Source organism: Streptomyces sp. NPDC050806, from assembly GCF_055586425.1.
In genome coordinates, this window is sequence record NZ_JBVJIF010000001.1 from 1,038,218 (window position 1) to 1,152,102 (window position 113,885).

102 protein-coding genes and 4 pseudogenes (1 of these 106 cut by a window edge) are annotated in these 113,885 nt (G+C 69.0%); 51 read left to right on the top strand and 55 right to left on the bottom strand.

The features are described from left to right. A protein-coding gene (locus tag ACZ6WH_RS04665; RefSeq protein ID WP_469725961.1) for an ANTAR domain-containing protein crosses the window boundary here: on the bottom strand, positions 1–140 show its start. 634 nt of this gene lie to the left of the window's left edge; 140 of the gene's 774 nt are visible here — the first part of the coding sequence; the start codon lies at positions 138–140; the stop codon falls past the left edge of the window. 307 nt (positions 141–447) lie between these two features. Then, positions 448–957, bottom strand: a complete 510-nt coding sequence (locus ACZ6WH_RS04670; RefSeq protein WP_469725963.1) for a MarR family winged helix-turn-helix transcriptional regulator — start codon at positions 955–957, stop codon at positions 448–450. Positions 958–1,040: 83 nt separating this feature from the next. On the opposite strand from ACZ6WH_RS04670, the gene ACZ6WH_RS04675 reads away from it, so the two are divergent. Further along, on the top strand, positions 1,041–2,207 hold the full coding sequence (locus tag ACZ6WH_RS04675; RefSeq protein WP_469725964.1) for a PP2C family protein-serine/threonine phosphatase: 1,167 nt from the start codon (positions 1,041–1,043) through the stop codon (positions 2,205–2,207). Positions 2,208–2,787: 580 nt separating this feature from the next. Beyond that, complete coding sequence (locus tag ACZ6WH_RS04680; RefSeq protein WP_469725965.1) at positions 2,788–3,774, top strand: dimethylarginine dimethylaminohydrolase family protein; 987 nt, start codon at positions 2,788–2,790, stop codon at positions 3,772–3,774. Positions 3,775–4,119: 345 nt separating this feature from the next. Here ACZ6WH_RS04680 and ACZ6WH_RS04685 read toward each other — a convergent pair whose 3' ends face one another. Beyond that, on the bottom strand, positions 4,120–4,743 hold the full coding sequence (locus ACZ6WH_RS04685; RefSeq protein WP_469725966.1) for a hypothetical protein: 624 nt from the start codon (positions 4,741–4,743) through the stop codon (positions 4,120–4,122). Between the two features lie 687 nt (positions 4,744–5,430). Between ACZ6WH_RS04685 and ACZ6WH_RS04690 the strand changes: the two genes are divergently transcribed. After that, complete coding sequence (locus ACZ6WH_RS04690) at positions 5,431–6,648, top strand: alpha/beta hydrolase family protein (RefSeq protein WP_469725968.1); 1,218 nt, start codon at positions 5,431–5,433, stop codon at positions 6,646–6,648. A 99-nt stretch (positions 6,649–6,747) separates the two neighbouring features. Here ACZ6WH_RS04690 and ACZ6WH_RS04695 read toward each other — a convergent pair whose 3' ends face one another. From ACZ6WH_RS04695 to ACZ6WH_RS04720, 6 genes are all read right to left on the bottom strand, one after another. After that, positions 6,748–7,305 carry a pyridoxamine 5'-phosphate oxidase family protein gene (locus ACZ6WH_RS04695; protein ID WP_469725969.1) on the bottom strand — a complete coding sequence of 186 codons (558 nt, stop codon included), beginning with the start codon at positions 7,303–7,305 and terminating at the stop codon, positions 6,748–6,750. Between the two features lie 181 nt (positions 7,306–7,486). Next, positions 7,487–8,224 (bottom strand): hypothetical protein, encoded by a 738-nt coding sequence (locus ACZ6WH_RS04700; RefSeq protein WP_469725971.1) that lies wholly within the window; start codon positions 8,222–8,224, stop codon positions 7,487–7,489. A gap of 408 nt (positions 8,225–8,632) precedes the next feature. Then, entirely contained in the window at positions 8,633–9,208 is a 576-nt protein-coding gene (locus ACZ6WH_RS04705) for a potassium channel family protein (protein ID WP_469725973.1), read from the bottom strand. Positions 9,209–9,230: 22 nt separating this feature from the next. Next, positions 9,231–10,610, bottom strand: a complete 1,380-nt coding sequence (locus tag ACZ6WH_RS04710; RefSeq protein ID WP_469725975.1) for a chloride channel protein — start codon at positions 10,608–10,610, stop codon at positions 9,231–9,233. A 268-nt stretch (positions 10,611–10,878) separates the two neighbouring features. Continuing rightward, complete coding sequence (locus tag ACZ6WH_RS04715) at positions 10,879–11,283, bottom strand: SHOCT domain-containing protein (protein WP_469725976.1); 405 nt, start codon at positions 11,281–11,283, stop codon at positions 10,879–10,881. A 332-nt stretch (positions 11,284–11,615) separates the two neighbouring features. Beyond that, positions 11,616–13,136, bottom strand: coding sequence for an MFS transporter (locus tag ACZ6WH_RS04720; protein ID WP_469725978.1), 1,521 nt, complete (start codon positions 13,134–13,136; stop codon positions 11,616–11,618). 183 nt (positions 13,137–13,319) lie between these two features. Here ACZ6WH_RS04720 and ACZ6WH_RS04725 point away from each other — a divergent pair, with 183 nt between their 5' ends. The 3 genes from ACZ6WH_RS04725 to ACZ6WH_RS04735 all read left to right on the top strand — a co-directional run bounded on the left by ACZ6WH_RS04725 (position 13,320) and on the right by ACZ6WH_RS04735 (position 15,853). Further along, positions 13,320–13,691 carry a YciI family protein gene (locus tag ACZ6WH_RS04725; protein ID WP_469725979.1) on the top strand — a complete coding sequence of 124 codons (372 nt, stop codon included), beginning with the start codon at positions 13,320–13,322 and terminating at the stop codon, positions 13,689–13,691. Then, entirely contained in the window at positions 13,688–14,902 is a 1,215-nt protein-coding gene (locus ACZ6WH_RS04730; RefSeq protein WP_469725981.1) for an RNA polymerase sigma factor, read from the top strand. Before ACZ6WH_RS04725 ends, ACZ6WH_RS04730 begins: the two co-directional genes overlap by 4 nt. A 357-nt stretch (positions 14,903–15,259) precedes the next feature. After that, entirely contained in the window at positions 15,260–15,853 is a 594-nt protein-coding gene (locus ACZ6WH_RS04735; RefSeq protein ID WP_469725982.1) for a heparin lyase I family protein, read from the top strand. Positions 15,854–15,962: 109 nt separating this feature from the next. Here ACZ6WH_RS04735 and ACZ6WH_RS04740 read toward each other — a convergent pair whose 3' ends face one another. The 4 genes from ACZ6WH_RS04740 to ACZ6WH_RS04755 form a co-directional block, all read right to left on the bottom strand. Beyond that, positions 15,963–17,063, bottom strand: a complete 1,101-nt coding sequence (locus ACZ6WH_RS04740; RefSeq protein ID WP_469726277.1) for a glycosyltransferase family 4 protein — start codon at positions 17,061–17,063, stop codon at positions 15,963–15,965. A gap of 143 nt (positions 17,064–17,206) precedes the next feature. Further along, positions 17,207–18,718 (bottom strand): hypothetical protein, encoded by a 1,512-nt coding sequence (locus ACZ6WH_RS04745; RefSeq protein ID WP_469725984.1) that lies wholly within the window; start codon positions 18,716–18,718, stop codon positions 17,207–17,209. A 71-nt stretch (positions 18,719–18,789) separates the two neighbouring features. Further along, complete coding sequence (locus ACZ6WH_RS04750; RefSeq protein ID WP_469725985.1) at positions 18,790–20,148, bottom strand: hypothetical protein; 1,359 nt, start codon at positions 20,146–20,148, stop codon at positions 18,790–18,792. A gap of 1,071 nt (positions 20,149–21,219) precedes the next feature. Continuing rightward, positions 21,220–21,750 carry a hypothetical protein gene (locus tag ACZ6WH_RS04755; protein ID WP_469725986.1) on the bottom strand — a complete coding sequence of 177 codons (531 nt, stop codon included), beginning with the start codon at positions 21,748–21,750 and terminating at the stop codon, positions 21,220–21,222. Positions 21,751–22,133: 383 nt separating this feature from the next. Between ACZ6WH_RS04755 and ACZ6WH_RS04760 the strand changes: the two genes are divergently transcribed. Further along, positions 22,134–23,408: a ferredoxin reductase gene (locus ACZ6WH_RS04760; protein WP_469725988.1), complete on the top strand. Its 1,275-nt coding sequence runs from the start codon at positions 22,134–22,136 to the stop codon at positions 23,406–23,408. Positions 23,409–23,673: 265 nt separating this feature from the next. After that, on the top strand, positions 23,674–24,759 hold the full coding sequence (locus tag ACZ6WH_RS04765; protein ID WP_469726279.1) for a fatty acid desaturase family protein: 1,086 nt from the start codon (positions 23,674–23,676) through the stop codon (positions 24,757–24,759). Between the two features lie 152 nt (positions 24,760–24,911). Here ACZ6WH_RS04765 and ACZ6WH_RS04770 read toward each other — a convergent pair whose 3' ends face one another. Then, entirely contained in the window at positions 24,912–25,559 is a 648-nt protein-coding gene (locus ACZ6WH_RS04770; RefSeq protein ID WP_469725989.1) for a 2'-5' RNA ligase family protein, read from the bottom strand. Positions 25,560–26,301: 742 nt separating this feature from the next. Here ACZ6WH_RS04770 and ACZ6WH_RS04775 point away from each other — a divergent pair. Both ACZ6WH_RS04775 and argF read left to right on the top strand, forming a co-directional pair. Then, on the top strand, positions 26,302–27,126 hold the full coding sequence (locus tag ACZ6WH_RS04775) for a 2OG-Fe dioxygenase family protein (protein ID WP_469725991.1): 825 nt from the start codon (positions 26,302–26,304) through the stop codon (positions 27,124–27,126). A 231-nt stretch (positions 27,127–27,357) separates the two neighbouring features. Continuing rightward, positions 27,358–28,353: an ornithine carbamoyltransferase gene (gene argF / locus ACZ6WH_RS04780; protein ID WP_469725993.1), complete on the top strand. Its 996-nt coding sequence runs from the start codon at positions 27,358–27,360 to the stop codon at positions 28,351–28,353. A 189-nt stretch (positions 28,354–28,542) separates the two neighbouring features. Here the strand turns inward: argF and ACZ6WH_RS04785 are convergent, their stop codons facing one another. Continuing rightward, entirely contained in the window at positions 28,543–29,442 is a 900-nt protein-coding gene (locus ACZ6WH_RS04785) for a LysR family transcriptional regulator (RefSeq protein WP_469725995.1), read from the bottom strand. Positions 29,443–29,603: 161 nt separating this feature from the next. On the opposite strand from ACZ6WH_RS04785, the gene ACZ6WH_RS04790 reads away from it, so the two are divergent. Both ACZ6WH_RS04790 and ACZ6WH_RS04795 read left to right on the top strand, forming a co-directional pair. Then, positions 29,604–31,013, top strand: coding sequence for an MFS transporter (locus tag ACZ6WH_RS04790; RefSeq protein WP_469726281.1), 1,410 nt, complete (start codon positions 29,604–29,606; stop codon positions 31,011–31,013). 390 nt (positions 31,014–31,403) lie between these two features. After that, a complete protein-coding gene (locus ACZ6WH_RS04795; RefSeq protein WP_469725996.1) occupies positions 31,404–33,506 on the top strand; it encodes an ATP-binding protein in 2,103 nt (700 codons plus the stop codon). A gap of 158 nt (positions 33,507–33,664) precedes the next feature. Here ACZ6WH_RS04795 and ACZ6WH_RS04800 read toward each other — a convergent pair whose 3' ends face one another. Together ACZ6WH_RS04800 and ACZ6WH_RS04805 are read right to left on the bottom strand one after the other, a co-directional pair. Further along, a complete protein-coding gene (locus tag ACZ6WH_RS04800; RefSeq protein ID WP_469725998.1) occupies positions 33,665–34,426 on the bottom strand; it encodes a hypothetical protein in 762 nt (253 codons plus the stop codon). Positions 34,427–34,440: 14 nt separating this feature from the next. Beyond that, a complete protein-coding gene (locus tag ACZ6WH_RS04805) occupies positions 34,441–36,060 on the bottom strand; it encodes an alpha/beta hydrolase (protein ID WP_469726000.1) in 1,620 nt (539 codons plus the stop codon). 257 nt (positions 36,061–36,317) lie between these two features. Here ACZ6WH_RS04805 and ACZ6WH_RS04810 point away from each other — a divergent pair, with 257 nt between their 5' ends. Next, complete coding sequence (locus tag ACZ6WH_RS04810; protein ID WP_469726001.1) at positions 36,318–37,517, top strand: sensor histidine kinase; 1,200 nt, start codon at positions 36,318–36,320, stop codon at positions 37,515–37,517. Beyond that, complete coding sequence (locus ACZ6WH_RS04815) at positions 37,518–38,195, top strand: response regulator transcription factor (RefSeq protein WP_469726002.1); 678 nt, start codon at positions 37,518–37,520, stop codon at positions 38,193–38,195. A gap of 326 nt (positions 38,196–38,521) precedes the next feature. Here the strand turns inward: ACZ6WH_RS04815 and ACZ6WH_RS04820 are convergent, their stop codons facing one another. Together ACZ6WH_RS04820 and ACZ6WH_RS04825 are read right to left on the bottom strand one after the other, a co-directional pair. Then, entirely contained in the window at positions 38,522–38,899 is a 378-nt protein-coding gene (locus ACZ6WH_RS04820; protein WP_469726003.1) for a hypothetical protein, read from the bottom strand. Next, positions 38,836–39,948: a polyprenyl synthetase family protein gene (locus ACZ6WH_RS04825; protein WP_469726004.1), complete on the bottom strand. Its 1,113-nt coding sequence runs from the start codon at positions 39,946–39,948 to the stop codon at positions 38,836–38,838. The genes ACZ6WH_RS04820 and ACZ6WH_RS04825 overlap by 64 nt, the downstream gene beginning before the upstream one ends. 725 nt (positions 39,949–40,673) lie before the next feature. On the opposite strand from ACZ6WH_RS04825, the gene ACZ6WH_RS04830 reads away from it, so the two are divergent. From ACZ6WH_RS04830 to ACZ6WH_RS04860, 7 genes and pseudogenes are all read left to right on the top strand, one after another. After that, on the top strand, positions 40,674–42,368 hold the full coding sequence (locus ACZ6WH_RS04830) for a DUF2235 domain-containing protein (protein WP_469726283.1): 1,695 nt from the start codon (positions 40,674–40,676) through the stop codon (positions 42,366–42,368). 479 nt (positions 42,369–42,847) lie between these two features. Next, positions 42,848–43,051: a cold-shock protein gene (locus ACZ6WH_RS04835; RefSeq protein ID WP_361550724.1), complete on the top strand. Its 204-nt coding sequence runs from the start codon at positions 42,848–42,850 to the stop codon at positions 43,049–43,051. Positions 43,052–43,515: 464 nt separating this feature from the next. Next, the gene (locus tag ACZ6WH_RS04840) at positions 43,516–43,809 is read left to right on the top strand and encodes a hypothetical protein (RefSeq protein WP_469726005.1); all 294 of its coding nucleotides are present in this window, start codon (positions 43,516–43,518) and stop codon (positions 43,807–43,809) included. Positions 43,810–43,811: 2 nt separating this feature from the next. Further along, positions 43,812–44,138, top strand: coding sequence for an AraC-like ligand-binding domain-containing protein (locus ACZ6WH_RS04845; protein ID WP_469726006.1), 327 nt, complete (start codon positions 43,812–43,814; stop codon positions 44,136–44,138). Further along, on the top strand, positions 44,138–44,392 hold the full coding sequence (locus ACZ6WH_RS04850) for a helix-turn-helix domain-containing protein (protein ID WP_469726008.1): 255 nt from the start codon (positions 44,138–44,140) through the stop codon (positions 44,390–44,392). The genes ACZ6WH_RS04845 and ACZ6WH_RS04850 overlap by 1 nt, the downstream gene beginning before the upstream one ends. A 263-nt stretch (positions 44,393–44,655) precedes the next feature. After that, entirely contained in the window at positions 44,656–45,186 is a 531-nt protein-coding gene (locus tag ACZ6WH_RS04855; protein ID WP_469726010.1) for a hypothetical protein, read from the top strand. Between the two features lie 169 nt (positions 45,187–45,355). Further along, positions 45,356–45,526, top strand: a pseudogene (locus ACZ6WH_RS04860) (IS982 family transposase); the annotation flags it as partial. On the opposite strand, the gene ACZ6WH_RS04865 reads toward ACZ6WH_RS04860, so the two are convergent. Further along, entirely contained in the window at positions 45,514–46,002 is a 489-nt protein-coding gene (locus ACZ6WH_RS04865; protein WP_469726011.1) for a transposase domain-containing protein, read from the bottom strand. The pseudogene ACZ6WH_RS04860 and the gene ACZ6WH_RS04865 sit on opposite strands and share 13 nt — an antisense overlap. 512 nt (positions 46,003–46,514) lie before the next feature. Between ACZ6WH_RS04865 and ACZ6WH_RS04870 the strand changes: the two genes are divergently transcribed. The 3 genes from ACZ6WH_RS04870 to ACZ6WH_RS04880 all read left to right on the top strand — a co-directional run bounded on the left by ACZ6WH_RS04870 (position 46,515) and on the right by ACZ6WH_RS04880 (position 49,819). Beyond that, the gene (locus ACZ6WH_RS04870; protein ID WP_469726012.1) at positions 46,515–47,033 is read left to right on the top strand and encodes a hypothetical protein; all 519 of its coding nucleotides are present in this window, start codon (positions 46,515–46,517) and stop codon (positions 47,031–47,033) included. Positions 47,034–47,118: 85 nt separating this feature from the next. Continuing rightward, positions 47,119–48,000: a ribosome-inactivating family protein gene (locus ACZ6WH_RS04875; protein ID WP_469726013.1), complete on the top strand. Its 882-nt coding sequence runs from the start codon at positions 47,119–47,121 to the stop codon at positions 47,998–48,000. A gap of 709 nt (positions 48,001–48,709) precedes the next feature. Beyond that, a complete protein-coding gene (locus ACZ6WH_RS04880; protein WP_469726015.1) occupies positions 48,710–49,819 on the top strand; it encodes an aminotransferase class I/II-fold pyridoxal phosphate-dependent enzyme in 1,110 nt (369 codons plus the stop codon). Positions 49,820–50,068: 249 nt separating this feature from the next. Here ACZ6WH_RS04880 and ACZ6WH_RS04885 read toward each other — a convergent pair whose 3' ends face one another. The 3 genes from ACZ6WH_RS04885 to ACZ6WH_RS04895 form a co-directional block, all read right to left on the bottom strand. Then, positions 50,069–50,416 carry a thioesterase family protein gene (locus ACZ6WH_RS04885; protein WP_469726016.1) on the bottom strand — a complete coding sequence of 116 codons (348 nt, stop codon included), beginning with the start codon at positions 50,414–50,416 and terminating at the stop codon, positions 50,069–50,071. A gap of 356 nt (positions 50,417–50,772) precedes the next feature. Continuing rightward, positions 50,773–51,261, bottom strand: coding sequence for a PLAT/LH2 domain-containing protein (locus tag ACZ6WH_RS04890; protein WP_469726017.1), 489 nt, complete (start codon positions 51,259–51,261; stop codon positions 50,773–50,775). A 510-nt stretch (positions 51,262–51,771) separates the two neighbouring features. After that, complete coding sequence (locus tag ACZ6WH_RS04895; protein ID WP_469726019.1) at positions 51,772–53,040, bottom strand: MFS transporter; 1,269 nt, start codon at positions 53,038–53,040, stop codon at positions 51,772–51,774. A gap of 102 nt (positions 53,041–53,142) precedes the next feature. Between ACZ6WH_RS04895 and ACZ6WH_RS04900 the strand changes: the two genes are divergently transcribed. Beyond that, on the top strand, positions 53,143–53,694 hold the full coding sequence (locus tag ACZ6WH_RS04900; RefSeq protein ID WP_469726021.1) for a helix-turn-helix domain-containing protein: 552 nt from the start codon (positions 53,143–53,145) through the stop codon (positions 53,692–53,694). A gap of 213 nt (positions 53,695–53,907) precedes the next feature. On the opposite strand, the gene ACZ6WH_RS04905 is transcribed toward ACZ6WH_RS04900, so the two are convergent. The 3 genes from ACZ6WH_RS04905 to ACZ6WH_RS04915 all read right to left on the bottom strand — a co-directional run bounded on the left by ACZ6WH_RS04905 (position 53,908) and on the right by ACZ6WH_RS04915 (position 55,943). Beyond that, positions 53,908–54,747, bottom strand: coding sequence for an SAM-dependent methyltransferase (locus ACZ6WH_RS04905; protein ID WP_469726023.1), 840 nt, complete (start codon positions 54,745–54,747; stop codon positions 53,908–53,910). A gap of 81 nt (positions 54,748–54,828) precedes the next feature. Then, positions 54,829–55,080 carry a DUF397 domain-containing protein gene (locus ACZ6WH_RS04910; protein WP_432849464.1) on the bottom strand — a complete coding sequence of 84 codons (252 nt, stop codon included), beginning with the start codon at positions 55,078–55,080 and terminating at the stop codon, positions 54,829–54,831. Next, complete coding sequence (locus ACZ6WH_RS04915; RefSeq protein ID WP_432849462.1) at positions 55,077–55,943, bottom strand: helix-turn-helix domain-containing protein; 867 nt, start codon at positions 55,941–55,943, stop codon at positions 55,077–55,079. The genes ACZ6WH_RS04910 and ACZ6WH_RS04915 overlap by 4 nt, the downstream gene beginning before the upstream one ends. A 352-nt stretch (positions 55,944–56,295) precedes the next feature. Here ACZ6WH_RS04915 and ACZ6WH_RS04920 point away from each other — a divergent pair, with 352 nt between their 5' ends. From ACZ6WH_RS04920 to ACZ6WH_RS04930, 3 genes and pseudogenes are all read left to right on the top strand, one after another. Beyond that, positions 56,296–56,724 (top strand): ATP-binding protein, encoded by a 429-nt coding sequence (locus ACZ6WH_RS04920; RefSeq protein ID WP_469726025.1) that lies wholly within the window; start codon positions 56,296–56,298, stop codon positions 56,722–56,724. Between the two features lie 235 nt (positions 56,725–56,959). Further along, positions 56,960–57,397: a recombinase family protein gene (locus ACZ6WH_RS04925; RefSeq protein WP_469726026.1), complete on the top strand. Its 438-nt coding sequence runs from the start codon at positions 56,960–56,962 to the stop codon at positions 57,395–57,397. Between the two features lie 56 nt (positions 57,398–57,453). Beyond that, positions 57,454–57,747, top strand: a pseudogene (locus tag ACZ6WH_RS04930) (hypothetical protein); the annotation flags it as partial. A gap of 128 nt (positions 57,748–57,875) precedes the next feature. On the opposite strand, the gene ACZ6WH_RS04935 reads toward ACZ6WH_RS04930, so the two are convergent. After that, entirely contained in the window at positions 57,876–58,472 is a 597-nt protein-coding gene (locus tag ACZ6WH_RS04935; protein ID WP_469726028.1) for a TetR/AcrR family transcriptional regulator, read from the bottom strand. A gap of 371 nt (positions 58,473–58,843) precedes the next feature. Here ACZ6WH_RS04935 and ACZ6WH_RS04940 point away from each other — a divergent pair, with 371 nt between their 5' ends. The 6 genes and pseudogenes from ACZ6WH_RS04940 to ACZ6WH_RS04965 all read left to right on the top strand — a co-directional run. Then, positions 58,844–59,875, top strand: a complete 1,032-nt coding sequence (locus tag ACZ6WH_RS04940; RefSeq protein WP_469726029.1) for an alpha/beta fold hydrolase — start codon at positions 58,844–58,846, stop codon at positions 59,873–59,875. Positions 59,876–60,147: 272 nt separating this feature from the next. After that, positions 60,148–62,181 (top strand): ATP-binding protein, encoded by a 2,034-nt coding sequence (locus tag ACZ6WH_RS04945; RefSeq protein ID WP_469726031.1) that lies wholly within the window; start codon positions 60,148–60,150, stop codon positions 62,179–62,181. A 682-nt stretch (positions 62,182–62,863) separates the two neighbouring features. Further along, positions 62,864–63,586 carry a class I SAM-dependent methyltransferase gene (locus ACZ6WH_RS04950; protein WP_469726033.1) on the top strand — a complete coding sequence of 241 codons (723 nt, stop codon included), beginning with the start codon at positions 62,864–62,866 and terminating at the stop codon, positions 63,584–63,586. A gap of 208 nt (positions 63,587–63,794) precedes the next feature. Next, the gene (locus ACZ6WH_RS04955; protein ID WP_361550730.1) at positions 63,795–64,004 is read left to right on the top strand and encodes a hypothetical protein; all 210 of its coding nucleotides are present in this window, start codon (positions 63,795–63,797) and stop codon (positions 64,002–64,004) included. A 22-nt stretch (positions 64,005–64,026) separates the two neighbouring features. After that, entirely contained in the window at positions 64,027–64,722 is a 696-nt protein-coding gene (locus ACZ6WH_RS04960; RefSeq protein WP_469726035.1) for a restriction endonuclease, read from the top strand. A 216-nt stretch (positions 64,723–64,938) separates the two neighbouring features. Beyond that, a pseudogene (locus tag ACZ6WH_RS04965) lies at positions 64,939–65,025 on the top strand (cold-shock protein); the annotation flags it as partial. 110 nt (positions 65,026–65,135) lie between these two features. Here the strand turns inward: ACZ6WH_RS04965 and ACZ6WH_RS04970 are convergent. The 3 genes from ACZ6WH_RS04970 to ACZ6WH_RS04980 form a co-directional block, all read right to left on the bottom strand. Continuing rightward, on the bottom strand, positions 65,136–66,248 hold the full coding sequence (locus ACZ6WH_RS04970; RefSeq protein WP_469726036.1) for a SagB/ThcOx family dehydrogenase: 1,113 nt from the start codon (positions 66,246–66,248) through the stop codon (positions 65,136–65,138). Between the two features lie 379 nt (positions 66,249–66,627). Beyond that, positions 66,628–67,590, bottom strand: coding sequence for a transposase (locus ACZ6WH_RS04975; protein WP_469726038.1), 963 nt, complete (start codon positions 67,588–67,590; stop codon positions 66,628–66,630). 88 nt (positions 67,591–67,678) lie between these two features. Beyond that, the gene (locus tag ACZ6WH_RS04980; protein WP_469726040.1) at positions 67,679–68,557 is read right to left on the bottom strand and encodes an NAD(P)H-binding protein; all 879 of its coding nucleotides are present in this window, start codon (positions 68,555–68,557) and stop codon (positions 67,679–67,681) included. Between the two features lie 106 nt (positions 68,558–68,663). On the opposite strand from ACZ6WH_RS04980, the gene ACZ6WH_RS04985 reads away from it, so the two are divergent. Then, on the top strand, positions 68,664–69,638 hold the full coding sequence (locus ACZ6WH_RS04985; RefSeq protein ID WP_469726042.1) for an Lrp/AsnC family transcriptional regulator: 975 nt from the start codon (positions 68,664–68,666) through the stop codon (positions 69,636–69,638). Positions 69,639–69,703: 65 nt separating this feature from the next. Here ACZ6WH_RS04985 and ACZ6WH_RS04990 read toward each other — a convergent pair whose 3' ends face one another. Further along, positions 69,704–70,609, bottom strand: a complete 906-nt coding sequence (locus ACZ6WH_RS04990; RefSeq protein ID WP_469726044.1) for a helix-turn-helix transcriptional regulator — start codon at positions 70,607–70,609, stop codon at positions 69,704–69,706. A 134-nt stretch (positions 70,610–70,743) separates the two neighbouring features. Between ACZ6WH_RS04990 and ACZ6WH_RS04995 the strand changes: the two genes are divergently transcribed. The 3 genes from ACZ6WH_RS04995 (at position 70,744) to ACZ6WH_RS05005 (ending at position 73,967) form a co-directional block, all read left to right on the top strand. Beyond that, positions 70,744–72,030: an MFS transporter gene (locus tag ACZ6WH_RS04995; protein ID WP_469726046.1), complete on the top strand. Its 1,287-nt coding sequence runs from the start codon at positions 70,744–70,746 to the stop codon at positions 72,028–72,030. A gap of 83 nt (positions 72,031–72,113) precedes the next feature. After that, entirely contained in the window at positions 72,114–73,157 is a 1,044-nt protein-coding gene (locus ACZ6WH_RS05000; RefSeq protein ID WP_469726047.1) for a zinc-binding dehydrogenase, read from the top strand. A 246-nt stretch (positions 73,158–73,403) separates the two neighbouring features. Continuing rightward, positions 73,404–73,967: a dihydrofolate reductase family protein gene (locus ACZ6WH_RS05005; RefSeq protein ID WP_469726049.1), complete on the top strand. Its 564-nt coding sequence runs from the start codon at positions 73,404–73,406 to the stop codon at positions 73,965–73,967. 432 nt (positions 73,968–74,399) lie between these two features. On the opposite strand, the gene ACZ6WH_RS05010 is transcribed toward ACZ6WH_RS05005, so the two are convergent. Together ACZ6WH_RS05010 and ACZ6WH_RS05015 are read right to left on the bottom strand one after the other, a co-directional pair. Next, positions 74,400–75,527 (bottom strand): alpha/beta hydrolase, encoded by a 1,128-nt coding sequence (locus tag ACZ6WH_RS05010; RefSeq protein WP_469726050.1) that lies wholly within the window; start codon positions 75,525–75,527, stop codon positions 74,400–74,402. A gap of 236 nt (positions 75,528–75,763) precedes the next feature. Continuing rightward, positions 75,764–76,090, bottom strand: coding sequence for a hypothetical protein (locus tag ACZ6WH_RS05015; protein ID WP_469726052.1), 327 nt, complete (start codon positions 76,088–76,090; stop codon positions 75,764–75,766). Between ACZ6WH_RS05015 and ACZ6WH_RS05020 the strand changes: the two genes are divergently transcribed. The 3 genes from ACZ6WH_RS05020 to ACZ6WH_RS05030 all read left to right on the top strand — a co-directional run bounded on the left by ACZ6WH_RS05020 (position 76,083) and on the right by ACZ6WH_RS05030 (position 79,258). After that, a complete protein-coding gene (locus tag ACZ6WH_RS05020; protein WP_469726053.1) occupies positions 76,083–77,075 on the top strand; it encodes a LacI family DNA-binding transcriptional regulator in 993 nt (330 codons plus the stop codon). The two genes, ACZ6WH_RS05015 and ACZ6WH_RS05020, sit on opposite strands and share 8 nt — an antisense overlap. 139 nt (positions 77,076–77,214) lie before the next feature. Continuing rightward, a complete protein-coding gene (locus ACZ6WH_RS05025) occupies positions 77,215–77,670 on the top strand; it encodes an RpiB/LacA/LacB family sugar-phosphate isomerase (RefSeq protein WP_469726055.1) in 456 nt (151 codons plus the stop codon). 205 nt (positions 77,671–77,875) lie between these two features. Further along, entirely contained in the window at positions 77,876–79,258 is a 1,383-nt protein-coding gene (locus tag ACZ6WH_RS05030; protein ID WP_469726057.1) for an MFS transporter, read from the top strand. A gap of 152 nt (positions 79,259–79,410) precedes the next feature. Here ACZ6WH_RS05030 and ACZ6WH_RS05035 read toward each other — a convergent pair whose 3' ends face one another. Then, complete coding sequence (locus tag ACZ6WH_RS05035; RefSeq protein ID WP_469726285.1) at positions 79,411–80,382, bottom strand: SDR family NAD(P)-dependent oxidoreductase; 972 nt, start codon at positions 80,380–80,382, stop codon at positions 79,411–79,413. Positions 80,383–80,446: 64 nt separating this feature from the next. Between ACZ6WH_RS05035 and ACZ6WH_RS05040 the strand changes: the two genes are divergently transcribed. Next, positions 80,447–81,019, top strand: coding sequence for a TetR/AcrR family transcriptional regulator (locus tag ACZ6WH_RS05040; RefSeq protein WP_469726059.1), 573 nt, complete (start codon positions 80,447–80,449; stop codon positions 81,017–81,019). 218 nt (positions 81,020–81,237) lie between these two features. Here ACZ6WH_RS05040 and ACZ6WH_RS05045 read toward each other — a convergent pair whose 3' ends face one another. Next, complete coding sequence (locus ACZ6WH_RS05045; RefSeq protein WP_469726061.1) at positions 81,238–82,728, bottom strand: carboxylesterase/lipase family protein; 1,491 nt, start codon at positions 82,726–82,728, stop codon at positions 81,238–81,240. Positions 82,729–82,750: 22 nt separating this feature from the next. Continuing rightward, positions 82,751–83,668 (bottom strand): MBL fold metallo-hydrolase, encoded by a 918-nt coding sequence (locus ACZ6WH_RS05050; RefSeq protein ID WP_469726062.1) that lies wholly within the window; start codon positions 83,666–83,668, stop codon positions 82,751–82,753. A gap of 178 nt (positions 83,669–83,846) precedes the next feature. Between ACZ6WH_RS05050 and ACZ6WH_RS05055 the strand changes: the two genes are divergently transcribed. After that, positions 83,847–86,651: a helix-turn-helix transcriptional regulator gene (locus tag ACZ6WH_RS05055; RefSeq protein WP_469726063.1), complete on the top strand. Its 2,805-nt coding sequence runs from the start codon at positions 83,847–83,849 to the stop codon at positions 86,649–86,651. Between the two features lie 217 nt (positions 86,652–86,868). On the opposite strand, the gene ACZ6WH_RS05060 is transcribed toward ACZ6WH_RS05055, so the two are convergent. Next, a complete protein-coding gene (locus tag ACZ6WH_RS05060) occupies positions 86,869–87,981 on the bottom strand; it encodes an alkene reductase (RefSeq protein WP_469726065.1) in 1,113 nt (370 codons plus the stop codon). A 69-nt stretch (positions 87,982–88,050) separates the two neighbouring features. Between ACZ6WH_RS05060 and ACZ6WH_RS05065 the strand changes: the two genes are divergently transcribed. Together ACZ6WH_RS05065 and ACZ6WH_RS05070 are read left to right on the top strand one after the other, a co-directional pair. Continuing rightward, positions 88,051–88,407, top strand: coding sequence for a MerR family transcriptional regulator (locus tag ACZ6WH_RS05065; protein ID WP_469726067.1), 357 nt, complete (start codon positions 88,051–88,053; stop codon positions 88,405–88,407). A gap of 284 nt (positions 88,408–88,691) precedes the next feature. Further along, positions 88,692–89,537, top strand: a complete 846-nt coding sequence (locus ACZ6WH_RS05070) for an NAD(P)H-binding protein (protein WP_469726069.1) — start codon at positions 88,692–88,694, stop codon at positions 89,535–89,537. Positions 89,538–89,699: 162 nt separating this feature from the next. Here ACZ6WH_RS05070 and ACZ6WH_RS05075 read toward each other — a convergent pair whose 3' ends face one another. From ACZ6WH_RS05075 to ACZ6WH_RS05095, 5 genes are all read right to left on the bottom strand, one after another. Continuing rightward, a complete protein-coding gene (locus ACZ6WH_RS05075) occupies positions 89,700–90,452 on the bottom strand; it encodes an RNA polymerase sigma factor (protein ID WP_469726070.1) in 753 nt (250 codons plus the stop codon). A 632-nt stretch (positions 90,453–91,084) separates the two neighbouring features. Beyond that, complete coding sequence (locus ACZ6WH_RS05080; protein ID WP_469726071.1) at positions 91,085–91,402, bottom strand: Imm49 family immunity protein; 318 nt, start codon at positions 91,400–91,402, stop codon at positions 91,085–91,087. A gap of 384 nt (positions 91,403–91,786) precedes the next feature. Beyond that, positions 91,787–92,542 carry a hypothetical protein gene (locus ACZ6WH_RS05085; protein ID WP_469726073.1) on the bottom strand — a complete coding sequence of 252 codons (756 nt, stop codon included), beginning with the start codon at positions 92,540–92,542 and terminating at the stop codon, positions 91,787–91,789. Between the two features lie 249 nt (positions 92,543–92,791). After that, positions 92,792–93,364: a hypothetical protein gene (locus ACZ6WH_RS05090; RefSeq protein WP_469726075.1), complete on the bottom strand. Its 573-nt coding sequence runs from the start codon at positions 93,362–93,364 to the stop codon at positions 92,792–92,794. A 440-nt stretch (positions 93,365–93,804) separates the two neighbouring features. Then, positions 93,805–94,212, bottom strand: a complete 408-nt coding sequence (locus ACZ6WH_RS05095; RefSeq protein ID WP_469726077.1) for a hypothetical protein — start codon at positions 94,210–94,212, stop codon at positions 93,805–93,807. Between the two features lie 89 nt (positions 94,213–94,301). Between ACZ6WH_RS05095 and ACZ6WH_RS05100 the strand changes: the two genes are divergently transcribed. Genes ACZ6WH_RS05100 through ACZ6WH_RS05110 form a run of 3 tightly spaced genes read left to right on the top strand, consistent with a single transcriptional unit; the run spans position 94,302 to position 96,942 of the window. Beyond that, entirely contained in the window at positions 94,302–94,835 is a 534-nt protein-coding gene (locus ACZ6WH_RS05100; RefSeq protein WP_469726078.1) for a polyprenyl synthetase family protein, read from the top strand. Then, positions 94,832–95,536, top strand: a complete 705-nt coding sequence (locus tag ACZ6WH_RS05105; RefSeq protein WP_469726080.1) for a response regulator transcription factor — start codon at positions 94,832–94,834, stop codon at positions 95,534–95,536. The genes ACZ6WH_RS05100 and ACZ6WH_RS05105 overlap by 4 nt, the downstream gene beginning before the upstream one ends. Next, the gene (locus ACZ6WH_RS05110) at positions 95,533–96,942 is read left to right on the top strand and encodes a sensor histidine kinase (RefSeq protein WP_469726081.1); all 1,410 of its coding nucleotides are present in this window, start codon (positions 95,533–95,535) and stop codon (positions 96,940–96,942) included. Before ACZ6WH_RS05105 ends, ACZ6WH_RS05110 begins: the two co-directional genes overlap by 4 nt. A 279-nt stretch (positions 96,943–97,221) precedes the next feature. Here the strand turns inward: ACZ6WH_RS05110 and ACZ6WH_RS05115 are convergent, their stop codons facing one another. Continuing rightward, complete coding sequence (locus ACZ6WH_RS05115; protein WP_469726082.1) at positions 97,222–98,745, bottom strand: sulfatase-like hydrolase/transferase; 1,524 nt, start codon at positions 98,743–98,745, stop codon at positions 97,222–97,224. A gap of 915 nt (positions 98,746–99,660) precedes the next feature. Then, complete coding sequence (locus ACZ6WH_RS05120) at positions 99,661–99,843, bottom strand: hypothetical protein (RefSeq protein ID WP_469726083.1); 183 nt, start codon at positions 99,841–99,843, stop codon at positions 99,661–99,663. A 218-nt stretch (positions 99,844–100,061) separates the two neighbouring features. Between ACZ6WH_RS05120 and ACZ6WH_RS05125 the strand changes: the two genes are divergently transcribed. Next, complete coding sequence (locus ACZ6WH_RS05125) at positions 100,062–100,625, top strand: hypothetical protein (protein ID WP_469726084.1); 564 nt, start codon at positions 100,062–100,064, stop codon at positions 100,623–100,625. A gap of 1,312 nt (positions 100,626–101,937) precedes the next feature. Continuing rightward, complete coding sequence (locus tag ACZ6WH_RS05130) at positions 101,938–103,017, top strand: hypothetical protein (protein ID WP_469726085.1); 1,080 nt, start codon at positions 101,938–101,940, stop codon at positions 103,015–103,017. A gap of 285 nt (positions 103,018–103,302) precedes the next feature. Here ACZ6WH_RS05130 and ACZ6WH_RS05135 read toward each other — a convergent pair whose 3' ends face one another. The 6 genes from ACZ6WH_RS05135 to ACZ6WH_RS05160 all read right to left on the bottom strand — a co-directional run bounded on the left by ACZ6WH_RS05135 (position 103,303) and on the right by ACZ6WH_RS05160 (position 108,348). After that, positions 103,303–103,503 carry a hypothetical protein gene (locus ACZ6WH_RS05135; protein WP_469726086.1) on the bottom strand — a complete coding sequence of 67 codons (201 nt, stop codon included), beginning with the start codon at positions 103,501–103,503 and terminating at the stop codon, positions 103,303–103,305. A gap of 149 nt (positions 103,504–103,652) precedes the next feature. Further along, positions 103,653–104,840, bottom strand: a complete 1,188-nt coding sequence (locus tag ACZ6WH_RS05140; RefSeq protein ID WP_469726088.1) for a pyridoxal phosphate-dependent aminotransferase — start codon at positions 104,838–104,840, stop codon at positions 103,653–103,655. Positions 104,841–104,887: 47 nt separating this feature from the next. Then, complete coding sequence (locus ACZ6WH_RS05145) at positions 104,888–105,292, bottom strand: HAD family hydrolase (protein ID WP_469726089.1); 405 nt, start codon at positions 105,290–105,292, stop codon at positions 104,888–104,890. Then, positions 105,286–105,561 (bottom strand): HAD family hydrolase, encoded by a 276-nt coding sequence (locus ACZ6WH_RS05150; protein WP_469726091.1) that lies wholly within the window; start codon positions 105,559–105,561, stop codon positions 105,286–105,288. The genes ACZ6WH_RS05145 and ACZ6WH_RS05150 overlap by 7 nt, the downstream gene beginning before the upstream one ends. 338 nt (positions 105,562–105,899) lie before the next feature. Then, positions 105,900–107,255 carry a YcaO-like family protein gene (locus ACZ6WH_RS05155; RefSeq protein ID WP_469726092.1) on the bottom strand — a complete coding sequence of 452 codons (1,356 nt, stop codon included), beginning with the start codon at positions 107,253–107,255 and terminating at the stop codon, positions 105,900–105,902. Between the two features lie 802 nt (positions 107,256–108,057). Next, the gene (locus ACZ6WH_RS05160) at positions 108,058–108,348 is read right to left on the bottom strand and encodes a peptidylprolyl isomerase (RefSeq protein WP_469726094.1); all 291 of its coding nucleotides are present in this window, start codon (positions 108,346–108,348) and stop codon (positions 108,058–108,060) included. A 269-nt stretch (positions 108,349–108,617) separates the two neighbouring features. On the opposite strand from ACZ6WH_RS05160, the gene ACZ6WH_RS05165 reads away from it, so the two are divergent. Then, positions 108,618–109,304 (top strand): DUF4232 domain-containing protein, encoded by a 687-nt coding sequence (locus tag ACZ6WH_RS05165; RefSeq protein WP_469726096.1) that lies wholly within the window; start codon positions 108,618–108,620, stop codon positions 109,302–109,304. 590 nt (positions 109,305–109,894) lie between these two features. Here the strand turns inward: ACZ6WH_RS05165 and ACZ6WH_RS05170 are convergent. The 5 genes and pseudogenes from ACZ6WH_RS05170 to ACZ6WH_RS05190 form a co-directional block, all read right to left on the bottom strand. Beyond that, positions 109,895–110,203, bottom strand: a complete 309-nt coding sequence (locus ACZ6WH_RS05170) for a hypothetical protein (protein WP_469726097.1) — start codon at positions 110,201–110,203, stop codon at positions 109,895–109,897. A gap of 902 nt (positions 110,204–111,105) precedes the next feature. Continuing rightward, positions 111,106–111,228, bottom strand: coding sequence for a hypothetical protein (locus ACZ6WH_RS05175; protein ID WP_469726099.1), 123 nt, complete (start codon positions 111,226–111,228; stop codon positions 111,106–111,108). Positions 111,229–111,688: 460 nt separating this feature from the next. Next, positions 111,689–111,799, bottom strand: a complete 111-nt coding sequence (locus ACZ6WH_RS05180; protein WP_469726100.1) for a transposase — start codon at positions 111,797–111,799, stop codon at positions 111,689–111,691. A 186-nt stretch (positions 111,800–111,985) separates the two neighbouring features. After that, complete coding sequence (locus ACZ6WH_RS05185; protein ID WP_469726101.1) at positions 111,986–112,339, bottom strand: hypothetical protein; 354 nt, start codon at positions 112,337–112,339, stop codon at positions 111,986–111,988. Positions 112,340–113,369: 1,030 nt separating this feature from the next. Continuing rightward, a pseudogene (locus tag ACZ6WH_RS05190) lies at positions 113,370–113,743 on the bottom strand (leucine zipper domain-containing protein); the annotation flags it as partial. Between the last annotated feature and the right edge of the window lie 142 nt (positions 113,744–113,885).

The following is a 113,885-nucleotide window of genomic DNA, read 5'->3' on the forward strand; positions in this document are numbered from 1 at the left end:
GTCACCTTCAGATAGGCGGGGTTCGCGTCGACGATCAGTAGCTCGGTGTCGAGAATCAGTAAAGCGGAGCGCGACGCACGGAAGACCGCTTCGAAGTCGGTTGTGCGGCTCTGCGCCTGGTCATCGGCAGGGTTGTGCATGCCCGTCTTCCTTGCTCTTCCGATGTGTCCCCGGTGGAGCCCGGTAGCACCGACTGATCGTTGTCGTCCGACAAACGTTAGTCAACACGGTACCCATCCGCGTCATGCCCTCAGTCCCGGGGGGCGGGGTGGACGTCCGCAGAGACCGCTGACGAGGCAGCTGGAAAGGTGCCGGATCGGGAGAAGGGGGGCGTCACTGAAAGTGGCAAAATGTAACTGAACGAAGCTCATTCAACGCTTTCCGTGGAATGAACAGAAATGAGGCAGAGCGACGCAGAGAGGCGCTCGGAGACGCAGGACGAGCGTCTCAAGCGGACCGCGAGTCGCGGTCGCGGCGCGCGGGCCGCTGCGTGGCCGGTCCGGCGGCACCCGCGGCCGCCTGGAAGGCAGCCAGCCCTTGCGTGAGAGCGGTACGGGCGGAGGGCGTCATGTTCCCGATGGTGCTGGACAGAGCCGCTTCGCGCCGGCTGCGCAGGTCCTCAAGGTACCTCCGGCCGGTGGCGGTCAGCCACAGCTGAAGTTCCCGCCGGCTCGACGGGCTGGTCTCCCGTTCGATGAATCCCAGGGCCTGCAGCCGATCGCAGAGCCGGCTGACCGAGGGCGGCGTGGCTCCTACGACCTCGCCGAGGATCCGCAGACTGATCCCCTCCGCGCGCTCCAGTGCGTACAGCACGCGGAGCTGCGAGACGGACACCGGAGCGGTGGAGACATCACCGCGGACCTGCTCCCACAGCGACTCCAGCAGCTCGACCACCTCGCATGCCGCGCGGGCGGCCTCGTGAGATTCTTCCTCCGAGGCGGCGATATCGCGTCCCATAAGCGCCCCTCCATCATCGTCAGACGCTCGCGTCCGGTGGGGCTGTACAGGGGGGCGGTGATGGACTGAGGGAGCGGTCGAGCATGAGGCACAGTGTCGCAGAGGTGGAACGCGCGCTGCGAGGCGCGGTGCCGGACCGGCTTGTCGGCCAGGTTCGGTCGGCTTTGCGGCAGCAGTTCGCGGCGATCGAGGCCGAGCTGTTCCTGGCCGACTACGCGATGACCGTACTGCTGCCGGTGGACGCCGCGAGCGCGGTCGCGGCGCAGTCGGTGAACAACAGTCCTCCGGGGCGCGCCTTCGGCGCGCAGGCTCCACATGTTCGAAGCGGCGGCCCCGCCGGCACCCACGAGGTGCACGTGCCCGTGTCCGTCCGCGGCGATCGGCTGGGAGTGCTCTCCGTCACTCTGCCGGGCGACACGCAGCCGCAGGAGGTGGTGGCGGCGCTGGAGGATGTCGCGGCGATCCTCGGGCGCGAGCTCGTCGTCGCCGAACGCCACACCGACCGGTATGCGACGGCGCGACGGGCCGCCCGCCTCACCCTGGCCTCCGAAATGCAGTGGCAGCTGCTCCCGGGCAGCTCGCTGTCCCGGCCCGAGTGCACAGTGGGCGGGCAGCTGGAGCCCGCCTACGCCCTTCGCGGCGACAACTTCGACTGGTCCGTGTCCTCGGAACACCTCACTCTGTCGCTCACCAACGGTATGGGAGAGGGCATCGAGGCGGCTCTGCTCACCAGCCTCGCCGTCAACGCCCTGCGCAACGGCCGCCGGGCCGGCGTATCCCTGGCGGACCAGGCCTACCTCGCCGACCAGGCGCTGTACGGCCAGTACGGCGGCGCGGCACACGTGTCCACCCTGCTGCTGCGCTTCTCTCTCACCGACGGCTCGGTGGAGGTCATCGATGCCGGATCGCCGAAGGCATGGCGGATGCGTGACGGACGCGTGGAACCTCTCCCGTTCGATGCGCAGCTGCCACTGGGAATGTTCGAGGACACCCACTACCAGACGCAGACGTTCCAAGTGCTTCCCGGGGATCGGCTGCTGCTGGCCAGCGACGGCGTGTACGACGTCCTCTCGGCTGCGGGTGAGCGCTACCAGGAGAGGGCCCTGGCCAACGCGCTACGCAGCACCCAGCTGCTGCCGCCCACCCAGGTACCCCAGGCGATCCTCCGCGAGCTGGAAGGCTACCGGCAGACCACCGAACCCGACGACGACGCCATGCTCGTCTGCCTCGACTGGCACGCGCGCACGTGACCCCCTGAGCACATAGGCGCGGGGGAGACCTCACGGCGGAGAGAACTGGTACCGCAACGGTCATCCACGACCGCAGTCCGGCGGTCCTACGTCCGCGACCGCAGTCCCGCGGTCCGATGACCCCGGCGCGGTGCGGGTGATCGCCCCGGGAGTGCGGCCTGCCGCCCGTCGTGGGCGTGGAGCAGGGCACCGGTCGGATCCGGGACGGGCACCCTGGCACTGCCGCTGATGGGCAATCTGCGCTGCCTCCACAAAGTCGCTACTCATCGCGTCCGGGCCGAGGATTCTCATAACTCACAACAAGGATGTGACACGGCTTCCGAGCTTGAGAACTAGCGTCGCGAGGATAGATGTGGTGCAGGTGGAGCGCTGCTATGCATTCCGTGACGAAGCCCGGGGCGCGTCGTAGGACCGTCGGTCCGATCTTCGAGGTGCGCCTGTGAGCGTGAGTTGCCGGGCGAATGTGCCGCCGCCCGAGTGGGCAGGTACATCTGGCGGTTCGGCTGATGTCAGCAATACGTGGGGGCAGGCCGTCCGGTCAGGGCGACAGGGCCAGAAACTTCTCTCGTAGGGAGATGCCATGGCAAGGTGCACCGCCGAATACGCGCAGCGGCCCGAGACCGTGCTTGTGCACGATCCGGTGCCCTTCGGTGCGCTGGGCGTCCTGGAGGAGGTTCCTGCGGGCGAGTTGGAGGAGCACCTCCTCTTCCGGGAGCAGCCGGATACACAGCGGTTCGTGCTGCAGCACCGTGCGTTCACGAAGGCGATCGCCGATGCGGGCGTGGACTGTCGGTACCTGATGGAACTGGCGGAGGAATCGGTCGACGTCCGCGCAGCGCAGTATGACCCGAATCTGATGTTCGCCCGGGATGCTGCGATCACCCTTCCGTGGGCGCCCGAGGTGTATCTCCCGGCACGCATGGCCAAGCCGTTGCGGCGCACGGAGGTCCCGATTCTCTCGGCAGCCTTGGAGGCGCTGGGACTCAACCGGCTGGAGTGGGGTGGAGCCGAGGACGCATACCTGGAGGGCGGGGATGTTGTCCCCTTCTCCCGGGGCGGGAACCGCTGCCTGCTCATCGGCTATGCGCGGCGCACCACCCTGGCAGCCGTGCGGCGATTGCGTGAGGTCCTGATCCCGGACCTGGCGGACGAGATCTTCGCCATCGAACTGGCTCCCTGGCGCATGAACTTGGACGGCGGACTGTTGCCGGTGGCCGAGGACGTCGTGGTCGCGCATGCCCCCAGCGTCCTGTCCACCCTCCACCTCGACGCCCACGGGCAACGCCACGTCGACCTCTTCGCGGTACTGCGTGAGCTGCAGGTCACGATCGTGGAGACCGGCCGGGACGCCTCTTGGCTCCAGCAGGCGTGCAACTACCTGTGCCTGGGAGACCGGACCGTCATCGGCTACGACATGGCCACCTCGGTTCTGCGCGACCTCCGCCATGCCGACATCAACGTCATCGAGATCGCCGGCGACGAACTGGTCAAGGGACGCGGAGGCCCCCGCTGCATGTCCCGCCCCGTCTACCGGCCGCTCGCCACAGCCCAGCAGGCCCGGCTTTGACTGCTGCTCGCATCCCGTTCAACCGGCGACGCCAAATCGCAAGCTGAGCGACGCGATGCGCTGGTCGACGGCGCGTGTGACACGCGTGGGCGTCCTTAGCACCGAGCCGCGGGCGGATACGACGCCAGGCCAGGGAGGCAGCCGCGCGGTGCTGGTAGTACGGCTCGGCGTGGTCGGTGCCCAGCCGCCTCAGAGCCGTGTCCAGGCGGGCACGGCTCTGACGGTCGAGTTCGGCGCGGGTGGGGCTGCTGGCGGTGGAGAACTTGGTGGCAAGGGCGCGGATGATATCGCCCCCGGCGCACATCTCGGGTCCTTATGTGCCAGGGCGGGGGTGCGTGCGTGTGATCACCGGTGGCTGGTGTCGAACCTGTCGTCGATGTCTGGGATCCAGAAGCAGATCTCCAACGTCTTCAGGCGGTCCCAGTGCCGCACACGGCGCCCGTGTCTGATCGCGGCAGTCAGGCTTACGAAGAGCAGTGCGGCACAGCCTCCTGCCAGCACACGATGGGGACCCGCGACAAGTTCGATCACCGCGACGACGAACGCGAACACCAGGGCGAGGGCAGAGTTCCGCAGCATCAAGGCGACGCCTTGCAGCCGGGTGATTTCGCCCGCTGTCTCCTTGTCATGGAGTTCCACCGCAGCCAACAGAAGAGAGGTGTCCATGCGTACGAAGGCTCGGTCCCGGGATTCGGGCACTCTGGCCACAAAATCGAGACGAGCGTGATCGGCGTTCCAGTTCCAGCGTGGTGCCACCTTGTCCAAGAGTGCGCTCAGAGGATATGCAAGCTGCCCCAGCAGGTAGCTGGCGGCAGCGGCTCCGATCACCTGCAGCACTGACGGTGCCGAGGCCAGGCTTGCGAGGTCGATGATGGTCAACCGTGCGAGCACATAAACGATCAAGGAAAGATGAAGCGCTCCGGGTATCCCGTAGGTGAACAGATCGAAGATGCCCACAGCTAAGGTCACGTTGCTCCCCCTGACTCGCCAAGACCCCTGACTCTAGTGAGCTGCGAACGATCAGACGGCCCCCGCCCCCCCCATCACGTCTCAGGAGCGTCCCTGTGGGCCGCCAGATAGTGATCATGGTGGGGTGGTACGCCGACACGACCTCACCGACCAGGAGTGGCAGGCACTCACTCCGCTGATACCGCTGGCCGCCTCAGGCCGGCCGCGGGTGGAAGGCCGCGACACTCACCGCTCACCGTCCTGACAATCGCGAGGCGGTCTCCGCAGGGTGACAACAACTCAGCGTCCGGACCCGCATTGGCCGAAGCGCTCACGAGTACAACCGTGATCAGCGCACGGAGTACCGCGACGGTGTTGGGTAACACCGAGCGGTGTATTGACGCCGTGTCAGGCGCTGTGTCAGAAGCATCAGAGTGTCAGGGGCGTCAGAGTGTCAGGAAAGGGCGTGGCGCGGACGGCAGACCGTGTCTCGTCCCGACCGCCGGTTGTTCTGATGGCGGTTCGCCGCCTTCACAGGTGGCGAGCCAGGTGGCGAGTCGTCGAGGAACAGGCCCGCAGATGTGGCAGCCGGCCCTGAGGAGCGGAGGGAGGTTACTCAGGGGAATGCCGGGGCCGGGTCCGCCCGGCGACGGATGTCCGGGGCGCCGACCTGGGCGGAGATTGGTCGGCATGCGAATACACCCGGTCGTGAAGATAGCCGTGCCGTTTGCCCTCTGCCTGGTCATCGGCGCAGGCACTGTCGCCGCTGCCGCCCCCTCCGCCCCGCTGCCGCCCCGTGCTCACGCGGGTGTGCGGTTCGAGTTGCCGGAGTCGACGGGGAGACATCCGGTCGGAAGCACCGAACTCCATCTCGTCGACGACGATCGGCGCGATCCCTGGGCCACCGACAGGAACCGGGAGCTGATGGTCAGCATCTGGTATCCGGCCCGCCAGGCGAACGGGCGTCCGCGTCAGCCGTACATGCCGCCCGGCGTCGCGCGTTCCGTGGACGAGTCAGGCTCCTTCGGCCTTGCCGGGCCCGGCGAAGTGGACTGGGCCGGCATCCGGACGGAGGCGGCCGCGACCGCCCCGGTCGACGCCCGCGAACGCCTGCCTGTCGTGCTGTACTCGCCGGGCCTGCAGGTATCCCGGACGCTTGGGACGTCGACAGCGGCGGAGCTGGCGAGCCGCGGCTACGTCGTCGTCACCGTGGACCACACCTATGAGGCCCCTGCGGTGGAATTTCCCGGGGGCCGGGTCGAGCTGCAGAAGCCGATGTCCGGAATCGAAGGACTGAAGAAGGCCGTGGACACCCGGGTGCGCGACGTACGCTTCGTCCTCGACCAGCTCGCTGTGCTGCATCGCGGCCGGAACCCGGACGCGGAGGGGCGCCGACTGCCCAAAGGACTGGGCAAGGCGCTGAACCTGGAGCGGATCGGGATGTACGGGCACTCGGGCGGAGGCGCCACCGCGGCCGAGACCATGCGCGTGGACCGTCGTATCGACGCGGGCATCAACATGGACGGCACACTCCAGTACAACGACACCGAATTCCTCCCCGTGGCCCGGAGCGGACTGGACCGTCCGTTCATGCTCATGGGCAAGGCCAACCAGACGCACCTCAACAAGCCGTCCTGGCAATCCCTGTGGAACCGCTCGACGGGCTGGAAGCGCGATCTGCGTCTGGAACGAGGCAGTCACTTCAGTTACACGGATGCGCAGTCGTTCGTGCCGGCCATCGACGAAAGCCTCGACGTCCCGGCCCAGGTCCGCGAGCAGTACATCGGCACGGTGGACCCCGAGCGCAGCACCGTTGCCCAGCGCGCCTACATCACCGCGTTCTTCGACCAGCACCTGCGTGGCCGGACCCAGGATCTGTTGAACGGCCCTTCTCCCGCCCACCCGGAGGTGCGCTTCATCGAGTGAGTACGCGGGCGATGCCGCACGGCGCCGGTCGCTGGCGGCACCACTGCCGGTTGCTCCGCCCCGGCAGTGGTGCCGCCCCGGTGGCTGTGGGCCTGCGTATCAGAACGTCCACCGTGTATGCGTGTAGACCCCGTCGTTGCGACCGAAGCCGTACGCCGTGGTCGGGGCCACCGCGAACACCGTGTCGTCGCCCTTGCGCATCGCTTCCGCCATCCCGTGGAAGGTGCCCTCGGGGGAGGTGATGTGCGGCCCGTACTTCGTCTCGAACGCCGCGATCGCCTGCTCCAGTGCAGCCGCTTCGGTGACCTGCTCGGCCGTGCCCTCGACCACGAGGTCGAGTCCTTCGGTGAGCGAGTTCGCCCCCGTGGTCAGCGCGCAGTGCGCGTCATGAGCGAGGTTCCGCGCCTTCTGCTCCCCGGGGCCGGTGGAGAAGTAGAGCACCCCGTCGTGCCAGGCGGCGATCACGGGAGTGACGTGCAGCCGGCCGTCGGGCCGTACCGTGGAGACCCAGAAGATCTCGGCGGCCTCCAGCTGCCGCTGGGCCTCGGCCCACTCGGTGGCGGTGACGTCCGCGGCACCCGGGCGGGGATTGAGCGCGGAGCTGTAGCGGGCGTCGAGTTCGGTCGTGGGCTGCTTTTCGGATCCCTGCGTGGGCATGATGGATCTCCTTCCTCTACCTCACCACAACGACCTACGGGCCGTACCGAAACCATCGTTCGCGGCCACTTGCCCTACATTCTGCAGCGGGCGCGGGCCTGTGGCCGGGGTACGTCGCGAATGTATGGAGGCCGTGCCTCGGGCGCGTCGGTTTCCGCGCTCAGTGCTCAGTGCTCAGTGCTCAGTGCAAGCGTGGGCGCACGGTCAGGACCCGTGCCGGTACGGTTGCGCGTCCTGCGATCACGTCGTCGAGCCCCCGCCGGATCCGGCCGCGGGTCGCGATCAGCTCGAACAGGCTCGCCCCCGTCACGAGCACACCGACCGTACCGACCACGAGGCCCAGTGCCTCACGGTCGTCGGAGAGGCGGGCGTAGGCGACGTTGGAGGCGGCCCGGCTGACGTTGATGCGGACCGTACTGCCGGGCTCGGCGTTGACCGGCATCCTACGACCGACCTCGTGGATGCCGTCGACGGTCCAGTTGCCGAAGCAGTGGACACCTTCGCCACTGGCATCAGGTCGGCACCTGGTGACCTCGGCGTTCACCGGGACCGTCGGAACCAGCGCCGGAGCGAGGACGTTCGCGGCCCCTGAGAGGGCCAAGACCCCGAAGAAGAAACCGAACCCGACGAGGCAGCCGGGCCTGCGACTGTAGCGGCGGCTGCGGTAATGGGAGAGACCGACGACGCGCATGGTAGGTATCGCGCGTATCAGGGTGATCGGGATCAGCAGTACCGGCGCCAGGAACCGGGCCACGTTCCACGCTGTAGCCGGATACACCTCCCCGACCGGCCAGGAGACGATGCAGAGCCCCAGCAGCGCCCAGAACGGCACGGCGAAGATGCGCCGCAGCATACGGGCAATGCGCGCCTTGCGCGCAGCCTCCTTGGTCGGCAGCGCCTGGCCGCCCTGTTCATACATGGACATGGACACTCCTGGGCGCACCGGCAAGCGGGTAATGCTGCCGATGAACAACCCCTTGTTGTTTGTATTGCTGTGAGCTGATGACGCGACAGGGCCCCTTGCCGTTGGCGTGGTGACAGTGACACCACTACTCAACACGCCGGTGACCAGGAGGGCCCTGTTGGCTCCGTATCCTGTCACGCGTGCTCATGGCCCGGCGCGAATGTCGCCGGGCTGCAAGAGGCTCCGTCCTGGTCTCTTGGGGCCGGTCTCGTGGGGTCGGTCTCCCGAGACCGCTATCCGCGCAAGGGGCGGTGAACGCGTGCCGCGGTGAGCGATGTGTCAAGTCTCAAGCCTCGCGTTGCGGGAGGCATCGGGTGATCCGCCATCTTGTTCTGCTTACGGGGCGTTCTGCTTTTCGCCGCTTCACTCTCCGGGGCCGGTGTGCTGGTCGTTGGAGCGTTCGAGCCGGTGGAGGAGCTGGGTGCGGACTCGGCGGCCGAGGGCGGTTGCGGCCGCGGTGAGCACGATGAAGCCGTACACGATCTGGATGAGGGCGACGGCCCGTGCCGTCTGTCCTGTCGGAGCGATGTCTCCGTAGCCGACCGTGGCCAGCGTGACGATGGTGAAGTACAGGGCGTCCAGGCGAGTTGCGATTCCGTGGAATTCGCTCGGCTGTTGGGCCAACGTGTAGTAGGCGGCGGCGAAGACGAGGATGGACAGAGACGACAGCAACACGATGACGAGGCCGGGCCGGGTGCGGGGTCGGTCGGTCAGGATGTTGAGGATCTGACGCAGCAGCAGCGCGGCGACGAGGGCCAGTGCCGCCGTGAACACGGACCAGCACAGCACGGGACGGCGCGGGTCGAAACCGTCGAGCGGTGCAAGGAAATAGGCCGCCACCATGGCCGCGGTGAAGACGGCCGCACCGGACCAGTGCCTGGCCCCGTACCTGCCGACAGGCGCGCGTCGCGGTGGGCCGGCCCGTTTGCTTCTTCCCATGACGACTCCCTTGACGACTCCCTCAGGGCGCTTCCGTACCGCCGGCCGTCCGCCTCCCTGCGCGGCGCTCTGCGGTACTACCGTCCCGGACCCGTCTCTGCCATGCCTGTGCGACGACGGCGGCGACGACCGCTGCGATCACGACGAGGGGTGTCTGAGCGCCGGCGTCCTCGCCGAGCAGGAGCACGGCGAGCACGGCCGCGCTGAGCGGCAGCCCGGTGACCGCCGCGGCGGCGGCCGCGACGCCCAGCGCGAGGGCGGGGGCCGTGCCGAGGCCCGGCAGCCCGGCGCAGGCCGTCGCCGCCACCGCGCCCAGCAGGACGGCCGGGAAAATGGGGCCGCCCCGGCAGCTGCCGAGGCAGATGGCCCAGGCCAGGGCCTTGCACAGCAGCAGGGCGAGCAGAGCCGTAACGGACCAGGCGTGCGGATCAGCGCCCAGCTCGGCGAGCATGGACTGGCCGGAGAGGGCTGCCTCCTCGGGGCTCCGGCCGGTCAGCAGCGCGTACGCCGAGAGGCAGGCGCCGGCCGCGACGGTGCACAGGACGGTGCGGGACGCGGTGTGGTGGCGCGCCGTCCAGTCCGCGGTCCGTTGCCCGAACCGCTTGCCGAGGATGACCAGGACCGCGATGAGTGCCGCGATCGGGATGCCCCACAGGAAGTCGCCCGGGTCCGGTCGCGCGCCCGGCGGCAGGTCGGGCAGGGTGAGCCCGCCCGTCTCCAGCCCCGTCCACCGCCCGAAGCCGGTGAAAACCAGCGCTCCCGTCGCACTGGCGAGGAGGCAGGGCAGAAGCAGGATGACGAGGTGCGGTCCGGCGAGGCCCGCCGACTCGACGACCAGCACGGCCGCGGTGAGGGGGCCACCCAGGATGGTCGAGATGGCGGCGGTGGATCCGGCAGTGGCCAGTACGGCCGTGTTGCGTGGTCCCGCGCCGTCCGGCCGGGCGCGCGCCGCGAGGAGTGCAAGTCCGCTGCCCACCGCCATCAGGGGAGCTTCCGGTCCGAGGACCACACCGAGAGGCAGCGTGGCCAGCGCGGCCAGGGCGACACCGGGCAGTTCCTTCGGGCCGATGGGGGAGCCGCCCAGTCCCTGGACGGGCAGGTGCCCACCGCGGCCCGGGAACCGGGTGACGATCGGTGCGAGGAGCAGCCCGGCCAGCAGCAGCGCGGGCAGCGGCCACCACCAGGGTGCGTCGTCGTGACCGAGCCGCCGCGGCAGGGTCTCCCACACGGCGTGCTGCAGGGTGTGCTGGAGTCCCACGAAGAAGAAGCTGGCAAGGGCGACGGGCACGCCCAGCAGCACGCAGAGGAGGAGCAGGCCGAGGTACTTCCGGCTGACGAGGACTTCGTGGAGTGCGGGCTCCGGAACGCCGGACGGCGGCGCTGCGCCGGTGTGCGCGGTCACCGGGCCTCCTCCTGAAACACAGTCGGAAGCCGAGCCGCGGGTACGGCCGGGCGCCGCGCGGCGGGTGCTCGTGGGTTCGTGCGGATGCTCGCTCCTGGGTATGTGCGTACGGGCTGTACGGGTGCTCATCAGGACTCCGTGGCCTCGTCGGCCGCAGTCGGCCGGGCGGCCGGGCGGCCGGTGCGCCTCGGTCGGCGCCGGAGCGGAGCCTGAGGGCGAGGCGGGGGAAGATGAGCACGAACAGCACGGTGATGCGTCGAAGGCCGACTCAGGCCAGTACCTTCGCCTTCGCCTTCTCGAACTCCTCGTCGTTGATGACGCCCCTCTCCTTGAGGTCGGCCAGCCTCGTCAGCTCGTCAACGCCGCTGCTCCGCCCGTCGCCGGTACCCGTGCCAGCCGTCTCGCGGATGTACGTGCGGAACGCGGCTTCGGCCTCGTGCGCGCGCCTTGCGTCCCGTCGCCCCATGCCACGGCCTCGGGCGATCACGTAGACCAGCACACCGAGATAGGGGAGCAGGATGCAGAAGATCAGCCAGCCCGCCTTGCCCCAGCCGCTCAGCTCGTCGTCCCGGAAGATGTCGGTGACGACCCGGAACAGCAGGAACAGCCACATGAGCCAGAGAAAGAACCAGAGCATGGTCCAGAAGAGGTTGAGGAGAGGGTAGTCGTCCATCTGAGCCTCCGTTCCACGTTTCGCGGGGCGGCGAACCGGAGACCCGCTATGGGGAGTATCGCGGGCATAATTACCTTTTGCACCTCACTTACAGGCCAGGCCTGCGTCAGGCTGCTCGACCGGATCCGCCACCATCCCCGCCGATCCGGTTCTGAGGCATGCCACCGCAACGGTGGGTCCGGCGGAGCGGTGTCCGCCAGACGGGTGAGTGCCGCACGGCAGGGGGAGACGGAGTGGTAGTGCAGCACGACGGGGGAGACCAGCCTCCTCGGTACGGGCCACGGCCGACATATGGCCGAGCGGCACGTCATTCGGGCGCGGCACCGATGTGGTCAGTGGTTGCCGGCCTCGGCAGGGGGCGATGAACACGTCGTGTCGTGGTCGGGGAGTGCGGCCTGAACGGTTCGAGGCGTCGGGCGCATGGTCAGGATCAATACGGTGAGCCCGGCGAAGATGATCGTGGCGATGGCGCCGATGACGTGCAGGCCGGTGGTGAACGCCTCCCGCGCTGTGTGCAGGAGTGCCGCGCCCTGGTCGGCGGGAAGGCGGCGGCCGGCGGTGACCGCGGCGGTCAGTGAGTCGGACCTGCCGTCCATCCGGCTGCGGTAGACCACCGTGGCCAGCGTACCGAGCAGCGCGAAGCCGAGCGCGCCGCCGACGTAGTTGCCGGTCTCCGACATCGATGCCGCCGAGCCGGCCCGCTCCGGCGGCACCGACCCGATGACCAGCCCGGTGCCCAGCGCGAACAGCGGGCCGGTGCCCATGGCCAGTACGGTGATGCCCGTCATCACCAGCGGCAGGGCGCGTCCCCCGCCGACGCCGACCAGTAGCAGGCTGCCCAGCGCCGACACTGTCAGGCCGCCGGCGATCGCGGTCCGCTGTTCCATCCGTCCGGTCAGCGACGGCGCGCCCAGGGTGCCGACCGCCACGCCCAGGCCCATCGGTGCGAACAGCATCGCCGACGTGGCCGGCGAGTAGCCCAGCACGTTCTGCAGGTACTGGGTCACCAGCAGGCCCGTCCCCGCCATCGCGACACCGGCGAAGACCAGCGCGACGAGCACGGCCGTGAACGGGTGACTGCGCAGCAGCCGCAGGTCCAGCAGTGGCGTAGGAAGCCGCAGTTGCCGGCGCACGAATGCCACGCCGAGCGCTGCGCCGACGGTGAGGGCGGCGGCCGGTACGAGCGGCGCGCTCTCGACGGCCAGTTGCTTGATGCCGTAGATCATCAGCAGCAGCGCTGCGAGTGACATGACGACGCCGGCCGGCTCCAGCCGCCCGGCACGGTCACTGCGGAACTCCGGCAGCAGAGCCGGCCCGGCGATCAGCAGCAACACCATCGCCGGCACCGACACCAGGAACACCGCCCCCCACCAGAAGTGCTGGAGCAGGAACCCGGCGAAAACGGGCCCGATCGCGCCGCCGGCGAACTGGCAGGTCGCCCAGACCGCGATCGCCTTTCCGCGCCGGTGTTCGTCGCGGAACATGTTGGTGATCAATGCCAGGGTCGATGGTGCCAGCGTTGCCCCGGCGACGCCCAGCAGCGCACGCGCGACGATCAGCATCAGCGGGTCAACCGCGTATGCGCTCACGACCGACAGCACCGCGAACGCCGCTGCGCCGATCATCAGCAGCCGGCGGCGGCCGATACGGTCGCCGAGTGTCCCCATGGTGATGACCAGGCCGGCCACCATGAATCCGTAGGCGTCACTGATCCACAGCTGCTCGACGTCGTCCGCTCCCAGACCGGCGCTCAGCTGTGGGAGCGCCAGGAGCAACGCCGTCGTGTCCAGCGCGACGAGGAAGGTCGGCAGCATGAGGAGGATCAGCCCCAGCCACGCCCGGTTGTCTCGCATATCGCACACTCTCTGTTCTCTCGACGTCTTGCCCGGTGGTCGGAGCGGCGGAGAGATTTTTGACATCGCACCTCGTGGCACCTCGTGCGAGATTTTCCGGCGGACGATGTCAAGACGGCAGCGGTGGCTCCGACCACCGGGTGAGAGGCCCTGCCAGGGCTCGCGAATCACGAGGAGTACGACATGCAGTTCCTGATCAGCCTGCACATCAATCCGGCCGTCCTGGACGCGCTGACCGACGAGGAGAAGGCGGCGATCGGCGAAGGCCATGGAAGGTTCATCGACGGGTTGAAGCAGTCCGGCGAGCTGATCACCACGCAGGCCCTCGTCGACCCGTCCCAGGCCGCCGTGGTGACGGTGCGAGGCGGCCAGCCGGTGGTCACCGACGGCCCCTTCCTGGAGGCCAAGGAGTACCTGGGCGGCTTCTACTTGGTCGACTGCGAGGGCAAGGAGCGGGCGATCGAGCTGGCAGCGCAGATCCCGGACGCAGCGATCCAGGGACTGGGGGTCGAGGTGCGGCAGGTGATGTTCGCCGACGGACAATTGGAGGCATGACAGCACCGGACTTCGAGGACCTGCTGCGTGAGCTCGCGCCGCAGGTCCTCGGCACGCTAGTACGCCGGCATGGTCAGTTCGAGGATTGTGAGGACGTCGTACAGGAGGCGGTCCTCGCCGCCACGGTGCAGTGGTCGGCCGAGGGGTTGCCGGACAACCCGCGTGGCTGGCTGGTGACGGTCGCCTCCCGGCGGCTCATCGACCAGATACGCAGCGACCGCGCGCGCCGCGAGCGGGAGTCGGCGACGGCCACCGCCGAGATGGCGCCCGCGGAAGCACCGGACACCGACGACTCGCTCGTCCTGCTGTTCCTGTGCTGCCACCCGACGCTGACCGCGGCCTCCCAGACCGCCCTGACGCTGCGGGCGGTCGGCGGCCTGACCACGGCCGAGATCGCCCGCGCGTTCCTGGTGCCGGAGGCCACGATGGCGGCCAGGATCAGCCGTGCCAAGCAGCGCATCAAGGCCGCCGGCAGTTCGTTCCGCCTGCCGGCCGGCGCGGAACGCGAGGAGCGGTTGCGGGTCGTCCTGCACGTGCTGTACCTGATCTTCAACGAGGGCTACACCGCTTCCTCGGGCAGCGCGCTGCACCGTGCCGACCTCGCACGCGAGGCGATCCGGCTGACCAGGATGGTGCACGCGCAACTGCCCGAGGACGGCGAGGTGACCGGGCTCCTCGCGTTGATGCTGCTGACCCACGCCCGCCGGGAGGCCCGTACGACGGCGGCCGGGGATTTGGTGCCGCTGGAGGAGCAGGACCGTACGACCTGGGACCGCGCGCTGATCGAGGAAGGGATGGAGTTGGTCAAGACGGCGCTGGCCGGCCCGGTGCTGGGGCCGTACCAACTGCAGGCCGCCATCGCCGCGACACATGCGAATGCGGCCAAGGCCGAGGAGACCAACTGGCCGCAGGTGCACGGCCTGTACCTGATCCTGGAACGGATCGCGCCCAATCCGATGGTCACCCTCAACCGCGCGATCGCACTCGCCGAGTCCGAGGGCCCGCAGGCCGGGCTGGCGCTGCTGGCCGGGCTGGACAGCGACGACCGGATGGCCGGGCACCACCGCCTGCTGTCCGTGCGGGCGCACCTGCTGGAGAAGGCCGGCGACACGGCAGCGGCGTACGACCACTACCGCCGCGCCGCGAAGGCCACCGCCAGCATCGCTGAACAACGCTACCTGGAGCTCCGGGCCGGCCGGGTCGGACCGTAGATCCTGGTGCTGACACTGTGGGACCTCTGCGTGAGTGACCTAAGGTAACGCCTGACCCGATGGCGTTGGCGACAGCGCGCAGAGGCCGCCCGCAGGGCGGCACCTGCGGGCAGCTGCTCGACTTCACCCCCCACTTGTCCAGGAGGTCCCTTGTCCCGCCGTTGGATGTATCTCGTCCCGATATCCGCCGCCGCAGTGCTGGCGGTTGCCTGTGGTGCCCCGTCCTCCCAGGAGGACTCCCAGGAGGACCGAGCCGCGCCCTCCCGTAGCGACGGATCCTCGTCCCCCCAGGGGCGTGCCGCTCCGGCCGGCGCCAAGTCCGTTCTGTGGGACGGCGATGCCTCGCACGGTCTCGGGGTGTTCGGCACGACCCTGTGCGACTCCCCGGGCAGTGTCACCGTGGACAACTGGGGCACCGCGCGCGGGGACATCTTCAAGTTCAACAAGCCGATAGGCGTGCCACGATGCGAGGCGCACAACGTCAGGGCCGACGGCAAGGAGTACCCCTTCGCCGGCGGTAAGACCTACTGGTTCGGCTGGGATTCCATGACCAAGACCGGTGACGCGCAGACCGTCTTCCAGTGGAAGTCCAACGGGACCAACGACCAGAACGCGCAGAATTATCCGGTGCTGATGAAGGTGGAGGACGGCAAACTCAAGGTCTGGTACGTGGCGCCGGGCGAGAAATGGATATCGATCGGCACGGCGCCCTGGTCGCCCGGTGAGTGGCACACCATCCAGCTCGGCATCACCACCAGCTCCGCCGAATCCGGCACCCTCGCGGTCTATCTGGACGGCACCCGCATCGCCTCCCGCACCGACGCCCGCACCTGGGACGACCGGGGAAACAAGCCGCGGTGGGGCACCTACTGGGGCACCGACGACAGCACCGCCTCCATCAACTGGATCGACGGCCTGAAGATGGGCACTACCCGCGCCGACGTCGGCTGACCGCCCAGGGGCCCGTACCCGTGCCCCTGGACGACAACGGCCCCGGCCGATCCCGTGGGTTCACTATGATGTCGGTCCTTTCGTCTCGGCGTCATCATCGGCGTTGGGGTCATGCGTGGCGTTCCACTGCCCGGCCTGAGAGATTGGCCCCGGTGGTGAAGTCCAGGTCGTCGGCGCCCACGAGGGTGCCGAGCCTGCGCGGGCGGGCGGGGGTGCGGTGGGTGGCTTCGTAGAGCGACTCCACGGCGTCGCACCAGATGTCGAGATCGGGGGCCGCGCTGAGCTGGTGGGAGCGGGTTTTGGCGCGGCGGGAGGCACGGGCCCAGTTGGTGGGGTCGCGCAGGGACATCAGGGCGTGGATCCAGGCGTTGACGTCGTCGCGGTAGGCGAAGATGCCGGCTTCGCCCAGGGACTCGACGAGCCCGGGGGTGGGGTGGGCGATCACAGGGATGCCAGAGGCGAACGCTTCCACGGCAACCCGCCCCCAGGATTCGTACAGGCTCGGCATCAGCATGACGCGGGAGCGGCAGTACACGTGCTCGCGCATTTCCTTCCCCGGTACGCCGTCGATGACTTCGCAGTTGGGGAGTCGGGGTGGTGGCATGATCTGTTGTCCGTAGGCGCCGCGGACGCCGAGGAACTGCCATTCCGGGGTCCATGCGGCGATCTGCCAGAAGAGTTCGCCGCCTTTGTCGGGGTTGAGGTTCACCAGGGTGGCGTGGTCGCCGGGTTCCGTGCGGTATTCCTCGGCGAGTACGGGAGGGCGGACGACGACCGTGGTCTTGGGCAGGAATTCCTTGGGGTAGCGGGCGTAGAAGATCTCGCCGTCGCGTCGGATCCATTCGCTGTTGTAGACGACGAGGTCGGCACCGGCCGCGTTGTGGAAGCTGGTGGCGAAGTTGTCGTGGCAGATCACGATCACGGGGATCCGGCGGGCGGCGGCGAGACCGGAGACGAGCGGGACGTTCTCGAAGTGGGACAGCAGCACGTCCGCGCGCTGGGCGTGGGCGGCGAAATCGGTGCCCTCCTGGTAGGGGATGACCCGTACCCCATCGATGTCGTAGCTCTTCTCGATCGTCCCGGGGTGGGAGAGCCAGACCGTGACCCGGTGACCGCGCTCGGCGAGTGGGCGCAGCATGGAGTGCAGCATCCATTCCGAGCCGGCGTTGTGGGCCGGTGGGTAGCCGTAGACCCGGGCCGCTATGGACATGGTGCGCGAGGTGGGGGTTGCGGCCAGTCGGTGCGGGTGGGATGCCACCGTATCCACGTGCTGGTACTCCCTCTGGGGTGCGGGACCTGCGGAAACGTGCTTCGGTTGCCCGCCGGCGAGAGAGCGCCGGCGGGCGACCGGCCTTACGGGGCGGTGACGCGGAACAGCGTGGAGACCGGTTCCCGGTCACCCACCCGGAAGGTCAGGTACGTGTCTCCCGGCGAGGCGTGGCCGGTGGCCTGCACCGCGACCCAGAGCGTGGAGACCGACCCCTTGCCCGCCAGGGCCAGGTTCACGTCCTCGAACGTGAGGGTCTGCCCTGCCAGGGTCCCGGGGTAGTACGCGGTGCCCTGGCCGGCGCCCAGGACGGTCAGCTGGTAGCGGTCGTTGCGCTCGGCGACGAACTCCAGCCCCCTGTCCGGCGGGAGGCTCACGGAGACCCGCTGCCGGGGAACCTCGCCCACCTCCTCGGCGCGCACCCGTACGCCCGGGTAGCCGACCGACCCCGCCGGCGTCGGACGCAGGTCCCAGGAGGGCGGCGCCGACACCGAGAACCGGGCGGCGGACGCCCCGACCGCCAGGTTCACCTGACCGTTCAGCCGAGCGCCGTTCAGCCGCACGTAGAGCTGCATCGGCCCGTCGACGGCACCCGCCTGCAGCGCCCCTGCGGGGACGGTCAGCCACCCCTTGACGTCCGTCCGCGCCGAGTACGTCTGGGACGTGCGGTCCCCGGAGACGAAGTAGGAGCCGGTCGCGCGCGGCTCCAGCTCCAGCGTCACTTGCTGTGCGGACAGCGGCTGGTTGGCGCTGTCGAGGATGCGCACGGCGAACTCGCCGAACGCCTGGTCCCGCGGCGCGGTGAGCGGACGCTCCGAGGAGCTCTCCGGCCGCGTCCCCGAGATGGCGTACTGGCGGGCGGGGGCCGTGCGCCGGACGGCCATCCCGGCGTAGGAGGCGCCGCCGTGGTACCCCGGGTTGCATTGAGTGGTCTCGCCGTCCTGTGCCCCGTCTTCGAGGAAGCGTACGACGGCGGTGGGTCCCTGGGCGGTGAAGGTGAACGCGTGGCGTTGCCAGTTCGGGTTGTGGACACCCAGGGAGTCGCGCATTCCCTTGTTGTCGACATGCCATGTCTGGTCCTCGATGACCTTGTCGTAGCCGTCGAGGACCTCTACGCGGCCGTTGGCCCAGTTCTTGCTCTCATCGCGCCAGGGAGACTTGCCGGCCCAGTAGGAGACCTCGTACTCGGCTCCGTCCTCGGTGGGGATCTCCTGCCAGATGCCGCTGTACACCCGCTGCCCGTTGGCTTCGAGGAAGTTGGCCCTGCGCCAGTCCGGGAATTCCTTCCGGAACTCTTCCGGGAACCTGGCCACGTCGTTGTTCTGAGGGCCGGTCTGTTTGATGACGTCGAGGAACTGCTGCCCTCCTACAGGGCAACCGGGCCTGGTGTAGATGTGCCAGCCGGGCAGGTCGCCGCCGTCCCTGCCGACCTGCGGCATGATGGGGGACGCGACGTAGTAGAGATTGTCCCTGGGGCCCATGTCCGTGGCGGTCGGCAGCTGCTCGATGATCGGGTTCTTCAGCAGGTTCGGACGGGCGTTGTCGTTGTCGGTCGTGGCAACAGCGAGAGCCGCTGCCGTGGGGGCAGGCGATGACACAATTTCCTCCTTCACTCGGACTTGGTATGGAATCGGCGCCGACGGACGCGGACCGGGGCCGCGGGCCGGAGCTACTGGCTGATGCGGATGAGGGAGGAGGACGACGCGGGCTGGTTGCCGATGAGGAAGCTCAGGCTCGTGTCACCGGGGACGGCGTTGGCCAGCGCCTGCAGCTCGACCAGGACAGCGGACTTCGAGCCCTTTCCTGCCAGTGCGAGGTCGACGTTCCGGACGGTGAGCACCCGGCCGTCCGACGACACGGTTCCGTCGGGGGCCTCCTTCTGCACCCATTGCGCGCCCTGCATGACCCCGACGACCAGGCGGCCGGTGAACCGCAGCCCCTTGCCCTGGGGGAGCGTCACGGAGACCGTCTGGGGGGCGACCTTGCCGTCACCGGTGGCCTCTACCTCGACACCGGGGTACTGGATCTCCCCGTTGCGGTGCAGCGTCACCGGGCCGCCCGGTGAGAGCAGGAACTGGCCATGGCTCGGGGGCACGGGTGTCGGGGTGACCCCGCCGTCCGCCTTGTACTGGTAGTACACGCTGCCGATCTGGAAGGAGTCCTCGATCTTGGTGCGGTCCCAGCCGAGATTGCTCGGCGACCCGTCGGGGTTGCCGGCCTGGGGCCAGACCAGGAAGCGGTAGTACCCCGGCTTGTCGCCGTTCCGGCTGAAGTTGAGCGCGGGCAGCATCGTCTTGCGGCTCAGGTCGCCGCGGTCGGTGTGACCGTCGGCCTTCCACAGCTGCGGCTCGGGGGTCTCCCGCGAGGGGGTGCCGTCCTCGTGCACCAGCTGGTAGTACACGCGGTCGCTGTAGCTGCCCGGGGTGCCCGGCTGGACCGCACGCGGGTTGATGAGGTCGACGATGAACTTGTCGCCCGGGACGTAGCCGCTGTCCGAGACGTAGCCGAAACCGGCCTGGCTGTTCGGCTCGCCGCCCCAGTTGCGGTCGTAGGGCAGGCGGACGAAGGGGCGGCCCACGAGCGCCGAGTCGTTCCGGTCCCAGGTCGCGGCGAGGACATCGATCTGCGGGTCGGCAGTGCGCACCTCACCGTTGTCGAGCTTGACCGTCACGAGGATCCGGTACTGGAGGCTGGCGTCCCGGGGACGGGGGTCCCGGTCGACGTCGAGGTCGCCGCGGAGGGTGAAGGTGAGCACGTCGAAGCCGTCGTGCGGGGTGCGGTCGATGACCTCGTACTCCTGGTCGATGCCGCCCCGGCCGCGGGTGACCTCGCGGGCCTTGATGTCCGGGTTGCCGTCACCGCGGAAGGAGTACCGGACCTCCGTGATCCGCACGCCCGTCGGGACGCGCAGCCGGCCGTCGTACCGGAACTCCGAGTCCCACCAGGAGAATCGGTTCGCGTGACCAAGGGTCCGGATGCCCGCCCATTCCGGGTCCGAGGCGTCCCTGATTGCTGCAGAGGTGGTCATGCTGGCTCCTTGTCATACGCAATGTTCGGATGGAAGTGCATTGCGGGGTGGTCGACGTGAGCGCCGCACTTGACGGTCGCCGGTGCCCCGTTGTCGCGAGCCGGGCGAGCGGGAACATCGGCGTCCTGTCGCCGTGCAAGCGCGCGGGACCGGGCAGCGTGAGGCCATCACCACGAAGGCCGCACGCGGCATGCCCGCCTCAAGGGGCGCAGAAGGGCGCGTGGCCGACGAGAACTGCTTCGGCGACCCGAGAAGGCCCGGGATTTCTCCCGGTGAAGATCCGTACGTCACGACGTCCACGGCACACCGCAGGCGCTTGGCCTCGACGGACGGCCTGGGGGCGCTCGCCATCAGGTGTGTCGGCACCAGGGGGATGGTCCGGATCGCGGTCCGCGCCACTCCGCGGAACCGGGTGGTCGGCTGTGTCTGCGCCCTCTGAACCATTCCCGCACCGACCATCCCCCGAGTAGTACGAAATGAACTGAATGCGCTGATATGCCATGAGGTGCGCTGCACAAGGCTGACCCGGGGGTGGGGGTCGGCGAAAGGGGGGCGATGGACACGGACACGCTTACCTGCCAGGCAAATGGCGCGCCATATGCCGCACCAGGCGACAGCAGGCACCTCACCCATGCCACGCGATCAACGCGTCACCGTCCCAGGTGCCTCTTGCCGTAACTTCAGTTCGCCCCCAGCCCAGAGCGCCTCCTGCTGCGGCGGCACACATTGGCCGGGAGGTGCACAGGAAGAACAAGCCGGGTCCTTTGCGCATGTTGTGGTGACGCCCTACAGGTCACCTATCGGTCACGAACGCACCTCAAGAGCTTCGCTGACGGCCGGAGGCGTCGCGCGGCGGTGTGAGCATGTGGCGGCAGGCGCCGGCTCCCGGCACCTGCCGGTCAGGGCTATGCTCCGTGCCACTTGCTGTGGGGAGTTCGCGGCTCGTTGTCGGGGGGGGGCTTCGCGGCTCGCGGATGGTGTCTTCGTCAAACAGCCCGCCGCGGCCACCATGGGCGGGCGACGGGCTGTTCGGCGAGTCCACCGGATAGGTCACGCAACCGTACTGGAGCGCTACGAGCGGTCGGTGGCATGCTCCCGCAGGAAGGCCCCGGCGTGAGCGGCGGCCTCTTCCTTCGTCGCGTACCAGGTGTCTTCTTCAGCGGCGCCGCGCGTTTCGTCCGCGCCTTCGCCCGTCCAGGACCAGCCGCCGGATGCCGGGTCCTGAACCAAGTGGGCCGTGCCGCCGAAGAGTTCGAGCGTCACGCTCGTCTGCGCGGCCGCGGGGCGGGGGACCGCGTCGGGCCACTTCTTGCGCGCGCCCTGCCGGGTGATGCCCCAGACCGTACCCATCTGCTCGTAACTCGCCCCGTAGGAGCCGGCTGTCGCCGCCGCGATCGCTGTCAGGTGCTTGACCTCCGTATCCACCACTTTCCAGGCGGCAAGGACGGACAGTGTCACCTGAACGGGGTCCACCTCCCACATGCGGGCCTCGGGCAGACCCGACTCGCGAGAGCGGATGGCCGCTGCCAGCGGGTTGAGGGTATCGATGAGGGCCTTGCCCAGCTCCGCCCGCTCTTCGGGAGTGATCTCAATCGAAGGCATGCGACAACTATAGTTACCGCAAGCCCGTGTTGGCAACTTTAGTTTCCGTAACGGGGAATCAGGTGATCGCCCGACCGTCGATCCGCATCCCAGCAGGTGAGCCGGCCGAGTGGGAGTGTTTGGCGGAACGGTGCCTCAACGGCGGGTGCGGGCCGCTTTCCGGCTGTTTTTGCTGCCCGCGGAGGCGTCAGGGGCGGGGTGGGTGCGCCGCGCGGGGCAAGGCGGCAAGAGAGGGTGCTGGTCGGGCGGTGGCGAACGGGGTCGTGACCGGTGGCGTGATGACTGCGCCGAGCCTCTGGGGCGACATGGGACGGCACAAGACGGCGCGGGACGCTGGTTACGCTGGCGCCTCCGGTCCGGGCCGCGGAACAGGAGGCTTGTGCGTGACCGCTCTACTCCCCGATGCCGCCGGGTGGCTGGTGAAGCAACTGTCGACTGCCGCCCACTGGCTGACCACTCCGCTCTCCCTGGACGACTACGCCGGGCTGATCGATCCGCTGCTGAGCGCGCGCCCACTGTCCGGGAGGGTGGTGGCCGTGCATCCGGAGCACGCCGATGCGGCCACCCTCACCATCAGGCCCGGCCGCGGATGGACGGGGCACCGCGCCGGACAGTACCTGCCCGTCGGGGTCGAACTGGACGGGCAATGGGCGTGGCGTACCTACTCCCTCACCAGCCCTCCCCGCCGCCCTGGCCGTCCCGGCCGTCCCGACGGAACGGTGACGGTCACTGTGCAGGCCGTACCGGATGGGCAGGTCTCGCCACACCTCGTGCGCCACACCCCGCCGGGTACCCTGCTACGACTCGGCCCCGCCCAGGGGGACTTCATTTTCCCCGACCCTCCGCCGACGCGCGTGCTGTTCCTCACCGCGGGGAGTGGGCTCACCCCTGTCATGGGGCTGCTGCGCACGCTGATGGACCACACGCTGATGGACGCGGGCAACCATGCCACGGCCCACGGCCACCGCTACCCCTGCGGACCCCGCACGGAGGACGGAGGCCCGTACTCCGGTCCCGGTCCCGTTCCCGGTACCGACGTCGTCCTCGTGCACAGCGCTCCGACGCCGGAACGGACGCTCTTCCGGGACGAACTGCGGGCCGCTCAGAGAAAGTTCCCTTGGTTCCGTTTGCACGAACACCACACCAGGAGCCCGCGCGCCGGATCCGGTGGCAGGCCCGCCGCCCGGCTCACTCCGGCGCAGCTGACGGCGGTGTGCCCGGACTGGCGCGAGCGCGAGACCTTCGCCTGCGGGCCCGCCGGGATGCTGGACGCGGTCGAGGAACACTGGGCACAGGCCCGCTCGTCCGCACGGCTGCACGTGGAGCGGTTCCGGCCGCCCGCGCCGTTCGGCGCTCGTCTCTGTGGGGACGACGACAGCGGCAGCGGGGACACGGCACCGGTGTACTTTTCCCGATCCGGGGTTGAGGTGGTGGCCGCCCGCACCGTGCCGTTGCTGGACGTCGGAGAGGCGGCGGGGGTGGCGATGCCGTACGGCTGCCGTCGCGGCATCTGCTTCGGCTGCCTGGCACCGCTGTCCCACGGCCGTGTCCGTGATCTGCGTACCGGCGAGGTCCGCCAGGCCCACGCCGGGGGCGGCATGCAGCTGATCCAGACGTGCGTTTCGGCAGCCGCCGGCCCGCTCGCTCTCGCGCTCTGAGCGACCCGCGGGCCGCGGGTCGACAGGGCACCGCTCCGCGGGCCCGCGGGGGTAGCGCTCTGCCCGGCCGCCCTGCCGCGGCCACGGTGCGGGGCCCGCGACCACGCAGAACGCCTCCGCCCCCGGCACCAAGGAGAAAGCAGTGACCGTATCCGCCACGACCACCGCACCCCCGCAGGCGGCCGAGACTGAGCGGCCGTCACGTCCGTCATCGGCCGGTGACGACGTCGACACCGGTACGACCGATACCACCGATATCACCGATATCACCGATACCAACGGCGCCGCCGATACCACAGGCACCGACCACCTCTCACCGGAGCGGCTCGATGCCCTCGCCGAGGAGCTGGACGCGCTCCGGGACGAGATCCTCGCGGACCGCGGCGCGAAGGACGCGGGCTACATCCATACGGTGATCGCTGTTCAGCGCGGCCTGGAAGCGGGCGGCCGGGCCGCCCTCGCGGTCTCACTCTTCCCGCCCGCCTGGCTGGGCGGCACGGCCATGCTCGCCACCGCCAAGCTCCTGGCGACCGGCGAACTCGGTCACAACATCCTGCACGGCCAGTGGGACTGGATGGGCGACCCCGCCGTCCACTCCACCACCTGGGAGTGGGACTTTCTCCCGCCGGCGGACCTGTGGAAGGACGCCCACAACCACCGGCACCACGTCTGGGCCAACGTAGTCGGGCGCGACCGCGATTTCGGCTACGCGCTGATGCGCCTGAGCCCCCGGCAGCCCTGGAGCCCCGTCCACCTGGCCCAGCCGCTCCTGAACGCACTCTTCGCCCCGTTCTTCGAGCCAGGGATCGCCCTGTACGACCTCGCGTTGGACGAGGTCATTCGCGGCCGCAAGTCGCCCCGGCGGCTTCTGAGCGAGTTGCGCACACTGGCCGGGAAATCCGCCCGCCAGCTCGCCAAGGATTATCTGCTCTTCCCCGTGCTCGCCGGACCGTCCGCGCTGCCCTGCCTGTTGGGGAATCTGACCGCCAACACGGTGCGCAGTCTGTGGCTGCACGTACTCCTTGAATCTGGGCACTTCCCGTGGGACGTACGGGTCTTCACCGAGGAGGAAGTCGCCGACGAGACACCGGGGCAGTGGTACCTGCGCCAGATCCAGGGGGCCGCCAACTTCGGCGGCGGGCCCCTCTTCCACATCCTCACCGGCAACACCGGCTACCAGATCGAGCACCATCTCTTCCCCGATCTGCCCAGCAACCGTTACGGGGAGATCGCACCCCGGGTGCGTGACATCTGCCGCCGGTACGGCATCCCGTACGTGACCGGCTCGCTGCCTCGACAGTACGCATCCTGCTGGACCCGCATCCTGCGGTACTCCCTGCCGCTGAGCTGAACGCTCCGCGCGCGCTGTACCGGCGACCACGGACGTCTCGGCTGCGGCAGACAGGGGTGGGCAGGGCTCCGGCGTGCCCCGCCCACCCAGACACGCGGCGCGCGGTCGGCCTCGCGCAGCGAGCTCAGCCGGCCGGTGTGGGGTGTGGGGCGTCAGGCGGGGGTGAGGTTGTTGCGGGCGAGGGTGGTGAACTCGGTGGCCGAGACCTCCTTTTGCGCGTCGACGCTGGGGGCCGGCCCGCTGAGGGTGGGGAGTGTGAGCGCCTCGACTTCGGTGGTGGGGAAGTCCTCGCGGGCCAGGCCGAGGGTGACGTGGGGCCAGAAGCCCTCCTCGACGATGTCCAGTCCGCGGGTGATCTCTTCCTGGATCCGGGCGAGTTCGGGGGTGTGCTCGACGCCCAGCCGGACCTGTTCGCCCTTTTGGACGGTCTGTTCGTTGTGGCGGTAGGCGGGGTCCTTGGCCAGGGTCCAGCTGGCGTGGCGGATTTCTCCGGTCAGGCGGATAGTGGGGGCGGTCCAGGAGCGCTCGTTGATCAGGGTCTTGGCCTGTTCGAGCTTCTTCTTGTCGGCGTTGTGCAGGAAGCCCAGTGTGATGTGGATGTGCTCGGGGTGCTGGGGGTCGACGCGGTTGTCGCAGTGGTGTTGCAGCTCGACCAGGGCGTCGACGAGCTCGGGGGGAACGCGTAGGCAGAAGAACACGTTCGTGGTCTGACGATCGGTCGGGGCGGTGTCCCCTTTGCCTCCTTTCAGGCCGAGGGTGCTGTGTGCTTGGTCGGTGGCGCGGTCGAGGAATCCGGGCATCACTGCCTCCGAAGTCGTTGTCGGTTCATGCCCGTCCGAGGGTCAGCCGCGGACGGGTCCGGGTGTCATGCGGCGGCCGGTCCCCGTGGTGGCGGACAGCCCGCCCTCTGCTGGTTGGTGGTGGTCGCCCCACCTTCCAACGGTGCGTCGGGCGGGCGGATGCGGCATGCCGGGGACGGTCGGACGGGTTACGTACGCGACGAGCGAGGCTGCCGGTCCGCCAGGGATGATGGATCCGTGTTCAGGAGCCACCCGTGCCACCCGAGCCGAGCCACCTCGGAGCGTCATACAGCCAGCGTCCGGGTGGCGCGTGGTGCCGAGCCGTGCCGGTGCCGGATATCGAGGCTGGGGGCGTAGCCCTGTCGGGGGAATCCCACCACCCAGTCGAGTTGTGTCCCTGTCTCGTGCGCGTTGCGCCTTGGCCTCATGGGGCATGTCTGCGGCGATCCTCGGGGCCCCCGAAACTCGGGCACGTGAGATGTGAACACCCATGCGCGCAAGCTCTCCGGGGCGTAACTCCCAGGGCTGCTCGCGTCCTTGGCGCGATGCTGTCAGTGCGGCAATTCAACGAAATGCCCGGCTGGCCGAGTGGGAGGGCCGCGCCCACGAGACGCTCCGGCCGCCAATTCCGTGGGTGTCCGAGGTGGCTCGCGCTCGTGTCGCTGACAGCTTCTGAGTGCTTCAGACTGCTTCTCCAGGATCGCGCCCGGGGACACGACACAGAGACTTACGAGGAGGAGCAATGACCGATATCCGTGTCAGCGGTACCGTGCCGGATGCTCCTGGCGCCTCCACGGACCGAGGTGACCTGCAGACGCAGGGATACGCTCGCTACGATCCGCAGGATTTGGCGCTGGACGCATACGGTGGAGTGTGGCCAGATGACCTGGCGCGACTCACTCGCGCCTTCGCCGACCTGCCGCATGACCGGTACGCCCCTGCCGAAGCGAATCGGTTCCGCCGTTTCGCCAATGCCGTTTACCTTCCCTGGGACGACACCCTCTCCTGGGTGCCCGGCAAGCCCGACCCGGAATACGGCAGCGTCGCTGAGTTCCGACAGTCACACCACCCCGACCACCAGGATGGACGGCACCTGCCCGATATCCCTCTGGATATCCGCAACAATGAGCTGTTGGTGCACTTGCTGCGCCTTGACGTACGGCGAACCCTGTGGCGGCAGGAATACCAGCGAAGCCCGCTGTACCTCTCTGCCCATCTGATGAGGTTCGCCCCGCACAGGGCAGACGAAACGGCCGTTGCCTCTCCCAACTGCATCCATCAGGACGGCAACGACACCTTCGTCTTCGCGCACCTGATCAGCCGCAGCAATGTCGTCGGCGGCGACAACCTCATCACCCGCCCGGAGTACGCCGGTCGGCAGCCCCATGAGGTGCCACCGAGCGATATCCACGCGGCGTTCACCCTCAATGAGTCCCTGGAGTCGTACGCCATCTACGACCGCCAGGTCAGCCACTACGTTGCCCCGATGCGGCGCGGCGATGGCCCAGGCCCTGGCGAGCGCTGCGTTCTCCTTGCCGGCATCGGGGCCTACGGCCCTCGGCTGTGATTCCCGCAGCTTTTTGTCGGTACTCACGTCCGTGCGGATGTCGACCGCCCTGCCCGGGCGCGCGGGGTTGGCGGTCGCGATCGACGCCGAATGGGTGGCGACGGCTGCGGAAGATTGCTCCGTCGGCCCTGTCGTCCCTGTCGGCGTAGTCGCGTCGATGGGGCGTGAATAGGGTGGGTACGTCGAGTGCCCCGACAGCCGCCCCGTCGGCTCAAAACCGGAGAGTGGCCCATGACCGATGCCGCAGCCTTGAGCACAGCGCTCGCTACAGAGAGCCTCGCCCGGGAGGGAGACAGCGGAGGCCCGAAACACCTCTTGCGGGTGAACGACCTGACGTTCGAAGTGCTGGCGGACCTCCTGGCATTGGCCCGCCAAATGAAACAAGAACCACGGGGATGGTCCCAGAGCCTTCAAGGTGCCGTGTTGGGGTGCGTATTCGAGAAGCCCTCGACGCGCACGCGGGTATCGCTTGCCACGGCAGCCCACCGGCTCGGCATGACTGCAATCGTACTGAACCGGCAGGAGATGCAGCTCGGACATGGCGAATCGTTGGAGGACACGACCAGGGTGCTGTCTTCCTACCTGGACGCGATCTCCGTTCGGACTTTCGAGCACCGCATCGTCGAGCGCATGACGGCCGTATCGACGATTCCGGTCATCAACGCCCTCACCAACACGCATCACCCCTGCCAGTCACTGGCTGACCTCTTGACCCTCCAGGAGCACTTCGGCAGTTTGAGCGGCCTGCGGGCCACCTACGTCGGAGACGGCAAGAGCAACACATGCAATTCCTTCCTGGAAGCGTGCGCGGCAACCGGTATGCATGTGACCCTCGCCAGCCCGCTCGGTTACGAGACCGACGAGGAAATCCTCGCCGATGCCCGCCGGGTCATGGCTGACACCGGTGGCTCGGTGACCCTCTCCTCGGACCCGCCCTCTGCCGTGCGGGAGGCCCAGGCCGTGTATGCCGAGATCTGGGCACCCATGGACAAGAAGGAAGAACACGCCCAGAGGGCCGAAGACCTGGCCGCTTACCGCGTGGATGGCGCCCTGCTCTCCCACGCTGCCGCCGACACCATGGTGCTGCACTGTCTGCCCGCTGTGCGGGGCGAGGAAATCACCTCTGAGGTGCTCGATGGGCCGCAGTCCCTCGTCTGGCGACAAGCAGCCAACCGCTTGCCCACTACTCAGGCCCTCTTGCACACGCTCATCGGCGCCGGCGGCTGACCTGTTGCTTGCCCGGATCGCGTGCCGGCCGGTGCGCGTGCCGGCCGGTCCGCGGGCCCGTGCGTGTGTCGGCGGTCCGCGGGCCCTCCGGCCGGGAGCGACCAGCGCCTCGAAGCGCCGGCTGACGCGTACCGTGCGACGGCGTCAGTGGGCATGTGGCGGGTTGGCGGTGCCGTCTTGTTGTTCGGGTCATACGTCGGACCACGTGTGCGTGAGTGTCCGGGCGACGTTCAGGAACAGGGCTGCGGCGGGCGTGGCGTGTACGGGGCGCCAGAGGAGTTCGAGGTCGATGGTGGGCAGGCCGGGGTCGGTGAGGGTGAGCGGGACGATCTCGGCCGAGGCCAGGCCGGCCGCCATGGAGGCAGGGACGAGGGTGAAGCTGTCGGGGTCGTCCAGGCGCACGTGGCGCAGGCCGGGGACGGGGTCCTCTTCGTAGGCGAAGGTCTGGCCGGTCTGTTCCAGGGCGGTGGTGAGGAGGGCGTGGTGGGCGGGAGCGTAGCGGGGCGAGTAGAAGCGGAAGGTCTGGCCTGCGAAGTCGCGCAGGCGCGCTGAGGTGCGGCCCGCGAAAGGGTGGCGGGCGCCGACGAGGGCGGCCAGCGCCTCGCGGCGCAGGGGCTGACGAGCGTATGCGGGGTGGTCGGGCAGGGTGTGGGCGAGAACGACGTCCAGCTCGCCCGCTGCGAGGGCGGTGTCCAGGTCCGGTGACCAGCCCTCGCGGGCTTCCACGGTAAGTCCCGGATGTTGTTCGTGTACGGCGGCCAGCAGGCGCGGGAGGGTGTCGTAGGCGGCGGAGAGGACGTAGCCCAGGCGTACGCACCCCAGTTCTCCGCGCCCGGTGCGCGCGGTGCGTTCGACGAGCCGGTCGGTGCGGGTGAGGATCTCGCGGGCACCTTTGAGGAAGACGGCGCCGGCCTCGGTGAGCCGGACCGGCCGGCGCTGGAACAAGGGGGTGCCGAGGTGGTCTTCGAGGGCGCGGATCTGGCGGCTGAGGGGCGGTTGCGCGATGTGCAGGCGTTCGGCGGCGCGGGTGAAGCTCTCTTCCTCGGCGACCGCGATGACGTACCGCATCAGCCGCAGATCAATCTCCATACCTTCAGGGTATCGGCAGGTACCTATTCGATCTTCGACAGCGGCCCCGGGGCCCGCCGACAATCGAGGCCGTGAGTACTACCTCCCCGACCTCCTCGACCTCGCAGACATCGCCGACGTCCTCGACCTCGCCGACCCCCTCGTCCGCTTCTCGCCGTCGGCTGGTGCTGGCGATCTGCTGCACGAGCCTGTTCATCGTGACGCTCGACAACACCATCCTGCAGATCGCCCTGCCCTCCCTTCAGCGGGACCTGCACGCGCCGCTGTCCGGGCTGCAGTGGACGATCGACGCCTACACCCTGGTGCTGGCCTCCCTGCTGATGCTCGCCGGATCGCTGGCGGACCGGTTCGGGCGGCGCAGGGTGTTCATGGCCGGGCTGACCGTCTTCACCGTCGGCTCCGTGCTGTGCTCCCTCGCGCCGACACTGCAGTGGCTGATCGTTTTCCGGATGGTGCAGGCGGTCGGTGGCTCGATGCTCAACCCGGTGGCCATGTCGATCATCACCCACACCTTCACCGACCGCCGTGAACGCGCCCGCGCGATCGGCGCCTGGGGCGCGGTGGTGGGCTTGTCGATGGCGGCCGGGCCTCTGGTCGGCGGCCTGCTGGTGGACACCGCGGGCTGGCGCTCGATCTTCTGGATCAACCTGCCCGTCGGCCTCGCCGCTCTGATGGCGACCCGCCTGTTCGTCCCCGAATCCCGTGCCGAGACCGCCCGCCGTCCCGACCCGGTCGGCCAGCTTCTCGTGATCGCCCTGCTGGCCCTGCTCACGTACGCGATCATCCACGCTCCCGACACCGGGTGGGCCTCGCCCGCCACCCTGGTCCGCGCTGCGGTCAGCCTCATCCTCCTTGCCGCCCTGACCTGGTACGAACTGCGACGTGAGGAGCCGCTGATCGAGCTGCGCTGCTTCCGTTCCGCACCCTTCACCGGCGCCGCCCTCAATGCCCTGGCCAGCTTCTCGACCCTGGGCGGCTTCCTGTTCCTGACCACCCTCTACCTGCAGAACGTCCGTCATCTGTCGGCTCTGCACGCCGGTCTGTGGCTGCTGCCCATGGCCGTGACAGTCTTCGCCTCCGCTCCGCTGTCCGGACGTCTCGTCGCGCGCGTCGGCCCCCGCCCGCCGCTCTTCGTCGCCGGCTGCGCGATCACCGCCAGCGGCACCCTGTTCGCGGCCTTCGACGGGCAGACCCACACCTGGTCCATGATCCTTGGCTGTGCCCTGTTCGGCACGGGGTTCGGCTTCGTCAACGCCCCCGTCACCCACACCGCCGTCTCCGGCATGCCCATCTCCCAAGCCGGCGTGGCCTCCTCGCTGGCCTCCACCTTCCGGCAGACCGGCAGCGTCCTCGGCATCGCCGTCCTCGGTGCCGTCCTCGCCTCCCACCTCGACCCGCACGCCTACGCCGCCACGTACACCGCCGCCGCCCGCCCCGCCTGGTGGATCATTGCCGGATGTGGCCTGACCGTCGTCGTCATCGGCCGGCTCACCAACACCCGCCACGCCCATGACTCCGACGGAGAACCCGTCCGAGAACCCGACCGGCTCGCGAACAAGCTGGTCAGGTAGCACTGCCGAGATCATTCCCGGGACAACTCTCAGACTGGGCAGATCACGCACAGGTGAAACTTCCGGAGTTCGGGGGCGCGTTGGCCACGTAGAACTCTCCGTCGTCGCCCTTGGGGCAGCTCCACAGGGTGGGGGCCTGCGTATCTCGTACCCCAACCCGAGTCGCTCGGGCTGGGGTACGACACAGCGCCGAGCCGTTGGGGACAGTAAAGGCAGCCGAAGGGACGTGATCCGATCCGCCGCGATCAGCTCAAGGGCGCTTGCGGGCAATTGCGGTCAACGGTTACGGAGCGTGGTGGTAGGAGTGTTGGCTGGTGTCCTCAGCACACGCAGTGGGCGTGCGGCCGCGCAGGGGGAGGCAGTTCGTACGTGGTGGCGGAGGAGCGACGGGTGGGGAACCTGGTCCTACCGCGGACGGGCACGGTCGATCGCTCGGCGGAGCTGGCGGAGATCCAGCGGCTGTTCGACGGGTCCTCGGATGAGGGGGCGGAGGGGCCGGCACGGCTGGTGACGCTGACCGGAGTGGGCGGAGTGGGGAAGACCCGAGTGGCGCTGAATGCCGCCGCCGCGCTTCAGCCCCGCTTCCGCGACGGCGCCTGGCTCGTGGAGCTCTCACCGCTGCGCTCAGGTGCCCTGCTGGCGCATGTCATTGCCGAGGCGCTGCCGCTGGCCGACCAGACAGCCCGGCCGATGATCGACGTGGTGGCGGAGTATCTGGCCGAGCGGGAGCTGCTGCTGGTGCTGGACACCTGCGAGCATCTGACCGATGCCTGCGCGCTGGCCGCCGAGGCGCTGTTGTGCGCGGCACCCGGCCTGCGGATTCTGGCCACCAGCCGCCGCACCCTGAACCTCGTCGGCGAACGGATCCTGACCATCGAGCCGCTGCCGGTGCCAGGGGTTGGCGATGCGCGGTCGGGTACGGCGGACGCGGTGGTCCTGCTGACGATGCGCGCTCACGAGGCGGTGCCCGGATTCACGGTTTCCGAGGCCGACCGCGCGGAGCTGGTACGGCTGTGCCGACGGCTGGACGGGCTGCCACTGGCGATCGAACTGGCCGCGGCCCGCCTGCGCGACCTGCCGGTACGGGAGCTGACCGCACGGCTGGACGACCGCTTCGCCGTCCTCGGCGACACCGACACCATCGAAGGAGACGCCGAACCCCCCTGGCATCAGGCCCTGCGCACCACCATCGGCTGGAGCCACCAGCTGTGCACCCCCGCCGAACGGCTCCTGTGGGCCAGACTGTCGGTCTTCGCCGGCAGCTTCGATGTCACGACGGCCCGGCAGATCTGCGCCGACCGCCACCTCCCGGCACAGCGGATCCCCGCAGTCCTGGGCACCCTGGCCGAGAAGTCGATCCTGATCCGGGAAGCGACCAGGGGCGGCGAGCGCTACCGGATGCTGGACACCATCCGCGAGTACGGGGCCCACTGGCTGCGCGGCCTCGGCGAGGACGACGCGCTGCGCCGTCGCCACCGGGATCACTACCTGGCACTCGCCCGCCGGGGCGACGCCGCTTGGATCGGGCCCGACCAGTTCGCTTGGTATGACCGGATCACCGCCGAGCACGACAACCTCCGCGCCGCCCTGGAGTACAGCCTGACCGAAGCCGAGGGCCACACCGCGCTGGAGCTGGCCGGCGCACTGTGGTTCTTCTGGCGTGCCTGCGGCTTCCTCAAGGAGGGCCGGTACTACCTGGAGCGGGCCCTGGCCGCCGACACCACTCCCTCCCGGGCGCGGGCGAAGGCCCTGTACATCTGCGGCACGCTCCTGCTCCACCTGGGCGACCTGCCCGCCCTCGAAGAGTGCGCCGCCGAGTGCACCGCCCTGGCCGCACACTTCGGTGAAACGGAGCGGACGTACGCGACGGCCACCGACCTTCGAGTGGCGGCCCTGCGCGGTGACCCGGCACGGACGGTGTCCCTGGCCGAGACCTTGCTCGCCACGGACTGGCGCGAGAAACCGCTCGCCTTCTTTCCTCTGGTGACCCTGGTGATCGGCGCCCACACGCACATCACTTCGGGACGCATGGAGGAGGCGTTCACCTTGCTGGACGAGCTGAGCGCCGTCTGCGACCGCAACGGCGAGCGCTGGATGCGCGCCTGGGGCGACTTCGTCCGTGCCCAGGCCGAGCTGGCACTGGGCAGGTTCGAGGAGGCACATGAGCACGCCCGGGCCGCCCTGCTCGTCGCGCGCCGACTGCGCGACGGCGGGGGCACCGGCTTTGCCCTCGACTCGCTGGCCCGATCCGCCGCCGCCATGGGGCACAGCCGGGACGCCGCCTGGCTGCTCGGCCTGGCCACGCAGCTGTGGGACACCCTCGGCCGGCCGCAGGCGGGCGTCCCCACGCAGGTGGCCGCCCGCCAAGCCTGCGAACAGCACACCCGCGCCGCCCTCGGCGACCGCGCCTACCAACGCGCCTTCGACACCGGCTACACCACCGACCTGGACACCGGCATCACCCACGCCCTCGCCCCCAAGCCGCGCCTCTAGATCGCGCCCCGGACAGTACGGGCCCCTCCTCCTGACCTGGCTCACCAGCCCGCCGCCCCCACCCCCCCGGTCGAACAGGGGACGGCCGTGGATGTCGGGTACGGCACGGCGGATTACCGGCCGGCGTACTCAGCAACGGTTGTGGCAGAGAAGGGCGTTCACCCCGCCCCGCCGTCGAGCAGCCAGTTGAAGCGCAGGCGTAGGGCCCGTTCCGTGCTGGCCGCCAAGGTGGCGACGCCGACCGCGATGTTGCCCCACATCGGCAGGTCGATGGGTGAGTTGAGGGTGCCGGTGTGCTGGGCGATGGCCTCGGGCTTGGTGAGCTGTTCGAGGAGTTGTGGGATGAGGAGGGCCAGGGCGGCGACGAGAATGCACGCTGAGAGGAGACCGATCGTGCGGCTCAGCGCTGGGTGCGCGCGGTGGAGGCGCGCGCGGCGCCCTTCGGCGGAGGCGGGATCCGGGACGAGCTGGTACTCGTCCCCCTCGGTGGTGACGTAGTGGCAGCGCTTGAGGCCGAAGGCGCTCATCTTCACTTCGATGGAGCCGCCCGGGACGGGGAAGACGGCAGGGAGCCTGGACTCGGCGTGCAGCCTGCCGTCGAGGTACAGGTGGGCTTTGACGTCTCCGGAGGACTGGTTCTGCCAGTGCCTGACGTCGACGGCATAGACCGCCTCCCGGCCGTTGGCGGTACGGGCCGTCTGCCGACTGTCGGCGGTGTGGAACGTGTGCCGGCTGTCGACGGTACGGAACGTCTGCCGGCCGCCGACAGTACGGACCGTCTGCAGGCCGTCGATGTCCGTCAGCCGCAGATGGAACAGCGCGCGGAAGGGCAACTGCCACCAGCGGAATCGCTTCAACGGTCGCCCGTCCCCGGGCTCGACCCGCTGCGTGACCCGACGGTGCCGCCACTCCTTGATCATGTGTCTCGCTCCCGTCACTTGCTCGGCTTCGCCGCGCACACCAGGTCCTTGGCCGGGCGCTGTCCTGTGGTCAGGAACGCTGTCGCCGCATCGTTCGCGCACGTGTTGCTGCCGAACGGGTAGACGCCGTACCCGCCCTGATCGGCGATCACCATCCTGGCCCGTTCGCCGAATGCCCGCCGCAACTGCTTGGCACCGGCCAGCGGTGTCCCCGGGTCGCGTTCGTTCTGCACCATGAGCACGTTCGACGGGCCCTGGTCGCCGATGCGCACCGGGGGCTCGACCTGCTTGTCCGGCCAGAACGCGCACGGTCCGATGCTGCCCGTGGACCCACCCACCATCGGGTACCGCAACTGGTCGATCGCGGCATTGCGCTGGTAGTCCCGGACCTGCCCCGGCCAACGGGAGTCACCGCAGATCACGTAGAGGCGACTGGCCAGGAGGTTCTCCGAGACCGGCGGGGGAGGCGGCACCGGCCTGCCCTTGTCGAGCGCCTGCCAGTTCTCGGCCAGCGTGGGCATGAGGCCGTCGACGTAGAGGCGGTCGAAGGTCAGCCCGCGGAACAACGTCCCGTCGATGCCGTCGGCCGGTTTGGCGTCCAGCCGCTTCGCGAGTTCGAAGAACTTGGCGGTCACCTGCTTCGGTGTGGTGCCCAGTCCGTATTGGGGGTGCGCGGCCGCGAACGCGGCGAAGTCCGGGAAGCGGTCCTCCATCCCGCGAGCCATCAGGCGGAAGGCCGTGAGGTCGTAGCCGCCGGGGCCCATGTTGCTGTCGAGTACGATCCGGTCGCTGCGCCCGGGAAACATCGTCGTGTACACCGCGCCGAGGGTGCTGCCGTAGGAGGCGCCGAGGTAGGACAGCTTCGGCTCGCCCAGCGCCGCCCGTATCCGGTCCATGTCGCGCGCGGTATTCGCGGTGGTGGTGTACGGCAGCATCCACGCCGTCGGTGAGGTGGCGCACTGCCGGGCGATGGTCCGCGCGTACTTCGCCTCCTTGGCGACGTCGGCCGCGGTGTGCGCGTACGGCGGGAAGTTGCCCCGCTGTTGCTGCTGCGGCGTCAGGTCGCAGGTGACCGGCGTACTGCGGCCGACGCCACGCGGATCGAAGCCGATGACGTCGTAGGAGTCCAGCACGTCCTTCGGCAGTCCCGCGGCGGCGAGGAGGGCCGGGTAGCCGAGTCCCGAGCCGCCGGGGCCGCCCGGGTTGGTCAGCAGCACACCGCGGCGCTTCGAGGGGTCCTTGCTCGCCAGCCGGGAGACCGCGATCTCGATGTGCCGGCCGTTGGGTTTGCGATAGTCCAGCGGGACGTCGAGCGTCGCGCACTCAAGACGGGGCTGCTTGTCGCCCCTCTGCGTGCCGGCGCTCTGCGAGCCGGCCCCCTGCGAGTCGGCCTTTTGCGTGTCGACCTCCTGGGAGTGGGCCGCTTGCGAGTCCGTCTTCTGCGCCTCGGCATCGGGCTCCTTCGGGCACGGGCCCCACCGCAGGGAGCTCTGCGTGGCTGCCTCCGTGGCTGTCTGCGTGGCTGTCTGCGTTGCCGTCACCGTGTCCGGCGTTGCCGCCGCCGATACTCCCGTTATCGCGGTCGCGGTGACCGTGGTAGCGGTAAGGGCGAGGTAGAGGGTCTTCCTGCGCATCCGATGTCCTCCTCAGGGCGCACGAGGTGCGCGTAGGCGGGCGGGGTTCCGGCGTGCGGTTCCGGCGGTTCCGGTGATTCCAACGGTTCCGACGGTTACGGCACGTGATCGACTCTGCGCCCTCGACGCCCCCGGCACATCAGCCCGGCGGCTCGAACCGTCTTCGACCACCGTCGAGACGGTTATTCGACTCCGGTCGAAGGCGTCTCGGCCTCTGGTCTGAGGCACCGGTCGCACGGCCCCGCGATAATGACCGGGTGAACACGGACCTCGCGCCACGCCTCGGAGGGTGGCAGCTGACCTGGCGCTTGGCGGCGGCCGCGGCAGTGGGCGCCCTGACCTGGATCTACACCGGTGTGCTGCTGAACTGGCAGGGGGCCGAGGCGGGCCCCTGGTTCCACATCGGTGATCCGCTGGTGGCTCTCGGCTGCCTGACGGCGCTGCTGTGGCGGCGGCGGTTCCCACTCGCCGTCGCCATCACGGTCGTGCTCGCTTCGGCCGTATCGGCGGCCGCCACCGGCGCGGCGCTTCTGGCACTCGGCTCGATCTCCACCCGTCGCCGCCCGGTGGAGATCGGAGGCGTGGTGCTGGCCTACGTGACCGGGGCACAGTTCAGCGTCGCGCTCTACCCGGTCCAGAGCTCGCCGGGCTCGTGGTGGCTCCGGCTCATGCTGCCGGCGTTGACCGCGGGCATCGCGGTGGCCGTGGGCATGGCCGTCGGCGCCAGGCGTGTCGAGGTGCGGTCCTTGCGGGACCGGGCGCAGAGCGCGGAACGCGAACAGACGGCCCGCGCGGAGCAGGCACGGGCCCTGGAACGCAACAGGATCGCCCGCGAGATGCACGACGTGCTCGCGCATCGGATCTCCCTGGTCGCCATGCAGGCCGGAGTGCTTGACCACCGCCGGGACCTGGCAGCCGAGGAGAGCCGCATGCTGGTCCGGGGCATCGCGGACGGCTCTCACCAGGCGCTGGAAGAACTACGGGACGTCCTCGGTGTGCTCAGGGCGGATCCGGGCCGCCCGGAACCACCACAGCCCTCCCTCGACGGCATCCCCGAGCTGGTGGCCGATGCCCGCTCCTCCGGACTGGACGTCCAGCTCAGCACCACCGTTACGGGAAGTCCGTCCGACGCTCTCGGACGCACCTGCTACCGGATCGTGCAGGAAGGACTCACCAACGCTGCCAAACACGCCCCGGGCGCACGCGTGCACATCACCCTCGAAGGCACAGCCGGCGGCACACTGCAGGTCAACGTCCGCAATTCCCGGCACACCGCACGCACCGAACACACCGCACGCACCGGACCACCACCGGCATCGGGATTCGGCCTGCCCGGCCTCACCGAACGCGTCACCCTCGCCGGCGGGCAACTGGACCACCGCCCCACACCTGACGACGGATACCTCCTCACCGCACAACTACCGTGGCCGAACCACCCCAGCGAAAAGAGAACTTAAGTGGACAGCCAGCGGAAGCCGGTGCGCGTCGTCATCGTCGACGACGAACAACTGGTACGGATGGCGCTGCGGCTCGTCATCGACGGCGAACCGGACCTGACCGTCGTCGCGGAAGCGGCCGACGGGGACGCCGCGATCACCGCGGTGGAGGAGCAGCAGCCGGACGTCGTACTGATGGACGTACGCATGCCAGGCCGCGACGGTCTCAGCGCGACCCGCGAACTCCTCGCCCGGCCTGCGCCGCCACGGGTGCTCATGCTGACGACATTCGACTCCGACGACCTGGTGCTGGGCGCACTGCGCGCGGGAGCACTCGGATTCGTCCTCAAAGACACCCAGCCGCCGCAGATCCTCGACGCGGTGCGCACCGTCGCGGACGGCAATCCCGCGCTGTCTCCGGCGGCCACGGCACGGGTGATCGCCGCGGCCACCGCACCGCAGTCCTCGCACGCCCGCGACTCGTCCCGCGAAGCCGCACGGAAGCAGCTGTCCACACTGACCGAACGAGAACTCGAAACCGCCCGGGCCATCGCGGACGGACTGGACAACCCGGAAATCGCCCAGCGGCTCCACATCAGCGTCGCAACCGTCAAGGCACACACCAGCAGCCTCTTCGCCAAGCTGGCAGCCCAAAACCGGGTACAGATCGCACTCCTGGTCCGCGACGCAGACCAATGACTGCGCTGACCGCAACCGTTGACCGCAATCTATGAGCGCAATGACGTGCCTTACTCACGCCGATCGTGTGCGGTTGCGGGCCGCCAACTGCGTTGACCGACCCTCGCGCGCCCGCTGAGAGTGCTGTTCACGCCGCCCGGAACCAGACCCCCAAGGATGTCGAACGGGCGTCCACGGTCTCCGTCATCATTCGCGACGGCGAGGGCCCGATGTCCGCGTAGCCCGCAGTAGTCATTGCCGTCCCAGTAACCACACGGTGCCACGGGCTTGCACGGAGGCGAGCGTCCGTCGGTTCGGGGACACGCACCCGGTACCAGCACGCAAGACTAGAGGTAGAACTGCTGGGCCCACTTGCGGTAGGCGCAGATGGGGCCGTCGCCGTCGTTGAGCTTGGGGTGAGGCACGTAGGTCTTGTGGTGGAAGATCTGGAAGTCGGGTGCCGCGTCACGCACGGTCCACTTGTTGATCAGCGTGCCGGCAGCCGATTCCGTGGGACGGCGGGGGAGGAGGCGCAGGGGCGCAAGGAGGCCACCGAGGTCGATGACTGTAGCCGCTGTGTACCAGAGGCGGATGCGCCAGGGCCCGATGCGGGTGGCCAGTACCCAGGCATCAGCGGTGACGCGACGCCCGACCGCGAGTTTCACGTGGAGGGCCCGCAGGCCGGCAATGGTGAACTTGGCCCTGTTGGGGATGATGCCGAGCACGGGAAGAGCCGTAGGCAGCAATGGCACCGAGACGGGTGGCGGAGACGCCGTCGACTACGGCCACCTCCCCGAACTGCACAAGGCGGGGCTCCGTACCCCCCGGTGCCGTTCAATTCCCTGTCGAGGTGCCCCTGGGCGGTACGCAGATGATCGGTCGCGATGTCGAGGGCTGACGCCAGAGCGGACTCCCACACATCACGACTCACCTCCCGCAGTGCTTCCGGAGGCAGTCGGGCGCCGGGCTTCGAGTTCGCGTCGGCGTGCGCGGCTTTGAGGGCCAGAGTGAGGGGCAGCGTGAAATTCCCGCGGTCGGCGTCGAATGCGGCGGTCTTCGAACGGGTGACGGCCGTGCCTTCCAGCCATGTCCGAGCATCCTCGACGTCGTCGATCAATTGGAAGCCCACGCCGAACTCGCGTACTGCCGAACGAAGATGGGTGAGGCCGACCGGCCAGAATGGGCTCGACATACAGCCTACGAGGAGTCCCAGCTCCATCATCGAGGAAGTCTTGCCGATGTGGATGGTCTCGTGGGTGGAGCGGGCCTTGAGCAGGCCGAGCCCGTTTTCCTCGCGTAGTTGCGCGACGTTGACTCGCTGGAATGCCTCGATGAACGCCCGCGTCAGTTCGGCGCGATCCTCGCACACAAGGGCCAGCGCCCGGACGGCGACAAGGTTTCCGATCAGCAGCGCTTGCTCCATGCCGACTGCCTTCCAGAGCGTCGGTAAACCGCGGCGCAGTATGCCCTGGTCCAGGATGTCGTCGTGAATGAGTGTGGAGGTGTGGAGCAACTCCAGGGAGGTGCACCGCAGGATGAGGCGATCCGAGATCACACCTGCGGCAGCAGCCGCCAGTCGCGAACGAAGCATTCTGCCGGAGGCAAGGTTCCTCGCATGATTCTCAAGGCGGTACGGGAGAAGAATGCGTCTGTATTCGTCCTGGAGTTCGGAAGCGAGTCGCGAGGTGAACGCGGCGAGAGCCGGGCGACTTGTGATTGCTGCCGGTTCTTCTTCTTGAGGCCCGGAGGGAGGCTTAACTTCCGGTACATCCACGGTCATCCTTAAGAGAGGCTGGCGGTCCGGGAGGATCGGATGTGGCCGACGGTTGTTTGCCGTTGATGGCTCCAGGAGAAGACCTGCCCGGCCCTCCGGATGCTCCGGCCGATGACTGAGAACTGTGGGCATCGGCGGTTGTGGAGTTGCTGGCCACGGAGGATCGGAGCAGCGCCGGGCTACGAGTACGCATCATTCGTGGATACGGTTCGGCATCGGCATCGACGCCGGCAAGGGGCATCGCTGGGATTCCTCATCCAGCAAGATTTGTTGCTGTTAAGGCCGGCTCGACGGGATTCGTCAAAAATCTCGCCCAAGGCCCTCCGGCTTCCGTCGCGATTCATGAATCACGTGGCCACGCATCGCGCCGATCAGTGGGCCGAGGAGCAGTTCCTCTGCTCCAGATCTCAATGGAATGGTCGCTGCGGAGACGCCGACCACAGCAAGTCCTTGGACGCCGTCATCCATGGTGGCCCGTCGACGTTCTTGCCGTTTCGGGAGCGAACACTGACTACTACGGCGAGACAGTCCATGGCGTACCCCCAGTCGGGTGAAGACCCTACACATCCACCTTGCCCAACCGTTGCGAGAAGGCCGCTCATGAGCAGCCCACAACACCTGAAGGAGTGAGTTCGCCGAACTGCGGATCTCAGGAATGGCTCGGTCCGGGTGATCCAGTCGATCCGGCTGGTGGAGTCGGTGGAAGCGCTGCCTCGTCGGCTCATATGTGTGCGCGATGTTGTCTGTTCGTCACTGGCCCTTCCCACTACAACCGGGGGAGACGGGGGCACTGTCGGGGAGGGGGCACCGTCGTGCCGCAACGTCTTGTCGTGTGCTGCGATGGCACCTGGTTCGATCCGTCCATGGCGTCCGTCTCCAACGTGCGCCGTCTGCACAACGCCTTGCGTGCCACCGATGCCGACGGGTCTCCTCAGCGCAGCCACTACGAGCCGGGAGTGGGGACCGAGGGCGGCGTGCTGAGTCGGCTGTTGGGGGGCGCGCTGGGGGCGGGGCTGTCGCAGGACATCCTCGATGCCTACCAGTGGCTGGTCACCGTCTATCGGCCGGGCGATGCCATCGCGCTGTTCGGATTCAGCCGCGGCGCCTACACGGCCCGCAGCCTGGCGGGCCTGATCACTGCTTCCGGGCTGATCGATATCGGCGGGCTGGACGCGTCCACTGCCGGTCGGCACGTGCGCCGTGCCTACGCCCACTACCGGGCCCGGGAGGAGGGCCGGCGGTGGCGTACGGGGCTGCGCTTCGGCTTCGATCCCGACGCCGCTGCCGCGATGCCGGTCGATTTCATCGGAGTCTGGGACACGGTCGGCTCGCTGGGCATCCCCAACCATCTGGCCGGCATCAATCTGCTCGTTCCGGCACGGCGCCTGGAATTCCGTCACAACGTGAGGCTGAACCCGCACATCAAGCATGCCCGCCACGCCGTGGCCATGGACGAGTGGCGTCGCCCCTTCACTCCCACGCTGTGGGACAACACGGCGGCGGATCACGATCAGGACATCGAGCAGCGCTTCTTTCCCGGCAGCCACATGGACGTCGGTGGTGGGCATGTACGGGCCGGGCTGAGCGACCGCGCCCTGCAGTGGATGATCCAGGAGGCGGAAGAGGCCGTGGGGCTGGGTTTCTCCCCGCACGCCCTGCGTCAGATCAGTCCGGATCCGGCAGACATCCAGCATGACGACAACCGGGGCATCTTCGGCGTGGTGCCTCTGCTGACCGAGCCCGTGCTGGACACCGTGCTGCAGGTGGTGTGGCAACTTCGGCCACGCGCCGTACCGCCCGTCGTACCGTCTGCCGACAGCGCGAGGCTGCCCGTGCCCGGCCCTTGGACACTGGATGAGTCGGTGCGGCAGCGACAGGAACAGCAGCCGATCACCAGCGGACCCTACCGGCCCACTCGCATCCTCCAGCCCGGCGAAACCACCACGGTGGAGGTGTTCGCCCGCGAACTGTGGAACGACACCGGCCTCTACCTCCACCCCGGCACCTACACCTTCCGCGCCACGGGCCGATGGCTGGACGGCTGGATCTGGTCGGGTCCCGACGGCACCACCGGGTGGGCCCAACTGCACCCCGCCGTCGCGCTGCGCCACGTCGGCACCCTCATCGGCCAGGGCGTCCGCCTCTACCGCAGCGTGACCCACCAGGACGAGGCGACCGCCCCGGGTGCGCCACGTGAGGTGGATCTCCCGTGGATGCACCTCGTCGGCTGTGTCGCCAACGATGCGCAACACCTGCAGGACGCCCCCGGAGGCCGCGGCCACGACCGCATATCCGTGGGCAGTCACGCCACTCACCGCTTGGAACAACCCGGCTACTTCTACGCATACGCCAACGACGCCTGGGGCTTCTACGGCAACAATCGGGGGAGTGTCTTCCTGACCGTCAGCCGGGATTCCTGATCAGCGGACGGGAGACGGGCGGCGGATGCTCCCGCAACGCCCGTGGATCTCATCCCCTCTCACCCGCTCGGCCTGCGAATCGAAGACGCCAGGGCGCGGGGCCGCCTGCGAAATAGCGAGGAGGTTCTGCCCGCTCCCCGCTCGTCGGGCCACTGTTCGCGCCGCCCGCGTCCTGTGTCGTATGGCGTCGGCCTGTGACCGCCCACGATCCGGCGGTCGGGTACACCATCGGCGTTTTTCGTGCGCGTACGACGTGCGGCTGGGGCGCCGGGTGTGGTGCGCGTGATGACCGTTGCTGTTGGCTGGAGATCGTCGCTCTCTGGTGGTGGGCGGTTTCGGGATGTAGCGTCGGCAGCAGCTGTCGTGGTTCGCAGTCCCTGCCCTCGCTGTGGCGTGGGTGTTTTGCTGTGTGGTGCCGGACCAGGGCGATCACCTCCGGGCCGCACGGTGCGGTCTGATTTCGATGGAGAGGCACAGGCATGGCAAGCGGAACCGTGAAGTGGTTCAACTCCGAAAAGGGTTTCGGCTTCATCGCGCAGGACGGCGGGGGTCCGGACGTCTTCGCGCACTACTCCAACATCAACGCCACCGGCTTCCGTGAGCTGCAGGAGGGCCAGGCCGTGACCTTCGAGGTCACCCAGGGCCAGAAGGGTCCCCAGGCGGAGAACATCACCCTCGCCTGACCCTGCCCGACGGGCGGACCGGTCTACGGGGCTCCCAAAGTCCCGTAGACCGGTTTGTGCTCTCCCCCGACCGGGGCCGGCGCGCGGTCGCTCGCTGACGCGGGCAGGGGCACCGGCTCCGGATGCGTCGTGCGGCGGCTGAGCGCCAACGGGACCCTCGAAGAGAGTCAGTACGGACTCGGACACCGAATACTCCGGTTGGTGAGCGAAGCGAATTCGAACAGGCAGATCGGCGCCCAGGCAGTCGGAACCGGACCCGAAGGTTTCGGCGAAGCCTGCTCGTCCCGGGAAAAAGAACCTGCTCGTCCCGGGGAGGAGAGGAGGCGCCCGATCATGCTCACAGGGCCGGGACGCCGGCGGCTTGTACCAGTCGGCCCCGTGCGTGGTACTTCCGTGCCCCTCCAAGGCCGCGGATTGTGGGCCTGGCCGGGGCGGTGGCCAGGGGAATGAGTACCTTTGCCCGGATGAGAACCGGAGTCAGCGTGTCTTCCTGGCGGGTCGGGGCCCCCTCCACGCCCGTGGTCGACGTCACCGTGCCGTACGCGAACGAGAACCGGAACCGTGTGCTGCTCCGGGAGTGGCGGCGTCAGGGGGGCGAGTCGGTGCCGGCCCCGCCTCTACGGCTGCCGCGGCACAGCGAAGGGACGTACCGCGCTCGCATCTACAAGCAGAACTTGCTCGACTTCTTCCTTGAGGACCAGTACAGCGACGCGGTCGCGGGAGCACCGGGGGCCCGGGTGGGCGCCTCGAGGACCTGATCGTGACGAGCGTGACGCTCAGTGGTGAGTGGCGCTTCGTCTCGGGGAACCAGCGATCCACCGCAGGAGCCGGGATGCTGTGTGTGCGGAGGAACGAGGACCCGTGGGACTTCGAGATCGCCCGGGGCACCCGGGCGATCACCCTGGTCCTTCCCGCGAGCGAGATCCGCTTCCCGGCGAACACGCGGGAGTTCACCACAGAACAGGCGTCGGCCGCCGCGGCACTTCTGCTCGCCCAGCTCCGCCTCTGGGCGGAACTGTCGACGGACTCAGCACTGCCGCCGCCTGTGCCGCCCGCAACGCCACTCTGGAACTGTTCAGAGGGCTGATGAACGACCAGGTCGTCGACGGCGCGGAGGTCGCACCCGCGCTCCTCAGGGCGGCGATGGACTACATCGAGGCCCGGCTGCTCACCGACCCCGACCTCAACCCCCGGGGGATAGCGGCGGCGCTGAACGTGTCCGTCCGCACCCTTTACCGCGCATTCGGCCAAGGGGCCACATCGTCGGTCATGGGATATGTACGCGAACGCCGTCTCGCACGCGCCAGGGCAGAGTTGGCCTCGACACGCCTGACCGTATGAAATCGCCGCTTGCTGGCACTTCGCCGACAGCAGCCATTTCGTCAAGGCATACAAGAAGCGCTTCGCCGAGTCCCCGGCCCGGTTTCGGATGGCTCATAGCCCCTGTGTGAGCGGCATGACCAATACGCCGCCCGCAGTGGCTGGGATGCGTTCACTCGATGGGAGGCACTTGGGGGCCAAGGGGTTCGGGCCGGGGCGTTAGGGCGAGAAACCGATCCGACAATGTCCTTATGCGACAGAGGAGTTGACTGGTGTCACATCGAGTGCGCGGCATACTGGTGGCCCTCGGGGTCCTGCTAAGCGTGTCCGTTCCGGCCTCGACCGCCAGAGCCGAGCCCGTATCGGCCGCACCGCTGGTCGACATCACCTGCCCGGTGGGAAGCCAGGTCGGCACCTACAGCCCGGGCCTCACGTACGAGGCTCGCGGCGTCACCTTCCAGGCGCGCGGCAACGTATCCGGCTGCGTCGATCTCAGCGGGCACGGCATCGCCGGCGCCACCTTCTCCGCCAGCGGCCAGGGCACGGCGAGCTGCCTCGCGGGCAGCGTCTCCAACACGATGACCTACCACTGGAGCACCGGGCAGTCCAGCACTGTCAAAGGCACCGGTGCGATCAACGTCAAGCCCAACGGAATCACTGTCCTGGTCCTGACGGGCACGGTGGAATCCGGCCTGTTCACCGGAGCTACGGTCGTCCAGACCAAGGTACTGCTCAACACCGAAGTCACCGCCTGCCTCAGCCCGGAAGGGCTGACCTCCGTCGCAGGCCCGGTGAGCCTGACCGTGACCCAGTAACGAACACCGGGTAGACGTAGCTCCTGCCGCCCCGGCCAGACAGGCCGGGGCGGCAGGAACAACTGGGACTGGTGCACCGCTCGTCCACGGCCCCACCGCCCGGAACTCTCCCGGGCCCTTGCCCGCTGACCCGGCGCCGAGCAGTTCTGGCCACAGGCACACCAGCCCGGTCCACGACATCCTCAAGGGCCGACCTGACCTCGACCACCACGGCGGCCGCACCATCGAAGGCGTCGGCGACCGCGTGACCCAGCGGATCATGACGATGACCTGCGCGATCTGGCACAACTGCAACGCCGGCACACCGATCACCAGGTCATTGATCGCTTACGGCCACTGAGCCGCATCGGACGAGCCGCGAGTGTTGCCCGGGCGGCCGGAAGCCTGCTCGTTCGCCGGCGTGTCGCCCGCGTCCCAGCAGGGGCTGACCACGGCCACCAGCCGCAGCCCTCGCCAGAACGCGCCCGCCGTTGATTCCTCGGCCAGCGGATGAGCTGTGGCGGCGAACAGCACCCGCAGCGGCTCGGCCCCTAACCGACCCCGGGCCCTGAACGGCGAAGACTTGGCCGGCATCCGCCAAGCTCCCCACAAGCCGGCCCCGCGCAAGCACGCCACCAGATGCCGTAACACCTCCAGATACGGCGCCGGCGAGAACAGCGCCAGACCGAGGACGAAATAGACCACCAGCCGGGCGGGCAGCAGCCGTCTGCGTTGCTCGGTCCGGCCGCACGCAGCCACCACCCGATCGACCAGACCCGGCGGGTACACCCAGGTCAACAGTCCCAGACCCGATAACTCCGGCACACCCTCAGCCACCGGCGCCACCCCCGGGACACCGTGCCAGCAGCCTACGCCCACACCTGAAGCAACGGCATTGCGCCTAGATGTGCTGTCCGGGGACGTTGGTGACAGGTAGCTGGCCTACGAAGGCCTCCCATGGGTGAGGACCTCCCCTGCAGGGAGCGGGGCGCGGACGGCGGGGCTGGACAACCGGGGCAGCTGCCCGGGTGGGCACGCGGCAGTCGTGCTGAAGTCGCGCCGAGTGGTGGAAGCCGGGGTCCGGGTGCTGTCCGTTGCTGTGGTGCCATGCCGGCAGGGGGCCGCCGCCTGCCGGCGCCCGGGACGGGTCCGCCTCACACATCGCTCGCGTGAGGTCGTGCATTGAGCGATCGTAAAAGGGACGTTGATCGTCGATCCCTAGCGTTTGCGGCGCATCGATCACCGATCAACGGCGAGGTGAAGTAAGCATGTTGTTCCGCACGCGGGGCAAGGGAACGAACTCTTCCTTATGGGCCGGGGCGCACCTGTCCCGGGGGAGGGCCGCGGTCATGGCCGGGGTGCTGGCGAGCGTGTCGGTGGTGGCGCTGGGGACGGCTACCGCGGCGTCGCAGGGTTCGGAGGAGACGACGACGGCTGCCGTGCAGGCGGTTCCGGCGGGCGACTCGGCGCGTGAGAACTGGCAGCCGCCGATGGACCAGCGTGATGGTCCCGGGGACCCCGGGACGGAGCCCGGCAAGCTCAACACCGACTTCCTGATCAGCGAGGTGTCGCCGGCGCAGTACAAGGGCTGGTGGTACCAGACCCACGTGAAGGGGGTCAGCGTCACGTGGATGACGCCCTCGGGGCGGGATCCGTACGACGGCTGGGACTGGATCGAGATCGTGGACCAGAACAACCGGCGCGTCACATGGGACTGGGCCTGCGGCCAGGACCACTGCGGCGCGTACGGCTCGACCCTGATCAGCGCGAACCTGGAGAAGGGCATGGAGTACAAGGCCCTCTACTGGAGCGACGGGGGCCGGGTCACCAAGGGCTGTCTGCGGGCCGAGTTCGAGTTCTGGGCCTGACATGGGGGGCTCAGGAGAGATGGCGCGAGAGGCCGAACGCCGTTCAATGCGGCGGCGATTGACCAGTACGGTGGTTGTGGTTTCCGTGCTGGCGGGTACGCTCGGTGCGGGAAGTGCGGTCGCCCAGAACGGCGCAGAGCACCCGCCGCAGGCCCAGACACAGACGCAGGCTCGGTCACAGACGCAGGCCCAGCCCCGGCCGCAGGCGGTAGGAAGCGACGAGGAGTACGCCAACCTCTACACGCACACGGTCGCCAGCGTCCGCAACGCGATGCTGGGGGAGGACGCCTCCCGGCAGCCCGGGTCCGGCTATCTGATCCGGAACCCCGACCCCAGAGCCTTCCAGTCGAGCTACATCGGACGGCTCGCCGCGCGCGACGACATCGACGGCGGCATGGTCCGAGGGCTCTTCCGCCGGTCCGACAACTATCTGCTGGGGTTCTACGTGGAGCACGGGAACCGCCAGACCCTCTACACCTTCACCGAGGGCGGGAGCGACATGATCCCGCGAGAGGTGTACCAGGGCGTGACCAGGGCGCGCTTTCCCTTCCCCGTCACCTACCAGGACCTCCCCAGTGTCCATGTCAGCCGGGGCCGTCTGCAGGATGCCGTACGCCGCCTGTTCGACCACGACCCCAGCACGAGCAGCTGGGGACTGCGGCCGGATGTCGAGACACTGGCCGTGGGCCTGGCCGAAGGGGCGCGCTTTCAGGTGATTCCCGGCCTGATAGCCCAGCACATCCGCGGCGGGCAGGACTGGGTAGTGGGCAACCACGCGGATGAGATCCAAAGCTGGGGCCAGCGCTCCGAAGTCGTCGTGGAAGCGCACGGGGCCGACCGGAGTGGCCTGGGCCCCTTGTGGCGGCAACGCCACGAGTTCCCCTGGAACGGCGACCCCCGGGTGTGGCTGACCGCGCTGGACCTGGCCCGCCGTATGTATCTGATCAAGCCAGCAGCGAAGCGCTGATGTAGCGAAGCCGGTCACCGGGGACGGTCGGCGGCGTACCCACCTCATGCCGGAGGGGGAGGCACTGCCGCCACTGCGCCAGTGCCTTGGCGCCGGACGTCCCCGGTGTTCTCGGGGACGTCGATGGACGCGTCGACAGCCAGCTCACTGCCATACCCGGAAACCTCGGGCCCACCGATCCTACGAATGACCGGTGCGAGCGCGCGGCAGCACCGTAGGGCTGAACGTGTAGCCACCGGCCCGTCTTCTGCGTTGTCCAGGACGGTTTGGTGGCGGTCCAGCACGGGAGGCGGGTGCGCCCGCCAGCCGGTGACGTGGTCCTCGGACGTCAGGCCAGGGATGCGCCAGCCGCTCTGGTCCCGGCGGTGCGGTCGCTGGTACGGGTGTCGGCGACCGACGCCGTCACACGTACGGCGGCAGCATCTTCGCAGCTCACGTACGACGACCGCCAGGGCCAACCGCGCTCGCGAATGCTCCGCGACCTCCCGTCGGCTCCTCCGCCGTGTCGGTCGCCGGCCCGAGCCATCTGGTCTGCGTCGCGCGCATGCGCGCATGGGGGCATGCGTGCATGGGGGTGAAGCCGCTCAGCGGGGCACATGGGCGCCGCCGGCGGGAGGTAGCTCATGTGAAGGATGTGCAAACGATGCGGTGTCGCGGCCTCTCAGACAGAAGGGTGCGCCTTGCCGCTCTTCCGCCCGTGCCGGAGGCCATGGTGATCGAGCCGTTCTCGGTGCCCGAGATCTGGATGCCCACGCGCTTTCGTGACGTCGGCACCGAGCCCGGGACCCGGTGCAACCTCGCCGGATGCGAGAACTACCTGGCGTCGTACCAGGCCGTCCAAGCGGTCCGGGAAGCCTCTGCCGACCTGCTGATCGACCACTGGAACTCCCAGGACACAACCCTGCGCCGACAACTGGGGGACGCGCACGGTGTGGGAATCGACCAGGTTCTGCTCACATCCGGAGCGACGGGGGCCATCCGGTACGCCTTCGAGGTGTTCGCCGGTCCTGACATCCACATGGGGCTGCTGCTCCCGGACTGGCCCGGCTTCCGCTTCTACGCCGAACGCGCCCGAGGCAGGATCAGCCGCCTGCGGCACCACGACTGGCCGTATGCCGTCTCCATCGACGAAATGATCGACTTCGTCCGTGCGGACGGCCTCGACTTCGTCATCTTCTCCAACCCGAGCGCCGTCACCGGCCGTCGGTGGCCCGCCGAAGAGATCAGCACACTACTCTCAGCCTGCCCCGATACGCTCTTCGTGATCGACGAGGCAGACTCCATCTACCCCCAGCAGTCCGGATCACCACTGGTCAACACGTACGCCAATGCCCTGTTCCTGCACAGCTTCTCCAAGTTCTACGGCCTGTCCGGCCTCCGGATCGGCTATCTGGTCACCCCCCGCGCCTACGCACACCACCTGGCACGCACGATCTCCCCGGCGGAACTGGCGAGCATCGCCATCGTGGCGGCCCGCGCGGCCTTGAGCGACACCGACTACCAGCACACAACGCAGCGCACCGTCGAGCGGAACCTGGACACGCTCACTCACGCAGTCCGCAGCACATCGATCCGGCTGGCTCCGCACAGCGCGTGCTTCGCCGCATACCTCGCCGCCCGCGACGAGACGCTGGACCTGCCCCGCGAACTGGCCCACCTCGGCGTGGACATCGTCCCCGGCAGCGCATTCGGCCTGGCCCACGGCGGCAGGATCAACCTCAGCAACCCTGCCCTGATCGAGCGGCTCGTCGAGGTCCTGCCTGCGTTCCCCGAACACCCCGAACACCCCGAAGGTCCAGCGAGCAAGACGCAACGATGAGCGCGCAACCAACTCCCCGCTTATGACCTCGCAACCAACTCCCCGTTTCCCGTCGTACGTTTCCCTCGGGGCCGAGCTCCGGCGACCTGAGCAGACCTGCCAGGTCTCCGACACCGATGCGTCCAGCCCCAGAATCCGTGCGATGGCGCTGCGTGTACCGCTAGCTGCCCTACGACTTGGGCACCAGCGTCCTGGCCATCGTCATCAGCCTCGCCGCCGGAAGCGTCGCTTGCACCGTCGCCGGAATCGTCACCGGCTGAGGAACCGCTCCCGGTCGACGATCGCCCGGTCGATCTCGCCCGACGCGACCAGGTCGCCGGAGTCGTCGACCGCCTGCACGCGGAACGTCAGCCGCCGTCCCGACGGGGCCACCGGCGGTTCGGTGAAGATCTCCACCTTGCCGCCCACCCGGGTGGCACGCGTGTGCTCGATACGGACCGCGGTGCCCACGGTCGTCTGACCCGTTCCGGTGAACGGCGCGGCGGCCTGCACGGTGGCCGCCTCCATCCAGGCGATGAGCCGTGGCGTGGCGAGCACCGGCACATCGCCGCTGCCCACCGCCACCGCGGTATCGATGTCGGTCACTTCATGGCGCATGGCACCACGCTAACCCGGCGGCCGCGTGCCCGGCTCACGGACCTGCCGACGCGGTCGGTGCGGTCGGAGCGCGAAGCGGCATGGCGCCCCTGGCATGACGCGCGCCGCCCGGACGGCTCGCTCCGCTGCGGCGCGCGGCACTCTACCGCGTGGTCGGCCGGACGCGCGGCCACCGCCTCCTGACCTTCCCGGACGCAGCTCGTTGATGGGTACGTGGACGGACGGGAAGGACGACGGGCCCCGGTTGGTTGGTTGGTCCTGTGGGAACCAACCAGGTCTGACGAGGGCCCGTCTGTGGTCCCGTGAGCGGGTCTCTCGATGGACCTACCGGGCGTCGGAGGCGGCGGCCGGCGGTATCACCTGATGGGACCGATGGCGCCCCAGGCGGCGATGTTGTTCTTCACCCCGGTGGTCTGCAGGTCCAGGGTTTTGTCGGTACCGCCCTCATCGCTGGCCAGCCACAGTCCCTGGACGGTCGTCTCGCCGAGCGGCCCGTGTTGCGCGAACCTCATGGCCTTCACCCATCCGAGTTCGGGCCACCAGTTCTGATATTGGCGGTCATCGGCAGAGCGCCAGCCGATGCTGAGGCTGCCCATGCACCAGCCGGGCGCGATGCCGGAGTTGTCGTGGAACACGCGGACCTTTTTTAAGTCTCCGATGTCGTCGATGGTCACCTTGTAGACATCGAAGTCCTTACGCTCGAAGTCGTTGCCGGCCTTGTCCAGCGGTATCTCCGGGCTCTTGCCCTTCTCGCCGATCAGCTGGATCTTCACCGCGGCATCGGTACCTGCGTCGTCGACGTCGGCTGTACCGATGTTGATCGAGTACGTGATGTTCCCTGACATGCGACCTCCTGGAAAGAAAGGGCCATGAGCTGAGCACGGCAAACGGCACGCTAGGGCGCGAGTGATCGCGCTGCCAGGCCGCGATCCGGCCAGCGCCGCCTTCAGGCCGGACCGGAGTGACTCCCGAGGGTGGCCCAGCTGCTCGCGCAGGCCCGGACGACGAGCCTGGCCAGACCGCGTCCCCGGAACTCCGGAACTCCGGAACTCGGGCGAAACGATCACGTCGGCCAGACCTGCCTTGCCACCGCCACCCTGGCGTCGTAGACCGAGACGGGTACCGCGATCCACCCGGCATGCGCCACCAGGCGCTCTGCCACCCTGATGCCAACATGGTGCTCCTTGGCTCGCCAGGTCAGGCCAAGGCGGAGACCTCGAACGGGTCGGGTTCGTCACCTGCGATGTCGTTCAGGTCGGCGGACGTGTACTGCTGAAGAGCCGTCACCTGCGGAGAGGGGAGGGGGAGGGGGAGAGCATGTGGAAGTCCTCTTCGTTCGTGTCGCCCGGCATCGCTCATCCCTTCCGTGCTTGCTGTTCGGCATTGGCTTCGCGCCGTCGACCGTTGCCGCCCGGCTCGCCGGGAGTGCGTCGGTGCGGGGCGCGGGCGGTGAGCGTCAGCAGCAGGGCTGTTGCCAGGCCGAGTGAGCCCGCCGCGAGAAGCTGCACTCGGTAGTCGAAGACGGCGATCATGGCTGTGCCCGCGAGGAGGGCGAGGCCGGTCGGGGCGAAGACCAGGGTGTTCGCGGTGGCCGCGACCCGGCCGAGGAGTTCGTCCGGCGTTTCCTTCTGAACCGTGGTCAGCGCGCTGATGAGCGGCCAGGGCAGGCCCAGGCCGATGAGCAGGCTGCCGCCCAGTACTACTGGGACGAGGCCGGTGAGCCGGACCAGGGCTCCGAGGGCGAAGACGGTGAGGCCGATGGCCGACAGGGCGCGTGCCGGGACGCGGCGCAGGAGCGCGCCGGCCGCCAAACCGCCGATGACTGAGCCGATTCCCTGGACGGAGGTGAGGACGCCGGCGAATGCTGCGGGCTGGTGCAGGCCGACGTCGAGGAGTGCGTACGTGGCCGTGCTGCTGAGGCTCGATGCTGCCATGGCGCAGCCGGCCCCGACCACCAGGGAGCGCAGCATCGGATGCCGCCACAAGTAGCGGATGCCTTTCGCGGTCTCGGCGGCCCAGTGCTGCCGTTGCCGGTCCGCGAGGCGGGGTTCACGTACGCGGATCAGGCTGAAAGCGGCTGCGGCCAGGAGGAAGGACAGGGCGTTCAGCAGAGCGACGGTGGGGCCGCCGAGGAGGGTGAAAAGGCCCGCACCGATCAGGGGGCCGAGCAGTTTGTTGCTCTCGATCGCCGTCCGGACCAGGCCGTTGAAATCCCCGCGCAGCTCGCCGGGAACCGCTGATGCGATCAACGCGGTTTCGGCGGCGTCCATGAGCACGGTTCCCGCACCCACCATGGCCAGCACGGCGAAGAGCAGCCAGACGTCCTGCGCAGAACGCACCGCGAGCGGTGCCGTCATGACCACGGCCAGGGCCAGACTCGTGGCGATCAGGAGCGTGCGGCGCCGCATGCGGTCGGCCAGCGTGCCGAGGAACGGTCCGGCCAAGGCAGGCGCCCAGGAGCAGAAACTCACCAAGGCGGCCAGGCTGTTGGAACCGGTGAGCTCCTTCACCCAGACCCCGGCGGCCAGCAGCATGGCCGAGTCGCCGAAGCCGGAGACGACCACTCCCGTCATATAGAGCCGGGCATTGCGGTCCCGCAGCACCGTGAACAGGCCCACCGCCATAACCAGCCCCCTCCGCTGCGTCCGCAGGCTTCGGCACCCTACCCCCAACCATTTCGTTGGGGGTAGGTGTTGGTGATGGTGGCATGCGTTTTACTTGCCGGTGTGACCGACACAGATCCCGTCCTGAGGGCCCTTGCCCATCCCGTGCGGCTGCGGATGCTCACGCTCATGTGGCCCGGACCCATGTCCGCCGCAGAGCTCTCCCGTGAGCTGGACATCTCCCATGCCCTGGCCAGTCGACACCTCCGCAGTCTGGATGCCGTCGGCCTGGTCGAACTCGCCGAGGAGCGCACCCGCCGCGGGGGCCGGGAACGCCGCTATCGCACCGTCCACGGATCACCGCTGTCCGACCGGAGCGACGGGACGCAGCTGCTGGGGGCCACCTTGGCCCACACGCTCAAGGACCGCGCCGTACGCCGGCATCCGGACGGCAGGGGGGTGACGGTCGACGCCGAATTGTGGGTGGAGCCGGCAGCCTGGGAAGAAGCCCGACGGAAGCTGGCCGACATCGCGGCGGAACTCCACGACGCCGCCCGCCCGTCGCGCTCAGCCGGAACGATTCCCGTGGGTGTGACCCTGATGGCCTTTCCCATGCGGGAGCAGCCGCGCACCAGCACCGGTGAGGAGCCGTCACGGCCATCGGACTCCGCATAGGTCCTGGTGCACCTACCCGGTAGGCCACATGCGCGCCCTCGCGCCCACCGATGCCGAAGCCTCTCTCGGTACCGAAGCCTCGCTCGGTTCCGAAGCCTCGCTCGGTTCCGAAGCCTCGCTCGTCGCGGTCGCGGTCGTCGGCCGCCCACCGCGGCAGAAGTGGCAGAAGCGGATCTACCTCCTGGCGGACGAAGGCCTACCTTCTGGAGGACGTCACGAACCCATCGCCCGAGGCTGCGCCCGCTTGATGCCTACGCCCGCCAGCAGGCTGATGTCAGCGTCCGCGGGCTCCGTCCCGTCGGCGGGGCTGGTGGGCCGCCAGCGGTGGCAGCAGCAGATCCCCGGGTCGATCAGGTCGAGCCCGTCGAAGAATCGGCGGACGTCGCTGTGCGAGCGAAACTGCACCGAAGTGCCGGAGTTTCGGTAGGCCTCCGCGACGTTGTTCCACGTGACAGGGTCGAAGTCGGGCGTGCAGTGATTCATGGCGAGGGCGCTGCCCGCCGGGAGCGGGTCGAGTAGCCGGCGCACGATGGCGTAGGGGTCATGCGGGTCGGTGACGAAGTGCATCAGCGCGTTGAGGGTGAGGGCGATGGGCTGGTCGAAGTCCAGGACCTCGGAGTCTTCCACGGCGCTCATCAGCGCATCGGGGTCGGTGACGTCGGCTTCGATGTAGGCTGTGCGTCCCTGTGTCGTGCTGCGCATGAGGCGTTCGGCGTACTTGAGGACCAGGGGATCGTTGTCGGCGTACACGACGCGGGCGTCGACCGCGACGGACTGGGCGACCTGATGCAGGTTGGGCTCGGTCGGGATGCCCGTGCCGATGTCGAGCCACTGGCGGATGCCGTGCTCCTGGGCCAGTACACGGGTGGCCCGGTGCATGAACGCCCGGTTCTCGCGGGCGGTCACGGGCAGGCCGGGGTGGGCCTTGGCGGCGACCAGAGCCGCCTCCTTGTCGACCTCGAAGTGGTCCTTGCCTCCGAGGAAGTAGTCATACATCCGGGCCGAATGCGCCCTGCTCGTGTCGAGATCCCGGCCGGTCTGGCTGCTGGTCATGTTCGCCCTTTCATGCGTGTATCCGCCGGCCCGCAGGCCAGGCACGGACCGGTGTTGTCGTCCCTCGTACCGACCGCCGCTTCACCCGGCGGCCAAGTGGTCGGCCAGGCCCTCTTTGACCCCCCGCAGGAATGCGGCGATCTCCTCCGGCGCGTAGATCAGCGCCGGCCCGGCCGGGTCGGTGGACTGCCGTACAGCCACGCGGCCGTCGGCGAGCTTCTTCGTCTCGACGCACTGACCGCCGGTCGGCCCGCTCCAGGGACGCTCCCAGCCCTGTTCCCCGAGATCGCGGGCCGGCATTCCGTTGTAGACGCCCTCGTCGGTGACGGTCACGAGTACTCCTTGCGCATGCGGTTCAAAAGCCTCCTGCTGTCCTCGGAGGACGTCTGCAGCGCCAAACGGGAATGCGCCTCCAGATGGGCGACCACGTCCGCGCGCTGGTCCAGGTATACGGCGGCCGACAGGAGTTCGCTGTACACGATGTCGGGCAGCTCCGGTTCCTCGAACCGGAAATACGTGAACGGGGCGCATGCTCCGACGTGTGCCCCCGCGGTGAAGGGCACGATGTCGACGCTGATGTGCGCGAGCTCGGACACGTCCAGGAGCCGCTCGATCTGCTCCCGCATCACCTCAGGACTGCCCACCTGTCGGTGCAGGACGGCTTCCTCCATGACCACCCACAATGTGGGGGCATCCTGCCGTTCCAGCAGGCTCTGGCGACGCAGCCGCAGTTCCACGCGGCGCGTGAGTTCCTCCTCGCTGCCGTTCGGCAGCCCGCCGCGCAGCACGGCACGGGCGTAACCGGGAGTCTGCAGAAGGCCGGTTATGTACTGGGGGTCGTAGGTGCGCAGGGTCTTGGCGTCGGTCTCCAGGCTGACGAAGGCGGTGAACCAGCTGGGGACGGCATCGCGGTAGGAGTGCCACCAGCCGGGCTCGTTGGCCTGCTCGGCCAGCTCGACGAACTCGTCGATCTCCCGGCGGTCCGCGCCGTAGGTCTCCAGGAGCTTCTCTACGTAGAGAGGCTTCAGCGCGACCTCGGCCTTTTCCAGCCGGCGGATCGTCAGGGTCTTCACCCGCAGTGCTTTTGCCGCGTCTTCCAGCGAGGCGCCGGCGCCGAGCCGCCTGTCCTGCAGCCGGCGGCCGAGGACCATGCGCAGGACTGTCGGTGCGCTGGTGCCGGAACGGGCTTCGCTCACACCCAACCTCCCAGGAGCTCGTTAACGACACCATTCTTGCAGTGACTTGATGACGATGCCAGAGTGATACCCGCGTGCTGAAATTATCAGAGAGTCGCTTGCAGGGTGAGGTGATCACGCGCATAGTCGGCATGTGAGCGGTGACAGCACAGCCCCGACGCGGCATCCGGTCCGGACAGGACGCGGAATGCTGACGCCTCGCCGACGCCCCACCGCAGGGCGCCTGCCTGGGCATACGCCGCTCGCCGCGCCAGCTGCAGCCCGCACCCCCCACCGCGCCTGCCCGCGGAAGGCATGGAAGGCGACATCTGTGACTCTGTCCACGCCCTCAGTACGGACCCGGACTCCCGCGTTGGCCACGACCGTGCCGCGGTGGGAGTACTGGTTCGGCCTGCCCGCCCTGCGCACCAGCGCCAGATTGGCCCGCGACACCGTGCGCGACCGGCTGCACGCCTGGCGGGTGTCCGGCGAAACCTGCAGCGACGCGGTACTGATGGTCTCCGAGCTGACCACGAACGCCGTACTCCACACCGACAGCGCTCATGTCCTGTGCGGCCTCACCCTCACCTTCACCGGCGACGAGCGAATCCTGCGCATCGAGTTCCACGACGACGGCCGTGATCCGGTCCCGGTCCGCCTTCCCCCGCACCGCGCCGGCCCCTGCGAGGAGAGCGGGCGAGGCCTGTTCCTCGTTGAGCAACTCACAGACCGCTGGGGCTCCACGCGCTCAACGCGGACCGCGGGCAAGGTCATCTGGGCAGAGCTGACGACGCAACCCTGACGGCCTGCGGGCTGGCGAGCACCGCATGCGGGGCCCGCCGCCCCAGCAGCCTCGGCCTAGACGTAAGACGAACGCACCCGGCCTGTTGCGTACAAATGTTCCCCACCCGTCAACGGCAAAGACTGCAGTCGGCACTGCTCAGCCAGCCCAGCAACGTCCCCTTCACCAGACAAGAGCCCCCGCTTTACCAGACAAGAGACCAGAGGCCCCTCGACCCCCTCAGAGGAAGGCGCCCATGACCCCCCACGGCGAAACCACTCCTCCCGTCGTGCTGTACGTATGTGCCGAACGAGCCAAGGGCGCGAACGGGACGGCCACGCAATACGCGCGAACCGAAGGCCACGCCTTCGCCCAAGAGCGCGGATTGAAGATCGCCGAGATCGTCACCGACACCTACGGTGAGCCCGACCCGGTGCAGCGCCGAGGCTGGCGGCGAGTGAGACAGCTGGTACAGACAGGCGACGTCACCGCGGTACTTGTCCGCTGGCCCAGCGCCATCGCTCCGGAGTCTGCGCACGAACTCCGGCACCGCGAGACCGCCTGGCTCCGCGACCGAGGCGTGCGCGTCCGATACACCTGGCCGCCCTTGTCATCGAACTCGCCATCGAGGAGCGACAAAAGCCCGGTGATGCCGCCCGGCGATGCCCAGACCTCCAATTCACCCGCTCGGTAACAGCAGCCGCCACTCACCGGCAGGCCGAGCCGTCGCTGCACGCCTGCCCGCCTGTACGCCTGCCCGCTTGCACCGGCAACGTCGATGAGGCCGTCGCCGCTGCTTGGGGAAGCGTCGACGCGCTGATGGGCGGCATGGGCGGCATGGGCGACTCCGGGCTCGGTCGCCGTCACGGAGCCGACGGCATTCTCAAGTACACCGAGCCGGGGACCGTCGCCCACCGGCGCATTCAAGGGTTCACACCGCCGATTCGCATCTCGCCCGGTACCTGGGCCGCCCTCCTTACTGGCGCCCTGAAGACCGTTAGGCGACTGGCGCACACTGAGGCGAAGCCCCCATTGCCGCGTTGACCTTCACCCGTCGGCAAGGACAAGGCCATGGCGTGTGGGGACCAACGGGTAGGGCCAATGCTCACTCCTGCCCCCAACCGGGGCCACTCCGCCGCTACCGCGACCAGGCGGGGTCGGCTGTTGGTTTTTCAGTGGGGCCGGAGGGTGTTGATTCGCCTGGTCAGTGCGGTGCGGGCGGTGTCGGGCGTGTGGTGTCCGAGGAGGAGTTGGACGTTGAGTCCGTCGGTGAGGGTGAGCAGTGCGTCTGCTTCGGCGTCGATGTCGAGGTCGGGGCGGGCCTGGCCGCGGTCGAGGGCGGTGCGGAGGAGGAGCGTGAGGAGGTCGGTCAGAGCGGCGTACTGCTCGCGGTGGAGCGCGGCCAGTTGGGGGTGGTGGGCCGCCTGGGCGGCGAAGGCCAGCCAGACTCGGGTTTCGGCTTGGCTCGGCGTGTCGAGGGCCAGGATTCCGGCGAGGGTGTGCTCGAGCGTCTCCATGGCCGCGTCGGGGTCGGCGGGGTCCGGCAGTGCGGCGCGTATGCGCTGACTGACCTGGCGGTTCATGTGGTCCATGACAAAGACGACCATCTCCTCCTTGGTGGAGAAGCAGCGTTGGACGGCGCCCAGGGAGACGCCGGCTCGGGTGGCGGCCTCGCGCAGGGTGGCGCCTTCCATACCGCGTTCGCTGATCAGGTCGAAGACCGCGCGGGCGATGTGGCGGCGTCGGCTGTCGTGGTGCGCGTGTGGCATGCAGGGAGTCTAATCGATACATGTGTATCGGCCTTGTGGTACGTTGCCGATACAGTTGTATCGGTTGGTGGTGAGCCACCGTCAGGGGGATGAGTGCATGTCAAATAAGCCATCGAACTCCGCGGTTCAGGGTGGACTTTGGGCGTTGGGCGGGCTGTTGTCGGTGCAGGGTTTCGGGTCGGCCGTAACCGAAGCACGGTGGGGTACCAGCTTCGGCGTGGCGGGTCTGCTGCGTGCGGCCGGGCTGCCGCAGTGGACCGATATCGCGCTCGGGACTGCAGGTCTCATCCTGCTGCTCTGCGCGGCGGCTCGGTACGCGGTGCGGAGGCGGGCCGGTGTCTGAGTCTGAGCCTGCGAACAGCCCGCACCGCGTGGACCGGCTCAAGCGTTGGCGCTTCGCCTACCGGCCCGGTCGGCGTGCTGTGCTGCATACGGCGGCGCTGGCCGGCGCCGGTGGGGTGGGGGCTCTGGCGGCGGCTGCCTCGGGCGCCTCGGGGGCCTCGGGGGCCTGGACGGTGGGCACCCGCGGCGCTTCGCCCGCAGCCGGTGGGCACGACCGGGGGCAGCCGACGTTCGTGCTCGTGCACGGCGCGAATGGCAACGCCGCCTCGTTTGCTCCTCTGGTCACCGCCCTGGCCGCAGACGGCCACCGTGCGATGGCGGTTGACCTGCCCGGTCACGGTCCGGGCGGCAACTTCCCGTCCTCCTACCAGGCGCCGCAGGACTTGGCGGCGTTCGCCACCGCTCCCTCGACGGTGCTGTCCGCCACGACGCTCGCCGATAACGCCCGGCACGTCGTCCGCGTGGTCCGCCGCGCGGCCCGCAACGGTCCCGTCATCCTCGTGGGACACAGCATGGGCGGCGCCACGATCACCCAGGTGGCCAACCGGGTGCCCGAACTGATCGAGCGCCTTATCTACCTCTCGGCGTTCTGCTGCGTCCGGCTGCGCAGCGTTCTGGACTGCTACCTGACACCCGAGGGATCCTCGTCGCAGTTGCCTGGCATCCCCAGTGTGGAGGTGCCCGAGGAGTTGGGCGTCAGCCGTACCAACTGGCGTTCGGCCGATCCCGAATTCCTCGCCGCGACCAAGGCAGCGCTGGCCGCCGACTACAGTGACGCGGCCTTCCTGGCGGCACTGAATACCTTCGAGCCGGATGAGGCGGCCGCGGTCTCCACCGACGACGCTCGCGGCCACCGGGCGGCCTGGGGCAGGATCCCGCGCACCTACGTCCGCTACACCCAAGACCGGGCCATCCCTCTCGCCCTGCAGGACCGGATGATCGCCGAAGCGGATGCGGCGACCCCCGGCAACCCCTTTGTCGTGCGTTCCCTGCACGCCCCTCACCTGGGCCCCGAAGATCCGCGGCACCTGGCCTCGGTCCTCACCGCGCAGACTTCCTGATCGAGGTGGTGGTGGCGCCGGCCGGTCCGGCTACGAGGCGAGTTCGGCGATGGGGTCGGGAGTGGGCGTAGCTCTTTGGAGGGAAAACCGGGGTGGTCTGGCAGGGGAGGGAGTGTGGGGCGCCGACCGGGGCGGAGAACGGGGTGGAGGGGCCGTAAGGCCGTGGTCGTCGACGTAGGCGTAGGCGTGCGACGGCCGTCACTGCACCCTGGCCGGGCTGTGCGTGGGTGGTCGTGTGCGGGAGTGGAGAGGTGTGAGGGCAGACTGTGCGGATGCGCGGATTCCTGCCCGAGGAGCACAGCACTTTCGTCGGCCGTGACAGGGAGTTGGCCCTTGTGCGGGGCCTGGTCGGGGCCGGGAGGCTGACCACGATCACGGGGATGGGAGGCGTGGGCAAGTCGCGGTTGGCGCTGCGTGCGGCCCGGCAGGTGGCCGAGGAATTCCCCGATGGAGTGTGGTGGGCGGATCTGTCGATGCTGCAGACGGACCGGCTCCTGGTCAGTGTCGTCGCGGACGCCGTGGACCTGTCCGACCACACTCCCCGTATGCCGATCGACTCGCTGTGCGAATGGCTGGCCGGCAAGCGCCTGCTGCTGGTCCTGGACGGCTGCGAGCACCTCATCGGCGCGTGCATCGAACTTGTCGCGGACTTGCTTACCACCGTCTGTGACCTCACCGTCCTGGCCACCAGTAGACAGGCCATGCGGATGAGGGCGGAGGAGGTGTTGCCCCTGGAGCCCTTTGCAGCGGACGGTCCCGAGGCCCTGCGGCTGTTCGCCGACCGGATGACGGGCGGCCGGCGCTCGCTGGAACCGGCGGAGGAGGCGGCTGCCCTGGGCATCTGCCACCGCTTGGAAGGCATCCCTCTGGCCCTGGAGCTGGCCGCGGCGCAGGTGCCCCAGCACGGCCTGGACGGCGTGAGGTCCAGGCTGGCCTCCCGCTTCGAGACGCTGGAGAGCAGCGAACACGCCTGGCCGCCACGTCAGCAGACGCTGCGTACGACGGTGGGCTGGAGCCATGAACTGTGCCGCCCCTTGGAGCGCCTGCTGTGGGCCCGCCTGTCGGTCCTCTGCGAGGGCTTTGACCTGGCGGCGGCGATCGGGGTCTGCGCGGATGGGCCGCTGGGGGAGCAGCACATCGCCGCAGCCCTGCAGGCGCTGGTGGAACAGTCGGTGGTGCAGCGCAGCGGCGACCGTTACCGCATGCTGGAGACGATCCGGGAGTACGGCGCCGCCTGGCTGCACGAACTGGGCGAGGAGGCTGCGGCGGCCGACCGCCACGCCCGATGGTGCCTGCGCCTGGCGGGGCAGGCCCGCGCCGACTGGTTCAGCGCCCGCCAGCTGCACTGGTACGCCCGCCTCGCCGAGTCGCACAGCGACCTGTGCGCGGCCATGGAACACCTGCTGGCCACCGATCCGGACCGTGCGGTCGAACTGATCGGCTCGGTGGGTTTCTTCTGGGTGTGCTGCGGACATCTGCACAGCGCGCGCACCTACCTCGAACAGGCCCTGACCCGCTGCGAGACGCCGGGTCCGCACTACGCGAGTGCCCTGTGGTCCCTGGGCGTGGCCCTCACCTTGCAGGGGGAGTACGCGGAGGCGGAGCGGGTCAGTGCACGCTGCACGGCCCATGCCTTCCGACACGGCGGCGAGGAGGACCGCCTGGACGCCGCCTACCTCGCCGGATTGCTCGCACTGCTCACCGGCCGCCCCGGGGACGCGGCGGCGCTCGCGGACGGAGCAGCGGATAGGGCGGCGGCGGGCGGGGTGGATCGCGAGGGGGCCTCGGGGGCCTGGTTCCGCTGCCGTCTGGTATCGGTCTTCGCCCTGACCGGCACGGGTGAACTCGCAGCAGCACAGGACCTGGCCCATTCCTTGAGACAACGCTGCGTGGAAGGAGGTGAGTTCTGGACGCGCGCCTACCTGAGTTACCAACTGGCCCTCATCGCCCTGCTCCAGGACGAGCCCGGGGAGGCGTCCGACCACGCCCGGGCGATGCTGGTCGGCAAGCGGGGCCTGGGCGACAGCTTCGGCGTGGCGTTGGGCCTGGATCTGCTCGCCGCTGCCTTGGCCGCGCAGGGCAGGGGGGAGGAGGCGGCGTTCGTCTCCGGTACGGGTGAGGCGTTCTGGCGTTCCACCGGCCATCCGCAGCGCGGAATGCCGGAACTCGGCGCGATGCGCGACCAATGCGAGCGCGCAGCCCGCGCGGCGGCAGGCGACCACCACTATGAGCAGGCCTTCGACCAGGGCCGCGCCGGGGACCCCGCCCGGAGCCTGGCGCGCGCGTTGAAGTACGTCGAGGGCTGAGAGGAGCCGGGCCCGGTGCGGCTGGGCCCGCTGCGCCTGGGGAAGACGCCTTCTTCAGCGGGTGCGCCGCTGAGGTGCGCCGCTCAGGTGCGGCGCGAGAAGCGCCGCGACGTGGCCGGGGTGGGAGGGGCGCCGCCCCGCTCTCTCCGAGGGAGTGGCGAAGTACAGTCGAACGACAGTGGCCCTCTCTCCCAACTACTTCGGAGAAGAATGCACTCGCAACCCGTGAGGAACGCACTCGCAACCCGTTACGCGGACCCCGCTTGTGCCCGTGCCACCTGGGGCACTGAGCCGCCGGCGAGTGCACTGGCCAAACGTCTGCTCCGCGACGCGCTCTGGGACGAGGAAGTCCGGAGGCAGGCCCTGACCCACGGTCTCGACACCGTTGTGATCGACGGGTCCGTTCCGGTCTCCGTCCTGGCTGACCACATCGCCAGCCGCTTCGAGCCTGGATGAGCTATGGCGCCGGGGGCCCCGCCAGCGCACGGCGTCGCCGTCGAGTCGCCGAGCAGCCGATCCGGCGTACGGCGTCGCACACGCCGTGCCGCCTCGCGGGCCGTCTCGGCCCGGCACCGGTGAGCGTGGGGCCCTCTCTGGCCGCTGTCACGGAGGCGCGGATGAGGTACGGATGAGGTACGGGAGACCGTGGAATATCGAGCAGCGGACGAAGGAGCGTGCATTGATGAGCTCGAACGCAGACGCAAACCCAGACGGAGTCGAGGATGATTGGCTGGCGAGGGTGGCCGCCGTACGCCGCGATCTCGCCGAGCACGGACCACCGCGAAGTCCGCACGGCGTTCCGGACTTCGCCACCGTCACGTTGCCGGAGCGCGACTGTGATCAGGTACGTGACCTGCTGGTGGACGAACGCGTCGGCACGGTCGTCGAGGTCGGGCTGGCCTATGCGCGCTCGGCGCTGGCGATCGGCGAGGCACTGCTGCGCGCCGGTTCGCGGACCCCACGGCACGTGGTGATCGACCCGTTCCAGTACACGGCGTACGACGGTGTGGGGTGGGAGCTGCTGCGGAGCGCCGGCCTGGACGGCGTCGCTGAGTTGGTGACCGAGCCGTCGCAGCGGTTCCTTCCCCGGTTGGTCGATACGGGTTTTGCCGCGGACGCGGCCTTCGTCGACGGCAGCCACCACTTTCACAACGTCTTCGTCGACCTCGTCTTCCTGGGCGAGATCGTCCGGCCCGGCGGCATCGTGCTGCTCGACGATGTCTGCTGGCCCTCCGTCGGGGCCGCCGCGGCGTACTTCGAGACCAATCTGGGGTGGCGCCCGATGCCGGACGCTCTGGTGGGCGGGACGACCGACCCGGCGAGTGGTCGGCCTCGAACCCGCGCCTACCGGCTGCCCGAGCCGCGCCCGGCATTGGACTTCAGGGAGTTCCGCCCGTTCTGCTGAGGCGCGCCTGAACCGCCGCCGAGCTGGGAGCGGGCGAAGCAGCCATCCGACGCTGCGCCCGGCTGGAAGTGATCGAGCCAGGGGAGGCTTTTTGCCATTGTGACGGGAAGCGGCCATCTCCTCGTCCGCGCCGCGTTACACCAGAGGTCGTAGTGCTGCTATCGGCCCGTGACGCGGCAGGTGCTGGCGAGGCTTGAGGGGGATTCAGGTGCTGACGATCAATGTGGCGGTGCTGCTCGCCGTCATCGTCATCGTGCGGCTGCGGCGCCGCACGGAGGCGCGTAGCCGGTTCGATGAGAAGCTGACCGTCGCCATCGTCCTTGCCTTGGGAATCGTCCTTGCCCCTACCGCTGTGGGCCAGGGGATCCTGGACGGGCTGACCCAGCTGGCCTCCGGCATTTCTCAGGCCAGCCGGTGAACACCCTCCTGGAGAACCGGCGATGATGGCCAGGCGCTCGCCGGCGCGGCGGCGGCCCGCCCGGCCCGGCAGGCGGCGGCGCAAGAACGACCTGACCGGCCTGGCCGTGGCGGGGGCCGTAGCGGTGGTGCTGCTGGGGGCCGTGGTCGACTGGCTGCTGCTCCACAGGTGGATCCTCATCCTCGGTGGCGTTCTCGCGGCGCTGGCGGGCGGCGTGTGGATCTACCAGCAGCAGCAAAGAGCCCGGTGGGAGGCGGTGCGTGCACAGGGGCTGCGCTTCGGTTTGCCGCAGTTGGATGCGCTGCATCACAGCCGGTTCGAGGAGGCGGTGCGGGATCTGATGCTCCGGGATGGCTGCCGGGACGCGGCCCGGGTGGGCGGCGGGGGTGACCTGGGGGCGGACGTGAAGGCCACCGATCCTTTCGGGCGGCGTTGGGTGATTCAGTGCAAGCACCGAAGCAAGGGGCTGGCCGGCTCCGCGGTCGGTACGCCGGATCTGCAAGTGCTCAACGGCACCGCCCGTCAGGTCCACGGCGCCGACATCGCGGTGATCGTGACCAATGGCCGGGTGACCGCGCCGGCCGTGACGTTCGCCCGGCAGCAGCGGCTCCATGTGGTGGACCGGAACACCCTGGCCGTGTGGGCAGCCGGCTCCCAGCCGTTGTGGGAGCTGCTGCGCGCCGTCCCGCCGCCACGCAGGCCGACCTCGCTGTCCTGAACATCGCAGGGCGTAACGCGTGGGTGGGTGCCGGTGGTTGTCGATGGCTGAAGGTCGGTGCTCTCTGATGGTGGACGGTTTCGGCATCTACGTCAGCGTCAGCTGTCGTGGTTCTGCCGGTGCTCCGGGCGCGGGTGTCCTGGTGTGTGGTGCCGTACAGGGCGATCACCTCCGGGCCGCGCGGTGCGGACCCGACAGCGATGGAGAGGCACAAGCATGGCAAGCGGAACCGTGAAGTGGTTCAACTCTGAAAAGAGCTTTGGTTTCACTGCGCAGGACGGCAGGGGCCCGGAGGTCTTTGCGCAGGTGGGGCCAATGCCTACGGCGTACTCCGAGTCGGCTCGGCACCGTGCGCTCTCCTTCCTCTGACACGGACGGCTTTCCGGAGCTGACTGGAAGATCACTGCCGCGCCTCAGGTGTGGAGCGGTGTGTCCTTGAAGGCGTCGAGGGTGGCTGGCTGCGGTGCTTCGCGTGGTTCGGGGTGAGGGTGACCGGCCGCCAGGACGTAAAGCGGAGTGTGTCCGGTGTTGTCCAGCGTGCAGCGTTGGGCGAGGGCCGCGTCGCGGAAGGCTCCGGTCTGGGCCGGGCCGAGACCGAGCGCGGTGGCGGTCAGGGCGAAGGTCTGCCCCAGGTGTCCGGCGTTGAGCAGGCACACCCGGTAACAGCGAGGGGTGTGGTACTTGACGCTCATCCGCTCCAGCCGGGCGGCGAGCACCACCAGGAAGGCGGCGTTGCCGGCCCAGTCCTGGTCGGCGCACAGGTGCGCCGCTTCCTGTGACGTGAGCCCTTCGGTGAGCAGTTCCAGGGAGTGCTGCAGGCTGTTGTAGTGGTACCAGCCGGGAGCGAGGCCGTCGACGTTGAGCGCGCCGAGGTAGGCGTCGAGTTCCTGCCGGGAGCCGCCGGAAGGACTGGTGCGGCGGAAGACCGCGCCGTGGCCGCTGTCGATGAAGTCCACCGGCCCGAAAACTGTGGACAGCAGTGTGGCCAGGGTGGTCAGTGACACTGGGGCGTCGGTGAAGTCCCGGTGCGTCCGGCGGTCGTAGAGCACCGTCTCGTAGGGAGCGCTCAGGTCGGCGCGGCGGCGGGGCAGCAGCAGCCGTTGGGCGTCCGGGTAGCCGGTGAAAAGCGCCGGCATCGCTGCCGTGTCCGGCACCATGTCGGTGTCCCCGGTGTTGATACCGGTGTCGGTGTAGTCGCCCTGGGTGGCGTAGTGGAAAAAGGACGCCTCCGGTGCCCATGCACCCCAGTGCCGGGCGATGTCCTCGTCCTGGGCGGCGGACGGGGTGTCCTCGGCCAGCAGCGCGCCGGCGCCGGAGAGGGCGGATACGGCTTCCTCGACGGTTTCGGGTGCGAGGTGGTCGAGGGTTTTGGCTGCCTCGTCAGCCGTGGTCCAGTCCTCGAAGACGGAGAGGATCTCGGCGGCCACGGGGTGCAGCGAGGTCGGCGTCCCCTGCGGGTAGGGATGGACGACGAATGCACCCTGGTGCCAGTAGCAGGTCAGGCAGTGGGAACGACGAAAGCGCACGACAACTCCAGCAGCGGAACATGACGGGCAGGGCTCGAGGAGACAGCGGAGGCTCGTAGCCTCCGCCGCCCCCGTGGGCTCACTTCGAGCCGTAGCTGCGGAACTGCGAGAGGTAGTACCCGGCCCGACGGTCCGTGCGAGCAGCTGCCTGTGCGTTCATCGTGATCTTGCGCATGACTGTCACCTCCTCAGGAGATTCGACCGAATTCGAACAAAGCATCCGAATTCGGTCATACACGTGCCCGCTCGTGCTGCTGACACTCAGAGGCGGTGCCGAATCACTCGTCCGGCCGTACGCACCCTCGCTGCAAGTTGCGAAGTCGCAGTCCGCGTCGAGCATCGCCTGAGGTGAGGCCACATAGGCACCCCGCAGGATTGGTCACAGGGGCGCGGGAGCGAGGCGGATTGTCCTCGCGTTCAAACGGAACCGCAGCGGTGCCGCTGACGCGGCTGGTGGGGCCTTCGGCTCACGCCAGGTGGCCATGGGGTTCGTCAGGCGATGTGTCATCAAGGCCATGACGCTCCAGGCCAGGTGCGCCTCGGCATGCTGAGGCAGACGCTCGTAATCCAGGCAGTTGCGGCGGGATCTCATCAGCCACGAAATGGATCTTTCCACCACCCACCTCTTGGTCAGCAGCACAAACCCCTTCGTCCTGGGCCGGTTAACGGTCTTGAGGGTGAGATGGAGACGGTCCTTGGCCCACGTGATCAGCTCCCCGCCACAGGTGGAGCCGGCCCAGACCGGCGTGATGTCGGGATGCAACAGACGGAGCCGGAAGAGGAGGTCACGCGCCGCGTGGCTGTCTTGGACGCTGGCGGGAGTGACCGGTTCACAGAGCTTTCCAAAGGCTCGTGGACCGGTTTGGTGTTTCTGTCCTTCTGTCCTTCTGTCCTTCTGTCCTTCTGTACGGCTTCGGTGTGGCGCGGTGTGTGGTGCGCCGACCGCCACGGCCAGTAGCACGGCGCGCAGCCCCAGGTGGGACCGTCGCTCGCGCCGATCAGCAGGGCCTCGGTCTTTCTGGCGCGCCGCATTGGCGTGCTTGCCCGGTGTTCCGGGTTGCTCTCGTTCCGGGGCGGGCAGTGCACGAGCGGGAGTTCCCGGTGGCGGCCAGAACCTCGGTCCGGTCCGGGTCGTGGGTAGCACTGGGTTGGATCGGGTCGGCCGGAGGTTCATCCGAGGGGCCGGTCTTGCTGCCAGTCGGGAGACGGGCGGATCGTCGTATGGGTCGTGCGCCGGGTCGTGCGCCGGGCCGGGCCTGCTTGGAGTCGCCCGGTGCCGGGTCTCCTCAGTGGTTGCCTGAGTGGGCTTGTCATCACGCTTGTGGTGATCGCCGGCTGCCATCGCCGCCCCACCGCCAATCCCCACCCGTGAGAAGGTCGACGGGGGTGAGGGGCTCGCCGGGTTTTGAGAATGCCGAATCCTCTCCTGCTCACATGCGGAAGTCAGTGGCGTGGTCGGACACCCAGGCTCGGTAGGTGCGTGCCGGTGTGCCGGTGACGGCTTCGACCGTGTGGGTAATGGCTGGGTGAGGGGCGGCGAGCATGTCGGCGTAGCCGTCGAGGAGAGGATCCGCGAACGCGTCGGGGAAGCTGTCGTCGGCCAGGAGCCGACGGCGTGCCTCCTGGCGGGACAGTTCGTGCCACTGGAGCGGTCGGCCCAGCACCTGGCCGATCGCTCGCACTTGTTCGGCCTGTGTGAGGGCTTCGGGGCCGGTCAGGTGGTACGTGGCCCGATCGTGTCCGTCTTCGACGAGCGCGCGCACGGCAACCGCGGCGATGTCTGCCTCATGGAGGAGAGCCATCGGCACGGCGCCGTAGGCACCCTGTACCACGTCACCGGCGCGGATTTGATCGGCCCACCACAACGTGTTCGTGGCGAACGTGCTCGGGCGGAGGCGTGTCCAGGCGAGCCCGGACTCCTCGATGAGCTGTTCCACGCGAGCATGGGACCGGCCCACGGGATGGTGCTGCTGCTCGGCGGCGAGCCCGTCCTGGACAGCACCGGAAGACAGGAACACCACGCGGCGTGCGTGGCGCTTGATGGTGTCCACGGCGGCGGCGGCCGGCTCGGCGCTGTGGAAGGGCCACATCAGGAACACCACATCTGCTCCCGCCACGGCCGCCTCCAGCGCAACGGGGTCGCTCAGGTCCCCCTGCCGTACGTCGACATGCCCCGTCCGCACGGCTGTGGCGGGGGTGCGGGTCAGTGTCCGCACGGTGCCGGAGCGCGCGGCGACGAGCTGGGAGACCACCTGTCGGCCCACGTTCCCGGTCGCCCCCGTGACGAGGATGGTGCTCTTGGATGTCATCAGATGCCTCCATCGTGTCGGTTCACCTCACCCTCACCGGCTGAGCGCGGTGGCTCCAGCCAGCGCGCTCAGCATGCAAGGATCCGGCGTGAGCTAGCCTGAATCGATGGATACCGTCATCCTGGACAGCGTCGCTCGGGCACTGATCCATGCACTGCGGATCGACGGGCGGGTGCCGTTCCGTGCCGTCGCCGAGGTGCTGGGCGTTTCGGAGAACACCGTGGCCCGCCGTTACCGGCGGCTGCGGTCGGCCGGCCTGCTGCGAGTCGTCGGAGTGACCAACGGCGTACGGCTCGGCCGCACCTCGTGGACACTACGGCTGCGGTGCACCCCTGACGCTGCCGGCGCCATCGCGAGCGCGCTCGCAGCGCGGCCCGACACTTCCTACGTGTACTTGCTCTCCGGAGGTACGGAGGTCTCGTGCAACGTCCAGACCCCGACTGCCGCCGAGCGTGACGCCCTGCTCCTGGACAAGCTCCCCCGTACCAGTCGCGTCACCGCGGTTTCCGCGCATCTGCTCCTGCGTGCGACGGCGTTGCCCGTCACCTGGTCCGGCTCGAATTCGCTTACCGAAGAACAGGTCCGAATGCTCCGCCCCGCCACCCTTCCGGCGAACGCCGAAGCGGTCACGCTCGACGATCAGGACCGGGCCGTGCTGGAGATCCTGGCCCAGGACGGACGGACCAGCTACTCCGAACTTGCCGCGGCCACCGGCACCGCGGAATCCACCGTCAAGCGTCGTCTGGACGCACTGCGCCGCGCCGGAGTCCTCACGTTCACCATCGACATCGCCCCGGCCACACTCGGCTTTCCCACCGAAGCACGGCTGTGGTTGTCGGTACGGCCGTCCGAACTGGCAGACGTCGCACGCCGGATGGCCGACCATCCCGAGGTCTCCTTTGCCGCCATGACGACCGGACCCAGCAACCTCGTCGCCGCCGTGAACTGCCGCGACGCCGAGGACCTGTGCCGCTACCTCACCGAACGCCTGGCCTCGCTCGACGCCATCCAATCCATCGAGACCGCACCCGTCATCCGAACCCTCAAACGCGCTGCGGCCTGTGTCCTCGCGCCCCGCTGACCCTCTTCCGGACCGGGTCCCGGCCCCGGCCCCGCGGACCAGGCAGTCCAGGAGGACCAGGCGGCTCAGCCGGGTTGGTCGGTGGGCGCTGTCGCCTGGGAGCGGGTTGCCGCCAGGCTGGCGAGGAGCTTGAGGTGGTTTTCGGAGGTGCTGCCCGGTTCGGCGGTGTAGAGGCTCAGGTCGTGCACGGCTCGCTGCGACACGGGCAGGTCCACAGACTGGTAGGTCAGTTCCAGGAGGCCGACCTCGGGATGTTGCAGCCGTTTGATGCCCTCGTGGCGGATACGGACGTCGTGCGCGGCCCACATGGTGCGGAAGTCGGCGCTGAGGGTGGACAGTTCGCCGATCAGCTCGCGCAGGGTCCGGTCGTGCGGCTCACGCCCGGCCTCGGCACGCAGCAGCGCGACGGTGGCGGCGGCGCCGGCGTCCCAGTCGACGAAGAACTCCTGTGAGCCGGGGTCGAGGAAGTGGTAGCGGGCGAAGTTGGGACGGCCGCGTCTGTCGGTGGTGGGGCTGTCGAACATCGGCGCGTGCAGAGCCCGGCCGAGCGCGTTGTGGGCGATGACGTCCAGGCGGCCGTTGCGTACGAAGGCGGCGGACATCGTGATGGAGCCGAGCAGCCACTGGATGCGGGGCGGGACTTCGACGTCCCTGCGGCGGGACGGCGTGCGGCGTGCGGGCCGGGCGGCGCGGGCCAGGTCGAACAGGTACGTGCGCTCGTCCTCGTCCAGGCGCAGGGCCTGGGCGACCGCGGCCAGGACGTCTTCGGAGACGCCACTGATGTGGCCCTTCTCCAGCCGGGTGTACCACTCGGTGCTCACCCCGGCCAGCACGGCGACCTCCTCACGCCGCAGCCCCGGCACCCGACGGCGGCCGCTGGTGGGCAGCCCGGCCTGCTCCGGGGTGATCTTCGCGCGGCGGCTGGCAAGAAAGTCCCGGATCTCCGCACGGTGATCGCTTCGGTCGTCCATGCAGTCCACGGTAGCCACGGTCGTCCGGGAAGGGAGGTCGAGCTTGTACCCCCGATAAACACGACCTTCCCCACCTGCGCAGATGCCGGTCTCCTGGGACACGTACCCCGATCACGACCCCACGGAGATGCACCTTGAGTACGCGAGGAGGAACCCTCCACGCCCCCGCCGAAGCACGGGCAGAGCAGCCTCAGCAGGCAGCGCCCGCCCGGCTTCCGCTCGTCGTCCACGTGCTCGCGCTGGGCACGTTCCTGATGGGCACCACCGAGTTCGTCGTGGCCGGCCTGCTGCCCGAGATCGCTCCAGACCTGCAGGTCAGCGTCGCCCGGACCGGCCTGATGATCACTGTCTTCGCCATCGGGATGATCGTCGGCGCGCCGTTGATGGCGATGCTCACGCTGCGGCTGCCCACACGGCTGACCCTGATGCTCGCCCTGGGCGTCTTCGCCGCAGGTCATGTCGCCGTCGCCGTCGGCTCCAGCTTCACCCTCCTGCTCGCGGCCCGCTTCGTGACCGCGATCGCCACCGGTGCCTTCTGGGCCGTGGCCAACGTAGCGGCCGCACGCGCCGCGGGCCCGGCCGCCGGCGCCCGTGCCCTCGGTCTCGTCGGGGCCGGTGCCATGCTCGCCAACGTCGTCGGCGTGCCGCTGGGCGCGTTCGCCGGCCAGCTGATGGGCTGGCGGGGCCCGTTCTGGGCCCTGGCAGCCCTGGCCGCCGCGGCCGTCCCGCTGATCGCCCGCACCGTCCCCAACGACGGCCCGGCCCAGTACACGGGATCGGTCCGCTCGGAGCTGACCGCGCTGCGCTCCGGCCGCCTGTGGCTGGTCCTGGCCGCCTGCGCCACCACTACGGGAGGCGTCCTCGCCGCGTACTCCTACATCGCGCCACTGCTGACCGACCGCACCAATCTGGCCGCCGGTCTGGTGCCGCTGGTCCTCGTAGGCTTCGGGCTCGGCGCCCTCCTCGGCTCGATCGTCGGCGGCCGTCTGGGTGACCGCCGCCCCCACACGGTGACCATCGCCGCCGCCGCGGGCGCCACGCTCCTGCTGCTCGCGATCGTCCTGCTGGCCGGCTCCGCGCCCGCCACGGTCGTCCTGGTCGCCCTGCTCGGCTTCTTCGGCCTCGGCGCCAACCCGGTCCTGATGGCCCTGGCCGTCCGCTACGCCGGTAAGGCACCCACACTGGCCTCCGCCCTGACCGTCTCGGCGTTCAACCTCGGCACCGCGATCGGCTCGGGGATCGCCGGCCGAGCCCTCGGCTCCGACATGGGCTCCACCGGCCCCGCCGTGGTCGGCACCGTCATCGCCGCACTGACCCTGATCCCCACCACCGTCCTCGCCCTGCACCGCCACCGCCGAGCCGCGGCGTCCGGCTCGGCGGACCTTCCGGGTGCGCCCGCAGACCGTGCCGATCAAGCTTGAGACCGGCCTGGGCGCACATTCGCCCATGAACCACTGACCAGCACCATGCGAAACACACGATTCCCCGCACTGGAGAGCACCTCATGCGCGCAACCCTCATGTACGGCGCCGGCGACGTCCGCGTCGAGAACGTCCCGGACCCGGTCATCGCGCACCCGACCGACGCCCTGATCCGGATCACCGCGTCCTGCGTCTGCGGCAGCGACCTGCACCCGTACGGCTCGATGAAGCCCGAGGACGGTCCCGCCCGGATGGGGCACGAGTTCATCGGCATCGTCGAGGACACCGGTGCGGAGGTGACCACCGTCAAGCGCGGCGACCTGGTCGTCGCCCCGTTCGCGATCTCCGACAACACCTGCGCGTTCTGCCGCGAGCGCCTGCACACCTCCTGCGCCCACCCGCAGGCCAACTTCTGGGACGGCGAGGCGGAAGAGGGCGGCCAAGCCGAAGCGGTCCGCGTCCCGCTCGCCGACGGCACCCTGGTCAAGCTGCCCGTCGCGGCGGACTCCGCCCTCATCCCCTCCCTGCTGACCCTCTCGGACGTCTTCGGCACCGGCTACCACGCCGCCGTCGCGGGCGGTGTCGACGAGCGCACCCGCGTCACCGTCATCGGTGACGGAGCCGTCGGCCTGCTGGCGGTCCTCTCGGCCAAGCGGCTCGGCGCGGAGCAGATCATCCTCATGGGCCGGCACACCGCGCGCACCGACCTGGGCCGCGAGTTCGGTGCCACCGACGTCGTCTCCGCCCGCGGCGAGGAAGGCATCGAGGCTGTCCGTGAGCTGACCGGGGGGCACGGCACGCACGTGGTCCTGGAAGCGGTCGGCCACCTGCCCGCCTACGAGCAGGCCCTCGGCGTCGTCCGCCCCGGCGGCGTGATCAGCCGCGTCGGCGTGCCCCAGTACGAGGAGGCACCCATCGGCTTCGGCAGCCTCTTCCGCCACAACATCCGCCTGGCCGGCGGCCCGGCACCGGTCCGCGCCTACATCGAGGAACTGATGCCCGACATCCTGTGCGGCACCATCGAGCCGGGGAAGGTCTTCGACACCACCACCGACCTCGACGGCGTCCCGGCCGGCTACCAGGAGATGGCCGACCGCAAGAGCCTGAAGGTCCTCATCAAGCCCTGATCCGATCAAGTTCTGAGCCAATCAAGTCCTTACCCAAGAACGCCAGGAGTGGGGTGCGGCCGGCCCGCACCCCATGGCTGTACCTGGCCGGCTACTTCACTTCAACACGTTGAACTCGACGGAGTAGCTCTGACCATCCGGCCAAAGGCGGAACACAACACTCGCCGCCCAGAGGATCCCGCGAGTCGCGAGTTCGACGGCGTCCGGCGGTCGTACTGTCGAACCCGTTGCCAAGGAGGAATTCTGATGCGCAGCGTGACCTACTCGATGGGCGTCTCACTTGACGGCTTCATCGTCGGGCCGGACGGTGGCTTCAACTGGACGGCCCCCGACGAGGAGGTCTTTCGCTTCGTCACCGACGAGATTCGAGAGGCCGGCGTTTACCTGTTGGGACGACGGCTGTACGAGACGATGCTGTACTGGGAGACCGCCGACCAGGATCCCTCGCTCGACGACTCCATGCTCGAGTGGGCCGCGACCTGGAAGCCGCTCCCGAAGGTGGTGTTCTCCACCACGCTGTCGGCGGTGCAGGGCAACGCCCGCCTGGCCTCCGGCGGCCTGGCCGAAGAGATCGAGCGGTTGCGAGCCGAGCCGGGGGAGGGCGACATCGCGATCGGCGGCGCGACTCTCGCCGCCGAGGCGGCCGCGTTGGATCTGATCGACGAATACCGGGCCAGGGTCTACCCGGTGCTGGTCGGCGGTGGCATTCCGTTCTTTTCCCAGGACGAGCGCCGGGTGGATCTCGAACTCGTCGGGACCCGTACCTTCGGCTCGAACGTCGTCTACCTTCGCTACCGCGTGGCGCGCTGATGCGAGTCTTGGACCACTGCGCTGACATGCTTCCCGCGCCCAGTGACGGGGCGAGCGGTGGCGCTGGGGCGGCAGGTCCTGGCCGCGCTCACCGAGAACCCCTCGACGACGCCGACGAACGCGAGAAGAGCGTCGCGCGCGGCGCCGCTCGTTGAGTCGGCGGCGCGTTTCGCCCGCGTCCGCCCGCGAACGACGGAGATGTAGTGCTTCAGCCGACCATGATCAATCGCAGCGCCAACCACGGTTCCATCGGTCCCTGAGGCCACATCGCGAGCCTGTGTGCGAGGTATGCAAATCGTTGCTGACCACGGTGGCATCGGGGACTCCGCGAGGTGACCGTCTCGACCGTTCCCGATTCCCGAGAGGCCGCTTCCGCCGCGGGTGCTCCCCGACAGACCGATGGCCGTACCGGCCTGTCGGGCGCACTTCCGGTCAGGCGAGGTTCTTGGTGAAGAACTCGTCGAGCCTGTCGAAGGGGATGAGGTCCTTGCGGTCGTACAGGTCGACATGGTCCGCGCCTGGGACGATCACGAGGTCGACGGTGTCGGGGGCCTTCGCCCGGACGTCCTCGGAGTAGTAGCGGGAGTGCGCGTCGGCTCCGGCCACCAGGAGCGCCTTGCGGGGCGCCAACATGTCGATGTTCGTCATCAGCCCGAAGGCGAAGAACGACATTGGTGTGGTCGCGGTCCACGCGGTGGTGGAGTTGATCGAGCGCGGGTGGTAGCCGCGCTCGGTGCGGTAGTAGTCGAAGAAGATCTTCGTGATCGGGTCGGCGTCGGCCGGGAGGGTCTTGGGCAGTACGCGGTTTGAGGGGGCGACGTCGCCGTTCTCGTCGAAGGGGACCTCGTGGGAGAGCCGCGCGTAGGTGCCGCTCTCGGCGTCGATCCAGCGCTGCCGGCTGAGGTGCTCCACGACCTTCTGGCGCTGCTCAGGCGTGTAGTAGTCCTCGTGGCCGCGGGACATGCTGCGCGCCATGTCGTACATCGAGGTCGTGGCAACCGCCTTGATACGGCTGTCGGCCGCCGCCGCGGTGAGCGCCATACCGCTCAAGCCGCAGATGGCCTGCGCGCCGATCCGCTCGCGGTCGACAGTCCTCTGCATGCCGAGGAAGTCGACGGCGGCGCTGTAGTCCTCCGTGTAGAGGTCGGGCGAGGCCACGTCGCGCACCGTGCCGCCGCTCTCCCCGGTGAAGGAGGGGTCGAAGGCGAGGGCGACGTAGCCGCGGCGGGCGAACTCATTGGCGTAGAGCCCCGAGGACTGTTCCTTGACCGCGCCGAACGGGCCGCTGACCGCCAGGGCGGGCAGCTTGCCCCTGGCGTTCTTCGGCATGTAGAGGTCGGCAGCGACCTCGATGCCGTAGCGGTTCTTGAATCGCACCGAGGTCCGCTTGACGTTCTTGTCCAGCGCGAAGGTGTAGCCGCCCTTGGCCGAGGCCCTGCCCTGTCCCGTCGCGCCCGCCGCGCGACCGGTCTCCGCGCCGAAGGAGGGCAGAGCCGTGACGGAGGCGGTGGTGGCGGCGCCGGTGGCGGCGATCAGTCCGAGCGCTTTGCGACGTTCCATGGCATGGACCTCATATTCGATCGGTGGAGGAAAGGCGCGACGGTCGGTGGTGTCGTGACCGAGGCGCGAATCCAGAAGACCGCCTCTGCGCCAGGCGTGGCAGGTCGGGTTTGTGGGGGGTACAAACTCGACCCCCCACCCCGCGGGGGTGGGCGTCGTAGTGTGGAAGGCATGGCACAGTGACACCTCCCGGACACCCGCGCCGTGTCAACACCCGGAGTTCGTAGAGACGTTGGTCATGCGAACTGGCTCTGGCGACCGGTGCGCCCACGCGCTGCTCGGGCGGTGTTCTCGAACGTCACAGGCGGTAGCCCGCCGACGGCGCAGTGGCGCCGTTCGGTGTTGTAGAAGTCGGTGATCCAGGCCGCGATCTTCAACCTTGCTTCGGTGCGGATGGCGAAGCGGTGCCGGTGGAAGTACTTGCCCCGCGGGGTGTGCGGTGGCATCCGGAGCGGCTGCACCTTCGTGGTGTAGAGGCCTTGTCGATGTGGCGGTTGATGTGCGATGTTGAATTCATTCACATCATGGAAACGTTTCCACGAAGGGGTGGGGCGGTTGGCCACGATCAAGGACGTCGCGGCACGGGCCGGGGTCTCGCTGGGGACTGCGTCGCGAGTGCTCAGTGGCAGCAGTCAGACGTCGTCCGACTCCCGGTCCCGGGTGCTCACAGCTGCGACCGAACTGGGCTACGTCGCCAACGGCCCCGCTCGTTCCCTGCGCCGGGCCCGGACCGATGTGCTCGGGCTGCTCGTCTCGGACATCCGTAACCCGTTCTTCTCCGAGTTGGCTCACGCGGCCGAGCAGGAGGCGCGCCGCCACGGCTACACCGTGCTGCTGGCCAATGCCAACGAGGACGCCGACCAGGCTGACGCGTACCTTCAGACCTTTGCCGGCCAGCGCGTCGACGGTCTGCTCTTCTCGCCGCAGAGCACCCTCTCGCCACGGCTTGCGGCAACCGCCGCCTCGGGGCTGCCGCTCGTATTCCTCAACCGGACGGTCGAGGGCATCGACGCCCCGCTGTACGGCACGGACAACACGCAGGGCGTCGAGCAGGTACTCGCCTGGCTGCAGCGCCGAGGGCATCGTGACGTCGCCTTCATCGGCGGCCCCGAGGAGATCTCCACCGGTGCGGAGCGGCGAGCCGCCTACCTCGCCGGTCGCCAGGCGCACGGCATCAGTACGGACGACAGACTGCTCGATGCCGGTGACTTCCTCGCCGGCGGGGCGGCCGAGGCCATGTGCCGCATCCTGGACCGCGGCGCCACCTTCACCGCAGTGTTCGGTGCGAACGGTCTCACGACCCTGGGCGCCGTACGCGCGCTGCGTGAGCGGCTCGGCGCAGAGCAGGCCGGCCGCATCGAAATGGTCTCCTTCGATGACCTCGATTGGTTCGAGTTCGCCTCTCCGCCCATCAGCGCGGTCCGCAACGACGCGTCGTCCATCGGCCGCCTCGGCGTACGTGGGCTCGTCGACCTCATCGCGGGCCGAGCCGCATCCGGCCAGCGCATCCCTACCTCCTTCGTCGACCGGGCCGCAGAAGGCAGCTGATGTGCCAACAGTTCACCGTCGCAGGCACGGATTCCGACTGACACTGCCCGCCATCGCCGCTCTCGCGGCTCCCAACCGAGCACTGCACCCCGCCCTTCGCGGCGCACCTGCGGTGCGTCCCTTCCGAAAGGAGCAGCCGATGAAGGTCGCCCTCGGCGCCGACCATGCCGGATACGCACTCAAGAGCACCGTTCGCCAAGCCATTGAGTCCGCGGGGCACGAGGTGATCGACTGCGGCACGCACAGCGCCGACCCTGTCGATTTCCCCGACATCACCCGCACTACCTGCGAGGCCGTGCTCTCCGGCTCCGCCGACCGGGCCCTGCTCGTGTGCGGCACCGGCCAGGGAGCAGTCATGGCTGCCAACAAGCTGCCCGGAATCCGCTGCGGTCTCGCCCACGAGCCCTACTCCGCTCATCAGGCCGTTGAGCACGATGATGCCAACGCCATCGCGATGGGGGCCTGGCTGGTCCCCCATGCGCTCGTGCCCGACATCGTCCGTGAGTTCCTCGGGGCCGCCTTCGACGACGACGAAGACACCCGCAGGCGGGTTGCCAAGCTCAATGCCCTCGACGCCCTGGTTCCGGCCTCCTGACCAACTGACCGAGCATCCCGGGAGCGGTTGAACCACCGCTGACACGAACACGGACACCGAACGCCCTGCCATGAACCGCGCCGGGCGCTTCCTCGGCGTACCCCAAAACCGTCAGCAAAGGATGCGGTCACCTGCTCCCGCGCCCACCCACTGCTCCACTCCGTAGACGCCGGCGCTGTTCGGCGAACTATCAAGGAGATCAGCCATGTCCCCCAGCGCCACGGCCGAACGGCGAAGCGCTCTCGGCTCCAGAGACCGCGTGAAGACCGCGGTTGCCGCAGCCTTCGGCACCAGCGTCGAGAACTATGACTTCATCGCCTACGGCACCGCCTCCGCGCTCTACTTCGGAGCCGTCTTCTTCCCCGAGAGCGACCGGCTCGTCGGCACCCTGCTCTCCTTCGCCACTCTCGCAGTGGGTTTCGTCATGCGCCCGCTCGGGGGCGCGATCGGTGGGTACTTCGCTGACAAGCTCGGCCGCAAACCCGTCCTCGTCGCAGCGATGACCGTCATGGGTGCCGCCACGTTCCTCATCGGCGCACTACCGACATACGAGCAGGCCGGCGTCCTTGCCCCCATCCTTCTCGTGGCGATCCGCATGGTCCAAGGCCTGGCATTCGGCGCCGAATGGGGCGGGGCGATCACGATGGCCTACGAGCATGCGCCCTGGCACCGCCGCGGCATGTTCGCAGCCATTCCCCAGTCCGGCAACCCACTGGGCATCGCCCTGGCCAGCGGCGTGTTCGCATGGAGTGACACCCTCCATGGCAACTGGCAGTGGAGGGTGCCCTTCCTGCTCAGCGCCATCCTTGTAGTCGTCGCGTTGATCGTCCGCTCCCGGCTCTCCGAGTCCCCTGAGTTCCAGGAGGCCCAGGCGGGCGGCAAGACCGAGAAGAACCCGCTCCGCGCGAGCCTGGCAGACGACTGGCAGGGAATCCTGCGGGTCATTGCCTTGCGTGTCGTCGAATCCTTCGCCTATTACTCCACCGCAACGTACCTGCTCAGCTACGTCACCGAACGTAATCCGGAGCTGCGCCCCGTTGCTCTGGGCGCAATCACTGCCGCCAGCATTGTGGCCATCGCAGTCACCTTCCTTGCCGGGGCCCTGACCGATCGCATCGGACGCCGGCCCATCTACATCACCGCCTGCACGGCGGCGGTTCTCTTCGCGTTCCCGATGTACCTGCTCGTCAACTCGGCCCAGCCAGTCCTGGTCGTGATGGTGTTCATCATCGGAATCGGTCTCATCCACGCATCGCTGACCGGTACCCAGGGCTCCCTGCTCACCGAGCAGTTCCGCACCGCAACCCGCACTTCGGGAGCCTCACTCGGCTACCAAATCGCCGCAGCCATCGGCGGTTTCGCCCCCCTGCTCGCCGCCGCCCTCGTGGGCGCCTTCGGCTGGCCCGGCGCCGCTCTGCTCTACCTCGGCGCGGCGGCCATCGGACTGGTCGGCATCCTGGCCACAAAGGAGACCTGGGGACGCGAGCAGCGCGAGCGGGTACTCGGTCTCGTTGCGGAGGAACGCCGCACCCTGAACATCTCAGCGACGCTCGAAACCGACGACCCGACACCGTCCCCGTCGCAGTGAACTGTCTCTGAACGGGGCCGCGCAGACGATGCGTAAGGTCACGGCGGAGCGCCGCCCACCCTGCTGCCGCCCTGTTGCTGCTGGCTCCAGACGTGATTGCTGCGGTGCGGCGTCGAGAGGCGACCTTCTCCAGCGCCTTGAGGTTCTCCGGCTCAGATGCGGAGGAGGTCCGTCGAAACGGTCCAGAGGCGCTGGGCGGTGTCGGGGTCGAGTGCCCATTCCTTGACGCCGTGTGGGTGCTGCGCGAGGTCGGCGTCGTTCGGCACGGTGTAGGCCTCTTGCGAATCGTCCAGGTAGTGGCCTCCTGAGTGAGCGAATTCGGGGGCGACGGCCGCGACGATACTGGTGGCAGCCCCCTGCTCGACCGTTTTGTACGTGAAGACTCCGGCGGCCTCTGCCGCGTCGAGCGACTCCTTCTGCTCCGGTGTGAAGTTCCGCTGCAGTCCCGTCTTGATACCGCCGGGGTTCACCGCATTGGCGACGATGCCGTCGGAGGCCCAGAGGCGGGTCGCTTCGACGGCGAAGAGCGAGTTCGCCGTCTTGGACTGCGAATAGGCGATCTGCGGGACGTAGTCGCGACGGTCGAAGTGGAGGTCGTCGAAGTCGATGCCGGAACGCATGTGCGCCGTCGAACTGACCGCGACGATCCGTGCCTCGCCGCGGTCGGCCGCTCCCCGGGCCAGGGCGTCGTGAAGGCCGGTGGCCAGGGCGAAGTGACCCAGATGGTTGGTCGCAAACTGCAGCTCCCAGTCCTCCGGCGTGCGTTCGAGGCCACTGGTGACCACGCCCGCGTTGTTGATCAGCAAGTGAAGCGGACCACTCCACGCGTCGACGAACCCTGTGATCGTGGCCCTGTCGGCCAGGTCGAGCCGGAGGACGCGGGGACGGATGCGTGCGGTCGACCTTTCGATCGTCTCGGCGACGGCGTCCCCCGCGGTCGTGTTGCGGACGGCGAGCGTCACCTCTGCCCCGGCGGAAGCCAGCACCCGAGCCGTCTCGATCCCGAGGCCGGAAGAGGCCCCCGTCACGATCGCGCGGAGGCCGGTGAGGTCGGCGCCCCGCAGCACCTCGTCCGCGGTGCTGGAGGCGGTGAAGGGCGTCGAGATGAGGTTGTGAGTGTTCACGACACCGACTATACGAACTGAACGGTATTTGTATAGTGTGCTTTCGCGCTCGTATGCTCGCGTCATGAGCAGACTCGATGCCGGCGGCCCGTCGTCGACAGTTGCCGAGACCGATCGCCGGACCATGGTTCTGGACTCCGCCATGGTGACGTTCGCGCGATTCGGTTACCGGAAGACCTCGATGGAGGAGGTGGCGCGAGCGGCGCGCATCTCCCGGCCCGGGCTCTACTTCCTCTTTTCCTCGAAGGAGAACCTGTTCCGTGCCGCGGTCACCCAGGCCTTGGAACGGGACATCACGGCGGTCGAACACGTCCTGGCCGAGACCGACCGCCCCCTTCCGCAGCGCCTTGTCGAAGCGTTCGACCAGTGGGCGGGCCGCTACATCGGCCCCCTGGCGCGCGACGTCACGGCGGTCATCGAGGACAACCCCGACCTCCTCGGAGAGACCGTCGAGACCATGCCGCGACGTTTCGAGGAACTGATCACAGGCGCGATCGCCGCCGAGTCGGGAGCAGAGACGGCCTCCGCCGTCGCGCAAACGATGATCAGCGCATCGATCGGCCTCAAGCATCAGGCCGCATCACGCGAGTTCTACCTCGACCGGCTGAAGGTCGCCATCGATCTTCTGATGCGCTGACAACGCTCCCGGCCTCCTTGAAGACCGCGGCCGCGGACGGCGACGGGCTGGGCGCGCGCACCCCGTCGAGGCAGACCCGGCAGACCACACAAGGTCGGACAGCAGTGGTCGTTCGGTGCGTCCTCGGGGAGATGCGCCGCGAAGGGGCAACGAGTGTCCTGGCCGGCGCTCACCACTCATCGTGAAGGTGTGTGCGGCGCGGTTCCTGATCGTGAGGGTCAGCGCCAGGCCTGGCGTTCCTGGCTGCGGGGGTCGTCGACCTGGGTCCATTCGCCGTCGATGCGCATTGTGGCCCTGCGCTGGTCGTCGTACGGGGCCCAGCCGGGGTTGCCGGTCCTGGCGAACCGGACCCAAGCGGCGTGCATGAGGGCGGCGAGTTCCGTGGGGGGCTTGTCGGGGCCGAGCAAGCCGGTATCTCCGTGCAGTTGGGGGAGGTGCGCGAGCTTGAAGACGAAGGGCAGCTCGACCGCGTGGGTGGCGCCGAGCTCTCCGTCCAGGGCGTGGGAGCGCCAGGCGAACTCGTAGGCATAGGTGGCCGATTCGGGGTGGGCGGCATGTGCATCGGCCAGGGCCCAGCTGCCCGCGCCGAACAGTGCGTCGCCCATGAGGGCGGAGCGCAGCTCGCCGGAGGACGCCTCGGGGCGTGTCTTCCGGTACGTCTGGACGAGTTGCGCCGGATCCGGATGCGAGCGCGCCGCCACGTCATCGACGTCCCCGGCGGTCGAGGTGGCGTAGTTGCCCACAGGGACCAGGTAGAGGTTTCCTTCCTCGGTGTTGGTCCCGATGAGCAGGTCGATGTCGGCGCCGAGGCCGGCGGCGACAGACGCGGCGGGCTGGGTGTCGAGGACCAGATTGAAGGGGCTGAGCCCGATCAGCGGGTCGTAGTGGGTCTCGGTACGCAGGTCGATGCCCGCGAGCCGGGAGGCGGCCTCGACCAGGCGCTCGTCGGAGATCTCCGCGAAGGCGTCGACGCGGGGTTCTATGCCCAGGCCCTCGGCCGCCGCCCGAGTGACGCGGGCGGCCTGCTCGGTGGTGAACGCCCCCAGGCCGCTGCCGCTCTGGACGATTGCCCGGCGGAAGAGACCCGCGGCTGCGGGGGCGACGAGGACGCCGCCGACGATGGTCGCCCCGGCCGACTGCCCGAAGAGGGTGACGTTGTGCGGGTCACCACCGAAAGCGGCGATGTTCTCCCGCACCCAGCCCAGTGCGGCGATGACGTCCAGCAGGCCGCGGTTGGCGGGCGCGCCGGGGATGTCGAGGAACCCGGCGATGCCGAGCCGGTAGTTGAGGGTGACGAGGACGACGCTGTTGCGGGCGAAGGCGGAGCCGTCGTACAGCGCGGACCGCGTCGATCCGGCGACGAATCCGCCGCCGTGGACGAACACCATGACGGGCAGGTCGCCGCCAGAGGCGGCGGGCGTCCAGACGTTGGCGGTGAGGTAGTCCTCGCCGCGGCTCCAGCCGGTGCCGAAGTAGGGGGCCATGTCCACGCCGCCGAGCTTGCGCTCGGACTGCGGTGCGTTCGGCCCCGGCACGGTGGCGTCCCGTACGCCGTCCCACGGTTCGTGCGGCCGCGGCGGCTCGAACCGGCCGGCGCCGCGGGGCGGGGCGGCGTAGGGGATGTTCAGGAAGGCGGTGGTGTCGCCCTGGTGCAGGCCGCGGACGGCTCCCTGCGCCGTGGTCACGGTGGGGTCGGGGTGGTGGCTCATGTCTCGTGTCTTTCCGCAGGGCTCAGGCCTGCTCGGTGTACGGGGCGAAGGGGGCCCAGCCCTTGATGGTGAACTTGTCTCCCCGGCGTTCCACTTCGGCGGCGCCGTAGCCGCCCAGGTGCGCGGGGATCACGAGTGCGTTGTTGTCGGCCGCCCAGCCCAGCACCTTGCGGCGGGTGGCGCGGGCGCCCGCGGGGTCCTCGCAGAAGCAGCTGTTGGCGTCGGGCTCAAGGATCTGCACGGGGCTGTGCAGCAGATCGCCGACGAACACCGCGCGGTCCGTCCCCGAGGTGAGGGTCAGGACGGAGGAACCGGGAGTGTGTCCGGGAGCCGCGTCCAGGCGCAGGTCGGCGTCGATCTGGTGGTTGTTCTCCCACAGCAGTGTCTGGCCGGCCCGGTGCACCGGAGCCACGCTGTCCTCGAAGACGTTCTGGTTGCCGCGGCCGAGCAGTGGCTTGTGGCCGTTCTCGGGATTCCAGAAGTCGAAGTCATCCTTTGGCATCAGATAGGTGGCGTTGGGGAAAGTGGGCATCCATTGCCGGCCGTCCAGGTAGGTGTTCCAGCCGACGTGATCGATATGGAGATGCGTGTTGATCACGATGTCCACGTCCTCGGGTGCGACGCCGGCGCGCGCGAGATTGGCCAGGAATCCTGTTTCGAGACGGTTCCAGACCGGCGCGTACGGGCGGTCCTTGTGGTTGCCCACGCCGGTGTCGACCAGGATGGTCCTGCCTCCGCTGCGCAGCAGCCAGGTCTGGATCGCGGAATTGACGATATTGGTCTCGGAATCGAGGAAATGCGGGGTCAGCCAGGAGGGGCCGCCACCGTTCCACACTTCCTTCGGACTTTCGGGGAAGAAGGTATCGGGCGTCATTTCGACGGAACCAAAATACTCCCATACCCGTGTGATGGTGACGTTGCCGAGCGTGATCTGTTCCATGGGGCTTCCTTGGGAATTCGCAGCTTTTCCTGAACCGTACGAGCGGCCTCGGCGCGCGCGGTATCCGTAACGTGACTGCACCTGTGCGCACAGCCCAGGCACCGGGCCCGGTCGCTTGTAGCCTGGATGGGCCAGGGCAAGGCGACTCCGACCGAAAGCGGCAATTCCGGGAGACTCCGTGGACGAGCACACAGGCGACCGCGGCGCGGTCACAGGGCCGGAGCCGGGGCCGGGGGAGTCGATCGTCGGCCGGGACGCGGAACTGGCACGCCTCTTTCGTACGGTGGACTCGGAGTCTGCCGACCCGGTGCTGACGCTGATCGGTGACGTGGGCACGGGGAAGAGCGCGCTACTGGAGCACGCGGTGCGCCGGGCTGAAGCCGGCGGTGCTCGCGTACTGCGTGCCGAGGGGAGCGAATCCGAGTCGAGCCTGGCATTCTCCGCACTGCACCAACTGCTGCGGCCGGTGCCGGCCGAGGTGGACGGGCTGCCGGGGAAGCAGCGCGCTGCGCTGCGCGACGCCTTCGGCGCGGGGTCGGCCACGGTGAGGCCCGACCTCATGCTGGTCGGCGTTGCCGTCCTGAGCCTGTTGTCAGGCCTGGGAGACCACCAGCCCGTGGTCGTGGTGCTGGACGACGCGCAGTGGTTCGATCGTGCTTCCCTGGATGCGTTGTCCTTCGTTGCCAGACGGTTGGAAGGCGAACGGGTCACGATGCTGATCGGGGCCCGTGGCGGCGATCACCTTCCGGGATTCGACCGTCATGTGCCGACACTCACCCTGGGACCGCTCGACAACACTGCGGCCCATCAGCTGCTGGATCTGCAGCCGCAGCGTCCCACTGGCCACACGAGGAAGCGGCTCCTCGACCAGGCTGGCGGCAACCCGCTGGCACTGGTGGAACTGGCGAGGACAGCCTCAGCGCACGACACGGCCGCGAGGCTGCCGTCCGCGGGCCCGATCCCGCTCACCGATCGCCTGGAGCGGATCTTCACCGCCCGCCTGAACAGCCTCCCCGCCTCCACCACGCGGGCGCTGCTGCTCCTGGCCGCCATGGACAGTGCAGACTCCGCGATCGCCGTCTCGGCCGGGCTGCCGCGCGCCGAGAACGCAGTTTGGCCGCCCGCCGAGCGGGCCGGGCTGGTCCGGCGGACCGGCCGGGACGTCCGGTTCCGCCACCCACTGGTCCGGTCCGCCGTGTATCACGCCGCGTCCGAGGGTGCTCAGCGCGAGGCGCACCTCGCGCTCGCCGAGATGCTGCGGGACGAACCGGACCGGCGTGCCTGGCATCTTGCCGCCGTCTGCCCGCATCCGGACGCGGCTGTGTCGGCGGAACTGGAGAGGACCGCCGACCGGGCCCGCCGCCGCGGCGGCCATGCGGCGGCGGCCCAGGCCCTGCAGCGCGCCGCGGAACTCGCGCCGCGACGCGAGGACGGCGCCCGGCTGCTGGTCGGAGCCGCCGCGGCAGCCGTATTCACCGGAGACATCGCCTGGGTCGAGGAACTGGTCGCCGCGGTACGCGCGCGTACGGATGACGCGACCCTGCTGGCCTCCGCTGCCGTACAGGCCGGACGGCTGGCGGTCCTGACGGAGCGTCACACCGTGATCTTCTCCCGACTGGCCGACGCCGCCGAGCAGTTGGCAGCCGCCCAGCCCGCCGCGGGGCTGGACCTCCTGGCCGGCGCCGCCGTGGTCCGCTTCTACTCGGGAGAGGACACCCAGCGCCACCGCGTCCAGGACATCCTGCGGAGCCTTCCCGAGAACGCCTCACACGCAGGCCTGCGCACCTGGGTGAGGGCCGTCTCGGACCCCTTCGAGGACCGGGCCGAACTCGTCCGCCTGCTTCCGCAGTGGGCCGCCGAGGCGGAAGCCCGGCCGGAGCGGCTCACCACCGTCGGGATCATGGCGTGGCTCCTGGACGAGACCCCGCAAGCCGTTCACCTCTTCGACCAGGCATTCGACCGCTGGGAGCTGCAGGGATCACTGCCCGAGGGCCTGGGCGGCGCAGTGGCCTGGGCCTACGTGGAGCGAGGAAGGTGGGAACAGGCCCGTGAGGCCTGCGCCCGCACCACCGCTGTCGGCCGGGCGGCCGGCCTCGACCACGCCGTGGCCTGCGCGGCCACCGTGGACGCCACCGTGCTGGCCCTCCGAGGCGATGCGTCCTCGGCCCGAACCCGGGCCGAGGACGCGCTCGCACTGATCGATCCGCTGGAAAGCCGCTCGGTCTCCGTCTACGCCCATCGTGCGCTCGCCGCCGCGGCAGCCGCCGAAGGCGCCTACGGGACCGCGTACGACCAACTTCGCATGGCCTTCACGGCCGACGGCGCGCCCGTGCACTACCACGCCGCCTACCCGGCCCTCGCGGACCTGGCCGCCGCCGCTGTGCGCTGCGGCCGCCGCGAGGAGGCTGCCGCGATCGTCGAGCGCTCGGCCTCCGCGCTGGCGGACAACGCTTCACCTCGCCTGCGTGCGCTGATCGACCGAGCCCGTGGCCTGCTGGCGGACCCCGACGACGCCGAACCGCACTTCCGGGCGGCTCTGGCGGACCCGGCACTGGAGTACTGGCCCTTCGAACGTGCCCAGACCCTGCTCGACCTCGCCGAGTGGCTGCGGCGCCGTCGGCGCATCGCCGAGGCGCGCGGGCCGCTCACCGAGGCCCTGGAGGCCTTCCGGCGCCTGGGCGCACGCCCATGGATCGAGCGCGCTCGGGCCGAATCGCGCGCCGCCGGCCTCGACGTCACAGATGCGGCCCCCGACGCGCTCGCCGAGCTCTCCCCGCAACAGCAACAGATCATCCGGCTCGCCGCCCGCGGGCTGACCAATCGGGAGATCGGCGAAAAACTCTTCCTCTCCCCGCGCACGGTCAGCTCGCACCTCTACCGCAGCTTCCCCAAACTGGGCATCACCGCCCGCTCCCAGCTGCGCGATCTGATCGAGGGCACCCTCGCGACGGCCGCCCGGACCCCTGCGCTACCGGGCGGCTGACGAACGAGCCGTGGCCGCGATCAGGGAGCTGCTCCGGAAGTGGTGAAGCGGGTCCAAGGGCACCGTGAACAGGCTGATGGTCAACGGTCTGATGGTCAACTGGCTGCTGCCGCTGGTCGCGCAGATCCTGAAGGAACGGCACGGCCGGAGTGCTGTGCCTGTGCCCATGCCGGCGCAGGACGCCTGCTGTCGGGCCGGCCGGTGGCAGCCAGCGTGCCTATGCCGCGCGGGCGGCAAGCTGCTTCGCGCGCTGTTGGGCAAGTGTGGGGTAGTCGGTGTAGCCCTGTGCGCCGTGGGTGTAGAGGTGCTCGGTGTCGATCGGTGTGGCGAGCGGATCGTTGACGGCGATGCGTGCAGGCAGGTCGGGGTGGGTGAGAAAGGCGCGCCCGTAGGACACCAGGTCCGCGTGACCGCGTACGAGCACGTGTTCTCCCTGTTGCTGGGTGGTGGGGGCGTGGTTTTCGCCGACGTTGGCGATGAGGGTGCCGTTCCACCGGGGGCGCAGGTCTGCGAGGGCCGGGTACTGGTCGTCGTCGGTGAGATGGAGGTACGCCATACCGAGCGGGTTCAGCGCCTCGATGAGCGCACGGTAGACGGGGGCCGGGGCGTGCTCGACCATCCCGAACTGCGGGTTGCCGGGAGAGAGCCGAAGCCCGAGCCGGTGTGCTCCGATGGCCTCAGCCACTGCGGTGACCAGTTCGACGGCGAACCGCGTCCTGTCGCGCCCGTACTCATCGTCGCGGCGGTTGGTGTTGTCGGCGAGGAACTGGTGCATGAGATAGCTGTTCGCGCCGTGGAGCTCGACGCCGTCGAAGCCTGCCCATAGCGCGTTGCGCGCGGCGCTGACGTGATCGTCGATCGCGGTGCGGATGTCCTGTGCCGTCATCTCGCGCGGTATGGGTGCCTCGGCCTTGCCGTCCTTGACGTGCACGGGGCCGGGAACCGGTACCGGGGAGGGGCCGGCCGGGAGGTCGCCGAGCAGTCGCGAGCGCGGGTGTCCCTGGCGACCGCCGTGCATGAGCTGCGCGAAGATGCGGCCGCCGCGCGCGTGCACGGCCTCGGTCACCACACGCCAGCCGGCTATATGGGCCTCGGTCTCCAGCCCCGGGATGCGCCAACCGCTCTGCCCACGGCGGTGCGGCCAGATGCCCTCGGTGATCAGAAGGCCGGCGTCCGCGCGCTGCGCGTAGTACTCCGCGACGACCGGGAGCGGTGTTCCGTCCTCGTGCGCGCGGAAGCGGGTCATGGGGGCCATGACGAGACGGTTGGGGAGGGAGAGGCTGCTTGAGGAGTAGGGGGTGAGCAGAGGAGAAGGGGCTGTGTTCGTCATGCGGGAACCATAGGATCTGACACTGATGTCAGGTTCAACCCTTGATCTGGTGAGGGGCTGGGGAAAGCCATGAAGATCGGTGAACTGTCCCGGCGTACGGGCGTGAGCGTACGCTCCCTGCGCTACTACGAGCAGAAGTGCATGCTGGCCTCGGAGCGCACGGCCGGAGGGCACCGGGAGTACCCGGAGGCAGTGGTAGACCGAGTGATCCTCATCCAGCAGCTACTGGCCGCCGGACTCTGCAGCGAGAAAATCGCAACGCTCCTGCCCTGCATGCGAGACCACGACGGGGGCCCGGCGCAGACGGCCACGCCGTGGCTGGTCGAGCAGCTGACGGCAGAGCGCGACCGGGTCGACCGCTCCATCAAAGACCTGCTCTACACACGCGAGGTACTGGACGAGGTCATCGCCACAGCAGCGGGCTGACGAGAAGGGGGTACGGTCCGCCGGCCGGTGAGTACGGGCGCTGCTCGGCCCGCCTGTGGGAGCAGAACCCACACCCCACGGCGAACGCGGATGACACCAGTTCGGCCGGGGTCGGGCTCCCGTTGGGAACGTCTGTCGAAACGGCAAGCCCGCACAGCTCGTCCATCTGACCCAGCTCGGGCTCCACTGCGCGTAGGAGTGACCGGCTCCGAAAGGCCCCTACCTTCGAGCGTTCGAGCCCGGCAGGACGGAATACCTCCAGCACCGCCGAAGCTGACCTCATCATGAGTGAAATTCTCGTGACGGGCGCAACCGGCAATGTGGGACGAGAGGTTGTTGGTGAGCTCCTGACCACAGGCACGGCTGTGCGTGCGTTGGCGCGTGACCCTGAAACGGCCGGGCTACCGAAGGGAGTCAAGGTCGTACGCGGAGACCTGTCCGAGTCGGACACGCTGGAGGCGGCACTGGCCGGGAGCGACACGGTGTTCCTGATCTGGCCCTTCCTTACGACCAAGGACGCTCCCGCCGCGCTGGAGGCGATCGCACGGCATGCCCGCCGCGTCGTATATCTCTCATCGTCAGGCGTGAACGAGGACGCCGAACCGCAGACCGATCCGATCAATCAGCTCCACGCCGACATGGAGCGCTTGATCGAAACATCCGGCCTGGAGTGGACCATCCTGCGGGCGAACACCATCGCCTCCAACGCGCGAGGGTGGGCCGAGCAGATCCGCACCACCCACGTCGTTCGCGGTCCCGACATCGCCGCCACGGCGGTGATCCACGAGCGCGATATCGCGGCCGTGGCGGTACGCGCGCTGATCGATGACGGGCATGCAGGCGTGAAACACGTCCTGACCGGCCCTCAGGTACTGAGCAGAGCCGAGCAGGTACAGGTGATCGGGGGAGGGATTGGCCGCCCGGCACGCTTCGAGAGGGTCCCGGTACAGGTCGCCCGACAGCAGATGCTCGCCGACGGCAGGCCCCTCGCTCTCGTCGAAGCCCTGTTGGCCAGCGCTGAGACGCGGGCCGAATCGGACTTGATCACTTGCACGGTGGAAGAGATCACCGGAGCACCGGCGCGCACGTTCCGCTCATGGGTGGAAGAGCACGCAGACGAATTCCGCTAGGTTTGCTCAGCGTCCCGGACCGAGTCGCGGCCCGAAAGTCTTCGAAATGAGGCATCCATCTGCCCATTCGCCGGACGACCCCGACAGCACGGCGCGAGTACATCCGGTCCCCCTTCCGCGGCAGCTCCTGTCAGCCATGCTCCGCCGCATCAAAGCGAACCGTTAATGTCTTCGCGCGGCGCCCGGCATCCGTAGTCTCTTGGCTACGGGGCTGGACATCAATGTACTGATCGCGGACTGGTCATGGCTGGGGGAGGCCCCCGCCCATCGACCGGCTGTCGCGGCTGCGGAATGCCTGGTACGCCGACGAGACCGGGCTGTGGGAATGGGACGCCCCGGCGGTCGACGGCGACTGGGAATGGCCCCGAGGGCCCCACAGCACCTCCTTCGCCCCTCGTCGGTGAGCCTGCGCAGCCGGGTACGGGCACGGGAGAGCCGTGACCGTACGGTGCCCACCGGGATGTCCAGGGCCTCCGCGGTCTCGGCGTAGTTCAGCCCGGACCAGACGCAGAGGGCCAGCACCTCGCGTTCCTGGCGGCGGAGTCCGCCCAGCGCCTGCCGGACCGCGGTGAGCCGCCGTGTGTCGTCGACGCGCCCGACCGTGGCATCCGCGATGTCCGCCACCAGTTCCGGGGCGGGGCGGCGGGCCAGGAAGGCCAGGCGCCGCGCGATGCCGCGGTGGGCGTTGCGTGCCTTGTTGGTGGCGATTCCGAGCAACCAGGGCCGCAGCGAGTCGCCCTCCGGCTCGACGGTGTGACGGGTACGCCAGGCCGCCAGGAAAGTCTCGGACAACACCTCCTCGGCCGTCGACCAGTCGCCCGACAGCCGGTAGGCGTGGTTGTAGACCTCCCGCGCGTGTTCCTCGTAGAGCGTTGCGAACGCCTCGTGGTCGCCCGCACGGATCCGTGCGCGCATGCGCTCCCGATCTCCCTGTCCATCCTGTTCATCACATCTCACACCACCTACCTCTCCGGACGGACCGAGGAGTTCCCGTGACCCGTGCCACACCGCGGGCCACTGATACTGCACCTCGTCGGTGACTTGCGGGCCGCGCCGGCGGTACTGGCCTTGGCGCCGGCTTTCTCCGTTGTCTGCTTCCGGGCGCTGATCGTCTTGCTCTCGCCGATTTCCTTGGGGGAGTGGGCCACCTTCGGCGTGGTGGTGCGGTCCCGCAGCGGTGTGACAGACCCACCGGCGCCGCCACCACGCCCAAGAACAAGCTGGGCAACAGATCAACATCCCTGGACATCGCCGTCGCCATTGCCATGCCCAGCAGCGAAGCCACTACCACGGAAGTCCGCTGAAGCGGTGTGATGCCCTCCTACGGGCTCGGACGGTGGGAATCGTCCGGTCGACTCGGTGACGGGCACCGACGCGCCGACCGGGAGTCATCGAACGGCAGATCACCACCAAGCGTCCCTTCGTCATCGTTGTGGGACCGATGACCGATGACCGATGGGGCGGCCTCGGCCATGGGCATGACCGACGTGAGGCGCCCACCGGTCCCCGTCGCGGCACAGGAATGACGACTGTGCTGATGGCGCCGGTCAGCCGCTGACCGGCGGCGCGCCTTCTGGGGTACGGAGCAAGGCCGGCGGCAGATAGGCGGAGCGGATGCGCAGGTCCCAGCCGTGGGCCTGGACTGCCAGCGCGGCCAGGGCGATGGTCTTGTACGGCAACAGGCTGCGGGGCGCGGCGTCGGCGGGTGCGTTCTGTCGGTGCTGGAGGAGACGATGTTCCAGAGCCTGTTCGAAGGCCGACTGGTCGTCCTCCAGGAGCACGCGCAGCAGTCGCTGGTCGGATGTCATGTCGCCGAGTGCGTCCAACTTCCGTATCGCCTCGGTGCGTTCGTCGGCGGTCGGCATACGCAGCGTGGTGGATGGCCGGTCCCGGGGAAGGAAACCCCGGGCCGAGGTGAGTTAACCGCACAGGGTGTCCATCTCGGCCAGCTCGCCCAGGTTCGTGGGTGATTCCAGCTTGGCGGCGTAGGCAGATGGTCCAGAAGTTCGTCACGCATCGCCGACAGCTGCTCATCGGAGTAGCAGTCGTACCGGATCGTGTGCCAGCGGCTGAAGATCCGTCCCCGGACATCCTCCAGCGCCTCCTGGACCCGCTGCTCGCTCACCTGGTGTCTCGCCACATCCATGATCGTCATGAGCATCATCCTGGCAGCCGCCACTGACACCGACAGGTCCCGGCCGTTCCGGGCCGACCTCAAACTTAGGGCAGTCTCTCAGGCGATGACGCTCTCAGGCGATCACGTTGGACAGTCCGAGCACGAGCACCGCGATGCCGGCGGACACGAGGCCCAGGCGGGTCGCCGTACGTACATTCCCGGCGCGGGCTGCCGCGCGGGACGGCCCCCGCTCGGCGGCGGCGCGCGCCAAGAAACCCATCGCGAGACCCAGCAGCAGCCCCCACACGAAGCCGCTCAATTGCGCCAGGCGCTCGGCCTGCGGAGGCGCGAGTGCGGTCAGCGGGTAGGCGGCCAGGATCCCCGCGCCGGTAATTGACCACGGGGCCTCCTGCAGCATCCACCGCCGGGCGTGCTCGCGCAGCGGCGGGTCCTCGGGTCCGGTGGAGACGAACACCATGCCCCCGATGGCGTGTCCGGCCGGAATGAGCAGGGAGACGATCAGCGTCGCGCCCAGCATGCCGCCCGACTTTCCGGGTGAGCCCGCGGCCGGGAAGAGATCCGCCGATACCCGGGCGAGCAGCGTCATCGCCACGCCCCACAGCCAGTAGCCGGCGAGCAGAGCCCAACCGGGTGCGAGACGGGCCCGCCGCAGGATCGCGACGGGGCTCTGCAGCAGGCCCGCGAGTGGCACGGCGATGAGGTACCAGGCGGGTATGAAACTCTCCATCGCTCGCCGTTCGCCTACGAGACGGGTGAACAGGGGGAGAGCTGCGGTGCGGGAATCATCGGCGGCGATGAACGCGGCGATCACCAGCCCCAGGGCGCCCGTGCCGGCGACGATGCCGGCTGCGATCCGCAGCCCCCGCACGCCCTTTCGCCGCCCTGCTAGGCGGGGTCCCCTGGCGGTGGCCGCCGCCTCGGTGGCAGTCCGGGCCGCCGTCCGAGTCCACGTTCCGTCCTTCTGCATACTGCTCCTCTCTTCCCGCGGGGCCGCCGCGAACAGCCCCGCGCAATGACCTCTTGATCGCCGACCACCCGGACGTGGCGAACTCGCCCCGGCAGCCGAGTGCAGGGCAAGCCGATGCCCGGCACCGGCTTGCCCAGTGCATGGAAATGGCTAAGGGGTGGCCCCGTCGTACTCGTTGTCCCACCGGTTCATCCGTACGCAGCCACAGGTGCCCGTTGCGATGATCAGGGCTGCCAGGGCGGCGAGGATCCCTGCGTAGGAGCCGGAGGGCATTTCGTCTGCCGGGCCGGCCGCGCCCTTGGGGTCGTACAGCACGGTCAGTGCATCGCCCGGCTCAACCAGGTCCGCATCGCAGCCGTCGCTCTCTCCCAGCAAGGGGAAGATCTCGTGGCCGTCGCGGGTGCGCAGGGTGCACTTGTCGCTCTTGCGGTCCTCGACCTTGGTCACCACGGCCTTGGTCCACTGACCGCGTTCCTGCAGGGCGTGCTCGTCGCCGGCCCCGTAGGTGAGGAACGCGAGTCCGACTGCGGCGATGACGGTGATGGTGAGTTCCCAGGCCACCTTCCGCTTCTTCCGAGGGACGCGCCGGAGCCAGAAGACCGGCACCAGGATGAGTGCCAGGGGGATCAGCAGTGCGGACAGGAGCATGCCCGTGCCGCGCAGCCAGACCGGCAGGGGCACCACCGGCCCGAGCCACGCCAGGGTCACGGAGATCGCAACCAACGCGACGTTGAACACAAGCCAGTGAACGGGGCGGGTACGGAGTCGGGGAGGCGTGTTCTTTGTCGGCTTGGCCGCTCGGTCGGTTCCTGCCGCGCGTCCTGCCGCGCGCCCGCGAATGTTCGTGTCCCCCGCCATGCTCTCCCTCTCCGTCTCTGTTCGCCCGTGGACGGATGAGCGTACGGGGTGGGAGTCCAGGCTGATCAGCGAGGGGTTCGAACGGACCGCTCTCGGCCTCGGACGAGGTTGCGCCCGAGGAAGGCCCAGCGTGTCGCGGTGCGCAGTCTCGGGCCTGCCCCAGCACCACGATGACAACTTGCAGGACCGGTGTTCGACTCGTCGGGCGTCGGGCGTCGGGCGTCGGGTCGAGGCGGACTTGTGCCGCACCTCGATTCCCGGGGATGCACTGGACCTCGATCCCCAGGGATGTACGGGAGCCCCCGCTACCCGACTGCACGGAAGCCAGGCCCATATCCTTCGAGCGTCCTGCCCTGGCGGGCATCCAGGGTGACGCTTCCGTACTCGCCGTCGGCGACCCATTCGACCTTTACCTTGAAGCGAACGTCCCGCTTCGCAGGGTCGACACTGAGGGTGAGCTGCTTTGGCCGGTCAGGGGAGATCGTGAAGGGGAAGTCCGTGCGGTCAGGCGCGGGCTTCCTGTCCCGGGGGACGACGGGGACCGGATGCTGCGCGAGGTTCACGTCGAATGCGGGGTCGTGCACGGTGTCGCCGCAGTCGGTCGGTGGCTCTTTCATACTGTGTGGCGGCGCCTTGCTGGACACGACGGTGACATCGATGCCCGTCACCAGGACCGTCTTGTCCGTCTTGGTTTCCAGGGTGATGGGAAGCACAGCAGGCACGCAGGGTCTGGGGGAGCGGGCGTAGGCCGTCAGCCCAGGCGGATTGGCCTGGGCCGCGAGCCACCCGCTCGCGCTCTGGAATGTGCCAGAGCGCGAAGGCTCCCGCCAGCGGCAGCACGACGAGCGTGGCCCAGTTGTTCCGGTCCCGCAGCGCTGCCCACCGGTGCCTCCGCGTCGCGTTCTGCGGCGTGGCTTCCGGCGCACCCGAGCCGGACTGCTGCGTTGGCCTGACGCTGACCAGCGCGCTGTCCGGTGCGGGAGGCGAGGCCGACGCAGTAGTGGGCGCCATCACGGTGGAGCTGCTGCACAACTTCACCCTGCTGCACGACGACATCATGGATGGCGACCGCATTCGGCGGTACCGCCCGGCGGCCTGGGTGGAGTTCGGGATTCCGACCGCGCTGCTGACTGGCGATGCGTTGCTCACTCCTCGGGCTCGCCAGAACCGGACCCCTGATGGCAGAGGCGATCCTCAGCCCGCTGTGTCCGCCCCCCGGTCACGTCTGTCCGGGGCATCGTCGAGGCCGGCTGGGCAGCCACCGGCGATGAGGCGCGCGCAGAGAGGTGACCGCATTGCCCGGGCCCTAGGCAGCAATGCCAGGATGCGGGGATGAACGCATCAGAGGTCCCGCCCGGCACTCGACTGCTCGTCGTGGAGGACGAGCCGGCCATCCTGGACGTCCTGGCCACCTCGCTGCAGTTCCTCGGGTATGAGGTGGCGCAGGCGTCGACCGGCCGGGCGGCCCTCGCGGCTGTCCGCGAGCATGCCCCGCACCTGGTGCTGCTCGACGTCATGCTGCCCGACATCGACGGGTTTGAGGTCGTACGCCGACTGCGCCAGGCCGGGTCGGCAACCCCGGTGATCTTCCTGACCGCGCGGGAGAGCGGGCAGGACATCGTGGGCGGCCTCGATCTGGGCGCTGATGACTACATCACCAAGCCTTTCAGGCTGGCCGAGGTCGCCGCCCGGGTCCGGGCCGTCCTGCGCCGGGGTGAGAGCAGCACCGAGTCCCGGCTCCTGGTCTGCGGTGACGTGGAGATGAACACCGAGACGTACGAGGTACGCCGGGCCGGCGTGCTGGTGGAACTCTCGCCCACCGAATACCGGCTCCTGCACCACCTGCTGCGGAACCGCAACCGCGTCCTGACCCACGAACAACTGCTGGAACACGTATGGGACTTCGGCGAGGGCGACCCTGGGGTGCTGAAGACCTACATCTCCTATCTGCGCCGCAAACTCGACGCGCCGGGCCCTGGCCTGATCGAGACCCGGCGCGGCGTCGGCTACATCCTCCGCGACCGGGGAACCCCGTGAAGCCGGCCGCAATCCCGCGCCGCTGGACGCGCCCCCGTTCGCTGCGCGGCCGACTCCTGCTGACCCTGCTCACCCTCGTCGCCGTGGCCCTGATCGCCTTGGACGCCGTCGTGTACGCGGCGCTGAGCCGCGATCTCATGCACCGCACCGACGTCACCCTGCGCGCGGTGCGCCAGCGCGTGGCGCAGCAACTGGAGCAGGCCGCGCCCGGCGGAAAGCTCGGCAACGACGTCCGGTTGCTGGGCGCCTCGGAGTTCTATCTCCAGCTGCGTCGCCCCGACGGCACCGTGCGGGACCTGGTGCCCCAGCTGCGGGACCCGGCCAACGCCGCGCCGCGCCTGCCGGACCCGCTGTCCCGCGCTCGCGGCGCCGAACCGGCCACGGTGGGTCCGTCGGCGCCGGGCGGCCCCGACTTCCGGCTGCTGGTGCAGCGGGTCCCCGGCCGCGGAACCTTGGTCGCGGCCGCCCCACTGGACCAGGTCCAGGGGACACTGCGGCAGGTGCTCATCGTCGAGGCCGTGGCGACCGGCGGTGTGCTGGCGCTGCTCGCGGGGGCGGGGCTGTGGGTCCTGCGCCGGGGCCTGGCCCCGCTGGAGTCGATGGCCAGGGACGCGGACGCCATCGCGTCCGGCGACCGCGCCGGACAGGTCGCACCGGCCGACGACGACACGGAAGTCGGACGGCTCGGGCTGGCCCTGAACACGATGCTCGCTGTCGAGCGCACCACCCAGGACCGGCTGCGCCGCTTCGTCGCGGACGCCTCGCACGAACTGCGCACCCCTGTCACGGCGGTACTCGGCTACGCGGATCTGCACCATCAAGGTGCTCTCGCCGCCCCCGAGCAACGCGAGAGGGTGATGCACGGCATCACCACCGAGGCGCTGCGCATGCAACGGCTCGTCGACGACCTGCTGTTGCTCGCTCGCCTGGACAGCGCCCCGGCCCGCGGGCGGACGTCCGTGGATCTGGCCGTGATCGTGCGCGACGCGGTGTCCGCCGCCCGCGTCATGGACCCGCACCGCCGCGTGACCGTGGCAGCCGAGGGCGCCGCGATGGTGCACGGTGATGCCGAGCAACTGCGGCGCGTGGTCGACAACCTGCTGGCCAACGTACGCAATCACACGCCGTGCGGGACAGCCGCGCAGGTGACGGTGAGCACCGCCGGTTCGCCCGCGTCGCACGTGCTGCTCACGGTCGCCGACCAGGGCCCGGGCATCCCGGACGAGGCGCTGCCGCGCGTCTTCGACCGCTTCTACCGTGGCGACCCGGCGCACAGTGGCGACGGCAGTGGCCTGGGGCTGGCCATCGTCGCGGCGGTGGCACACGCGCACGGCGGCAGTGTGGACCTTGCCAGCGCGGCGGGGGAGGGGACCTGCGTCGCCGTCCGGCTCCCGACGGCGCCCTGACGCCTTCGGAGAGGGGCGTGGTGGTGTCGTGGACGGTCGAGGGCCTTCGCCGGGGGTCGGTGTTGTGGTGCGGAAGGCGGTGCGCACCTGCGCGCGGCCGCCGTCGTCGGCCAGGCCGTCCCCGCGGGCCGGCTGCCCATACCGCAGAGCTTGCGGGCGCCGGGTTCCCACAGGTCTGTGCCGGGTGTGAGAACCGTGGGAACCGGTCCCCCCCCCCCACCACGAACAGGGAGCTCCGCGGATACGGAGCCCCCTGCAGGCCTGCCTCTCAGAACCGGATCAGCCGGTCTTCGCGGCGTCGGTGCACTCCTCTGAACCCTTGCACTCCTGTAGCTTCTTCAGCGTCGACGTGAGCTGCGTCCTGGTGTCCGAGGACAGCTGCGCGTACGTGTTGTGCAGCATGTCCGGGTCCTTGCTGCGGTCGTAGTACTCGTGGGAGCCGTCCTTGTACTGGACATACGTGTACTGGTCGGTGCGCAGCGCCTCGTAGGAGGGCGGATTGCCACTGCCCTTGCGGGGCCTGTCGGGATCCTGCGGTGAGGTGTTGGGCCCGTGATGCTCCACCAGCGCGGTCTGCGGCCAGTCCTTCGGGGTTTCCCCCTTCAGCAGGGGCACCAGGCTGCGGCCGTCGGACTGCGGGTCGGGCTTGCCGCCGCCCAGCTCGGTGAGGGTGGGGCAGATGTCGATGTTGGACGCGACGGCGTCGGTGGTGGTGCCGTGCTCGACCCCCGGCCCGGTGACGATCAGGGGCACGTTCACGTCCGTGTCGAAGGCGGTCTGCTTGCCCGGCATCAGACGGTACTGGCCCATGTGGAAGCCGTTGTCGGAGGCGAAGGCGAAGACGGTGTTGTCGTAGACGCCCTCCTTCTTCAGCTTCTCCTGGAGGTCACCGATCATGCGATCGACGGCCTGCACGGCGCGGACGCGTTTGCGGTACGTCTTGGTGATCTGCTTGATCTGTTGGGGCGTGAGGGACTTCTTGTCCTTGAGCCACTGCGGGGCGTCCGCGGGCGTCTTGTCGAAGGCGGGCGGCCTCGGCAGCTTCAGGTCCTTGAACTTGCCCTCGTCCTCCGGCGCCGGAGTGGCCGGGCCGTGCGGCGCGAACGTGGAGATGTCGAGCGCGAAAGGCTTCTTGTCCTGCACCGATTTCTCGATGAATTCCTGGCCCTTCCCGCTCACGACGTCGGTCAGGTAGTCCTTCGGGTCGTGCCCGTAGTCGACCGTCCTGCCGTTCTGGTTGAGGGTGTAGTCGTATTCCTTGTAGCCGGCGCCGGCCACGTCCCACTCGTTCCAGCCCGGAGGAACGTAGTTCTTCTTGCCGTTCACGGTCATGTCCGGCTCATAGCCGTTGAGGTACTTGCCCATCATCGCCGTGCGATAGCCCTGCTGCTGAAGAGCGGTGGCGAAGGTCTTGTCCTCGTTGCCCTTGTCGTGAAAGGTCTGGAAACCGCCGTCGGGCGGCGTGTTGGTGAAAACCCCCGTGTTGTGCGGGAACTTGCCCGTGAAGATGGACGAACGCGAAGGACAGCACAGCGAGTCCGTCACCGTATAGTTGGAGAAGGACAAGCCGTCCTTCTGCATGGCCTGCACGTGCGGCATGTAATTCACGAGGTCCGACGAGAGGTCGTCGGTCAGCACCCACACGATGTTGGGGCGCTGGGACGAAGAGGTGCTCTGCGCGCTCCCGCTCTGTGCGGCCGTGTTCGCCCCGCCGCCTTCGCTGTTGCACGCGACCAGGCCGGCCGTGAGGACGACCGTGCCCAGCCACAACAATACTTTTCTGCGAACGCCTGCGATGGTCAACGATTCTCCTCCTGGGCGGCGTGACAGAACGACTCCTGATACTCCGACCCTGCTGCACAAGGGTGAGAAAACCGTGTGAACAGCGCGTGCAAGGCGTGGGAACAGAGTCGAAGGGCAGTTCGCGCGCGCATGTCCCCACGAGGCCGGTGCATCGCGCCTGCCTTGACCGCCTGGACACCGGTCCCACCGGCCCCACCGGCTACGCAACAAACGTACGGACCGGCTTGCCGCATTACACGCTTTTCACCGGCCTCGCGTCGCTATCGAACCCGGTGGGCTGAACAGGTCGGGGGTGTCGGTGCGTCCCGACGTCTTCGAAAGAAAGGCCGGAAGTATGGCATAGAGGAGAGAGCACGCTGGCGTGGCGGAGAAGGCGCGCTGGCGTAGCGGAGAGAGCGTGCCGCTGCGCACCCCGGTCGTCGAGGGACCGCTCCGCAGCCAGGCGCCGGCGCAGCGCCGAGGCGGATGCGATACGCGCGGCCGTCCAGGTCTCCGCTGGGCGCAACGCTCTCCCGCGTTGCCGCGGGCTGCGTGCGGACGGGGTTCCTTTCGGGCCGGTACGCAGTAGGGCTGCCGCGTGCGGTGACCGTGGCCCGAGCCGGCCGGGGCAGCATGGTGCTGGGTGAGTGGTGGGGCGACTGCGCTACGTAGGCGGGACTCGGGCGAAGGGCTGTCAGCGGTCGGGCTGGGTGGAGGCGCGGGTGCGGAGGTCCAGTCTTGGTGGCGGACGGCGTGGGGTGTGATGCGCCCGGTGAGGACGTCGCACAGGAGCGTGGCGCAGAAATCATGCACGCCCCAGGCAGCGCGTTTCATCCCAACGAGCGACAGAAACTGAACCACCCGGGCGCGCGGCAGGCGAAGGGCGCCCACGCTCCCGAGTTCTCCGCCCGCCCTCCCGCAGCAAATGCGCACACCTCACCCGGCGGCCGAAGTCGTCCGTCGCAGGTCGCTGTGATCACGGTAGAGCCTGTGGGTGTCGGTGAAGCGGTCGCAGTCGTCCCCGATCTCGGCGAGGATCCGGGCGCCGAGCTGGACGGGGAGACCGGGGAAGCCACGGATGATCTCGGTGTCGGGATGCTGAGGGAAAGCTTCTTCCACTCCCTTTGCTGGATCGGCGGCGGCAGCGCAGGGCGGCCTCCAACTGTGCCAGGAGGGCAAGCATCTGCTTGCCGAGAGCGTCTTCGACCACCGGTGGCTGGTGCGCCCAGTCTGATCGGAAGACGCCCGTCACCAGCTCCCTCCCAGTCCGGCCTGGTCTGTCCACCGGGAGTGCGAAATGCTGGCTCCATCGTTGGTAGAGCTAGCTGGAGATGGGGATGTTCAAACAGTGGCGCTGGCGCTGGCGCTGGCGCGGTCGGTTGCAGACGATCAGTTTCTCGTTCTTCGGGCAGAGCGCCAGTTTCGGGTTCAGCCAGAGCGAACGCGACCGGGCAAGGTCGATCCTGCTTCGCCTGGAGGATCATCGAGTGCTTCATGCGCCTTATGACGTCGAGGAGGAGAACGGCTCCTGGGGCTCCATAGAAGCGCTGCGTGCCTACCTGAACGAGCAGATCGCGCAGTGCGAGTCCGAGGAACTGCGGCACCAACTGCGCGTGATGCGCGCCGCTGTGAGGCAGTGGCTGACCGATGTCGAGTCAGCACGCAAGTTCACCGAGGAAACGTATCCGGATGCCTCAGACAGGGACCGGGACCGGATCCAATGGACATGGGGACTCCAGGCGCTGGGTGTGCTGCGCGGCCGGGTCGGAGTTGCCATCGCTGAGATCGGCCAGCAGTTCGACATCCCGATCGATGGCGACCTCGCTCACGTCACGCCGCCTGATCTGGAGGAGTCCGAGCGGGGCGTCAGGCTGTCGCCGTTGTACTTCACAGAGGAGTAGGAGCCGGGCGTCCTCAGCCCGGTGCTCGGCCGCCTCGATATGGCCGGCCGACTGCGCCACGCCGACCGTACCATCCAGCTCGCCACTGCCCTCGCCTGCTATCTCGCCACGCAACTGACCTCGGTCGGCGCCCGGGCGTCCGTGGGCCGGCCGCGGAAGTGCTCTTCGCGACCACTGGCTTGGCCCGTTATGGACGCCTTGCCTGACGACCACGGGCTCGTCGGCCGCAGGCCAGTGGCTGTCCTGGAGGGCGTGGGCGTCGAAGGCATGTCGGCCGGCAGGGCAACGCTGAGGAGGTTGCGGCCGACGCTGAAGCCCAAACGGCCACGGTGCCCACATGGACAACCGTGCCCTCGGAGGCGATCACCGACCTGGCCATCGCCGTGACGGGCGTTTTTGCCCTGCATGCCCGCACACCGACCGGCGAACCGCTCCGGCCCTCCGCGCGAGGCAGCTGTCGTCAGCCGCGCCTGGCTCCGCTACCGCACCTCGTAACCGCCCACGCGCCGCTGGGGGATGCGTGGGCGCGGCGGCCTCATCCGCGATGCCGTGGACGCGATAGACGCTGTTGACCGGCCCGCATTCTCCAGCATGCCCGTCGCTCACCTGAAAGGGCGCACCCGTGACCCGCTCCGTCCCCCTCACATCGCCGTCCGCGCCCCGCGAAGCCGATAGTCCGGGGAGGCGCTGACCTCAGGGACACTGCTTCGTGGGATCCGGGGAGTCCGACTGCCGTGTCCGGCTTCGACCAGCGGGGCCCAGCAGGTCCTCGGCGGCGTCGCCGTCCCGGTCTCGGGCGCTCTCTCCCGCTCCAGGCGGGCGACGGCGTCGGAGCCGTCACTGGCCAGGTCGCTCACCCACATGGTGGGTTGACCTGCAGTTTCCCCCGTAGCCCCGCCAGTCTCACCTTGCGGCTCCTGCACCCACATGTGTGACTGAAGAGGGCTGACATCGGCCCTGCGGCATTGCCGGCAGGACGCGCGTTGTCGGGTCGGTATGCGGGTCAGTCTCGCCCCTGGCATCTCACCGGCCCTTTTTCGCTTCGGTCCACCGGCGGAGCGGATCATGACGCATGGGAGGCACCACGGGCAGTGTTCACCTGGCACACCCTGCTTCGGCCATTGCGGTGGTGCGGCACTGCCCTCACTGTCGACGGCAGCCGCAGTTCCGCCGCAGCCGGCTCCTCCCAGACCATGGTTGCCATCCGGTCGCCGGGACGGCGGGTACTTCGTATCTGCACCTAGGAGGAGAGCACCTAGGAGGAGATGAGCATGTTGACCACTCGTCCCTCCAGCAGACAGCGGCACGGGCCGTGGAGCGGCTCGGTCAGCTGGGGCGGTTCTTCGGCACCGACCGGCTGAGAGGAGGAGACGGCGCGCTGTGCCTTGAGGTCGGGCAACGGGCCAACTGCGTTGTCTTCGCGCAGGCCCGTTTCGGCGCGAGAGAGCACTTCCTCCACTTCAAGGGTACGAGGAGCCTGCCGGGCCGGAGCGCCGACATCAGCGGAGTGAACGTGGTCGCCGGGACGTGCCTTTTCAGTAACCGGGTGCTGCACTGCCGCGATGATCATGGCGAGCCCATCGATCTCCTGAACTTCGCTCCGGTCCACCGGCGTGTGTCGAAGATCGAAGCGGAGCCGGCACTGTCTCTGTACGAATACGAGTCCGTGTTGCGGCTGACCGGACTTATCGCCGACGTAGCGGCCATGCTTCCCCGCGTCCTGCCGGTGACCGTCACCATCGACATGCCGCGCGTCCAGTACTACCTGTACCTTCTGGACGTCTTCCGGCGTGGCCTGGCCGACATCGAGCAGATGCTGCAATGGTTCCGCATCGTCGACACCCGACACGCCCTCACGACAAGCTTCTTCCGGCAGCACTTGCGCGCAGCGCTCACAGGCGCCTGCCGCCAGGACGCCGTCGTACGGGAATCGGATGCTCTCGGGGCCGTGGCCCCGCTCGTGCGGAACGCCGTACGCGGCAACACCATCCCCGCACCCGAGGCACTCGCCGCGGCCCTCTTGGCCAGCGGTGATCCCGTGTGGAAGCTGGTGTTGGAACTCGCTCCTCCGGCAGATCTGCTGTCCTTCGCGCACGCCAGCTACATGGTCGAGGAACTGCGTGCCACCGCCGTCCACAGGGACAGCCGGCCGCCGCTCGCCATCGCGGTGGAGAACTACCCGGAGTGGCGGACCATCGAACAGAGTCGGCGGCTGCTCAAGCAGTTCGCGGGAACGAGCAGACAAATACCCACCGCGCATCTCATCGGTCTGTATCCCTTGGAACGGATACTCAATGTTGACCCGGCCGGGCACTGGAAGCGGTACTGGCCCCCGCCGTCTGCACGGACTGGGCTCTCTCCCGTTTCGCCTGTCGAGGGGCATGTTCAGTGATCGCTGGTACGGCGCTGGCGGTCGTGCGCTTCAGCGCCATGGCAACCGCCGTCGTTGTGCAGACGCAGTGGCCATGCGGCCACGGCACGGTCGACCTCGGTGGGGGAGGAGGCGATGAGGATGCGATGCCGTACAGCGCGCCGTGGGTGAGGAGTCATAACGTTGGATGTCGGGTGCCGGTCCTTGGATGGGCGGCGAAGTCTGAACGCGATGCGTTCCGGCCTCGCGGTGGGATGTGTGATGGGCCCTGGCGTCTGGAAGTACGCCAGGGTCGACCGGTCGAGGTCAGTCCTGCGCCAGGTCGCCGAAGCGGGCTGCCGAGTTCCAGTTGCCGCTTCCCCAGTTGTGGGCTGCGTAGGCGGGTGCGTTGGTGTACTTGCTGATGTTGACGAGGTCGTCGTCGTGGCCGTGAGCACTGGCAGTTCCGGCGGTGCCCAGGATTGCCAGGGCGGTCAGGGCGGCAGCTGCGAGGGTGCGGATACGCATGGGCTTCTTCTCCCGTCAGCAGGGACGCTCATCGTCTGAGCCTTGTCCTCTGCACGTGCCCATTCGACGCAAATAGCCGACAACCACCCCTCGAACGAGGGACAACTCTCATGAGGCCCGGTGGGCCCGTCTCGAACCGGCGACGGGCGCTAGGGACTGTGCCGATCGGGTTGTTCGCCGTGGTGGAAGGCGGTGAGGCGTTTGAGGCCTTCGGCGAGGTGGTGGTCTTCGACGGCGAGGCTGATGCGGCCCCATCCGGTGGTCGTCCGGCCGAAGGCGGAGCCGGGGGCAACCGCCACGTGGTGGTCCAGGAGCCGCTCCAGCCAGGCGTCGCGGCTCTGTCGTGCGACGGGGGTGTGCGGGGCGGGGCCGGCGAGTTGAGCGAAGACGTAGAAGGCGCCCTGAGGGGGGACATGAGGGATCGATTCATGGGTCAGCAGCGCGCAGGCGGCGTCTCGCCGTCGGGCGTAGGTTCTCTGGCGGTCGGCAACGAGGCTTTGGGGCCCTTGGAGGGCAGCGAGGGCGGCGACCTGCGCGGGCGTGTTGACGCAGGAGACGTACGCTCCGTGCACCTCGAGGCAGACCTTGGCGATCTGGCGGGGCGCGAGGAGGTAGCCGACGCGCAGGCCGGTCATCGAGTATGTCTTGGAGAGGCTGAAGAGACTGATGACGTGTGAATCGTCGAGCTGGGCGGGGCTGGTGTGCACGCCGTCGTGGACGAAGGCTTCGTAGCATTCGTCGGAGATGAGCCACAGGTTGTGACGGTGGGCCAGTTCGATCATGGCGTTCTGTACGGCGGGGTGTGCCACGTTGCCCGTGGGGTTGGCGGGCGAGTTGAGGATGATCGCCCGGGTTGCCGGGGTGATGCGGCCGGCGACCTCGTCCGGGGACACGGCAAATCCGTCTTCCGGCCGTAGCGGGTAACTGGTGGGGCGGGCGCCGACCATGCGGACGGTCATGGCGTAGTTGGGCCAGCCGGGATCGGGAACGAGGACCTCATCCCCCGGGGACAGGATGGCTGCGAGGGCCAGGTGCAGGCCTTGCGTGGCTCCGGCGGTGACGATGACCTGCTCCGCACCGGCCGGGATGTGGTTGACCGCCCGCAGCTTGACGGTGATCCCCTCCACCAGCTCCGGCAGGCCGCGGTTGGGCGCGTACCCGGTACGGCCTTCGTCGATGGCCCGGTGGAAGGCCTGGAGGACATGGTCGGGCGGAGGACCTTCAGGGGAGCCGGTGTGCAGGCCGATGACGGGCCGTGCCGACTGCCAGATCCGGTCCATCATCACATTGATGCCGGACCGCCCCACTTCCTGGGCATGTGCCGCGGGTGACGGCATGATGGGCTCCTTTCCTCTCCGCCGGCCGCCTTCGCTGCCGCCGGCCGTCAGCAACGCTTCCCCGCCTGCGCCACGCCGGTCAGCAGCCGGGCCAGATCCGGTGCGGTCGCGGCAACGTGGTCCGCGCCCGCCGCCTGCAGCTCACCGACCGATGTCACTCCCCAGGCGCATCCGATGGTGACGGCGCCCGCGGACCGGCCCGCTGTGATGTCGAAGGGGGAATCTCCGATCACCACAGCCTCCTGCGGCCGTACGCCGAAGCGCCGGAGCAGGTACCGCACGCCATCGGGAGCGGGCTTGCCGGGGAGGGGGTCGCTGCCGGCCACCAGGGCGTCAAAGACGCATCTACCTTCGAGGCGGCGCAGGATCTCCTCACTGCGCGGCCGGTCCTTGCCGGTGAACACCGCCAGGGTGTTCCCCCGCGTCTTCAACTGCGCGCAGGTGCTCAGCACGTCGGCGTGGTGGTGTCATCGATCCGTGCAGCTGCCTCCGATGCGAAGACCGGCGCCATCTGCTGGGGGAGCCCCAGGCGCGTGAGGATGTCCGGGAACGGTGCACCCAACAACTGGAAGAACTCTGCCAACGGGGGCTCGCCGGCCCCCACCACCGCGCGGTAGGCCGCGGTGAAAGCGCTCGACATCACGGCAGTGGAGTCGATCAGCGTTCCATCGAGATCAAAGACGAACAAATGGCGCTTACCGCCGCTCGGGCTGCTCGGCATGGGGCTCCGTCCTCACCAACGGCGTGGCCCGTCGGCGTCGATTCCTGCCCAACGACCACCATCCACGCGAGAAACGGTCCACCCCGGAGCGCGCCGTCTCTGCGGGCGACACAGCTCCCCACCTCGACGGCCAAGGCGCCGCGCTCCCATCACCCCCACCCACCCCTTCCCGCCCCCCGGAGACGCCCCATTCCGGCTGCCCTCCTTCAACTGGTGGTGGGACACCCTCAACGCATGACGCCCAGCTGGCGTCGGCCGGGCCTGGGCACCCATGGCAGGGGCGTACGTTCAGCGCGTTTCCATAGTGGTTCAGCGTGTTGACGCCGCGTTGGTGACTGTCAGCTGGGTGTGTGGGGCGCGGTGGCGTGGCCGCTGCGAGCACGCGCTGCCGTGCAGTGGGATTGTCCGCGTGGGCCGGGGATGATCAGAGTCCCCTTGAGGATGGCGAAGAACCGCTCCAGGCCCGGCACCACTGTGTGCACGATGCTCAGCCCGGCGGCGGGCTCCCCGGTCGGGTGGAAGGGATTCATGCGGCGTCGGTAGGCGCGGTAGCCGTGGGCCTCCAGGCGTGCGAGGAGGTGAGGCAGGTCCTCCTCGGGGCGGGCCGGGGGAGGCTGGTCACAGAAGGGCGTCTTGTGCGCGGTGCGTAGTGCGGCGGTGAGGTCGAAGCGTGCGCACCGATACAGCACCGGGTAGGGCGTGAGGGAGGTGCGCGGGGCCGGCTCGGGCGGGGTGTTGCGCCGGACGAGGGCGGATTCCAGGAGTTCGGTGATGGCGCCGGAGACCGCCTGGCGCGGGGTGAGGGCGGCGGCTTGTCCGCGCAGATACGGGCGGGTGCCCTGCGGGCAGCAGTAGGCGAGGACGGTGGGGATGCCCAGGTCGCTGGTGGCGTCCAGGAGGTGGATTCGGGCACCGGTCTCCGCCTCGGCGTGGGCGTGCAGCCGTGCGAGGTGGTGGGGCAGTGTGTCCGGGTCCACGACGGTCGCCTCCTGGCCGCAGGCCAGGAGGCGGAGGGTGAGCAGGGAGCAGGCGTCGCGTTCGACGGTCTCCAGCAGAGCGTGCACGGTGGCCAGGTCATCGGTGGGTGCGAGGCCGTATCCGGAGCTGACGGAGTACCGCGACAGTGCGCGGTAGTCCGCGCGGTCGCCGAGCCCATTGCGGTGGGCTGCTCCGTCCGGCTCGGCGTACCAGGGGGCGCCCAGGTAGAGCGGGATACTGACCTTCTCCTGGCCGCGGTGGAGCGACTGGTAGGTGCAGCAGGCGAGCTCACTGGCGTCCAGCCGCTTCAGCAGCGGTTGGCTCGCTTCGCCGGTCATCACCCCTGCCGCCAGCTGCCCGGCACGGACGAAATGGATCGGAGTGCTCGCCAGACCGGGCGGGCCTGTCCAGAAGCGCTCCAATGCCTCGCTCAGGGCCCGAAGCCGGGCTTGCGCGGGATCAGCCGCCTTGCCGACGCCGACAGTGCCGTGCAAAGGCCAGCGACCGTCGCCGCCCGCCAGCTCGCAGGTCCACACCGATACCAGGCCGGGCACCTCCGCCTGCTGCCGCCAACGGGGACGCATCCCCAGCCTGCGCGCCGCCCGCTCCAGCCCTCGCATCGCCTCCGCGGCCCCGGCCGGGCCCGGCCGGAAGGACCGGGCTGCAGCGGCGGGCCGGGGCAGGCCGCTGCCGTCGCCCTTCCCCACCGGGCCCACGCGGCTACTCAGCCTCAGGGCCGGGCGCGACGCTCGCCAACTCGTCGACCACCGCAGCCTCCTCCGCCGCCAGCTCGACATCGTCCGACTGCCGTGCAACAGCCATGTCTCCACCGGATGCACCCATGACACATACCTCCTGACATCGGGGTCGTGAACACTCCTCACCATGCGGTCCCACCATCCGACCCGCAATTGGATCTTGGACAGCACGGCACCCGCGCGTCCGGCGTCCCCGTACCCCCGCCCGCGCATGATGGTGACCAGGGTGTCCAGCACCCGTCACACGGCCACGCCAGCAGAGGCCATGACGGCCCGAGGGGCCCAGCCCCCGCAGCTCACTGAGTGTGTCGTCCTGCCTGACCCCGTTCTGTTGGGATTTGGCCAGTGCGCTGATCTGGGCCTGAGGGGGCCGGTGAGTCGACTGACCAGGGTGCGGCGCAGGGGACTGCTTCGCTCCGGCATCTCCTGCCTCATCAGGATGCAGCGCGTCACCTGATGGCTATGCGGCAGATGAAATGAGGCCGGCCCCGTCGCGCTCCTTCTGCTCCTGATTCGTCGCAGAGTATGCCTGGTCGCTCCTAGTGACCCGTCTGGGGCGCGCTAAGCCGGAAACATGAGCACGCGTCTCCGCTATCTGAGCGATCCGCCCGACGCCCTCTGACAAGGGAACGCTCGGCGCACATGTCACGGCCCGCCACGCCCAGGGCGCAGGCGGGCCGTGGCATGTATGCCTGGCGGACCACCTCGTCCCGGGTGTGGGGGAGGCGGTCGCACGCTCGCTGCATGGGCAGCGGTTGCGTTAGTCCTGGCGGTTGGTCACCTCGATGAGGTGAAACCCGAACTGGGTCTTGACCGGTCCCTGGACTGCGTTGAGGGGGGCGGAGAAGACGACGGTGTCGAATTCGGGGACCATCTGTCCCGGGCCGAACGAACCGAGGTCGCCGCCCTGGCGGCCGGAGGGGCAGGTCGAGTTCGCCTTGGCGACCTCGGCGAACTCCGCTCCGGCTTCCAGCTGTGCCTTCAGCTCGTTCGCCTTGTCTTCAGAGGCCACGAGAATGTGACGTGCAGAAGCCCTAGCCATGAGTTGCATCCTTTCGAGTACGCGTATGCCGACCTCAACTGGTGCGCGAGGTCGTTGCCACCATCTAATCGTGTCCTCTCCCGCTGAAGGTCACGGACGGCGGGCAGCACCGGCACAACCGCTGGCTGTCCACGGCTCGGCCGCACCAGTTCGCGCACGGTGTGTTGGCAGGACGTGAGTGAGGCGTTTCCAGGACGTCAGTGGCTGCGGGAAGGGTGGTGTGCACACTGCGGGAACGACGTAGAAGGCTCCCGCACGGAAAGCAGAGGAACCCGATCATGGGTACTGCCCGGATTCGTACCGCCACCCTGGCCGCCGTCACCGCTGCGCTGGCGCTGGGCCTGACGGCCTGCGGCGGCGCCGAGGACGGCGCGAAGGCGGCCGGCGGCGCGGGCGCCGCCGGTACGACGCAGAGCCGGTCCGCGGCGGGCGGGGAAGGCAAGGGCGGCGCGGAGCAGGCGAACGGTGGCGACACCAAGGAGGCGCGCTCGACGGCCAACTCGGGTGGGAGCAACGAGGCCGCGGGCGAGGGCACGACAGCCGGCGCCGGGCAGTGTCACGGTAATGAGATGCTGGTCACCGCGGTACACCGGTTCGCCGGGCAGCAGGGCGATCACTTGCTGGTCACTGCCTCCAACGAGGGCAGCAAGCCGTGCTGGGTCACCTCCTATCCGGCCGTGAAGCTCGGCGACGTCGACACCGTCCTGCCGCACTCGAAGAAGGACAAGCCGGGCGGGAAGGAGCACATTACGCTCCAGCCCGGAGGCAAGGTGTACAGCGCGGTGAATCTCTTCGACTACGGCTCGAAGGATCACACGGCGCGGTCGTTCGCCCTCGCGCTGCGCTGCGCGGACGGCCAGGACGGCCCCTCCTACTCTGTCGCCCTCAAGGGCGAGAACCCACAGTTCAGCTGGAACGAGGCCGACGTGCTGAACTGGAGCACGACGAAGCCGTACGACTTCTGACACCCCGTCGGCCACTGACCCGACCGCCTTCCACCTGGGGAGACGCTGCCTCGCTCGACCTACCTGGACAGCGCCGGTCAGAGTGGCCGCGCTGAAGCCCGCGACCGGGTACGGCCGCCCGGACCATCACCGAAGGCCGCCGACGTTGCGGGACCGGAGTGCCCTCGGCAGCGCCATCACCCCCGCGCGACCGCGCGGGCCAGGCCCGCGTCTGGGGCAGGAACGTAAGTCCTCGAGGGAAGCAGACAGTCCGTTGCCCGCTGACGCGCACGTCTGGCATCCGCTTTCGCGGTCCCGTGGCGCGCGGTTATCGCAGGTGGCGAGGAAGCGGTGCATGCCCGGTGGCCGGCGATCGTGTCTCAGGTGCTGTTCGAATTCGATGCTGTTGTCGGGCGGCGGGGCTCCGGCCACGGCGTACGTCAGATATCCCGTACGCCCGTGTTGCTGAGGCCGTCGCGCGGAGCTGATGGAGTCACGCGGCGGGTACTGGCCTGACCGGTCGCCGTGCCGATAGTGGCCAGGCAGCACCCTGCCGCTCCGCACCCTGATCCGGGCTGTGGCGCTGAGGTCGGGCTGTCGTTGGCCGGCGGCTACTCGACCGGCGTCGTCTGTTCTGAGGTGGCGATGGTCCCGTCGGGGCCGACGACCGTGAGTGTGATGCCGGTGAAGTCGTCGATGGTGACGCCGTCGAAGGTCTCTTCGAACTCTTCTGTCGCCGGAGGGTTGATGCCACGGAGATCGACGGTCCTTCGGCCGTCGATGCGCAGCTCGTACTTCCCGGAGGGGTCGGAGAATCCCTCGTTGAACTGGCCAGTCATCCTCACGGTGGTGTCTTCTGTCTGGGTGAACGTCACCCGTCCGCTCAGCATGTCTGTGGTGGTGCTGTCACCGATGCTCATAGCTCACTCCCCCTGACATCGGCCTCCCGGGCGGGAGACCCCTCAGGCATATGTAACAGCACGATCACAGCATGGGGTATGGGCCGAACAGGCCAGCCCCGCGACAGGTCGTTCGAACAGCAGAGGCTCTTACAGCGCCTCCCAGTCGGCTCTCGGGCTCTGGCCCACTGTTGCGGCGCGGAGCCCGAGCACTTCCGCACGGCCGTGGTGAAGCGCCTGACCCGCCGCCGCGCCGGCCCGGCCGTTGTCGAGCGACCGCGACGACAGCGAACGCGAACACGTCTCGCAGTCGCTCCCCGAGGCACCGCCCACTCCAACGGCCCAGGTGCGATGTGCCGGCTGGGTGTCCGTGGGTGGGTGCCAGTGACGGTGCGTCAGGGCGGGGTGTTTTCGCATTTCGGGCGTTCGTGAAGGGCTGTTTCACTGCCGTGGGGCGGTATTTGCAGTGGGCATGGCTGTCACAGGCCGGTACACCCCGCTCCGCTCCACTGTCTTGAGAGCGGCACTTCTGATCCTTCCGTCGGGTGTGCGGCTGCATCGTGGTGGGCGTCGGTGTCCGCGGCGGAAGGTTTTCGGGGGGCGGGCCGGGGACGTGGGGTGAGATCACGACAGGGCTGGGTGCCCAGTTTTACCCGAGCGCGCACTCGAGGAGGCGCAGCGGCTTCCCGCCCTGCTCCGACGGATGCTCGACTACACCCTCGCCACCAGTGAGGCCAGAGCCTGAACAAGGGTCGGTCCGCCGCACACTCGGAGCAGCAGGCGCGGCATCAGGGGTGGGCTTCGGGGCCGTACGGTCCGCGTGTGGCATCGGGTGAGGTGTCGCTGTCCCTGCCCGCAGCCTGCCAGAGTGCTGTTCGGTAAGCGAGGTTGCCGTAGTGGTGGGGCCGCTAGCGGGTGGCGTCTCACACCAGCTGGTTGTAGTCCTCGCCGAGCTGGTGGCGCAGGGGCTGCGCCAAGCCGGGCTTCTCGCTGCGGCCGTCGGCGGCGGCCCGTCTGCCAGGCGCTGCTGCCTCGATGAGGCACATCGCGCAGGCCTGCACCGTGAGCGTTGGTCGCAGGCTCGCTATCTGTGTTCGGTGTCGAGTGGTGAGCGTGGTGCGGGGAATCTGCTGGCGGGCTTTGGTAGGTCATGTGCGACCTGCCGTGGTCAGTCCTCGTTTGCCTATGAGGGCTGCCCGCACCGCTCGTGCCCTTCCGCTGGAGTATTGATGACTGTCCTGACGCGGATCCGCTCCAGCAGCGGGCGCGCGCAGATGTTGTCGTGCCGCTGCCCCGGGGGCGTCACGAACGCCAGAGGGCGGCCCCTGCCGTCGCTAGCGAGGTGAATCTTGGTGTCAGTCCTCCTCGGGATCGGCCGAGGGTGGACTCGATCTGGATGAGCCAGTCGATGTCGCCGGCCGTGTCTGCCCGGGCCTGGATCTGCTGCAGGGCTCGGGTGAACACGCCGTCAAGCGCGTAACGGCGGAAGCGGGTGCAGACCGTCTTTCACGCCCCGTAGCGTTCCGGCAGGTCACGCCAGGAGATCCCGGTACGGATCTTGTAGACCATCCCGTTGATGACCTGCCGGTCCTCCACCGCGGAGCGATTAACTCCCACTCCCGATCGGTGAGTTCATGGCGGGGTGTCACCCCACCATGATTCACCACCTAGCGATCTTTGAAGGCGGACCCTGGATGGGCCCAGGCAACCGGAGCCAGTCCCATCTGCCACTGGGCAGGATCGGCCACCCGGAGCAGGCTGGTGCACTGGTGCTGTTCCTTACGGCGGATGCGCCGTTCTATATCACCTGTCGGTCAGAAACACCGAGCGCAGCTTGAGCCGGTCTGTGGCGGGCGTCCCGTGTGGGCGCAGCGTCCAGGAGTCGCCGGTGCAGTCGGGCTCGGTGAAGACAATCGCCCATGTGTCGGTGTCGTTGTGCGGGGCGAAGGCGGGTTCGGAGGCGTTCGGGTCCGCGACTTCGGGGAGCGTGATGCAGCCGGGACTGTCAGGGTCGTGGAGGGTGGACTGCTGGGACTGGCCGTCGACCCCGATGAACGTGTAGGAGAAGTCGCCGGTGGCGGCGCTGGCGGATGTCGGTTGCGTGACGAGGAGAGCGAGCGCTCCGAATGCGGCGGCAGCGGCGTGGCGAATGCGCATGAAACCCTTTTCCGTCCGAGGAGTTGGCGGCTTCCTGGAAGCCGGACCCTGGCGAGTTGATGGATCTGTCTGCGCCCTCCCCTGGTAGCGGTCCCCGGATGCGCGATGTCACCCACGCGTGGGTCGATGTATCGATCCTTCGCACGCCGTGCGGGGCAGCTGGGTCCTGTCCGCCCTTGATCCGCCGGACAGACCCTGGTGGAGGCGGACCGGCGGCGAGCCGATATCAGCGGTTGCCCGGGTGGCTGTGCGGCGCCGAGGAGTTCGGGCAGTGGGATGTCCAGGACATCGGAGATGTGACGCAGTGTCACCAGACTCGCGGTCGTCCGCACCACGAGCAACTGCACCGCGAACACCGTCTGGCCGGGTACGAACTTGCCCACCCCGTCGGCCAGGTCCACCTGCCGCACCGCCTTCGCCGCGTTACCAGCGCCGCTCGGCCGCCCGCCGTTCAACCCTTCCACAAGCACCGACCCCAACCCACTGCCGCCGCGGCCGCCGGTGCCCAGACGCTCCCCGTACGCGGAATGCCCCCGCCGCTGCGCCCGGCCGATCAACCTCCGCCGGCGACGGGCCACCTGCTCGCCCGCGACCGGCACCAGGTCCAACACCAGCTCGGCTTCCTCACCCACCTCGGCACGCACTCCGGCAAAGGCCGCGGCGATCCGCTGCAGCGGATCCGGATCCAGCCCCACCTCACGCAGCGACCGGTGATCAGGGCGGGACAGCACCAGCTCCACCCGCGCCACATACAGCGGCTTCGCCTCACCGCCGACCAGCTTCCCCAGCTTCCCCAGCTGCACCGCGCTCACCAGACACCGCCGTCGCGCAGCGGCGGGGCGCCGTCGAACCTGACCTGCTGCGCCGTGCCGGGACTGTCGGTCACCACTTCCACCTGCTGCGGGAAGGCAGGCAGGCGCAGCACTCCGGCCGCCCGCTCCGGGCCCTCCCACCAGTAATGCAGCAGACCGTCCTCGCCGCAGACCAGGCGCACCCGCACCGCCGCCGCCCGCCGCGGAAGCGTCCCCACTTCGTCGGGGTGGACTTCGCTGTAGGCCAGGCGGCTGTGGTCGTCGATGGCGGAGTGGATGTAGTCGAAGCCGACGCCGGTCTTGGTGATCCGGCTGCCGACCCGGCCGTGGATGCGCCAGCCGCCGCCGGCGGGGATGCGGCCGAGCTTCTTGACGTCGACGTGGACCAGTTCGCCGAGGCGGTTGCGCTCATGGCGGCGGATCACAGCAGGCCGGCCTCGCCCTAGGCCGCAAACCTGCGGACCCATTTGTGTGCAGTGGTCCGTGAGACCCCCGTCTCGGCCGCGACATGCGCGACCGGGCGGCCAAGACGGACCCGCTCGACCAGCAGCCGCCTGCCATGAACGGTCAATCGGGCATTCCGGTGGGACACGAAGACCTCCGGTGTGGTGAAGCCTAGACACCTCCACCGCACCGGAGGTCTTCGCCATTGATCAAGCCCACGCGAGTGTCAACAACGCTCGTGACTAACACATCTAGTACCGCAACGGTGCTTGCTGTGACGGTGGGGCACG

Coding starts and splice junctions, on each gene's coding strand:
- ACZ6WH_RS04700 (WP_469725971.1), bottom strand. CDS start 8,224: ATGTATGAACAGGGCGGCCAGGCGCTGCCGACCAAGGAGGCTGCGCGC.
- ACZ6WH_RS04730 (WP_469725981.1), top strand. CDS start 13,688: ATGACAGCACCGGACTTCGAGGACCTGCTGCGTGAGCTCGCGCCGCAG.
- ACZ6WH_RS04680 (WP_469725965.1), top strand. CDS start 2,788: ATGGCAAGGTGCACCGCCGAATACGCGCAGCGGCCCGAGACCGTGCTT.
- ACZ6WH_RS04715 (WP_469725976.1), bottom strand. CDS start 11,283: ATGGACGACTACCCTCTCCTCAACCTCTTCTGGACCATGCTCTGGTTC.
- ACZ6WH_RS04705 (WP_469725973.1), bottom strand. CDS start 9,208: ATGGGAAGAAGCAAACGGGCCGGCCCACCGCGACGCGCGCCTGTCGGC.
- ACZ6WH_RS05000 (WP_469726047.1), top strand. CDS start 72,114: ATGCGCGCAACCCTCATGTACGGCGCCGGCGACGTCCGCGTCGAGAAC.
- ACZ6WH_RS05005 (WP_469726049.1), top strand. CDS start 73,404: ATGCGCAGCGTGACCTACTCGATGGGCGTCTCACTTGACGGCTTCATC.
- ACZ6WH_RS04770 (WP_469725989.1), bottom strand. CDS start 25,559: ATGCCCGGATTCCTCGACCGCGCCACCGACCAAGCACACAGCACCCTC.
- ACZ6WH_RS04935 (WP_469726028.1), bottom strand. CDS start 58,472: ATGCCACACGCGCACCACGACAGCCGACGCCGCCACATCGCCCGCGCG.
- ACZ6WH_RS04985 (WP_469726042.1), top strand. CDS start 68,664: ATGGATACCGTCATCCTGGACAGCGTCGCTCGGGCACTGATCCATGCA.
- ACZ6WH_RS05185 (WP_469726101.1), bottom strand. CDS start 112,339: ATGCGCATTCGCCACGCCGCTGCCGCCGCATTCGGAGCGCTCGCTCTC.
- ACZ6WH_RS04755 (WP_469725986.1), bottom strand. CDS start 21,750: ATGCCTTCGATTGAGATCACTCCCGAAGAGCGGGCGGAGCTGGGCAAG.
- ACZ6WH_RS04850 (WP_469726008.1), top strand. CDS start 44,138: ATGAACGACCAGGTCGTCGACGGCGCGGAGGTCGCACCCGCGCTCCTC.
- ACZ6WH_RS05140 (WP_469726088.1), bottom strand. CDS start 104,840: ATGCCGTCACCCGCGGCACATGCCCAGGAAGTGGGGCGGTCCGGCATC.
- ACZ6WH_RS05040 (WP_469726059.1), top strand. CDS start 80,447: ATGAGCAGACTCGATGCCGGCGGCCCGTCGTCGACAGTTGCCGAGACC.
- ACZ6WH_RS04750 (WP_469725985.1), bottom strand. CDS start 20,148: ATGACCACCTCTGCAGCAATCAGGGACGCCTCGGACCCGGAATGGGCG.
- ACZ6WH_RS05060 (WP_469726065.1), bottom strand. CDS start 87,981: ATGACGAACACAGCCCCTTCTCCTCTGCTCACCCCCTACTCCTCAAGC.
- ACZ6WH_RS04830 (WP_469726283.1), top strand. CDS start 40,674: ATGTGTGCGCGATGTTGTCTGTTCGTCACTGGCCCTTCCCACTACAAC.
- ACZ6WH_RS05165 (WP_469726096.1), top strand. CDS start 108,618: ATGGGTACTGCCCGGATTCGTACCGCCACCCTGGCCGCCGTCACCGCT.
- ACZ6WH_RS05100 (WP_469726078.1), top strand. CDS start 94,302: ATGTGCCAGAGCGCGAAGGCTCCCGCCAGCGGCAGCACGACGAGCGTG.
- ACZ6WH_RS05080 (WP_469726071.1), bottom strand. CDS start 91,402: ATGCCGACCGCCGACGAACGCACCGAGGCGATACGGAAGTTGGACGCA.
- ACZ6WH_RS04775 (WP_469725991.1), top strand. CDS start 26,302: ATGACCGATATCCGTGTCAGCGGTACCGTGCCGGATGCTCCTGGCGCC.
- ACZ6WH_RS04885 (WP_469726016.1), bottom strand. CDS start 50,416: ATGCGCCATGAAGTGACCGACATCGATACCGCGGTGGCGGTGGGCAGC.
- ACZ6WH_RS04800 (WP_469725998.1), bottom strand. CDS start 34,426: ATGATCAAGGAGTGGCGGCACCGTCGGGTCACGCAGCGGGTCGAGCCC.
- ACZ6WH_RS05070 (WP_469726069.1), top strand. CDS start 88,692: ATGAGTGAAATTCTCGTGACGGGCGCAACCGGCAATGTGGGACGAGAG.
- ACZ6WH_RS04675 (WP_469725964.1), top strand. CDS start 1,041: ATGAGGCACAGTGTCGCAGAGGTGGAACGCGCGCTGCGAGGCGCGGTG.
- ACZ6WH_RS05030 (WP_469726057.1), top strand. CDS start 77,876: ATGTCCCCCAGCGCCACGGCCGAACGGCGAAGCGCTCTCGGCTCCAGA.
- ACZ6WH_RS04925 (WP_469726026.1), top strand. CDS start 56,960: ATGACCCCCCACGGCGAAACCACTCCTCCCGTCGTGCTGTACGTATGT.
- ACZ6WH_RS04890 (WP_469726017.1), bottom strand. CDS start 51,261: ATGTCAGGGAACATCACGTACTCGATCAACATCGGTACAGCCGACGTC.
- ACZ6WH_RS05025 (WP_469726055.1), top strand. CDS start 77,215: ATGAAGGTCGCCCTCGGCGCCGACCATGCCGGATACGCACTCAAGAGC.
- ACZ6WH_RS04785 (WP_469725995.1), bottom strand. CDS start 29,442: ATGGAGATTGATCTGCGGCTGATGCGGTACGTCATCGCGGTCGCCGAG.
- argF (WP_469725993.1), top strand. CDS start 27,358: ATGACCGATGCCGCAGCCTTGAGCACAGCGCTCGCTACAGAGAGCCTC.
- ACZ6WH_RS05135 (WP_469726086.1), bottom strand. CDS start 103,503: ATGCGTATCCGCACCCTCGCAGCTGCCGCCCTGACCGCCCTGGCAATC.
- ACZ6WH_RS05125 (WP_469726084.1), top strand. CDS start 100,062: ATGTTCAAACAGTGGCGCTGGCGCTGGCGCTGGCGCGGTCGGTTGCAG.
- ACZ6WH_RS04695 (WP_469725969.1), bottom strand. CDS start 7,305: ATGCCCACGCAGGGATCCGAAAAGCAGCCCACGACCGAACTCGACGCC.
- ACZ6WH_RS04950 (WP_469726033.1), top strand. CDS start 62,864: ATGAGCTCGAACGCAGACGCAAACCCAGACGGAGTCGAGGATGATTGG.
- ACZ6WH_RS04725 (WP_469725979.1), top strand. CDS start 13,320: ATGCAGTTCCTGATCAGCCTGCACATCAATCCGGCCGTCCTGGACGCG.
- ACZ6WH_RS05175 (WP_469726099.1), bottom strand. CDS start 111,228: ATGTGCCTCATCGAGGCAGCAGCGCCTGGCAGACGGGCCGCCGCCGAC.
- ACZ6WH_RS04870 (WP_469726012.1), top strand. CDS start 46,515: ATGGCCGGGGTGCTGGCGAGCGTGTCGGTGGTGGCGCTGGGGACGGCT.
- ACZ6WH_RS04835 (WP_361550724.1), top strand. CDS start 42,848: ATGGCAAGCGGAACCGTGAAGTGGTTCAACTCCGAAAAGGGTTTCGGC.
- ACZ6WH_RS04905 (WP_469726023.1), bottom strand. CDS start 54,747: ATGACCAGCAGCCAGACCGGCCGGGATCTCGACACGAGCAGGGCGCAT.
- ACZ6WH_RS05150 (WP_469726091.1), bottom strand. CDS start 105,561: ATGCCGAGCAGCCCGAGCGGCGGTAAGCGCCATTTGTTCGTCTTTGAT.
- ACZ6WH_RS04960 (WP_469726035.1), top strand. CDS start 64,027: ATGATGGCCAGGCGCTCGCCGGCGCGGCGGCGGCCCGCCCGGCCCGGC.
- ACZ6WH_RS04880 (WP_469726015.1), top strand. CDS start 48,710: ATGGTGATCGAGCCGTTCTCGGTGCCCGAGATCTGGATGCCCACGCGC.
- ACZ6WH_RS04805 (WP_469726000.1), bottom strand. CDS start 36,060: ATGCGCAGGAAGACCCTCTACCTCGCCCTTACCGCTACCACGGTCACC.
- ACZ6WH_RS05065 (WP_469726067.1), top strand. CDS start 88,051: ATGAAGATCGGTGAACTGTCCCGGCGTACGGGCGTGAGCGTACGCTCC.
- ACZ6WH_RS04895 (WP_469726019.1), bottom strand. CDS start 53,040: ATGGCGGTGGGCCTGTTCACGGTGCTGCGGGACCGCAATGCCCGGCTC.
- ACZ6WH_RS05010 (WP_469726050.1), bottom strand. CDS start 75,527: ATGGAACGTCGCAAAGCGCTCGGACTGATCGCCGCCACCGGCGCCGCC.
- ACZ6WH_RS05075 (WP_469726070.1), bottom strand. CDS start 90,452: ATGCGCGCACGGATCCGTGCGGGCGACCACGAGGCGTTCGCAACGCTC.
- ACZ6WH_RS05160 (WP_469726094.1), bottom strand. CDS start 108,348: ATGCAACTCATGGCTAGGGCTTCTGCACGTCACATTCTCGTGGCCTCT.
- ACZ6WH_RS04670 (WP_469725963.1), bottom strand. CDS start 957: ATGGGACGCGATATCGCCGCCTCGGAGGAAGAATCTCACGAGGCCGCC.
- ACZ6WH_RS04945 (WP_469726031.1), top strand. CDS start 60,148: ATGCGCGGATTCCTGCCCGAGGAGCACAGCACTTTCGTCGGCCGTGAC.
- ACZ6WH_RS04840 (WP_469726005.1), top strand. CDS start 43,516: ATGAGAACCGGAGTCAGCGTGTCTTCCTGGCGGGTCGGGGCCCCCTCC.
- ACZ6WH_RS04975 (WP_469726038.1), bottom strand. CDS start 67,590: ATGGCAGCCGGCGATCACCACAAGCGTGATGACAAGCCCACTCAGGCA.
- ACZ6WH_RS04990 (WP_469726044.1), bottom strand. CDS start 70,609: ATGGACGACCGAAGCGATCACCGTGCGGAGATCCGGGACTTTCTTGCC.
- ACZ6WH_RS05105 (WP_469726080.1), top strand. CDS start 94,832: ATGAACGCATCAGAGGTCCCGCCCGGCACTCGACTGCTCGTCGTGGAG.
- ACZ6WH_RS05045 (WP_469726061.1), bottom strand. CDS start 82,728: ATGAGCCACCACCCCGACCCCACCGTGACCACGGCGCAGGGAGCCGTC.
- ACZ6WH_RS04980 (WP_469726040.1), bottom strand. CDS start 68,557: ATGACATCCAAGAGCACCATCCTCGTCACGGGGGCGACCGGGAACGTG.
- ACZ6WH_RS05170 (WP_469726097.1), bottom strand. CDS start 110,203: ATGAGCATCGGTGACAGCACCACCACAGACATGCTGAGCGGACGGGTG.
- ACZ6WH_RS04720 (WP_469725978.1), bottom strand. CDS start 13,136: ATGCGAGACAACCGGGCGTGGCTGGGGCTGATCCTCCTCATGCTGCCG.
- ACZ6WH_RS05050 (WP_469726062.1), bottom strand. CDS start 83,668: ATGGAACAGATCACGCTCGGCAACGTCACCATCACACGGGTATGGGAG.
- ACZ6WH_RS04740 (WP_469726277.1), bottom strand. CDS start 17,063: ATGTCCATAGCGGCCCGGGTCTACGGCTACCCACCGGCCCACAACGCC.